Annotated in this window: 105 protein-coding genes and 1 pseudogene (2 of these 106 only partly in view); 49 read left to right on the plus strand and 57 right to left on the minus strand. The window is 60.6% G+C overall.

Translation table 11 applies throughout. From position 1 onward, the window contains the following. Positions 1–1,613, plus strand: partial view of a hypothetical protein gene (locus HU759_RS26225; RefSeq protein ID WP_017139292.1) — the 3' portion only. Its footprint begins 211 nt before the window's first position; only the last 1,613 of its 1,824 coding nucleotides appear in the window; its start codon lies off the left edge, out of view; its stop codon occupies positions 1,611–1,613. A 358-nt stretch (positions 1,614–1,971) separates the two neighbouring features. Here HU759_RS26225 and HU759_RS26230 read toward each other — a convergent pair whose 3' ends face one another. Together HU759_RS26230 and HU759_RS26235 are read right to left on the minus strand one after the other, a co-directional pair. Next, a complete protein-coding gene (locus HU759_RS26230) occupies positions 1,972–2,301 on the minus strand; it encodes a hypothetical protein (protein ID WP_099547625.1) in 330 nt (109 codons plus the stop codon). Between the two features lie 302 nt (positions 2,302–2,603). Then, positions 2,604–5,042 (minus strand): ATP-binding protein, encoded by a 2,439-nt coding sequence (locus HU759_RS26235; protein ID WP_056858239.1) that lies wholly within the window; start codon positions 5,040–5,042, stop codon positions 2,604–2,606. Positions 5,043–5,322: 280 nt separating this feature from the next. Here HU759_RS26235 and HU759_RS26240 point away from each other — a divergent pair, with 280 nt between their 5' ends. The 5 genes from HU759_RS26240 (at position 5,323) to HU759_RS26260 (ending at position 9,577) form a co-directional block, all read left to right on the plus strand. Then, the gene (locus HU759_RS26240) at positions 5,323–5,811 is read left to right on the plus strand and encodes a DUF3015 domain-containing protein (RefSeq protein ID WP_017139294.1); all 489 of its coding nucleotides are present in this window, start codon (positions 5,323–5,325) and stop codon (positions 5,809–5,811) included. A 115-nt stretch (positions 5,812–5,926) separates the two neighbouring features. Then, the gene (locus HU759_RS26245; protein WP_186617083.1) at positions 5,927–7,780 is read left to right on the plus strand and encodes a DUF4105 domain-containing protein; all 1,854 of its coding nucleotides are present in this window, start codon (positions 5,927–5,929) and stop codon (positions 7,778–7,780) included. Positions 7,781–8,068: 288 nt separating this feature from the next. Further along, positions 8,069–8,374, plus strand: a complete 306-nt coding sequence (locus tag HU759_RS26250; RefSeq protein WP_017139296.1) for a chorismate mutase — start codon at positions 8,069–8,071, stop codon at positions 8,372–8,374. A gap of 248 nt (positions 8,375–8,622) precedes the next feature. Further along, a complete protein-coding gene (locus HU759_RS26255; RefSeq protein ID WP_186617085.1) occupies positions 8,623–8,976 on the plus strand; it encodes a hypothetical protein in 354 nt (117 codons plus the stop codon). Between the two features lie 112 nt (positions 8,977–9,088). Continuing rightward, positions 9,089–9,577 (plus strand): GreA/GreB family elongation factor, encoded by a 489-nt coding sequence (locus tag HU759_RS26260; protein ID WP_138452045.1) that lies wholly within the window; start codon positions 9,089–9,091, stop codon positions 9,575–9,577. On the opposite strand, the gene gdhA is transcribed toward HU759_RS26260, so the two are convergent. Together gdhA and ettA are read right to left on the minus strand one after the other, a co-directional pair. Next, positions 9,574–10,911, minus strand: a complete 1,338-nt coding sequence (gene gdhA, locus HU759_RS26265; RefSeq protein ID WP_176991794.1) for an NADP-specific glutamate dehydrogenase — start codon at positions 10,909–10,911, stop codon at positions 9,574–9,576. The two genes, HU759_RS26260 and gdhA, sit on opposite strands and share 4 nt — an antisense overlap. Before the next feature lie 348 nt (positions 10,912–11,259). Next, positions 11,260–12,924 carry an energy-dependent translational throttle protein EttA gene (gene ettA, locus HU759_RS26270; RefSeq protein WP_056858231.1) on the minus strand — a complete coding sequence of 555 codons (1,665 nt, stop codon included), beginning with the start codon at positions 12,922–12,924 and terminating at the stop codon, positions 11,260–11,262. A gap of 284 nt (positions 12,925–13,208) precedes the next feature. Between ettA and HU759_RS26275 the strand changes: the two genes are divergently transcribed. Beyond that, complete coding sequence (locus HU759_RS26275) at positions 13,209–17,060, plus strand: bifunctional diguanylate cyclase/phosphodiesterase (RefSeq protein WP_017139301.1); 3,852 nt, start codon at positions 13,209–13,211, stop codon at positions 17,058–17,060. A gap of 230 nt (positions 17,061–17,290) precedes the next feature. After that, a complete protein-coding gene (glyA, locus tag HU759_RS26280; RefSeq protein WP_053137906.1) occupies positions 17,291–18,544 on the plus strand; it encodes a serine hydroxymethyltransferase in 1,254 nt (417 codons plus the stop codon). 185 nt (positions 18,545–18,729) lie between these two features. Here glyA and yjiA read toward each other — a convergent pair whose 3' ends face one another. The 3 genes from yjiA to HU759_RS26295 form a co-directional block, all read right to left on the minus strand. Next, positions 18,730–19,737 carry a GTPase gene (gene yjiA, locus HU759_RS26285; protein ID WP_169987333.1) on the minus strand — a complete coding sequence of 336 codons (1,008 nt, stop codon included), beginning with the start codon at positions 19,735–19,737 and terminating at the stop codon, positions 18,730–18,732. A 131-nt stretch (positions 19,738–19,868) separates the two neighbouring features. Continuing rightward, positions 19,869–20,066, minus strand: a complete 198-nt coding sequence (locus HU759_RS26290) for a YbdD/YjiX family protein (RefSeq protein ID WP_003194308.1) — start codon at positions 20,064–20,066, stop codon at positions 19,869–19,871. A gap of 15 nt (positions 20,067–20,081) precedes the next feature. Beyond that, positions 20,082–22,148 (minus strand): carbon starvation CstA family protein, encoded by a 2,067-nt coding sequence (locus tag HU759_RS26295; RefSeq protein WP_017139303.1) that lies wholly within the window; start codon positions 22,146–22,148, stop codon positions 20,082–20,084. 173 nt (positions 22,149–22,321) lie between these two features. Between HU759_RS26295 and HU759_RS26300 the strand changes: the two genes are divergently transcribed. The 3 genes from HU759_RS26300 to HU759_RS26310 all read left to right on the plus strand — a co-directional run bounded on the left by HU759_RS26300 (position 22,322) and on the right by HU759_RS26310 (position 24,579). Next, a complete protein-coding gene (locus tag HU759_RS26300; protein ID WP_017139304.1) occupies positions 22,322–22,690 on the plus strand; it encodes a PilZ domain-containing protein in 369 nt (122 codons plus the stop codon). A 385-nt stretch (positions 22,691–23,075) separates the two neighbouring features. Further along, positions 23,076–23,573: a hypothetical protein gene (locus HU759_RS26305; RefSeq protein WP_017139305.1), complete on the plus strand. Its 498-nt coding sequence runs from the start codon at positions 23,076–23,078 to the stop codon at positions 23,571–23,573. 259 nt (positions 23,574–23,832) lie between these two features. Next, the gene (locus HU759_RS26310) at positions 23,833–24,579 is read left to right on the plus strand and encodes a sulfite exporter TauE/SafE family protein (protein ID WP_017139306.1); all 747 of its coding nucleotides are present in this window, start codon (positions 23,833–23,835) and stop codon (positions 24,577–24,579) included. Between the two features lie 25 nt (positions 24,580–24,604). On the opposite strand, the gene HU759_RS26315 is transcribed toward HU759_RS26310, so the two are convergent. The 4 genes from HU759_RS26315 to HU759_RS26330 are packed head-to-tail and all read right to left on the minus strand — an operon-like array spanning position 24,605 to position 28,906. After that, positions 24,605–25,339, minus strand: a complete 735-nt coding sequence (locus HU759_RS26315; RefSeq protein ID WP_186617087.1) for a hypothetical protein — start codon at positions 25,337–25,339, stop codon at positions 24,605–24,607. Positions 25,340–25,365: 26 nt separating this feature from the next. After that, positions 25,366–26,733 carry a DNA repair protein RadA gene (radA, locus tag HU759_RS26320; protein ID WP_186617089.1) on the minus strand — a complete coding sequence of 456 codons (1,368 nt, stop codon included), beginning with the start codon at positions 26,731–26,733 and terminating at the stop codon, positions 25,366–25,368. Positions 26,734–26,768: 35 nt separating this feature from the next. Continuing rightward, positions 26,769–27,308, minus strand: coding sequence for an ankyrin repeat domain-containing protein (locus HU759_RS26325; protein ID WP_017139309.1), 540 nt, complete (start codon positions 27,306–27,308; stop codon positions 26,769–26,771). Positions 27,309–27,364: 56 nt separating this feature from the next. Then, the gene (locus HU759_RS26330) at positions 27,365–28,906 is read right to left on the minus strand and encodes a catalase (protein ID WP_017139310.1); all 1,542 of its coding nucleotides are present in this window, start codon (positions 28,904–28,906) and stop codon (positions 27,365–27,367) included. A gap of 287 nt (positions 28,907–29,193) precedes the next feature. Here HU759_RS26330 and mscL point away from each other — a divergent pair, with 287 nt between their 5' ends. Continuing rightward, complete coding sequence (gene mscL / locus HU759_RS26335) at positions 29,194–29,610, plus strand: large-conductance mechanosensitive channel protein MscL (protein ID WP_017139311.1); 417 nt, start codon at positions 29,194–29,196, stop codon at positions 29,608–29,610. A gap of 45 nt (positions 29,611–29,655) precedes the next feature. Here the strand turns inward: mscL and HU759_RS26340 are convergent, their stop codons facing one another. Beyond that, complete coding sequence (locus HU759_RS26340; protein WP_177033974.1) at positions 29,656–30,432, minus strand: ferredoxin--NADP reductase; 777 nt, start codon at positions 30,430–30,432, stop codon at positions 29,656–29,658. Positions 30,433–30,864: 432 nt separating this feature from the next. Here HU759_RS26340 and HU759_RS26345 point away from each other — a divergent pair, with 432 nt between their 5' ends. Continuing rightward, positions 30,865–31,575: a LuxR family transcriptional regulator gene (locus HU759_RS26345; RefSeq protein WP_017139313.1), complete on the plus strand. Its 711-nt coding sequence runs from the start codon at positions 30,865–30,867 to the stop codon at positions 31,573–31,575. Positions 31,576–31,741: 166 nt separating this feature from the next. Beyond that, positions 31,742–32,866: a methyltransferase gene (locus HU759_RS26350; protein WP_177033972.1), complete on the plus strand. Its 1,125-nt coding sequence runs from the start codon at positions 31,742–31,744 to the stop codon at positions 32,864–32,866. 55 nt (positions 32,867–32,921) lie between these two features. On the opposite strand, the gene HU759_RS26355 is transcribed toward HU759_RS26350, so the two are convergent. Genes HU759_RS26355 through HU759_RS26365 form a run of 3 tightly spaced genes read right to left on the minus strand, consistent with a single transcriptional unit; the run spans position 32,922 to position 35,550 of the window. Beyond that, complete coding sequence (locus HU759_RS26355; protein ID WP_010206690.1) at positions 32,922–33,089, minus strand: DUF2474 domain-containing protein; 168 nt, start codon at positions 33,087–33,089, stop codon at positions 32,922–32,924. A 12-nt stretch (positions 33,090–33,101) separates the two neighbouring features. Further along, the gene (cydB, locus tag HU759_RS26360) at positions 33,102–34,109 is read right to left on the minus strand and encodes a cytochrome d ubiquinol oxidase subunit II (RefSeq protein ID WP_138453261.1); all 1,008 of its coding nucleotides are present in this window, start codon (positions 34,107–34,109) and stop codon (positions 33,102–33,104) included. Between the two features lies 1 nt (position 34,110). Beyond that, positions 34,111–35,550, minus strand: coding sequence for a cytochrome ubiquinol oxidase subunit I (locus tag HU759_RS26365; protein WP_017139317.1), 1,440 nt, complete (start codon positions 35,548–35,550; stop codon positions 34,111–34,113). Positions 35,551–35,867: 317 nt separating this feature from the next. On the opposite strand from HU759_RS26365, the gene HU759_RS26370 reads away from it, so the two are divergent. Continuing rightward, complete coding sequence (locus HU759_RS26370; protein ID WP_186617091.1) at positions 35,868–37,106, plus strand: MFS transporter; 1,239 nt, start codon at positions 35,868–35,870, stop codon at positions 37,104–37,106. Positions 37,107–37,244: 138 nt separating this feature from the next. On the opposite strand, the gene HU759_RS26375 is transcribed toward HU759_RS26370, so the two are convergent. The 4 genes from HU759_RS26375 to HU759_RS26390 all read right to left on the minus strand — a co-directional run bounded on the left by HU759_RS26375 (position 37,245) and on the right by HU759_RS26390 (position 41,460). Continuing rightward, a complete protein-coding gene (locus HU759_RS26375) occupies positions 37,245–39,428 on the minus strand; it encodes a xanthine dehydrogenase family protein molybdopterin-binding subunit (protein ID WP_186617092.1) in 2,184 nt (727 codons plus the stop codon). Beyond that, entirely contained in the window at positions 39,425–40,414 is a 990-nt protein-coding gene (locus HU759_RS26380) for a xanthine dehydrogenase family protein subunit M (protein ID WP_186617093.1), read from the minus strand. Before HU759_RS26380 ends, HU759_RS26375 begins: the two co-directional genes overlap by 4 nt. Next, positions 40,411–40,920: a 2Fe-2S iron-sulfur cluster-binding protein gene (locus HU759_RS26385; protein WP_017139321.1), complete on the minus strand. Its 510-nt coding sequence runs from the start codon at positions 40,918–40,920 to the stop codon at positions 40,411–40,413. Before HU759_RS26385 ends, HU759_RS26380 begins: the two co-directional genes overlap by 4 nt. Positions 40,921–41,016: 96 nt before the next feature. Next, complete coding sequence (locus HU759_RS26390; RefSeq protein WP_017139322.1) at positions 41,017–41,460, minus strand: DUF4879 domain-containing protein; 444 nt, start codon at positions 41,458–41,460, stop codon at positions 41,017–41,019. A 209-nt stretch (positions 41,461–41,669) separates the two neighbouring features. On the opposite strand from HU759_RS26390, the gene HU759_RS26395 reads away from it, so the two are divergent. Together HU759_RS26395 and trmA are read left to right on the plus strand one after the other, a co-directional pair. Continuing rightward, entirely contained in the window at positions 41,670–42,965 is a 1,296-nt protein-coding gene (locus tag HU759_RS26395; RefSeq protein WP_017139323.1) for an NCS2 family permease, read from the plus strand. Next, positions 42,962–44,041, plus strand: a complete 1,080-nt coding sequence (trmA, locus tag HU759_RS26400) for a tRNA (uridine(54)-C5)-methyltransferase TrmA (protein ID WP_017139324.1) — start codon at positions 42,962–42,964, stop codon at positions 44,039–44,041. The genes HU759_RS26395 and trmA overlap by 4 nt, the downstream gene beginning before the upstream one ends. A gap of 99 nt (positions 44,042–44,140) precedes the next feature. Here trmA and HU759_RS26405 read toward each other — a convergent pair whose 3' ends face one another. Continuing rightward, on the minus strand, positions 44,141–44,605 hold the full coding sequence (locus HU759_RS26405; RefSeq protein ID WP_017139325.1) for a DUF2442 domain-containing protein: 465 nt from the start codon (positions 44,603–44,605) through the stop codon (positions 44,141–44,143). After that, entirely contained in the window at positions 44,602–45,030 is a 429-nt protein-coding gene (locus tag HU759_RS26410; RefSeq protein WP_099547610.1) for a DUF4160 domain-containing protein, read from the minus strand. The genes HU759_RS26405 and HU759_RS26410 overlap by 4 nt, the downstream gene beginning before the upstream one ends. Before the next feature lie 417 nt (positions 45,031–45,447). On the opposite strand from HU759_RS26410, the gene aroQ reads away from it, so the two are divergent. Both aroQ and HU759_RS26420 read left to right on the plus strand, forming a co-directional pair. Beyond that, a complete protein-coding gene (gene aroQ, locus HU759_RS26415; RefSeq protein ID WP_017139328.1) occupies positions 45,448–45,897 on the plus strand; it encodes a type II 3-dehydroquinate dehydratase in 450 nt (149 codons plus the stop codon). Beyond that, positions 45,894–46,742, plus strand: coding sequence for a shikimate dehydrogenase (locus tag HU759_RS26420; RefSeq protein ID WP_186617094.1), 849 nt, complete (start codon positions 45,894–45,896; stop codon positions 46,740–46,742). The genes aroQ and HU759_RS26420 overlap by 4 nt, the downstream gene beginning before the upstream one ends. Positions 46,743–46,926: 184 nt before the next feature. Here HU759_RS26420 and HU759_RS26425 read toward each other — a convergent pair whose 3' ends face one another. Then, positions 46,927–47,592 carry a TetR/AcrR family transcriptional regulator gene (locus HU759_RS26425; RefSeq protein WP_026013861.1) on the minus strand — a complete coding sequence of 222 codons (666 nt, stop codon included), beginning with the start codon at positions 47,590–47,592 and terminating at the stop codon, positions 46,927–46,929. Positions 47,593–47,673: 81 nt separating this feature from the next. Further along, positions 47,674–49,575 (minus strand): 3-dehydroshikimate dehydratase QuiC, encoded by a 1,902-nt coding sequence (gene quiC / locus HU759_RS26430; RefSeq protein ID WP_170038090.1) that lies wholly within the window; start codon positions 49,573–49,575, stop codon positions 47,674–47,676. Positions 49,576–49,785: 210 nt separating this feature from the next. On the opposite strand from quiC, the gene HU759_RS26435 reads away from it, so the two are divergent. Continuing rightward, positions 49,786–51,120 (plus strand): MFS transporter, encoded by a 1,335-nt coding sequence (locus HU759_RS26435; RefSeq protein WP_017139332.1) that lies wholly within the window; start codon positions 49,786–49,788, stop codon positions 51,118–51,120. A gap of 1 nt (position 51,121) precedes the next feature. Here the strand turns inward: HU759_RS26435 and HU759_RS26440 are convergent, their stop codons facing one another. Further along, the gene (locus HU759_RS26440; RefSeq protein ID WP_017139333.1) at positions 51,122–52,000 is read right to left on the minus strand and encodes a DMT family transporter; all 879 of its coding nucleotides are present in this window, start codon (positions 51,998–52,000) and stop codon (positions 51,122–51,124) included. 185 nt (positions 52,001–52,185) lie between these two features. On the opposite strand from HU759_RS26440, the gene HU759_RS26445 reads away from it, so the two are divergent. From HU759_RS26445 to HU759_RS26455, 3 genes are all read left to right on the plus strand, one after another. After that, positions 52,186–52,602, plus strand: a complete 417-nt coding sequence (locus tag HU759_RS26445; RefSeq protein ID WP_017139334.1) for a membrane lipoprotein lipid attachment site-containing protein — start codon at positions 52,186–52,188, stop codon at positions 52,600–52,602. A gap of 171 nt (positions 52,603–52,773) precedes the next feature. Continuing rightward, positions 52,774–53,664, plus strand: a complete 891-nt coding sequence (locus HU759_RS26450) for a neutral zinc metallopeptidase (protein ID WP_099547607.1) — start codon at positions 52,774–52,776, stop codon at positions 53,662–53,664. Continuing rightward, on the plus strand, positions 53,665–54,651 hold the full coding sequence (locus HU759_RS26455) for an alpha/beta hydrolase (RefSeq protein ID WP_186617095.1): 987 nt from the start codon (positions 53,665–53,667) through the stop codon (positions 54,649–54,651). A gap of 148 nt (positions 54,652–54,799) precedes the next feature. On the opposite strand, the gene HU759_RS26460 is transcribed toward HU759_RS26455, so the two are convergent. Genes HU759_RS26460 through HU759_RS26470 form a run of 3 tightly spaced genes read right to left on the minus strand, consistent with a single transcriptional unit; the run spans position 54,800 to position 56,861 of the window. After that, positions 54,800–55,387, minus strand: coding sequence for an HAD family hydrolase (locus HU759_RS26460; RefSeq protein WP_186617096.1), 588 nt, complete (start codon positions 55,385–55,387; stop codon positions 54,800–54,802). Continuing rightward, complete coding sequence (gene tesB, locus HU759_RS26465) at positions 55,384–56,253, minus strand: acyl-CoA thioesterase II (RefSeq protein WP_017139338.1); 870 nt, start codon at positions 56,251–56,253, stop codon at positions 55,384–55,386. Before tesB ends, HU759_RS26460 begins: the two co-directional genes overlap by 4 nt. A gap of 38 nt (positions 56,254–56,291) precedes the next feature. Next, positions 56,292–56,861 carry a GNAT family N-acetyltransferase gene (locus HU759_RS26470; protein WP_017139339.1) on the minus strand — a complete coding sequence of 190 codons (570 nt, stop codon included), beginning with the start codon at positions 56,859–56,861 and terminating at the stop codon, positions 56,292–56,294. 76 nt (positions 56,862–56,937) lie between these two features. On the opposite strand from HU759_RS26470, the gene HU759_RS26475 reads away from it, so the two are divergent. Continuing rightward, positions 56,938–57,858 carry a histone deacetylase gene (locus HU759_RS26475; RefSeq protein ID WP_186617098.1) on the plus strand — a complete coding sequence of 307 codons (921 nt, stop codon included), beginning with the start codon at positions 56,938–56,940 and terminating at the stop codon, positions 57,856–57,858. A 171-nt stretch (positions 57,859–58,029) separates the two neighbouring features. Beyond that, on the plus strand, positions 58,030–59,256 hold the full coding sequence (locus HU759_RS26480; RefSeq protein WP_186617100.1) for a TIGR03862 family flavoprotein: 1,227 nt from the start codon (positions 58,030–58,032) through the stop codon (positions 59,254–59,256). Between the two features lie 100 nt (positions 59,257–59,356). Here HU759_RS26480 and HU759_RS26485 read toward each other — a convergent pair whose 3' ends face one another. Next, on the minus strand, positions 59,357–60,694 hold the full coding sequence (locus tag HU759_RS26485) for a DEAD/DEAH box helicase (RefSeq protein WP_026013863.1): 1,338 nt from the start codon (positions 60,692–60,694) through the stop codon (positions 59,357–59,359). Positions 60,695–60,757: 63 nt separating this feature from the next. After that, on the minus strand, positions 60,758–61,654 hold the full coding sequence (gene yedA, locus HU759_RS26490) for a drug/metabolite exporter YedA (protein ID WP_017139343.1): 897 nt from the start codon (positions 61,652–61,654) through the stop codon (positions 60,758–60,760). 160 nt (positions 61,655–61,814) lie between these two features. On the opposite strand from yedA, the gene HU759_RS26495 reads away from it, so the two are divergent. Next, positions 61,815–62,267, plus strand: coding sequence for an Lrp/AsnC family transcriptional regulator (locus HU759_RS26495; protein ID WP_017139344.1), 453 nt, complete (start codon positions 61,815–61,817; stop codon positions 62,265–62,267). A 237-nt stretch (positions 62,268–62,504) separates the two neighbouring features. Here HU759_RS26495 and HU759_RS26500 read toward each other — a convergent pair whose 3' ends face one another. Together HU759_RS26500 and HU759_RS26505 are read right to left on the minus strand one after the other, a co-directional pair. Next, positions 62,505–62,768, minus strand: a complete 264-nt coding sequence (locus HU759_RS26500) for an acyl carrier protein (RefSeq protein ID WP_169987356.1) — start codon at positions 62,766–62,768, stop codon at positions 62,505–62,507. Next, a complete protein-coding gene (locus HU759_RS26505; RefSeq protein WP_186617102.1) occupies positions 62,758–63,324 on the minus strand; it encodes a hypothetical protein in 567 nt (188 codons plus the stop codon). Before HU759_RS26505 ends, HU759_RS26500 begins: the two co-directional genes overlap by 11 nt. A 485-nt stretch (positions 63,325–63,809) precedes the next feature. Between HU759_RS26505 and HU759_RS26510 the strand changes: the two genes are divergently transcribed. Then, positions 63,810–64,118 carry a DUF3077 domain-containing protein gene (locus HU759_RS26510; protein WP_017139347.1) on the plus strand — a complete coding sequence of 103 codons (309 nt, stop codon included), beginning with the start codon at positions 63,810–63,812 and terminating at the stop codon, positions 64,116–64,118. Between the two features lie 132 nt (positions 64,119–64,250). Here HU759_RS26510 and HU759_RS26515 read toward each other — a convergent pair. The 4 genes and pseudogenes from HU759_RS26515 to HU759_RS26530 all read right to left on the minus strand — a co-directional run. After that, positions 64,251–64,364, minus strand: a pseudogene (locus tag HU759_RS26515) (3'-5' exonuclease); the annotation flags it as partial. A gap of 129 nt (positions 64,365–64,493) precedes the next feature. After that, positions 64,494–65,105, minus strand: coding sequence for a 3'-5' exonuclease (locus HU759_RS26520; protein WP_099547600.1), 612 nt, complete (start codon positions 65,103–65,105; stop codon positions 64,494–64,496). A 42-nt stretch (positions 65,106–65,147) separates the two neighbouring features. Next, positions 65,148–65,624, minus strand: a complete 477-nt coding sequence (locus HU759_RS26525; protein WP_017139349.1) for an NYN domain-containing protein — start codon at positions 65,622–65,624, stop codon at positions 65,148–65,150. 118 nt (positions 65,625–65,742) lie between these two features. Continuing rightward, complete coding sequence (locus HU759_RS26530) at positions 65,743–66,513, minus strand: DUF2076 domain-containing protein (RefSeq protein ID WP_169987358.1); 771 nt, start codon at positions 66,511–66,513, stop codon at positions 65,743–65,745. Positions 66,514–66,693: 180 nt separating this feature from the next. Between HU759_RS26530 and HU759_RS26535 the strand changes: the two genes are divergently transcribed. Together HU759_RS26535 and HU759_RS26540 are read left to right on the plus strand one after the other, a co-directional pair. Then, a complete protein-coding gene (locus tag HU759_RS26535) occupies positions 66,694–67,353 on the plus strand; it encodes a YciC family protein (RefSeq protein WP_026013864.1) in 660 nt (219 codons plus the stop codon). 41 nt (positions 67,354–67,394) lie between these two features. Then, positions 67,395–68,483 carry an endonuclease/exonuclease/phosphatase family protein gene (locus tag HU759_RS26540; protein WP_186617104.1) on the plus strand — a complete coding sequence of 363 codons (1,089 nt, stop codon included), beginning with the start codon at positions 67,395–67,397 and terminating at the stop codon, positions 68,481–68,483. A gap of 133 nt (positions 68,484–68,616) precedes the next feature. Here the strand turns inward: HU759_RS26540 and hrpB are convergent, their stop codons facing one another. Further along, positions 68,617–71,124 (minus strand): ATP-dependent helicase HrpB, encoded by a 2,508-nt coding sequence (gene hrpB / locus HU759_RS26545; RefSeq protein WP_186617106.1) that lies wholly within the window; start codon positions 71,122–71,124, stop codon positions 68,617–68,619. A 220-nt stretch (positions 71,125–71,344) separates the two neighbouring features. On the opposite strand from hrpB, the gene HU759_RS26550 reads away from it, so the two are divergent. Both HU759_RS26550 and HU759_RS26555 read left to right on the plus strand, forming a co-directional pair. Beyond that, positions 71,345–71,764 (plus strand): hypothetical protein, encoded by a 420-nt coding sequence (locus HU759_RS26550; RefSeq protein WP_017139354.1) that lies wholly within the window; start codon positions 71,345–71,347, stop codon positions 71,762–71,764. An 8-nt stretch (positions 71,765–71,772) separates the two neighbouring features. Further along, positions 71,773–72,666: a cation diffusion facilitator family transporter gene (locus tag HU759_RS26555; protein ID WP_017139355.1), complete on the plus strand. Its 894-nt coding sequence runs from the start codon at positions 71,773–71,775 to the stop codon at positions 72,664–72,666. On the opposite strand, the gene HU759_RS26560 is transcribed toward HU759_RS26555, so the two are convergent. Beyond that, complete coding sequence (locus HU759_RS26560; protein ID WP_017139356.1) at positions 72,663–73,721, minus strand: DUF6515 family protein; 1,059 nt, start codon at positions 73,719–73,721, stop codon at positions 72,663–72,665. The genes HU759_RS26555 and HU759_RS26560 overlap by 4 nt on opposite strands. Before the next feature lie 442 nt (positions 73,722–74,163). Between HU759_RS26560 and HU759_RS26565 the strand changes: the two genes are divergently transcribed. Further along, entirely contained in the window at positions 74,164–74,643 is a 480-nt protein-coding gene (locus tag HU759_RS26565) for an Lrp/AsnC family transcriptional regulator (RefSeq protein ID WP_003176264.1), read from the plus strand. A gap of 202 nt (positions 74,644–74,845) precedes the next feature. Further along, positions 74,846–75,055: a DUF2788 domain-containing protein gene (locus HU759_RS26570; protein ID WP_025999909.1), complete on the plus strand. Its 210-nt coding sequence runs from the start codon at positions 74,846–74,848 to the stop codon at positions 75,053–75,055. On the opposite strand, the gene HU759_RS26575 is transcribed toward HU759_RS26570, so the two are convergent. The 4 genes from HU759_RS26575 to HU759_RS26590 all read right to left on the minus strand — a co-directional run bounded on the left by HU759_RS26575 (position 75,050) and on the right by HU759_RS26590 (position 81,534). Continuing rightward, positions 75,050–75,685 carry a pseudouridine synthase gene (locus HU759_RS26575; protein ID WP_017139357.1) on the minus strand — a complete coding sequence of 212 codons (636 nt, stop codon included), beginning with the start codon at positions 75,683–75,685 and terminating at the stop codon, positions 75,050–75,052. The genes HU759_RS26570 and HU759_RS26575 overlap by 6 nt on opposite strands. A 71-nt stretch (positions 75,686–75,756) precedes the next feature. After that, positions 75,757–77,229 (minus strand): AMP nucleosidase, encoded by a 1,473-nt coding sequence (gene amn, locus HU759_RS26580; protein ID WP_169987367.1) that lies wholly within the window; start codon positions 77,227–77,229, stop codon positions 75,757–75,759. Positions 77,230–77,412: 183 nt separating this feature from the next. Continuing rightward, entirely contained in the window at positions 77,413–79,065 is a 1,653-nt protein-coding gene (locus tag HU759_RS26585) for an acyl-CoA dehydrogenase family protein (RefSeq protein ID WP_169987369.1), read from the minus strand. A 90-nt stretch (positions 79,066–79,155) separates the two neighbouring features. Next, the gene (locus HU759_RS26590; RefSeq protein WP_017136072.1) at positions 79,156–81,534 is read right to left on the minus strand and encodes a hybrid sensor histidine kinase/response regulator; all 2,379 of its coding nucleotides are present in this window, start codon (positions 81,532–81,534) and stop codon (positions 79,156–79,158) included. Between the two features lie 276 nt (positions 81,535–81,810). On the opposite strand from HU759_RS26590, the gene HU759_RS26595 reads away from it, so the two are divergent. The 4 genes from HU759_RS26595 to HU759_RS26610 all read left to right on the plus strand — a co-directional run bounded on the left by HU759_RS26595 (position 81,811) and on the right by HU759_RS26610 (position 85,343). Further along, positions 81,811–82,608 (plus strand): hydroxymethylpyrimidine/phosphomethylpyrimidine kinase, encoded by a 798-nt coding sequence (locus HU759_RS26595; protein WP_056861986.1) that lies wholly within the window; start codon positions 81,811–81,813, stop codon positions 82,606–82,608. Between the two features lie 20 nt (positions 82,609–82,628). Further along, complete coding sequence (gene thiE, locus HU759_RS26600; protein ID WP_017136070.1) at positions 82,629–83,252, plus strand: thiamine phosphate synthase; 624 nt, start codon at positions 82,629–82,631, stop codon at positions 83,250–83,252. Positions 83,253–83,269: 17 nt separating this feature from the next. After that, positions 83,270–84,553 (plus strand): glutamate-1-semialdehyde 2,1-aminomutase, encoded by a 1,284-nt coding sequence (hemL, locus tag HU759_RS26605; protein ID WP_017136069.1) that lies wholly within the window; start codon positions 83,270–83,272, stop codon positions 84,551–84,553. 235 nt (positions 84,554–84,788) lie between these two features. Continuing rightward, a complete protein-coding gene (locus tag HU759_RS26610) occupies positions 84,789–85,343 on the plus strand; it encodes a tetratricopeptide repeat protein (RefSeq protein WP_017136068.1) in 555 nt (184 codons plus the stop codon). Positions 85,344–85,453: 110 nt separating this feature from the next. On the opposite strand, the gene HU759_RS26615 is transcribed toward HU759_RS26610, so the two are convergent. Then, a complete protein-coding gene (locus tag HU759_RS26615) occupies positions 85,454–85,780 on the minus strand; it encodes a DUF1820 family protein (RefSeq protein WP_003194436.1) in 327 nt (108 codons plus the stop codon). Between the two features lie 131 nt (positions 85,781–85,911). Here HU759_RS26615 and miaB point away from each other — a divergent pair, with 131 nt between their 5' ends. The 5 genes from miaB (at position 85,912) to lnt (ending at position 91,541) form a co-directional block, all read left to right on the plus strand. Then, positions 85,912–87,240 (plus strand): tRNA (N6-isopentenyl adenosine(37)-C2)-methylthiotransferase MiaB, encoded by a 1,329-nt coding sequence (gene miaB / locus HU759_RS26620; RefSeq protein ID WP_099547593.1) that lies wholly within the window; start codon positions 85,912–85,914, stop codon positions 87,238–87,240. Between the two features lie 165 nt (positions 87,241–87,405). Further along, on the plus strand, positions 87,406–88,410 hold the full coding sequence (locus HU759_RS26625; RefSeq protein WP_169987387.1) for a PhoH family protein: 1,005 nt from the start codon (positions 87,406–87,408) through the stop codon (positions 88,408–88,410). Then, positions 88,403–88,861: an rRNA maturation RNase YbeY gene (gene ybeY, locus HU759_RS26630; protein ID WP_056861975.1), complete on the plus strand. Its 459-nt coding sequence runs from the start codon at positions 88,403–88,405 to the stop codon at positions 88,859–88,861. The genes HU759_RS26625 and ybeY overlap by 8 nt, the downstream gene beginning before the upstream one ends. Positions 88,862–88,904: 43 nt before the next feature. Continuing rightward, the gene (locus tag HU759_RS26635) at positions 88,905–89,744 is read left to right on the plus strand and encodes an HlyC/CorC family transporter (RefSeq protein WP_010206772.1); all 840 of its coding nucleotides are present in this window, start codon (positions 88,905–88,907) and stop codon (positions 89,742–89,744) included. A gap of 273 nt (positions 89,745–90,017) precedes the next feature. Then, positions 90,018–91,541: an apolipoprotein N-acyltransferase gene (gene lnt / locus HU759_RS26640; RefSeq protein ID WP_186617134.1), complete on the plus strand. Its 1,524-nt coding sequence runs from the start codon at positions 90,018–90,020 to the stop codon at positions 91,539–91,541. Between the two features lie 154 nt (positions 91,542–91,695). Here lnt and HU759_RS26645 read toward each other — a convergent pair whose 3' ends face one another. After that, the gene (locus tag HU759_RS26645; protein WP_186617108.1) at positions 91,696–92,457 is read right to left on the minus strand and encodes a YdcF family protein; all 762 of its coding nucleotides are present in this window, start codon (positions 92,455–92,457) and stop codon (positions 91,696–91,698) included. A gap of 105 nt (positions 92,458–92,562) precedes the next feature. Continuing rightward, positions 92,563–92,874, minus strand: coding sequence for a hypothetical protein (locus tag HU759_RS26650; protein ID WP_017136061.1), 312 nt, complete (start codon positions 92,872–92,874; stop codon positions 92,563–92,565). Between the two features lie 262 nt (positions 92,875–93,136). On the opposite strand from HU759_RS26650, the gene leuS reads away from it, so the two are divergent. The 5 genes from leuS to HU759_RS26675 all read left to right on the plus strand — a co-directional run bounded on the left by leuS (position 93,137) and on the right by HU759_RS26675 (position 99,294). Next, complete coding sequence (leuS, locus tag HU759_RS26655) at positions 93,137–95,743, plus strand: leucine--tRNA ligase (RefSeq protein ID WP_017136060.1); 2,607 nt, start codon at positions 93,137–93,139, stop codon at positions 95,741–95,743. Positions 95,744–95,831: 88 nt separating this feature from the next. Next, positions 95,832–96,437: an LPS assembly lipoprotein LptE gene (lptE, locus tag HU759_RS26660; RefSeq protein ID WP_017136059.1), complete on the plus strand. Its 606-nt coding sequence runs from the start codon at positions 95,832–95,834 to the stop codon at positions 96,435–96,437. A gap of 39 nt (positions 96,438–96,476) precedes the next feature. Then, a complete protein-coding gene (gene holA / locus HU759_RS26665; protein WP_017136058.1) occupies positions 96,477–97,514 on the plus strand; it encodes a DNA polymerase III subunit delta in 1,038 nt (345 codons plus the stop codon). A gap of 228 nt (positions 97,515–97,742) precedes the next feature. Next, entirely contained in the window at positions 97,743–97,907 is a 165-nt protein-coding gene (arfA, locus tag HU759_RS26670) for an alternative ribosome rescue factor ArfA (protein WP_003176285.1), read from the plus strand. 61 nt (positions 97,908–97,968) lie between these two features. After that, entirely contained in the window at positions 97,969–99,294 is a 1,326-nt protein-coding gene (locus tag HU759_RS26675; RefSeq protein ID WP_099547590.1) for a lytic murein transglycosylase, read from the plus strand. Positions 99,295–99,418: 124 nt separating this feature from the next. Here HU759_RS26675 and HU759_RS26680 read toward each other — a convergent pair whose 3' ends face one another. From HU759_RS26680 to HU759_RS26740, 13 genes are all read right to left on the minus strand, one after another. After that, positions 99,419–100,351, minus strand: coding sequence for an LD-carboxypeptidase (locus tag HU759_RS26680; protein ID WP_186617110.1), 933 nt, complete (start codon positions 100,349–100,351; stop codon positions 99,419–99,421). Between the two features lie 119 nt (positions 100,352–100,470). After that, the gene (gene lipA / locus HU759_RS26685; RefSeq protein WP_057444888.1) at positions 100,471–101,472 is read right to left on the minus strand and encodes a lipoyl synthase; all 1,002 of its coding nucleotides are present in this window, start codon (positions 101,470–101,472) and stop codon (positions 100,471–100,473) included. Positions 101,473–101,498: 26 nt separating this feature from the next. Further along, on the minus strand, positions 101,499–102,146 hold the full coding sequence (gene lipB, locus HU759_RS26690; protein WP_017136055.1) for a lipoyl(octanoyl) transferase LipB: 648 nt from the start codon (positions 102,144–102,146) through the stop codon (positions 101,499–101,501). Next, a complete protein-coding gene (locus HU759_RS26695; RefSeq protein WP_017136054.1) occupies positions 102,146–102,427 on the minus strand; it encodes a DUF493 domain-containing protein in 282 nt (93 codons plus the stop codon). Before HU759_RS26695 ends, lipB begins: the two co-directional genes overlap by 1 nt. An 85-nt stretch (positions 102,428–102,512) precedes the next feature. Beyond that, positions 102,513–103,670, minus strand: a complete 1,158-nt coding sequence (locus HU759_RS26700) for a D-alanyl-D-alanine carboxypeptidase family protein (RefSeq protein WP_017136053.1) — start codon at positions 103,668–103,670, stop codon at positions 102,513–102,515. A gap of 172 nt (positions 103,671–103,842) precedes the next feature. Continuing rightward, positions 103,843–104,844 (minus strand): septal ring lytic transglycosylase RlpA family protein, encoded by a 1,002-nt coding sequence (locus HU759_RS26705; protein WP_170038072.1) that lies wholly within the window; start codon positions 104,842–104,844, stop codon positions 103,843–103,845. Next, the gene (mltB, locus tag HU759_RS26710) at positions 104,844–105,854 is read right to left on the minus strand and encodes a lytic murein transglycosylase B (RefSeq protein WP_017136051.1); all 1,011 of its coding nucleotides are present in this window, start codon (positions 105,852–105,854) and stop codon (positions 104,844–104,846) included. Before mltB ends, HU759_RS26705 begins: the two co-directional genes overlap by 1 nt. 17 nt (positions 105,855–105,871) lie before the next feature. Continuing rightward, positions 105,872–106,975 (minus strand): rod shape-determining protein RodA, encoded by a 1,104-nt coding sequence (gene rodA, locus HU759_RS26715; protein WP_050547734.1) that lies wholly within the window; start codon positions 106,973–106,975, stop codon positions 105,872–105,874. Between the two features lie 31 nt (positions 106,976–107,006). Next, on the minus strand, positions 107,007–108,905 hold the full coding sequence (mrdA, locus tag HU759_RS26720; RefSeq protein ID WP_017136049.1) for a penicillin-binding protein 2: 1,899 nt from the start codon (positions 108,903–108,905) through the stop codon (positions 107,007–107,009). Between the two features lie 15 nt (positions 108,906–108,920). Continuing rightward, positions 108,921–109,388, minus strand: coding sequence for a 23S rRNA (pseudouridine(1915)-N(3))-methyltransferase RlmH (rlmH, locus tag HU759_RS26725; protein WP_003176297.1), 468 nt, complete (start codon positions 109,386–109,388; stop codon positions 108,921–108,923). A 9-nt stretch (positions 109,389–109,397) separates the two neighbouring features. Continuing rightward, positions 109,398–109,892 (minus strand): ribosome silencing factor, encoded by a 495-nt coding sequence (gene rsfS / locus HU759_RS26730; RefSeq protein WP_003215432.1) that lies wholly within the window; start codon positions 109,890–109,892, stop codon positions 109,398–109,400. A 69-nt stretch (positions 109,893–109,961) separates the two neighbouring features. Then, positions 109,962–110,606 (minus strand): nicotinate-nucleotide adenylyltransferase, encoded by a 645-nt coding sequence (gene nadD / locus HU759_RS26735; protein ID WP_017136048.1) that lies wholly within the window; start codon positions 110,604–110,606, stop codon positions 109,962–109,964. After that, on the minus strand, positions 110,606–111,871 hold the full coding sequence (locus HU759_RS26740) for a glutamate-5-semialdehyde dehydrogenase (protein WP_099547587.1): 1,266 nt from the start codon (positions 111,869–111,871) through the stop codon (positions 110,606–110,608). The genes nadD and HU759_RS26740 overlap by 1 nt, the downstream gene beginning before the upstream one ends. A gap of 174 nt (positions 111,872–112,045) precedes the next feature. Between HU759_RS26740 and HU759_RS26745 the strand changes: the two genes are divergently transcribed. After that, entirely contained in the window at positions 112,046–112,729 is a 684-nt protein-coding gene (locus tag HU759_RS26745; protein ID WP_099547586.1) for a DNA-3-methyladenine glycosylase, read from the plus strand. A gap of 155 nt (positions 112,730–112,884) precedes the next feature. Beyond that, positions 112,885–113,965, plus strand: partial view of a bifunctional DedA family/phosphatase PAP2 family protein gene (locus tag HU759_RS26750; protein WP_017136045.1) — the 5' portion only. The gene runs 236 nt beyond the window's last position; 1,081 of the gene's 1,317 nt are visible here — the first part of the coding sequence; its start codon is at positions 112,885–112,887; the stop codon falls past the right edge of the window.

The following is a 113,965-nucleotide window of genomic DNA, read 5'->3' on the forward strand; positions in this document are numbered from 1 at the left end:
GCGTCAAGCTCGCCAACAAGCCTATCGAAGCCGAATACGGTGAAGATACCCTGGCCCTGCTCACGCACTACCCCACGCCCCAAGCCTTGGTCGACACCTACATCAACGGCCTGTTCGTGCTGCGCAAAGCCTCGCACTCCGACTACCTGACCGATTTGCAGCCGGTATTCCCGTTCAGCTTCAACAGCCCCGACCAGTTCCCCTTCCCCCACGGCCTGGAATGGCAGTCGGTGACCTTGAGCAACAATAAAGTCATCCCCTTCCAGCCGGAATGGTCGGAAACCGACCCGGGTATCCAGTTGAGCCCCAGCAGCTCCAACCTGACCAACCCCGATGACTTGACCGTGACCTACCCGTTTATCGAAGGCGTCGAGACCGACAACAAGAGCCAGCCGCAGCCCGTCAGCCTCAAAGGCTCGGTTGAAGTGGTCGCGCCGGGCAAGGTGCTGACCTTCGACCTGTCGAAAAAAGACGTAGGCCACAAGCGCACCGAAGGCAATATCACCCTCAACCTGCTGTTGCTTGAAAAAAACTACGCCGAGATTGAACTGACCAACAGCGAACCGCTGGCGCCGGAAGTCGGCGATGAATCGCCCAACCCATTGCTGGTGCAGGCCCGCGACAGCACCGGGCAGTACCTGACCCGCTCGGGTTCAATCAACGAAAATGCCGCGCAAGTGGCGTTCTACGAGAAACAACTGGCCGAGATGCAAAAGCAGAAGGCCTGGTCGGATGCCTTTGAAAAACAACTCACCGACGAACAAAAAGCCTTCGAGCACAAACAGAGCAGCCACTACGCCAAGGTGTATTTCAATGGCCTGATCGACACCCTGCAGGTCGATGTACTGGACTTCTCCAAAGCCACCCTCACCCGCAAAGACCTGGACCTGCCGGTGCAGCGCTTCGACAAGAACAGCCTGCAAAGCAGCGTGCAAGCGCTGCCGATGCCGGTCACCGTGTACGACGACAGCGCCGCCAGTTGGCTTAAAGACGCCGCCATGACCGAGGACCAGCTGAAAAAAAGCGTGACCATCACCCAGTCGACCGAAGACGCCAGCGCGGCGAAGATCGTGTTTGACCACCCGTTCACGTTCAATGACGACCTGGTCGGTGCTGATCGCAACAACAGCGACGCGCCCATCACCTTCTTCACGGCGGACGACAAAGGCGAGCGCGGCGAGCCGATTGAACTGCCCACCGAGGCCTTCGAGCTGAACGCCGGCAGCGGCACACTCACCTATGACCTCAACCTGTTCCCGGAAAACCCGGCCTTTGTGGTGGGCTCGGTGCCGCTGTTTTTGGCCACCATCGAAAAAAACACGATAGACGTGGCCAAGCTGCCTAAAGGCCTGTCGCTCAAGGACAACGCGCTGATCGTCGACCAAAAGGAATTCCCCGCCGACAGCTGGCGCTTCTACGCCAAGGACGCCACGGGCAAGTACCTCAAGGAAATTCTCGGCGTGAGCCACCGCGCAGAGGAATACGGCACGGCGCTGTTTGATGTGCATTACTTCTACGGCCAGCCGACCAGCCTGGAAAGCTACCAGCGCACCGAACTGAACACCGTGCAATACGGTTTTGAGGTCAAGCTGGATAAGCCCGAGAGCAAATAACCCCGCCGATCGTCCCCACGCTCCGCGTGGGAATGCATCCTGTGACGCTCCTCGTCACCTGCCCACGGCTTGAACCTGCGCTGGCTGCGGGACGCGGAGCGTCCGGGGCGGCATTCCCACGCGGAGCGTGGGAACGATCATCACAGCGCCAATCGCCCTCGCCCGCCGTTGAGTTGTCGCAGATCTGCAGGTCATCAGCAGCGCATAGCCATGCAACGTCAGGCTATCGATCGTTCCCACGCTCCGCGTGGGAATGCATCCTGTGACGCTCCGCGTCACCTGCCCACGGCTTGAACCTGCGCTGGCTGCGGGACGCGGAGCGTCCGGGGCGGCATTCCCACGCGGAGCGTGGGAACGATCAGTGGTGGGTATCGCTGACCGGGTGCGAGCGCCCGCCGTTAAGTTGTCGCAGATGGGCCTGCAGGTGCAGGCACCAGATCTGCGGGTCATCGGCCAGCGCATAGCCGTGCAAGGTCAGGCTTTGCACAATCGACTCCAGAATGGTTTCCGCCACGAATGGCCCATGGAACGGGCCTTGGGACTTGATGGTGGACGGCTGCTCGCCGGTCATGCCGGCAGCAAACAATAAGGTCCACATGCCGTTATCCCCCGCGAGCGGGCGAATGGAGCATTCGATACGGGTGACCAGGCCCAGGCATTGGCGGGTAAGGCAAAGGTTGCGCGACATGGCGGCGACCCTCGGTAGATCGGTGTTCAGCCTCAATCACGCGGGGAGGCTGTCTCTGTCCTGCGACTCCTGTGGATATCCCTAAAAGTCAGAATAGAAGAAAACCAGTACAAACCAAGGTTGTAGGGACCAACGGGCGTTGGTCCCTGAAATGGGAGTCAATTTTGTGACGAAACACCACCGATCCAATGTGGGAGCTGGCTTGCCTGCGATGACTGACTCATAGCCGACACTTCTGCTGGCTGACCCACCGCTATCGCAGGCAAGCCAGCTCCCACATTTACCGCGTTCCGAACAGCAGATCAGGTTGGCTGGGTTTGCGCCAACGCCTGCTGGGCCAGCTCCTTCTCCGCCTCCTTCAAATCATCCTCACTGATCATCTCGGCGATCGCACGCAACCGCTCAACCACGCGCGCGTTCACTGTGCCTTCGGGGAATTGCCCTTCTTCGTCCGGCTCACCGGCAGGCTCGCCCACCAACAGGCTCAGCGCCTCATCGGCCTGGCGCACGGCATAGATATGGAACTGCCCGTCGCGCACGGCTTGCAGCACCTTCTCGTCGAGCATCAGCGTGGCCACGTTGGCCTGCGGGATGATTGCGCCCTGCTCGCCGGTCAAGCCGCGTGCTTCACAGAGGCGGAAGAAGCCTTCGATCTTCTCGTTGACCCCACCCACCGCCTGCACTTCACCGAACTGGTTGATTGAGCCGGTGATGGCAAAGCACTGCTTGAGCGGCGTTTTCGACAAGGCCGAAATCAAGGTACACGCCTCGCCCAACGACGCACTGTCACCGTCCACGTAACCGTAGGACTGCTCCAACGCGATACTGGCCGAGATCGCCAGCGGGAATTCCTGGGCATAACGGCTGCCCAGGTAACCGGTGAGGATCATCACGCCCTTGGAGTGGATCGGCTGGCCGAGGTTAACTTCGCGCTCGATGTCGACAATGCCGCTGCCGCCCGGGTACACCGTGGCGGAAATCCGCGCCGGCACGCCGAACGCCGAATCACCGACTTCCAGCACGGTCAGCCCGTTGCACTTGCCGACCGCCGCACCGGCGGTGTCGATCAGGATGACCCCGGCGAGCATGTCGTCGAGAATCCGCGCCGATACACGCCCGGTGCGCGTGGCCTTGGCCTTGAGCGCCCGTTCGATATGGCCGGCATCAGTCATCTCGTCGCCCGCCAGGTGGCGGATAAAGTCCGCCTCGCTGACCAGTTGGAACAAGTCGCCAATGCGCGCCGACAGACGCCCTTGGTGTTCCGCCAACCGTGCGCTGTAAGTGGCCAACCGCGCCACCGCGTCCGAGGTCAACGGCGCCATGCCTTCTTCCGAGGTGCGGGTTTTGAGCAACTGGGCGAACTGTTCCAGGCTTTCGTCGACCATCGGGATGTCTTCGTCGAAGTCCACCAGCACGCGGAACATCTCCTGGAAGTCCGGGTCGGCGTCCTGCAACGCGTAGTACAGCTGGCGCGAGCCGATGATGATGACCTTGACCTGCAACGGGATCATCTGCGGGTTGAGGGTCACGGTGGCCAAGCGGCCCAGCTCGCCCAGCGGCGACTCCATCTTCAGCTTGCGCGACTGCAAGGAGCGCTTGAGCGCGTCCCACACAAACGGCTCGCTGAGCATTTTCTCGGCTTCCAGGATCAGGAAACCGCCATTGGCACGGTGCAACGCGCCCGGACGCAACTGGCGATAGGTGGTGTAGAGCGCGCCTTGGTCGGTGCTGTATTCGATACGGCCGAACAGGTTGTCGTAGGTCGGGTGCGGCTCAAACACCACCGGCGCGCCGCCATTGACCGAATGGCCCACCACCAGGCTTGGGCAATATTGCTCTTCGAGCAGCTTGCGCGCCTGGGCGTCGGTCTTGGCGTCGTCGACCAATTGCTCAACCACGGTTTTCAGCAGGTAGACCTGCATGGCTTGCAGGTAACCGCAAACGCCTGCGTTTTCCGCGTATTTTTCCGACAGAGGCGCCAGCAAAGGTTGCAGGGCCAGGGTGATGGTTTCTTCGTTGAATTGGCGCAGTTGGTTGTTGGACTCACGCTTCCACTGCGGCAGGCTGGCCAGTTCTTCGTTGAGGCGCTCTTCCAGCTCGGAAATATCCGTGTGGAAGCGCTCGCGATCGACTTCCGGCAGTTGCGAGAACTCAGCTTCGTCCAGCGCCTTGCCGTCGAGCATCGGCGTGAAGGCGATGTTGGAGCTGTCGCGGTACAGCGCCACGTCTTTTTCCAGCGCCAGGCGCTCGATCACGTCCAAGGCCTTGTCGTAACGCTGGTTGAAGGCGCGGTCGATGGCGCTTTTGCGCTGTTGATAGGTCGGGTGTTCGAACACGGCCGGGAACGTGGCGACAAGGTTGTCGACCAAGCCGTTGATATCGGCGATGAACGCCGCCGCAGCGCCGCCCGGCAATTCCAGGGCACGCGGTTCGCGCGGCTCGTCAAAATTGTTGACGTAGACCCAGTCCGCCGGGGTCTGCAGGCGTTTGCCTTCGGCTTTCAGGTAGCGTTTGACGAACGAAAAGCGGCCGGTACCGGGCTCGCCCATGACAAACACGTTGTAACCGGGGCGTGGCATCGCCACACCGAACTGCAACGCTTCTACTGCGCGTTCCTGGCCAAGCACACCGCGAAAGGGCTCCAAATCATTGGTGGTCGAGAAGCTGAACTGTTCAGCGGAGAAAGGGCGAGTCAGCGCTTCGGGCGCTAGACGCAAGCTGGCAGCAACAGGATCAGGCATCGGGCTTCCTTACATCAGGCGGGGCAGATGACGGCATTCTGGCTCTCGCTGACGCGCTCTGGCAAGGCGAGCCTGTGGGAAAGCATAGACAGGGGATGCGTCTTACAAAAAAATCGCTGCCACGCTCGACAACCACACCGATTGTTTTATAAAAAATAACGGAACCCTAGGAACGTGCCTAAACTCCAAACTGCGCGGGTTGGACTAATAACTGGCCCCTAGGGCGCTGCGACGCGCCTGAACCCTTGTCCATTGGTTTGCACACAAAGAGAACAAAGCTATGAAACGGATCCTTCTTGGTACTCTCTTCACCGTTGTCTCCCTCAATGCAATGGCTGAATCGCCAGGTGGCCCGAACTGCGGTTGGGGCAACATGCTGTTCGAAGGCCAGCGCGGTACTCCCGCTCACTTCCTCGCTTCCACCACCAACGGCACCTCGGGTAACGCCACTTTCGGCATGACCTCGGGCACCAACGGTTGCAGCACCAACAGCGCCCTGACCTACGGCGGCAAGTCCTGGATTGCCATGAATGGCATGATGAACGAGCTGTCCGAAGACATGGCCAAAGGCAACGGCGAAGCGCTGACCACCTACGCGGTGGTACTGGGCGTTGCACCGGAAGATCGCGAGCACTTCGCGGCCGTGACCCACGAGCACTTCCAGCAGATCTTCAGCAAAGCTGACGTGACCGCCGACGACGTGCACAACAACACCCTGGCTGTACTGAAAAGCGATACCCGCCTGGCCAAATACGCCACCCAGGCTTAAGCTCGACCCGCCCGCGCCTTTCGAGGTGCGGGTTTTATTTCTGGTTTTATTTTTGGTTCTATTTTTGGGCCCGCCTCCCCTTTGGGTCTCACTACTTCCGACTTAAGTTGCCCTTATGCTCAAACGCTTTGCCTGGCTGGCACTCTTCGCCTGCGCCCCGCTGTACGCGGCGCCGCATATTGATGATCAACGTTTGCAGCAACTGGCCAACGATCCGTTCTGGCTGTCTTTGGGCCATTACGAAGCCGGCAAGCTCAAGGGCTGGCGCAGCTATGTCAGCGACAAAAAGTTCTTCCTCGCCCCCGATGGCGCCCACCACCCGGACCAGGAACTGCAGGCCACCGTGGAGGCGCTGTACGCCCCGGCCAGCCTCGGCGAAAAGCACGCCCAATGCGTTTACCCCGCACGTACCCGCTGGCTCAAGAGTCAGTTGAACCTCACCGACTTGCCCGCGCTGGAGTGCAAAGAATTCACCCAATGGTTCAAAGACGTCGCGCCCCATAGCGCGGTGATGATCTTCCCGGCGGCCTACCTCAACAGCCCGTCGTCGATGTTCGGCCACACCCTGCTGCGTATCGACCAGGCTGACGTGCAGAGCAACAACACCGCGCTGCTGAGCTACGCGATCAACTTCGGCGCCTATATCGAAGGCTCCGACAACAGCATCCTCTACGCCTGGAAAGGCCTGATGGGCGGCTACCCCGGCCTGTTCGCGCTGGTGCCGTACCAGGAAAAGCTCTCGGAGTACCGCAGCCTCGAAAACCGCGACCTGTGGGAATACCGCCTGAACCTCACCGAAGTCGAGACCAAGCGCATGGTCGAGCACGTGTGGGAGCTCAAGCAGATCCAGTTCGACTACTTCTTCTTTGATGAAAACTGCTCCTATCGCCTGCTGGAACTGCTGCAAGTGGCGCGCCCGAGCCTGCGCCTGACCGAGCAATTCCCGCTCACGGCGATCCCCACCGACACCGTCAAAGCGGTAAAAGAAGCGGGTTTGGTGGAGAAAATCGACTATCGCCCGTCCCGCGAACGTGAACTGCTCGAACGCGCCAAACCGCTGAATGGCGACGAGCAGCAATGGGTGCTGAAAATCAGCGACGACCAGAAGCAGTTGCAGGAACCGGCCTTCAAGGCCCTGCCCCGCGAGCGTCAGGCACTGATTATCGACGCCGCCTATCGCCTCGGCCGCTACCGCGCCAATGGCTTGGAGCGCGACACCGAACGCTCGCAACGCAGCTTCGAACTGCTGCGCGCGATCAACCAGAACCCGGCGCCCGACCTTAAAATCGAACGCCCCGGCCTGCCCGAAGACGGCCACGAGTCGCGCACCTGGCAAGCCGGCATCGGCACCCGCGGCAGCAAAACCTTCGGCGAATACGGCCTGCGCATGGCCTACCACGACCTCAACGACAACGCCGAAGGCTTCCCGCTGGGCGCGCAGATTGAAATTTTGCAGATGAAACTGCGCCAATACGAAGGCAACCACTGGCAACTGCAACAGCTGGACCTGGCCACCATCCGCTCCCTGACCCCGCGTAATGCGCTGTTGCAGCCGTGGTCATGGCAAGTGACCGGCGGCCTGGAGCGCGTGCCAGGCAAGCACGACGACGAAACCCTCGTCGCCCACGTCAACGGCGGCGCCGGCGGTACCTGGCAACTCACCGACGACATGCTGGGTTTTGCCCTCGGCACCGTGCGTGTGGAACATAACAACGACTTCAGCGAAGCCATCTCACCGGCTGCCGGGTTCAACACCGGCGTGCTGTGGAAAAACCCGCTGGGGAATCTGAGCCTTGAGGCCAAGGGTGATTTCTTCACCAATGGCGAAGTGCGGCGCAGTATCAGCCTTAACCAGCAGTGGGAGTTGTCGCGCAACCTGGGCCTGCGGTTGAGTGCCCAGCGTGAGTACAGCCATTTGTCGACGCCCGTGAATGAAGTGATGCTTGAAGTGAAGTGGTATCACTACTAACCACACCAGATCGCTCCCACGCAGAGCGTGGGAACGATCAATGGCGGAGTGTCAGTTGTTGATTTTTAGCTGACATACCGCCATCACAGGCAAGCCAGCTCCCACACTTTTTTGCGCCTGACTTGAGCTCTGCGCCGTTCACAGTTCAAAGGTGGGAGCCGGGCTTGCCCGCGATGGCGGTCGTCCAGGTAATGATGCATTGACTGACTCACCGCTTTCGCGAGCACGCGCGCTCCCACATTTGGTCCGTGCATATCCCGACACATCGCAATCAGGAGTTCCATCAACATGGCTGTTAACTGCACCTCCCTTGAACAAGTCCGCGAAAACATCGACCGCCTCGACCAACAAATCGTCACCCTGCTGGCCGAGCGCGGCCACTACGTTTCCCAGGCTGCGCGCTTTAAGAAAGACGCCGATGGCGTCAAGGCGCCACAACGGGTTGAACAGGTGATCGCCAAAGTGCGGGGTTTATCCGAGGCGGTGGGCGCCAACCCTGAGGTCACTGAGCAGGTGTATCGCGCAATGATTGCGGCGTTTATTCAGCAAGAGCTGGCTGAACATGCCGCATTGACGACCGACCAGACGACATAACCCCCTTTGTGGCGAGCAGGCTTGCCCTGCGTTGGGCTGCGCAGCAGACCCGATCTTTTGGGGCCGCTCCGCGCCCCAGCGGGAGCAAGCTCCCTCGCCACAGGACAGCGCCTGTCTTTAGATCGTTCCCGCGCAGAGCGTGGCCTGGCCCTTTAACTCAACACTTTTCTCACCGCCCTTTCACGCCTCCCCGACAAATCCCTGACTAGACTTCCCCTATCAGCCGTAAAGCGGCCAGGGAGTACGCCATGTGGCGGTCTGCGGTAATGCTGTGTGCGCTAGTGTGGTTGTCGGGTTGCCAGTCCACCCATCAGGATTTGATCGCCAAGGGTTATCCTCCCGCCTTTGCCGATGGCTTTGACGACGGTTGCAGCAGTGGTCGCCAGGCCGCTGGGGTCATCAGTGGGGAGTTTCGCAAGAATGTGCCGCGCTATCTCAAAGACCGTGAATACGCCGAAGGCTGGGAAGATGGCTTTCGCCAGTGCAAGGCCATGCGCGAGAACGAGGAGTTGCGCGACTACAAGGACAACCACTGGGATGACCGTGAACGCGCCTGGCAACAGGAGAAGGATCGCGACGCTGCCCGCGTCTATCGCCAGTAGTAGGTGGTTTTTCTGAAAAGCGGACGCAAAGCGTCCAGGGCTGCATGCCCACGCAGAGCGTGGGAACGATCACGCGGCGACCATGGCCCAAACTCCATAGAGGGAGAACTCCATGAGCCGAGCTTTTGTAAATGAAGACAACGCCGCCGCCCAGGCCGACCAGCCGGTGGAGCGCCTGGTGAGTGAGCAGCCCAATCGTCTCACCGCGCAAGGGTTAGCGCAGTTGCAGGCCAAGGTTGCGCAGTTGCAGCAGGAATACAGCCTCGAATCCGCCCAGGACAATAAGCAACGCCTGGCGGACCTTGAGCGCGATTTGCGCTACTTCAACCAGCGTGTGCAAAGCGCCCAGGTGATGCCACCAGCGACGTCTACCGACAAGGTGCAAATCGGCAGTTGGGTCACCTTTGCCAACGAGCAGGACGAGCAGCAGCGCATTCAACTGGTCGGCGAAGACCAGGCCGACGCCCACGCCCATCTGATCAACTGGGGCTCACCGCTGGGCCGCGCATTGCTGGGCGCCCAGGTCGGCGACGAAGTACTGTGGAAGCGCCCCGTCGGCGATCAGTTGATCGAAGTGCTGCGGGTTGAACCCGAGGCCTAGACGATGCCTTGGGCCAGCATCGCATCAGCGACTTTCACAAAGCCCGCGATGTTCGCGCCCTTCACGTAGTTGACCCGGCCGTTTTCTTCGCCGTAATGCACGCAGGCATGGTGGATCGACTGCATGATGTTGTGCAATTTGCTGTCGACTTCGCCCGCGGTCCACAGCAGGCGCATGGCGTTCTGCGACATTTCCAGGCCACTCACGGCCACGCCACCGGCGTTGGAGGCTTTGCCCGGTGCGAACAGAATGCCCGCCTCGATAAAGATATCCACAGCCTCAAGCGTGGTTGGCATATTGGCGCCTTCGGCCACGCAGATACAGCCATTGCGCAGCAGCGTGCGGGCGGCGTCGGCGTCGAGTTCGTTCTGGGTCGCGCAGGGCAGCGCGATATCGCAGGCCAACTCCCAAGGCGTTTTGCCTTGGCGGAACTCCAGGCCGAAACGCCCGGCCAGTTCGCTGATGCGGCCGCGCTGCACGTTTTTCAGCTCCAGCAGCGCCGACCATTGCTCCTCGGTCAAACCGCTTTCAGCGTACAAGGTGCCTTCGGAGTCGGAGAGGGAAACCACCTTGCCGCCCAGGTCCATGACTTTGCGCGCTGCGTATTGCGCGACGTTGCCGGAACCGGAGACGGCCACGCGCTTGCCCTCAACCCGCTGGCCGTTGCGCTTGAGCATTTCTTCAGCGAAGTACACGCAACCAAAGCCGGTGGCTTCAGGGCGGATCAGGCTGCCACCGTAGGCCATGCCTTTGCCGGTCAGCACTGAGGTGAACTGGTTGCTCAGGCGTTTGTACTGGCCAAACAGGAAGCCGATTTCACGCGCACCCACGCCGATATCGCCAGCCGGCACATCCACATCTGCGCCGATATGGCGGTACAACTCGCTCATGAACGCCTGGCAGAAGCGCATCACTTCGGCGTCGCTCTTGCCCTTGGGGTCGAAGTCCGCGCCGCCTTTGCCGCCGCCCATGGGCAGCGAGGTCAGGGAGTTTTTGAAGGTCTGTTCGAAGGCGAGGAATTTCAGCACGCCCAGGTTCACCGACGGGTGAAAACGCAGGCCGCCTTTGTAGGGGCCGATGGCGCTGTTCATCTGGATGCGAAACCCGCGATTGACCTGCACCTTGCCGTGATCATCCACCCACGATACCCGGAAGGTAATCGCGCGTTCCGGCTCGCAGATGCGCTCCAGAATGCCCGACGTCAGGTAGTGGGGGTTGGCTTCAAGAAACGGCCACAGGCTGCGCAGGACTTCTTCTACGGCCTGGTGAAATTCCGGCTGGTCGGGGTCGCGTTTCTTGAGGCGGGAAAGGAAGGATTCGACAGATTCGATCATGGAGAAGTCTCGGCAAATTGATTGTTTTTAAATGAGATTGAGCCGGACCTTAGCAATTCATGTTGCACCTGAAAAGCGCAAAATGTCGCCTTTGTGAATTTAAATGGTGCTTTATATATAAATTACTATGATTTTTTGCACCATTAAGGGGATTTCAAATCAGTAAATGCACCAACAGATAAACCGCTATCGCAGGCAAACCAGCTCCCACATTTGATCGGGTTGCCAATTTGAAATGCGGCCGAAGGTGGGAGCTGGCTTGCCTGCGATAAATCCACCTCGGTCCTCCTGAAACACACGCAAAAAAAAGCGGAGCCCGAAGGCTCCGCTTTTTCAAACCAACCCAACTCAGGCCAGTTTTTTGTGCCGTACACGGTGCGGCTGGGCAGCAGCATCACCCAAACGCTTCTTACGGTCCGCTTCGTACTCGGTGTAGTTACCTTCGAAGAACACCGCTTGGGAGTCATCTTCGTACGCCAGGATGTGCGTCGCGACGCGGTCAAGGAACCACCGATCGTGAGAGATCACAATGGCGGCGCCCGGGAAGTCCAGCAGGGCTTCTTCCAGGGAACGCAGGGTTTCAACGTCGAGGTCGTTGGACGGTTCGTCGAGCAGCAACACGTTGCCGCCTTCTTTCAGGGTCAGTGCCAGGTGCAAGCGACCGCGCTCACCACCGGACAGGTCCTTGACGAACTTCTGTTGATCGCCGCCCTTGAAGTTGAAACGGCCGACGTAAGTGCGCGACGGAATCTCATAGTTGCCGATGCGGATCTGGTCGGACCCCTCGGAGACTTGCTGGAATACCGTTTTGCTGCCGTCCAGGTCTTCGCGGCTTTGATCCACGCAGGCCAGTTGCACGGTTTCACCGATTTCGATGCTGCCCGAATCCGGGGTTTCCTTGCCCATCAGCATGCGGAACAGTGTGGATTTACCCGCACCGTTACCACCGATAACGCCGACGATCGCGCCTTTTGGCATGGAGAACGACAGGTTGTCGATCAACACGCGGTCGCCATAGCCTTTGCAGACGTTCTTGAATTCGATGACCTTGTCACCCAGGCGCGGGCCGGCCGGGATGTAGATCTCGTTGGTTTCGCTGCGCTTCTGGAATTCCTGCGACTGCATTTCTTCAAAGCGTTGCAGACGTGCCTTGGATTTGGACTGGCGGGCCTTGGCGCCTTTGCGCACCCACTCCAGTTCTTCCTTCATGGCTTTTTCGTGGGCCGATTGCTGCTTGGATTCGGCGGCCAGACGGTCGGACTTGGCTTCCAGCCAACCGGAGTAGTTGCCCTCGTAAGGGATACCGGCGCCACGGTCGAGCTCGAGGATCCAGCCGGCGACGTTGTCCAGGAAGTAGCGGTCGTGCGTGATCGCTACCACGGTGCCCGGGAAATCGTGCAGGAAGTGCTCCAGCCAGGCGACGGAATCGGCGTCCAAGTGGTTGGTCGGTTCGTCGAGCAGCAGCATGTCGGGAGCCGACAGCAGCAGGCGGCACAGGGCCACACGGCGTTTTTCACCGCCGGAGAGGAATTCGACCTTGGCATCCCACGCTGGCAAACGCAGCGCGTCGGCGGCGACTTCCAGCTGGCGCTCCAGGTTGTGGCCGTCGCCAGCCTGCAGGATGGCTTCGAGCTTGGCCTGTTCAGCGGCCAGCTTGTCGAAGTCGGCATCTTCTTCGGCGTAGGCGGCGTAGACCTCGTCCAGGCGGGCCTGGGCGTTCTTGATCACGGCCACCGCTTCTTCGACCACTTCACGCACGGTCTTGGTCGGGTCCAGGATCGGCTCTTGCGGCAGGTAGCCGATGTTCAGTTCGGGCATCGGGCGCGCTTCGCCTTCGAACTCGGTGTCGACGCCGGCCATGATTTTCAGCAGCGTGGACTTACCCGAACCGTTGAGGCCGAGCACGCCGATCTTGGCGCCGGGGAAGAAGGACAGCGAAATGTTTTTCAGGATTTCCCGCTTCGGCGGAACAACTTTTCCCAGCCGATGCATGGTGAAGACGTATTGAGCCATGGTGAACCTAGCGTCAGTGACTGATGAATTAAGCGGGCGAAGCCCGTGCAGGCCATGCGCCGCGCGGGCCGTTGACTATCATCAATGCCTGCGAGCGGAAAAAGCCTGAATGTCTGGGGCTGGAACGCCCCCGCGTAACCGGCAAAGCTACCTGAATGCGCTTGGGCAGTCCAGCCAAGCGGGGCTGGCACTTTGCCACAAGGCAAGGCATGCTAGCCGCCCTCCGGGCGTCCGGCTTATAGTGCACGTCGCGCGCCAGTCCAGCCAAACCGCAGGATCACAGCTTGTCCAAAGTCACGCCGCCCACGCCCTTGCGCGCCGCTCATATAGCGCCGGGCGCGCCCCTGCACGGCACTTTAAAAGGCGCACTGGCGATGCTGGTGCTGGTGCTGCTGGCGTTATTGTTCTGGCAGCTGTTGGACCAACTGCAGCAAAACCAGAAAAACCAACAGCAATACACCATCGATTACAGCGCCGACCTGGCTGAACAGATCAGCCTGAACATGGCCCTGAGCGCGAAAATCGCCTTGAACCTGCTGCCGATGGTCGAGCCGCCGCGCAACGACGAGCAACAACAGGCGCTGATGCGCACCTTGCAACGCTCGTTGCCGGAGCTGCGCAGTTTCGCCCTGCTCGCCCCCAGCGGCGCGCTGATCAGCGACAGCGCCAAAGGCAGCCAGGACCGCGCCTGGCTTGAAGAGCTGGTGCAGCGCAGCCACTCGCAACCTTATTACTTGAGCAACAGCCCCGACGGCACCCTGATCTATCTGTTGCTTCAGCAGCCCAGCGGCGGCTCGAAAATGTACTGGGCCTTGCGCCTGGCGCCCAGCTACCTGAGCAACCTCACCCGCCAGGACGGCCAGGGCCAGCGGCCGATGTGGGCCATCGAGAACCGCCTGAACCACCGCGTGGTCAGCCGCGACAGTGGCATGCCTGCGCAATGGGCCGCGGCGCTGACGCCGGATGAATTGAACAAAAGCGTGCTGGTTACGCCCCTGAGTAAAAGCGATTGGCAATTGCGCGGCCTGTTTGACCGCAGCGCGGTGCTGGAGCAACTGCTGCCGGCGTTTATCGGCAAATGCCTGCTGGGCCTGGCGTTCTCGCTGATCCCGCTGATCGTGCTGCTGAACATGCGCCGCCGCCAGCGCCAGGTGCATGAAGGCCGCCGGCGTTATCAGGATATTTTCGAAGGCACCGGCGTGGCCCTGTGCGTGTTGGATCTGTCGGGGCTCAAGGCGTTTTTTGACAAGACCCACGTGCAGACCCGTGAGCAATTGCAGGTCTGGTTGCTCAACAACACCGCCGGGCGCCAGCAACTGCTCAAGGAACTGCGCATTACCGAGGTCAACCAGGTGGCCGTGCGCCTGCTGAATGTCGGCTCATGCGAGCAAGCCTGGGAACGCCTGATCGATGATTGCCCAAGCAATGCCACCGCCATCGGCTATCAAGTGCTCGAAGCCGTTCTGACCCAGCAAAAACAGCTGGAGCTGGAAATCCAGCTCAATGACGTGGCCGGCAATGACCAATATCTGTGGCTGGTGATGCGCCTGCCGGAGCAGCAGGACGACTTCAAGGCCGTGATTCTCAGCATCAGCGATATCACCAGCCGCAAGCTGATCGAACTGTCGCTGGTGGAGCGTGAGAGTTTCTGGTCGGACGTGGTGCGCACCGTGCCTGATCACCTGTATGTGCAGGACGTGATCAGCCAGCGCATGATTTTCAGCAACCACCATTTGGGCCATACCCTCGGCTACAACAAGGCCGAACTGCAGCAAATGGGCGAGTACTTCTGGGAAATCCTGCTGCACCCCGAGGATGCCGAGTATTACCACGACTTGCGCCTGCAACAGCGCGAGGTCGGCTACACCACCCAACTGCAATGCCAGCTGCGCTTTCGCCATCGCAATAACCAGTGGCGGCGCTTTGATATCCGTGAGCAAGCGCTGGCGCGGGATAAAACCGCTGTGGTCACGCGGATCATCGGCGTGGCCAAGGACATCACCGACCAGATCGAAGCCAGTGAATCGCTGCGTGACAGCGAGCAGCGCTACCGCATGCTGGCCGAAAGCATCAGCGACGTGATCTGCTCCACCGACAGCCAGCTTGCGCTCAATTACATCAGCCCATCAGTCAACGCCGTGCTGGGTTATGACGTGGACTGGGTGTTCAAGAACGGCTGGCAGTCGATCATCGCCAACCCGCAGCAACTGACCGGCATCTACAGTTTGGTGGAACAGGTCAGCCGTGCGCTCGGCGACCCCGAGGCGCTGAACAGACTGCGTGATGATATCCACACCCAACTGTTCCTGTTCGACTGCCTGCGCGCCGACGGCCGCAAGGTGCCGATCGAGTTGCGCCTGGTGCTGGTTTGGGACGAACACGGCGCGTTTGAAGGCATCCTGGGTGTGGGCCGCGATATCAGCCAGCAACGCCGCGCCGAAAAAGACCTGCGCATGGCGGCCACGGTATTCGAGCACTCAACCTCGGCGATCCTGATCACCGACCCGGCCGGTTATATCGTGCAGGCCAACGAGGCGTTCAGCCGGGTCAGCGGCTATGCAGTGGCAGACGTGCTGGATCAATTGCCGAACATGCTCACGGTGGATGAACAGCAGGAGGCGCACCTGCGTTACGTGCTCAAGCAGTTGCATCAGCACAGCACCTGGGAAGGTGAAGTGTGGCTCAAGCGTCGCAATGGCGAGCATTACCCGGCCTGGGTCGGCATTACCGCCGTATTCGACGATGAAGGCGACCTGGCCAGCTACGTGTGTTTCTTCAGTGATATCAGCGAGCGCAAGGCCAGCGAGCAGCGCATCCACCGCCTGGCGTATTACGACGCCCTGACCCACCTGCCCAACCGCACACTGTTCCAGGACCGCCTGCACACCGCGCTGCAGTCGGCCGAACGGCAAAAGTCGTGGGTGGTACTGATGTTCCTCGACCTCGACCGTTTCAAACCGATCAACGACTCCCTGGGCCACGCCGCCGGCGACCGCATGCTCAAGGAAATGGCCACCCGCCTGCTGGGCTGCGTGGCCGAAGACGACACCGTGGCACGTATGGGCGGCGACGAGTTCACCTTGCTGCTGCAACCGCGGGTCAGCCGCGAGATGGCGCTGAACCGTGCAATTACCGTGGCCGAGCAGATCCTGGCAAGCCTGGTGAAGCCATTTGTGCTGGAGGGCCGCGAGTTCTTTGTGACCGCCAGTATCGGCATCGCCTTAAGCCCGCAGGACGGCAACGAACTGAGCCAACTGATGAAAAACGCCGACACGGCGATGTACCACGCCAAAGAGCGCGGCAAGAACAACTTCCAGTTCTACCAGGCGGACATGAATGCCAGCGCCCTGGAGCGCCTGGAGCTGGAGAGCGACCTGCGCCACGCCTTGGACCAGAACGAATTCGTGCTGTATTACCAACCGCAGTTCAGCGGCGACGGCAAGCGCCTGACCGGCGCCGAAGCCCTGCTGCGCTGGCGTCACCCGCGCCGTGGGCTGGTGCCGCCGGGGGACTTCATCCCGGTACTGGAGGAATTGGGGCTGGTGGTGGACGTGGGCGACTGGGTGATCGCGGAAGCCTGCCGCCAGCTCAAGACCTGGCACCAGAACAAGGTGCGCGTGCCGAAAGTCTCGGTGAACATCTCGGCGCGTCAATTCTCCGATGGGCAGTTGGGCGAACGCATCGCCACTATTCTCAAGGACACCGGCCTGCCGCCGGCGTGCCTGGAGCTGGAGCTGACCGAAAGTATCCTGATGCGCGAAGTCAACGAGGCCATGCAGATCCTCGCCAGCCTGAAAAACCTGGGCCTGAGCATTGCGGTGGACGACTTCGGCACCGGTTATTCGTCGCTCAACTACCTCAAGCAATTCCCCATCGATGTGTTGAAGATCGACCGAACTTTCGTCGACGGCCTGCCGTCCGGCGAGCAGGACGCGCAAATTGCCCGCGCGATTATCGCCATGGCCCACAGCCTCAACCTGGCGGTGATCGCCGAGGGCGTCGAAACCCATGAGCAGCTGGATTTCCTGCGTGAACATGGCTGTGATGAGGTGCAGGGTTATCTGTTTGGGCGGCCGATGCCGGCAAATCGGTTTGAAGCGCAGTTCAGCAATGATGCGCTGTTCATGTTCGACTGAAGCCTTGTGGTGGGGCTGATGGCCCTATCGCAGGCAAGCCAGCTCCCACATTTTGAATTGTGAATACCTTCAGGTGTGGGAGCTGGCATGCCTGCGATAGGGCCAGTACAGGCACCGCCCATCCCTGGATGAGCCCCACTTGTCCGCGACATGATGTCCTTTCATATGCCATCTAAAACCCATTGGGTTAGAATGCCTTCCTTTTCTGCCCCCGATCCTTGAGGACCGCCATGTTCAGCCGTGATTTGACTATTGCCAAGTACGACGCCGATCTCTTCGCCGCCATGGAGCAAGAAGCCGTGCGCCAGGAAGAGCACATTGAGCTGATCGCTTCGGAAAACTACACCAGCCCTGCGGTGATGGAGGCTCAAGGTTCGGTTCTGACCAACAAATACGCCGAAGGCTACCCAGGCAAGCGCTACTACGGTGGTTGCGAGTACGTCGACGTGGTTGAGCAACTGGCAATCGACCGTGCCAAGGAACTGTTCGGCGCCGATTACGCCAACGTTCAGCCACACGCCGGTTCCCAAGCCAACAGCGCCGTGTACCTGGCCCTGCTGCAAGGCGGCGACACCATCCTGGGCATGAGCCTGGCCCACGGCGGTCACCTGACCCACGGCGCCAGCGTTTCCTCCTCCGGCAAGCTGTACAACGCCGTTCAATACGGTATCGATGCCAACGGCCTGATCGACTACGACGAAGTCGAGCGCCTGGCCGTTGAGCACAAGCCAAAAATGATCGTGGCCGGTTTCTCTGCCTACTCGCAGATCCTGGATTTCCCACGTTTCCGCGCTATCGCTGACAAAGTCGGCGCATATCTCTTCGTTGATATGGCTCACGTAGCCGGTCTGGTCGCCGCTGGCGTCTACCCGAACCCGGTGCCTTTCGCTGACGTCGTGACCACCACCACGCACAAGACCCTGCGCGGTCCACGTGGCGGCCTGATCCTGGCTCGCGCCAACGCCGAGATCGAGAAGAAGCTGAACTCTGCCGTATTCCCAGGCGCCCAAGGTGGCCCGCTGGAGCACGTGATCGCCGCTAAAGCGATCTGCTTCAAAGAAGCCCTGCAGCCTGAGTTCAAGACTTACCAGCAGCAAGTGGTGAAGAACGCCCAGACCATGGCCAGCGTGTTTATCGAGCGCGGCTTTGACGTGGTGTCCGGCGGTACTGAAAACCACCTGTTCCTGCTGTCGCTGATCAAGCAGGACATCTCCGGTAAAGACGCTGACGCCGCACTGGGCAAAGCCTTCATCACCGTGAACAAAAACTCCGTGCCGAACGACCCACGTTCGCCGTTCGTCACCTCCGGCCTGCGCTTCGGCACCCCGGCTGTGACCACTCGTGGCTTTAAAGAAGCAGAGTGCAAGGAACTGGCCGGCTGGATCTGCGACATCCTGGCTGACCTGAACAACGAAGCCGTGATTGACGCGGTCCGTGAGAAGGTCAAGGCCATCTGCAAAAAACTGCCGGTGTACGGCGCTTGATTGCAGTTGCTTGAATAAAAAGCCCGGCTCTTGAGCCGGGCTTTTTTATGGCCGTTCTCAAATTGAAATACGGTTCAATGTGGGAGCTGGCTTGCCTGCGATAGCGGCCTGTCAGTTGGCACATCATTAGCTGACCCACCGCCATCGCAGGCAAGCCAGCTCCCACATTTTGAATGCATTTCGAGTCAGGGTTGGTAGACCCGGGCAAAGCCCTCGCGAATTTTGGCTTCCGGCAACTCATCAGCAATAAACACAATCACACTTTCGCGCGCCTCACCCTCGGCCCATTCGGTGTCCCAATCGAAACCGTAAAGCTTGAGCACGCCCTGGAACACCATGCGCCGGTCTTCCCCGGCAATATTCAGTACGCCTTTGTAGCGCAGCAGTTGTTTGCCATGGTCCTCCAGCAGTTCGTTCATAAACTCGCTGAGCCGGTCGATATCCAGCGGCTGGTCGGTGCGCAGCACCAGGCTGGAAATACGGTCGATGGACGGCGCGGCACTGACCGGGCGCAGGGTCATGCCCGCGTTGAGATTAAAGCCGCGCACGTCGAGCAGTTCGGCCAGGTCGATTTTGCCGTGGTCGACCACGCGAATCGGCGCACGGCGGTTGATGCGGGTCAAGCGCTGGCTGAGGGCGTCGAAGGATGCCTCATCCACCAGATCACGCTTGCTCACCAGCAGGCGGTCGGCAAAACCGATCTGAGCCTGGGCGATGGTCTGGGTCAGGTGGTGCTCAGCATGGGCCGCGTCCACCAAGGTGATGATGCCGTCGAGGATGTAGCGCTCGCGCAGCTCCTCGTCGATGAAAAAGGTCTGGGCCACGGGCGCAGGGTCGGCCAGGCCGGTGCACTCGATCACCAGGCGGTCGAAGGCGATCTCGCCGCTGTCCAGACGTTCGAGCAGCAGGTACAGGGCTTTGGTCAGGTCGGTGTGGATGGTGCAGCACACGCAACCGTTGGACAGGGTCATGACTTGTACAGGCTCGGCGCCCAACAGTTGGGTGTCGATGCCGGCATCACTGAATTCGTTTTCGATCACGGCGATTTTAAGGCCGTGCTCGGCTTTGAGCAGGTGGCGCAGCAAGGTGGTTTTGCCGGCGCCGAGGAAGCCGCTGAGGATGGTGACAGGGATGGGAGAGGACAAAAAATTCTCCTTGAAGAAACACAGAAACAAATGTGGGAGCAGACCCATGTGGGAGCTGGCTTGCCTGCGATGCAAGCAACTCGGTCTATCAGGCAGACCGAGGTGATGCTATCGCAGGCAAGCCAGCTCCCACATAAAGCCTTGCTCCCACAGGGAGAAGCGCTAACCCGAATACCGGGTCAGCAGCACTTAGGCCCACCCTTGCCACCGTAACGGGCTTCCTGGCGTTCGCGGAAGAACGCCTTGTAGTCCATCACCGGTTTGTCCGGGTGCTTGGTTTGCATATGCTCGACGTAGGTGTCGTAGTCGGGCATGCCGACCATCAGGCGCGCGGCCTGACCGAGGTATTTACCGAGGCGACTGATGTCATTGAACATGGTTGCAATCCTCGTTTACGCGTCCGGTACAGCCTGGAACGGGGCTTCTTTGTCCGTGCGCTCTTTGTTGCCCCAGGCGGCAACGCCGACCTTGAGCGCATAGAACAGGATGCTGAAGACCACGAACAGGAACAGCGCCGTCAGCGTTGCGTTGGTGTAAGCGTTCCAGATCACGTGCTGCATCTGGTCGATGTTCTTGGCCGGTGCGAGGATCTGGCCGTTGGCCAGGGCATCGCTGTACTTCTTGGCCAGCGACAGGAAGCCAATCGCCGGGTTAGCGTCGAACAGCTTGATGAAGCCTGCGGTGGTGGTGCAGATCAGCAGCCAGACTGCCGGCAGCATGGTCACCCAAATGTAGCGCTGGCGCTTCATTTTGATCAGCACAACGGTGGCGAGCATCAGCGCGATACCGGCGAGCATCTGGTTGGAGATACCGAACAGCGGCCACAAGGTATTGATGCCGCCCAGCGGGTCGATCACGCCTTGGTACAGCAGGTAACCCCACATCGCCACGCAACCTGCCGTAGCAATCAAGTTAGCGGTCCAGGACTCGGTACGCTTGAGCGACGGTACGAAGGAGCCGAGCAAATCCTGGAGCATGAAGCGCCCCGCACGGGTGCCGGCGTCGACTGCGGTCAGGATGAACAATGCTTCGAACAGGATCGCAAAGTGGTACCAGAACGCCATGGTGTTTTCACCCGGCAGCACACTGTGCAGGATCTGCGCGATACCCACCGCCAGGGTCGGCGCACCGCCGGCACGCGCCAGGATGGTGGTTTCGCCGATGTCATGGGCCACGGCCGTCAAGGCTTCCGGGGTAATTGCAAAGCCCCAGCTGCTGACGGTTTGCGCCACAGTCACCACATCACCACCGACCACCGCAGCCGGGCTGTTCATGGCGAAATACACGCCGGGCTCGATCACCGAGGCGGCGACCATGGCCATGATGGCCACGAACGACTCCATCAGCATCGCGCCGTAACCGATGTAGCGCGAGTTGACTTCGTTATCCAGCAGCTTGGGCGTGGTGCCCGAGGAAATCAGCGCGTGGAAACCCGAGACCGCGCCACAGGCAATGGTAATGAACAGGAACGGGAACAGGCCGCCCTTCCACACCGGGCCAGTGCCGTCGATGAATTGGGTGAGGGCCGGCATTTTCAGCTCTGGCATGGTGACCAGAATGCCGATCGCCAGAGCGATGATGGTGCCGATTTTAAGGAAGGTGGAGAGGTAGTCACGCGGTGCCAAAATCAGCCACACCGGCAATACCGCCGCCACGAAACCGTAGCCGATCAGCATCCAGGTGATCTGGATACCGGTGAACGAGAAAGCCTTGGCCCACACCGGGTCAGCGGCAATCTGCCCGCCCAGCCAGATCGAACCCAGCAGCAACAGCACGCCGATGACCGAAATTTCGCCAATGCGGCCCGGACGGATGTAGCGCATGTACACGCCCATGAACATCGCGATCGGGATGGTCGCCATCACCGTGAAGATGCCCCACGGGCTCTCGGCCAGGGCCTTGACCACGATCAGCGCCAGCACCGCGAGGATGATGATCATGATCAGGAAGCAGCCGAACAGCGCGATGGTCCCCGGAATGCGGCCCATCTCTTCGCGAACCATGTCCCCCAGGGAACGGCCGTTGCGACGAGTGGACAGGAACAGCACCATGAAGTCCTGCACCGCACCGGCCAGCACCACACCGGCAATCAGCCAAAGCGTGCCGGGCAGGTAGCCCATTTGCGCCGCCAATACTGGGCCGACCAGCGGACCTGCGCCGGCAATCGCCGCAAAGTGGTGCCCAAAGAGGATGTGTTTGTTGGTCGGCACATAGTCCAGGCCGTCATTGTTGAGCACTGCGGGGGTGGCCCGCCGTGGATCGAGCTGCATCACATTGTTAGCGATGAACAGACTGTAGTAACGGTACGCAACCAGGTAGATGGCGACAGCAGCAACCACAATCCACAAGGCGTTGATCGCCTCGCCGCGGCGCAAGGCCACTACGCCCAAGGCGCACGCTCCTACGATTGCCAGCACCAGCCAGGGTAGGTGGCGTAGCAGGCTATTATTATTTTTCATTTTTATATTCCAGCCAGGGTGGACAGAAAGACAGCCAGCCCGAGTTTAGCGCTGTTGGCCTTAAAGGCCACCCCCCTACGTTGGTCTAGAGCCTTGCAACCGTAAAAAAAGCAGAAATAAAGGCCCGATGATGGCGCAGGGCTACAATCCCCTTATCTCCAGAGGGTTTGACCATGAGCGAGCAACCGTCAGATCGGCGCCGTTTTCGGCGTATTGCCTTTGATGCCCGAACGACCATTGCGCAAGACCGCTGGAATTGGCCGGTGCAATTGGTGGACCTGTCGCTCAAAGGTTTGTTGGTGCAGCGCCCTGATGACTGGCAGGGCAATCGCGCTCAGCCGTTTGATGTGGATATCCGTCTGGATCCGCAGGCGCATATAAAGATGCAGGTCAGACTGGCCCACGATGATCATGGGCAGTTGGGGTTTGTGTGTGAGCACATAGACCTGGAGTCGATCGGCCATTTGCGGCGGTTGATTGAGCTGAATGTGGGCGATCATGAAGAACTGGAGCGTGAGCTGGGCGCCTTGTTAGAGATTTGAAAACCCTCTAAACCGCAGAGGCTACGGGTGTCTGAATAGATCCACTCACCCGCCAGCCTCCGCTACATCCTCATCAATAAAAGTCATACCTTTAGATCAAATCATCATAACAACCCCGCCTGCACGACCACCTGGAAACATATAAACCCTTCACAAAAACGACATACGTCATTTTAATTAAAACTGTAACAACTCAATCCACATTGAATTCGGTGGGAAAAATATGCAACGCCGCTCCTTTCAAAAAAAGCAACACTTCCAATAATGAAATTATTTTCATGATCGATCATTAAGACGATACGGTTCGCGCGCTTGATAAAAACACAGTTAATAAACTACATTTCACCTGCCCTTCCAGCCCGGCCCTCTAACAGGATGTTAAAGCATGCTTATTGCCAAAGCCGAAATCTTCTTGACCGAAATCCCCTATAAAAACCCCTACCAAACCGCTACCAACATAACCCCGAAGGGGCGGCATATAGTATTAAAGTTAACCACCGATACTGGCTTGGTAGGTTGGGGAGAGTCCGGAACTATCTCAAGACGCTATCCTGCTCAAGGTGATACTCCCGAAACCATGTTGGCCGTCCTTGAAAGTTATCTATGCCCGGCAATCATTGGAAAAGACCCTTGCGCATTCGAAGTTATCATGAGCCAACTCGACACGCTGATCAAAGGGCATCTATTTGCCAAGTGTGCGATTGATCATGCTCTGTTAGACCTCGCGGGCAAAGTGCTTAACATTCCAGTCTGCAACTTGTTGGGCGGTGCATACAACCTCAGCTATACCGTCAGTCGAAGTTTGCCATTTGCCTCCGCCATAGCGCAAGTAAAGCGTAATGTAGCGACGGGCGCTGCGGTATCACTGAGACATGTCTACTGATTACAAATCTTCATTTCAATTCAATATTGTGCAGCGGCAAAAGCCAAAAGGTATTAAAACTCAGTAGTCTTGTTTCAAAAGCGATGGGCGACACCTTTGATCGCCGTCGTCCGATCATTGGTGAATATAGCTTTGTGCACACCGCAAAACTGCACCTAACCGCTAATAGTAGGGACCGCAATTGCAACCATTGGGTAGACCCCCTCTACTTGAACGAATAACAATTAATGCACGTCATCAGGGATGCAGGTCTTTCAATATGATTGAGCATGAGTGGCTGATAGGCGCAGGGTTGGTCGTACTGGGTGTTATGACGGGTTTTATCGGCACCAATACCGGCGGCAGTGTATTTCTAACAGTGCCGGTGATGATCTGGCTCGGAATATCCCCACAGGCGTCGATAGCGACAGCCCGCCTGGCATCGGTAGGGACGATGTTTGCCGGATTAAGACACTTTCATAACAATGGAAAAGTGGATTACAGGTTAGCGGCCCCCGCCGCCGCACTTGGGTTGGCTGGCGCCTTGGTCGGTGCAAGTCTGCTCGTGCAAATAGATCCGGCGCTGCTGCATAAAATCATTGGCGGTCTGACACTGCTACTGGTGGGGCTTTCACTCATCAGGAAGCCTCACTCGCCGAAGACGGCCCCTTCTTCGCTCAGGCGCTTTTGCGGGTATATCCTGTTTATTCCCGTCGGCATGATCGGCGGCCTGTTCGGCGGGCAGGCCAAGCTATCAACTTATTTGTATATTATATTTTTTAAAAAAACGATCAGTGAGTCAATTGGCACACGTAAGGTGGGTGGCCTCATCCTCTCAGTCGGCTCGTTAATAATATTCGGTGTCAGCGGAATTATTAATTGGCAGTACGGGTGTTGCCTGATCATAGGCACGCTATTTGGCGCCAATGCGGGCGCCAAGTTTGCTCTTCAGAAAGGCGATAAGTGGATGGAAAGCGCTTTCAACGTAGTCGTGATTGCCTTGGCGTTGAAAATGATCTTCTGGTAGTGACGCTCTCACGGAAAAGCGACACTCAGGGAAACGCGGCACTCGGGGGGAATTCGCTTTCCGTGTCCCAATAACCCGCCTTCTGACGCGACACGGCCTGCCATTGCCCATCGATAAAACGATAGGTCGTGTAGCGGGTTGCGAAATCATCGTCGCCGTCACCGTCCATAAAGGACGAGACCTGCAGTAACTCATCCGTACCGCCGGCGGCTGGCGTGGCGATCTGCCAGGCGGCTTTGCCGGTCTGGGCCAGGGTCAGCGGCTCGACCTTGCCGGCCGCGCCCTTATAGCGCATTGGTTTGAGTTGCTGTTTGGCCGGCATCAGCAACTGAGTCGCCGGGCCGCTGTAACTGCCCATCGGCGCCGTCTGGTCGACGCTCAAAAAGTACACCGTGTCCGGCAGGCCTTTAAGCGGGGCCTTCTTGACCTTGGCCAAGGGGTAGCCAAGATCGTCGTGCGCCAGTACAGCGCCGGACGCCGACAGCAAACGTACCTGGGCATTGAGCAACGGGTTTTCCACCAGATCGCCGGGCTCGTCAAATGAGTCCTCATCCAGGCCATTGCCCCAGCTGTCTTTATGCAACTGCGCGCTGATGCGCTGGTCTTCCAGCACCTGCAGCACGCTGCCGTCTGCTGTCGCCAGTTCCTGGGCCAGGCGGTAACCGGCCAGCAGTGGGGCCGACTCAGCCAAGGCAATGCCCGACAACCCGAGCAAGGCCACGAACAGGGCACATACCCCCCAACGATTGGTCTGTTGCATTGCGTTCATCCCTGATTGCTTCACGTTTATTCGAACAGTGCATCCAGCGCCTGTTCCAGCCGCGTAACGCCAATAATCTTGATTCCCGGCGGCGATTCCTTCGGCATATTGCCCTTGGGTACGATCGCGCGCTTGAAGCCGTGCTTGGCCGCTTCCTTCAAACGCTCCTGGCCGCTCGGCACCGGGCGTACCTCGCCCGACAGGCCGACTTCGCCGAATACCAGCAAGTCATGGGGCAGCGGGCGATTGCGCAGGCTCGACATCACCGCCGCCATCAACGCCAGGTCGGAGGCGGTTTCCAGCACCTTGACCCCGCCGACCACGTTGAGGAATACGTCCTGGTCATGGGTGGGAATACCGCCGTGACGGTGCAGCACAGCGAGCAACATCGCCAGGCGGTTCTGATCCAGGCCGAGCGTGACCCGGCGCGGGTTGGCCAAGTGGCTGTCATCCACCAGCGCCTGCACTTCCACCAACATTGGCCGGGTACCTTCCCACGTCGCCATCACCACACTTCCCGGCACTTCTTCCTGGGCGCGGGTGAGAAAAATCGCCGAAGGGTTGGAGACTTCTTTCAAGCCTCGGTCAGTCATGGCGAACACGCCCAATTCGTTGACCGCGCCGAAACGGTTCTTCACCGCCCGCAGCAAACGCAAACGGCCATCGGATTCGCCTTCGAAATACAGCACGGTGTCGACCATATGCTCAAGCACTCGCGGCCCGGCCAAGGCGCCCTCTTTGGTCACGTGGCCCACCAGAAAAATCGCCGTACCGCTCTGCTTGGCATACCGCACCAGCAGCGCCGCACTTTCGCGCACCTGGGACACGCCGCCGGGCGCCGATTGCAGCTGCTCGGTGAAAATCGTCTGGATCGAGTCGATCACCATGACCTTGGGTTTTTCGATACGGGCCGTGGCGATGATGCTTTCGATGCAGGTTTCGGTCATGACCCGCAGTTGATCCTGGGGCAAGCCCAGGCGACGGGCGCGCATGGCCACTTGCTGCTGGGACTCCTCACCCGTGACGTACAGCGCCGGCATGCGGCTGGCAATGCTGCACAGGGTTTGCAGCAGGATGGTCGATTTGCCGATGCCGGGGTCGCCGCCGATCAGCACCACCGAACCGTCCACCAGCCCGCCGCCGAGCACGCGGTCCAGCTCGCCGGACGCCGTGGAGAAACGTGGGATTTCCTCGACGCTGACTTCAGCCAACGTCTTGATCTGCGCCTGTTGCCCGGTCCAGCCGGCGCGGCCGTTGGGGGCTGCGGCGCCGCCGCTTTCGATCATGGTTTCCGTCAGGGTGTTCCATGCACCGCACTCGGTGCACTGGCCGGCCCACTTGGGAAAGGTCGCGCCGCACTCGGTGCAGCCGTACATGCGCTTGGCCTTTGCCATTTGAGAACCTCCAACCGAAAAACCGCGATGATAGCTCAGCGCGGCGCCGGGGTCCGGATTTCACCACTGGCCAAACGTGAAGCGCTGTTGCCGATCGGGTCTTCGGCGTTTAGATCGGCGCCTTTGGCCTTTAACTCATCCAGCAATTCAACGCGCTTGAACAGCCCGGCGTACATGGCGGCGGTCTGCCCGGCGCCGTTGCGCTGGTCGGGGTTGCAGTCGGTGGCGAGCAGGCGCTGGGCGATTTTCAACTCGCCTTTGAAGATCGCGCCCATTAATGCGGTGTTACCGCGCTTGTCCTGCACACAGGCGTCGGCGCCGGCGTTGAGCAGGCGTTCCACGAATGGAGCCTGGCCGTGGTAGGCGGCAAGGATCAGCGCGGTGTAACCCTTGTCGTCCTGGGTGTTGAGGCTGTAGCCAGATTCTATGAAGGTGTTGAGCATCTCGATATCGCCACGACGGGCAGCATCGAAATAGTAGTCCTGCAACTGAGCCTTGAGCGCGACCGGGTCGGGTGACTCGGCATGGGCGACAAAGGCCAGCATGGCCATCAGTAAACCGATAGAAATTCGCATGAGTTTTCTCCAGCTCGGGGTCGACGCCTATCAGCGGGCGCCGACCGTAACCAACGTCAGTCAGTCAGTTTTTCTGCCAGCGCCTTGACGCGCGCCAGGTCGCCTTTGGCAACCTTGGTCACGCCAGTGCCGTACTCAGGGTCAGCCTTATAGAGGAACGACAGGATGATGTGCTTGCTCTCGTCATCGGTGGTGGCCAGGGAGCCGCCGAAGTTTTCGATCAAGTCCTGACGCTCTTTCTGGCTATAGGAGCGGTACAAGTCACCGGCCTGCTTGAAGTTCTGCTCGCGCTGGATCTTCGCCTGCTGGGTGCTGCCCGACAGCGCCGACTGGCTGTAACGCGCGGCTTGTGGTTCGTCACGTGGCAGCAGGCGGCTTGGTTGGTAGTTCACGCCCGTGGTGGTCTTGCCGGCGTTCATTGCGCCATCCTGGTTACCGTTGTTGACGGTGACACGCGGTGCGTTGATCGGCAGTTGCAGGGCGTTCGGCCCCAGGCGGTACATCTGCGTGTCGGCGTAGGAGAACACTCGACCTTGCAGCAGGCGGTCTTCCGACGGCTCGATGCCCGGCACCAGGTTGGCCGGGGCCATGGCCACTTGCTCGGTTTCCTGGAAGACGTTGGCCGGGTTGCGGTTCAGCACCATTTGCCCGACTTTGCGTTCCGGTACATTCGGCCAGATCTTGGTGGCGTCCAGCGGGTCGAAATCAAACTTGGCCAAATCCTCAGGTTTGAGCACTTGCACGTAAAGGTCCCACTTGGGGAAGTCGCCCTTATTGATGTGAGTGACCAAGTCGTTAGTCATATGGCTGTAGTCACGCCCCTGCACGTCGGTAACTTGCTTGGGGTCAAGGTTCTTGATGCCCTGCAGGCTCTTCCAGTGGAACTTGACGTAATGCACTTCGCCCTTGGCGTTGATCAACTTGTAGGCATGTACGCCGTTGCCGTCCATTTCGCGATAACTGGCTGGCGTGCCGGAGTCGGAATACAACTCGGTGAGCGTGCGGGTGGACTCTGGAACATGGGAGAAGAAGTCAAAACGACGCGAGTCGTCGTCAAGGTTAGTACGCGGGTCCGGTTTGAACGCATGGACCATGTCCGGAAACTTGATGGCGTCGCGGATAAAGAACGTCGGGAAGTTATTGCCCACCAGGTCCCAGTTACCTTCGCTGGTGTAGAACTTGGTGGCGAAACCGCGTGGGTCACGCAGGGTTTCCGGGGAATGGTTGCCGTGCACCACGGCAGAGAAACGCACGAATACAGGGGTGGCTTCACCGGCTGCGAAGACTTTGGCTTTGGTCAGGTCGCTGAGGTTATCGGTGACGGTAAAGGTGCCATGGGCGCCGGTGCCACGGGCGTGAACCACGCGCTCCGGGATGCGTTCACGGTCAAAGCGCTGCAGTTTTTGAATAAGCTGCACGTCTTGCAGCAGCACCGGGCCATTGGCCCCGGCGGTTTGTGAATTCTGATTGTCCCCCACGGCGGCGCCGTTATCGCGGGTCAGGTTGGCGGCTTGTACGGAAAGGGACAGCAGACTGGCAGTGACCAATCCCAGCGCATATCGCGCGGAAACAGGCCTGCGGCTCATTGACGTGTTCATCGGGGTTTCCTCTGGCTTTTTTAGTGCACATTCAGTTGTGCTTGCCAGAGGCTAGTGACCTGCGAGTCAGAAGATAAATAGAAAAACACCACCGGGCTGATTAAGAAAAAAGTGTGGCAAGCCCCTGAAGTAGCGCGTATTTCGCGCGCGATTGGTGGCACTTTGCAAACTATTTACGATTTAATGGGTCGATAAAAATTGACAGTGTTAACGGTTGTGTCGAGCAAGCGGGCTACGACTGACTTACACTGACCTCCACCCTCCTCAACTGTAACAAGGAATAACCTATGGGCGTGATCAGTGAGTTCAAGGCCTTCGCGGTCAAAGGTAATGTGGTCGATATGGCCGTCGGTATCATCATCGGCGCCGCCTTCGGTAAAATCGTTTCCTCGTTTGTAGGCGACGTGGTGATGCCACCTATTGGTCTGTTGATCGGTGGTGTGGACTTCGCTGACCTGGCGATAACCCTCAAGGCCGCGCAGGGTGATGTGCCCGCTGTGGTCCTGGCCTATGGCAAGTTCATCCAGAGCATCATCGACTTCGTGATCGTCGCCTTCGCCATCTTTATGGGCGTGAAAGCCATCAACCGCCTGAAGCGCGAAGAAGCTGTGGCCCCAAGCCTGCCGCCGACGCCGACCAAGGAAGAGCTGCTGCTGGGTGAGATTCGTGATCTGCTCAAAGCACAAAACGACAAACCGCTTTAACCCGCGTTTGCCTGGAAAAGGCGCCTGTTTCAGGCGCCTTTTTTATTACCAGTAATTTTCCACCGCCACTTGCCCTGGGCGCCGGCTCAGGCTCAGTTGCAGGTCGCGCTGCTTGAGCAATTGGCGCGTGTCATCGACCATCTGCGGGTTGCCGCAAATCAGCACGCGGGAGTGCTCCGGGGTCAGGCCTACACCAGCAGCGCGCTCCAACTCGCCATTCTCGATCAGCGTGGTGATGCGCCCGTTCAGTGCCCCAGGGTGCTGCTCACGGGTGACGATGGGAATGTAGGTGAGTTTATGCGCGTACTCGGCCAGGTACTCACGCTCGCCGAGCGTGTTAATCAGCGACTGATACGCCAGCTCCTTGGCCTCTCGGGCGCTGTACACCAGTACGATGCGCTCGAATTTTTCCCAGACCTCGAAGTCCTGCAGGATCGACAGAAACGGTGCCACCCCCGTGCCGGTGCCCAGCAACCACAGATCACGCCCGTCCACAAAACGATTCAAGGTCAGATAGCCTGTGGCCTGACGCTCAACCATCAAGGTATCGCCCACCTGCAGACGGCTTAATTCACTGGTGAACTCGCCCCCCGGAACGACGATAGAGAAGAAGTCCAAGTGTTCATCAAATGGCGAGGACACAATGGAATAGGCGCGCCACACCGTGCTGCCGTCCGCCTTGGTCACGCCCAAGCGCACAAACTGGCCGGCGGTAAACCGAAAGCCCGGGTCACGGCTGGTGCGCAGGGTAAACAGGCTGGGCGTCAGCGATTGCACTTCGAGCAGGGTCTGGCGGGTAAATTTCTCAGCGCTGGCCGTCATGGGGGGCTCCGTTGAACAGGTGCCCTAGTGTCTCTCAAAGTCGCGCAGGGAAACACCAGTGGTTTGTACTGGCATTGCCAGTGCGAGCAACAGCTATGCTGTTACAGCGCAAGCGCTCGGATCGGAGTTATCCAGTCCCAACTAATTATTTAGCTATTTCTCCCCTTCTAACAGGCCATTAGATGTCGCAGTGCAACTAAACAAATGCCAATTTAATATCACCACCAACCCATTGAACTTATAGGAATAACCCGAACATAAAGCACTATATGTACAAACGATCACTCATTGTATAAGTAATAAACAAACAAAATACGGGCATTCAGTAAAATTTTTTCACATTACGATGTGTAGGCTTTGTCCTACACTGATTTCCGTACCTCGCTGGGATCCGGGACGTGCCCAGGCAACAACACCCATGGAGAGTTACAAATGGTCAACTGGCGCAATACACGACTCCCCAAACTGGAAGGTGAGAACAAGATCACCACTATTTATGAGATGGTCGTCAATCACACCTATGAGCTAGGATTCGAATACTGCTCATTTACGATGAGTTCGCAACAACAAGCTACCCAAACTAAACCGATTCACTTTAATAACTACCCCAATGAATGGAATGCCGTTTACAAACAAGCGCATTTTTTTGACATCGATCCGGTAGTCGCCCACTGCAAACGTAGCGTGCTGCCTATCGTGTGGGATGAAAAAACCTTCAGCGCCGCACCCCACCTCTGGTCGTTGGCCCAGTCGTTTGGTGTGCATTTTGGATGGACCCAAGCCGTGCACGATTTCCAGGGCGTGTTCAGCATGCTGACCCTGGGCAGAAGCAACGGCGAAGTCAGCCCACAGGAGCTTTACGAGAAAGCCGGCCAGGTGCTCTGGCTTTGTCATGTGATGCATGCTGCGGTGGCACAAAATTATGCCGAAAAGCCGAGCGTCACAGCGCCTTGCAAATTGACCCCACGAGAAACGGAAATCCTCAGGTGGTCGGCCCTGGGCAAGACGGCTTCGGACATTGCCACGATCCTGTGCCTGTCGGAGCGCACCGTGGGCTTTCATATCAGCAGTTGCTTGAGAAAACTGGGGGTCAATAACAAGATTGCCGCCGTACTGTGTGCTTCCAAAGCAGGGTTGTTTTAACCGCTGAAGAAACACCGCATGTAATCCCATCGAAAAAAAAGTAACATTTACGGCCAATTCTGAGTGTTGATACGGCGCATTGATGCCGCTTCGTTGTTCACTCAGATGGTTGCGCCGGTTGCCCATGCCCGCTGCCGCCCCATCGATGACCCAGAGCTTCCCCGCCATGCCCCTGCTTGACAGCCCCTTCGCCCAGCTCGACCTGATTCGCCAGCCTGAGCAACACAATGACCCGTTGCAGGCCTTTGATGCTGCCGATGAGTACCTGCTCAGCTACCTGGCCGAGCAGCAGCCCGGCGCCGCTACCTGCGTGCTGGTGCTCAACGACAGCTTCGGCGCCTTGGCGGCCAGCCTCGAAGGCCGGGTGCACGTGACGTCCAGCGGTGACTCGTTTCTGGCAGCCCAGGGTCTGGAGAAAAACCTGGTGCGCAATGGCAAAGCTTTTGATGCCGTAGCATTCGTCCCCGCCAGCCAGGTCCCGACCGGGCCGTTCGACCGCGTGCTGATCCGCGTGCCAAAGACCCTGGCCCTTTTGGAGGAGCAGTTGATCCGCCTGCAAGGGCAACTGGCGCCAGGCGCCCAGGTGATTGCCGGCGCGATGGTCAAGCACCTGCCACGGGCGGCGGGCGAGTTGCTGGAGCGCTATATCGGCCCGATGCACGCGTCCCTTGCCCTGAAAAAAGCCCGTTTGCTGATCGCCACGGTGGACGCCCGCCCGGCCGCCGTCTCGCCCTACCCTACCCGCTACACCCTGGACGCACCGGCCATCGAGCTGTTGAACCACGCCAACGTGTTCTGCCGCGAAGGCCTGGACATCGGCACCCGTGCCTTCCTCCCGCACCTGCCAAACAATCTCGGCAGCGCCCGCGTGGCGGACCTGGGCTGCGGAAACGGCGTGTTGGCGATCGCCAGTGCCCTGCAAAACCCCGACGCGCAGTACACCCTGGTGGATGAGTCCTACATGGCCGTGCAGTCGGCGGTCGAAAACTGGCAGGCTGCCTTCGGTACGCGCGATGTAAGCGTACGCGCCGCCGATGGCCTCGCCGGCCAGGAAGCCCAGTCACTGGACGTGGTGCTGTGTAACCCGCCGTTCCACCAGCAGCAGGTGGTCGGCGACTTACTGGCCTGGCGCATGTTCCAGCAGGCGCGCGAAGCCCTGGTAGTGGGCGGTGCCCTTTATATCGTCGGCAACCGCCACCTGGGTTATCACAGCAAATTGGCGCGTTTGTTCCGTGGCGTTGAACAAGTAGCCGCCACGCCGAAGTTCGTCATTCTCAAAGCCCGCAAATAAAAAAGCCCTCGTAGCGAGGGCTGGAAAACCGGGCCGCAAAGCCCGGATCGGGATATCAGTGAGTGGTCAGGCCGGCGGCATTCATGAACATGCGCATCAGGCTGGCCACGACGAACAGGGCCAGCACGCTGCCGGTCCAGATCATCGCCAGCCACCCCAGGCGCCGCCATAACGGCTGTTTCTCGGCCTGTTCAATCTCGTGTAACGAAGGTTTGCCGGACATACAACGACCCTCCTAGTGGTAGCCGTCTTCGTGGGTGACCTTGCCGCGGAACACGTAGTAGCTCCAGAAGGTGTAGCCCAGGATAAACGGGATGATGAACAACGTGCCCACCAGCATGAAGCCCTGGCTCTGCGGTGGAGCAGCGGCGTCCCAGATCGACACGGAAGGCGGAATGATGTTCGGCCACAGGCTGATGCCCAAGCCGCTGTAGCCGAGGAAGATCAGCACCAGCGTCAGCAGGAACGGCGTGTAGTGGGCATTACGCGCCACGGCGCGGATCAACCCGTACATGGTCACCAGCACCAGAATCGGCACCGGCAGGAACCAGAACAGGTTCGGCAGGGTGAACCAGCGTGAAGCGATTTCCGGATGCGCCAGCGGCGTCCACACACTGACGATACCGATCACTGCCAGCACCACAAACGCCAATGGCCGCGCCAGGTTGTGCATCTGCTCCTGCAACTTGCCTTCGGTTTTCATGATCAGCCAGGTGCAGCCGAGCAAGGCATAGGCGACCACCAATGCAACGCCACAGAACAGGGTGAATGGCGTAAGCCAATCCAGCGAGCCGCCGGCAAACTGGCGATTCACCACCGGAATGCCATCGATAAACGCCCCCAGTGCCACCCCCTGGAAGAACGTCGCGGCGATGGAGCCACCGATAAACGCCTTGTCCCAGAGGTGACGCTTGTCGTCCTTGGCCTTGAAGCGGAACTCGAAGGCCACGCCCCGGAAGATCAGCCCGATCAGCATCAGGATCAGTGGCAGGTACAACGCCGACAACACCACCGAATAGGCCAGCGGGAACGCGCCGAACAGCGCCGCGCCGCCGAGTACCAGCCAGGTTTCGTTGCCGTCCCATACCGGCGCGACGGTGTTCATCATCACATCGCGGTCGACTTTGCCGGGGATAAACGGAAAGAGGATGCCGATGCCCAGGTCGAAACCGTCCATCACCACGTACATCATGATGCCGAAGATGATGATCACGGCCCAGATCAGCGGAAGATCAATACCCATCTCAATTCCCCTTGTGCTGGATGTGGGTGTGGTCGTCGTCGCTGCCATCATCGGCGGCGGACAACGGACGGGCCGGTGTACGTTTCTGGCCAGGGCCACCATGGGTTGGCTCGCTGCCCTCGTGGGTCTGCGGGCCTTTGCGCACCAGGCGCATCATGTAGCCCAACCCGGCGCCGAACAGCGCGAAGTACACCACCACAAACAGCACCAGCGTAATGGTCATCTGCGCCAGGCTATGCCCGGAGGAAGCATCCGCCGTGCGCATCAACCCGTAGACCACCCACGGCTGGCGGCCGATTTCGGTGGTGAACCAACCGGCAAGAATCGCGATCAGGCCGGACGGGCCCATCCACAACGCCAGGTACAGGAACGGCTTGGACGTGTACATCTTGTCCCCCCGGCGCAGCCACAGGCTGAACAGACCGGTGAAGATCATCAGGAAGCCCAGGCCGACCATGACCCGGAACGACCAGAACACAATGGTCGAATTGGGGCGATCCTCAGGCGGGAACTCCTTGAGCGCCGGCACCTGCTTGTCCAGGGAGTGGGTCAGGATCAGGCTGCCGAGGTACGGAATTTCGACCGCGTATTTGGTTTTCTCGGCCTTCATGTCGGGCCAGCCGAACAGGATCAGCGGCGTCGGCTCATTGCCGATATTTTCCCAGTGGCCTTCAATCGCGGCAATTTTCGCCGGTTGGTGCTTCAAGGTGTTGAGGCCATGGAAGTCACCGATCACCGCCTGGATAGGCGCCACGATCAGGGCCATCCACATCGCCATCGACAGCATGGTGCGGATCGCCGGGTTGTCCTTGCCGCGCAACAAGTGCCAGGCCGCCGAAGAGCCGACGAAGAACGCCGTGGCCACAAAGGCTGCCGTGGCCATGTGCATCAGGCGATAGGGGAACGACGGGTTGAAGATCACCGCCAGCCAGTCGGTAGGAATCACCCGGCCATCGATAATTTCAAAGCCTTGCGGCGTCTGCATCCAGCTGTTGGAAGCCAGAATCCAGAAGGTCGAAATCAGCGTACCGACGGCCACCATCACCGTGGCAAAGAAGTGCAGCTTGCGCCCCACCTTGTTCCAGCCGAACAGCATCACCCCGAGGAAACCCGCCTCCAGGAAGAAGGCCGTGAGCACTTCGTAGGTAAGTAGCGGTCCGGTAACGGCGCCGGCAAAGTCCGAGAAACGGCTCCAGTTGGTACCGAACTGGTAAGCCATGACCAAGCCCGAAACCACCCCCATGCCGAAGTTGACGGCAAAGATCTTCGACCAGAAATGGTAGAGGTCACGGTAGGTGTCGTTGTGAGTCTTGAGCCACAAGCCTTCCAGCACCGCAAGATAACTGGCCAGGCCGATGGTGATCGCCGGGAACAGGATGTGAAACGAGATGGTGAACGCGAATTGAATTCGGGCGAGATCTAGCGCCTCCAAACCGAACATAAGTCTTCCTCTGTCAGGTAATACCGGCTGCTGGCGGGAGCCTGCACCCACTGCCCCCACGGATATGGAGTGTGGCGAATTTCAATTCGTTTCTTTTTTTACCCATCACGTAGGGATCCTGGCCTTGCGGCCGCCAGATCAATCCCGGGGCCGGTTTTGATCTGGATCAAGCATTGCTCAAAGAGTAGTCCCATTTTCGGACGAAAGCCGTGTGGTTCATTGACGCGTGACAGGTTGTCTCAGCTCAGTTCTTGCAACTATTTGTTACAGCTTGATGCTAATCTGCCTGCACCCTCTGCTCCAGACCTGACTTCCCGATGCCCAGTGAACCCGCATTGCTGTTGCGCCACCACCGCCCTTTCATCGCGTTCTGGCTGGCCCGGATCTTTACCGCCAGCGGTTTCCAGATGCTTACCGTGGCCATCGGCTGGAACCTCTATCAACTGACTGGCAATGTGCTGGACCTGGGCCTGGTAGGCCTGGTGGAGTTCATTCCGCGCGTTCTGTTCATGTTGCACACAGGCCACGTGGCCGATCGCTATGAGCGGCGCAAAGTCGCCGCCATCTGCCAGACCGTGCAGGCATTGATTGCCTTGTCCCTGGCCATCGGCGGCCTGACCGGCAACGTGACCCGCGAGATGATCTTTATCCTCGCGTTCCTGCTCGGCGCCGCACGCTCGTTTGAGATGCCCACCACCCAGGCGCTACTGCCGAGCATCGTGCCGAGCGCGCTGTTCCCGCGTGCCGTGGCCTCGTCGCAATCGGCGCAGCAACTGGCCACCATCGTCGCGCCAGCGTTGGGCGGCTTGCTCTATGCGTTTGGCAGCGTGTGGGTGTATGGCCCAACCGTGGTGCTGTACCTGATCGCCTGCGGGCTGACCCTCAATCTGCCCGCGCGCCAGACACCGCTCAATAAAGCCAAGGCCACGATGGATTCGCTGCTGGCCGGGATCCGCTTTATTCGCAGCCGCCCGGACATTCTCGGCGCCATTTCGCTGGACCTGTTTGCCGTACTGCTGGGCGGCGCCACAGCGTTGCTGCCGGTGTTCGCCAAGGACATCCTGCTGACCGGCGCCTGGGGCCTGGGTCTGTTGCGTTCGGCGCCAGCGGTGGGCGCGTTGTTGATGTCGCTGTGGCTGGCGAGGTTCTCGGTAGACCGGCATGTCGGGCGCGTGATGTTTACCGCCGTCGGTGTGTTTGGCGTGGCAACCATTGCGTTCGGCCTGTCGACGTCGTTCTGGTTCTCCCTGGCGGTGCTGGTGGTGCTGGGCGCGGCGGACATGATCAGCATGGTGATCCGCGCGTCGTTCGTGCAGTTGGAGACCCCGGATGAAATGCGCGGGCGGGTCAGTGCGGTCAACGGTCTGTTTATTGGCGCATCCAATCAACTGGGCGAATTTGAATCGGGGATTACCGCCCACTGGTTCGGCACCGTGCCCGCCGTGGTCATGGGCGGGATTGGGACGCTGTTGGTGACGGGGGTGTGGATAAAGCTGTTTCCAACCCTGGCCAACCGCGATCGGATGCATGTGCCGGTGGAAGAAACCAAGCTATAAGCCGGTTGAAAAACAGGCAATGTGGGAGCTGGCTTGCCTGCGATGGCGGTGTCTCAGCCAACATATGATTGGCTGACAGATAGCTATCGCAGGCAAGCCAGCTCCCACATTTTGATCTTCTGTGGTTCGAAGACCGGGTTACAGCACCTTATCCAGCGTGACAGGAAACTCCCGCACCCGCTTGCCAGTGGCATGGTAGATCGCATTCGCCACCGCCGCCGCCACCCCGACAATACCGATTTCGCCCACACCCTTGGAGCCCAGGGCGTTGACGATTTCGTCGTGTTCGTCGACAAAAATCACCTCTATGTCGCCGATGTCGGCATTCACCGGGATGTGGTACTCGGCCAGGCTGTGGTTCATGTAGCGCCCCAGTTGATGGTCGACCTGGGTTTCTTCATGCAGGGCCATGCCGATGCCCCAGACCACGCCGCCGAGGATCTGGCTGCGGGCCATCTTCGGGTTGACCACCCGCCCGGCCGCAATAGCGCTGACCACCCGACGCACCTTGATGGTGCCCAGGTCTTCGTCTACCTGAACTTCGACAAACACCGCCGAATGGGTCGCCGTCGAATAGCCTTCACGTTTTTTGTCCGGGTGGCTGTCAACCTGAACGGCCAACACCTCTTCGCCACTGTCCTTGACCAGTTGTGCCAAGGACACACTCACATCACCGGTGTGCAACTGGCCGTCTTCAAAGCGCACCGATTCAGCCTCTTTGAACACCGGGTAAGTCTGCCGGGCAACCGCCAGCAGCTTGGCGTTCAGCGCTTCGCAGGCCTGCTGCACGGCAGTGCCAACGGACGACACGGTAAACGAGCCGCCCTGTAACGGCGCCGTGGGTAACGACGAATCGCCGAGCAGAAAACGCACATCGGCCATCGCCACACCGCTGGTTTGCGCGGCAATCTGCGTCATTACCGTATACGTGCCCGTGCCGATATCGGTGGTGGCGCTGCTGACGGTCAATTGGCCTTGGGCATCCAACTGCGCCTTGGCGCTGGCCTTCATCTGCAGGGCCTCCCATACACCACCGGCCATACCCCAGCCGATCAACTGGTTGCCATCACGCATGCTGCGCGGCTCGGGGTTGCGCTGGCTCCAGCCGAAGCGCTCGGCACCTTCGCGGTAACACTCGCGCAGGGCTTTGCTCGACCAGGGTTTGTCTTCGTTCTGGTTGCGCTCGGCGTAGTTGATCAGCCGCAGTTGCACAGGGTCCATCCCCAGGGCGCAGGCCAGTTCATCCATCGCACATTCCAGGCCGATCACGCCCAGCGCGGCGCCCGGCGCGCGCATGTCCATCGGCGTGGACACGTCCAGGGGAACCAGTTTGTAGGTCAATTGCACGTTGTCGCAGTGGTAGAGCATGCCGCTCCACTCCACCACATGTTCGCTGAAATCCTCGAAACGCGAGGTCTGACCAATCGCTGTATGGCCCAACGCCAACAGGCGGCCATTGGCAGCAGCGCCCAGTTGCAAACGCTGCAGGGTGCGCGGGCGGTAACCAAACGTGAACATCTGTTGACGGGTCAGGGTGACGCGCACCGAACGCTTGAGCGCCAGCGCTGCCATCACCGACAGAGGCAGTTGATACTGCGGGCGCAGGCCCGAGCCAAAGGCACCGCCGACGAACGCAGCGAAGATCCTTACCTGGCTTTTATCCAGGCCGAAGACTTTTTGCACATACGCCTGGCAGTTCTGCGGGCCTTGGGTCTTGTCGTGGATATGCAGGGTGCCGTCCGGCTGATACAGCACGGTGCTGGCGTGGGGTTCCATCGGGTTGTGGTGCTCGATGGGCGTGCTGTAGTGCATATCCAGGCTGACAGCGGCAGCAGCCCACTCGGCCTGGAAGTTACCGCGTGGCTTGGGCGGCGTTTGCGGCGATGGGTGCGCCTGTTCCTGCAGGGCCGCGAGGTCGGTGGCAAAAGCCTCGCTCGCGTATTCGATCTCGACCAGCGAGGCAGCGTGTCGCGCCAGCTCAAGGTTGTCGGCGATCACCAGGGCCAGGGGTTGGCCGTTATAAAGCACGCGGTCGTTATACAGCGGGCGAAACGGCGAGCCGTCGGCTGCATCGGCATCGGCGAAAGCCTCATCGTAGCTGGCGATTTTGGGCCGGTTCAGATGATCAAGCACCCTGACCACGCCCGGCAGCGCCAGGGCTTTGGACGCGTCGATCCTGATTACCCGGCCCTTGGCAATCGTGCTTGAGACGACACTGCCATGCAGCAGGTCGTTGCCTGGAAACTCACCGGCATAACGCGCCTGGCCGGTGACCTTGAGCAGACCGTCAACGCGGTCCAGGGGTTTGCCGACGGCGGTCATGGGCGTTCTCCTGCGACAGCGGCGTCGCTCAGGGCACGGATGATTGCGCGGCGTGCCAGCTTGATTTTGAAGCTGTTGTGTTCCAAGGGTTCAGCGTCTTGCAGCAAGGCGTCAGCGGCCTGGCTGAAGGTCTCGCGGCTGACCGCTTGCCCGATCAGCGCGGCTTCCACCGCGCGATCGCGCCAAGGTTTGTGGGCCACACCGCCAAGGGCCAGGCGCGCATCGACGATGGTGTCGCCCGCAAGCTCCAGCGCGGCGGCAACGGAGACCAGCGCGAAGGCGTAGGACGCACGGTCACGAATCTTCAGGTAGTGGCTATGGCTGGCGAGATGATCAGGCGGCAGTTCGATGGCGGTGATCAGCTCATCGTCGGCCAGCAGGTTGTCGCGCTCAGGCGTATCGCCGGGCAATCGATGAAAGTCGGCAAACTCAATCACCCGCGCGCCGCCACGCCCTTCTACATGCACCCGCGCCTGCAGCGCTGCGAGGGCGACGCACATATCCGAGGGATGGGTAGCCACACAATGTTCGCTGGCACCGAGGATCGCATGAATGCGGTTCAACCCGGTGCGCGCCGGGCAGCCGCTGCCAGGTTCACGCTTGTTGCATGGCACGCTGGCATCGTAGAAATAGTAGCAACGGGTACGTTGCAACAGGTTACCGCCGGTACTGGCCATGTTGCGCAGTTGCGGCGAGGCGCCTGCCAGGATGGCCTGGGACAGCAATGGGTAGCGCGCCTCGATCAGCGGGTGCCAGGCCAGGTCGGCATTGCTGACCAACGCGCCGATCATCACCCCGCCGTCGGCAGTCGCTTCTACGCCATGCAGCGCCAAGCCAGTAATGTCGATCAGGTGTTCGGGGCGGCTGATGTTTTCTTTCATCAGGTCCAACAGGTTGGTGCCGCCGGCGATAAACCGCGACGTCGCGCTGCTCAGGTGCACGGCTTGCTGCACATCGGCCGGCTTGCTGTACTGGAAGGGGTTCATTGGTCACCTCCCAGCACAACGTCTTCAATGGCATCGCGAATATTGCTGTAGGCCCCGCAGCGGCACAGGTTGCCGCTCATCAGTTCCTGAATTTGCGCAGTGTTGTGGGCGCGGCCTTCATTGGCCAGGCCGACGGCGGAGCAAATCTGCCCCGGCGTGCAGTAGCCGCACTGGAACGCGTCACGCTGGATAAAAGCCTGCTGCATCGGGTGCAACTGGTCGCCGTCGGCCAGGCCTTCGATGGTGGTCACCTCGGCACCGTCGCACATCACCGCCAGGGTCAGGCAGGCGTTGATGCGTTTGCCATCGCGCAACACCGTGCAGGCGCCGCACTGGCCGTGGTCGCAGCCTTTTTTGCTACCCACCAGATCCAGCTGTTCGCGCAGCAGGTCCAGCAAGGTGGTCCAGGGCAACACCTGCAGCTGGCGGTCTTGGCCATTCAGGGTCAGGCGTATCGGGTGGCTGACGAACGGTTTGGTCGTCGCGCCATTGGGGGTCGCGCTCATAAACACCTCACGGGTTGGTGCACATCCGCGGCGTTCAGGAAAGTCGCCGTCTAAGGGCTACGACTTCCCGAGGTAGTGAGCGTTCAAGGGGATTGATCAGAGGATGTTGAACAAGAGCTTCAACGTGTTTTGCGGGCCATTGATCGAGATATTGCTGAATTCAAACCAGCCTTGGGCCTGGACATTCAAGTCAAATACATAGATGTAGCCCATCACAGTGCCTGCGCCGTTACAGACTTCGCTGATGTTGCCCACCTGACAGACCGGCGTGCGTTGCCCATTCAATTCGGCGCCATTGAAGCGCCCCATCGGGCTTTTGCCCAGGCCGACCTCCATCACCGAGACCTTGGTCGGCCCACGATGAGTACACATCTGGGTGGTCGTCACATCTGTGGGGATGGTTTCCGTGCAACGCGCCGACTCGACCTTGAACACCCGCACCTCGCTCAACGGCGGTGCAGCCGCGCCCCACACCGGTGCCACAAGCCCCAGGCCGATTGCGGCGAACAGAGCTAGACTGCTGGCGTTGGCTTTTTTCATGCTGAGAACGACCCTGTATTTAACGTCGGCGCAGTATGCCTCAAGGCCAGATTCGAGAATACGCAGCCTATCCGCCACATCGCGTCGGCTGCTGGTATCATGCGCCGCTTTTTCCGATCCTCTCTGAAACCACAGGCGCTTGGCGCAGTTTGTGCTTTGACTTAGAGGTCAACAAATAACGACGCAAAATAGCGTCACAGGGAGCCGGCATGCTGGAAAAGCTGTTTCAACTCAAAGCACACAACACCAACGTGCGCACCGAAATTCTCGCGGGTATCACGACCTTTCTGGCCATGGCCTACATTCTGTTCGTGAACCCGAGCATCCTCGGCGAGACCGGCATGGACAAGGGCGCGGTGTTTGTCGCCACCTGCCTGGCCGCCGCCATCGGTTCGACCGTGATGGGCCTGATCGCCAACTACCCGATCGCGCTGGCACCGGGCATGGGCCTCAACGCCTTCTTCACCTACACCGTGGTCCTGCACATGGGCCACACCTGGCAAGTCGCGTTGGGCGCGGTATTCATTTCGGCGGTGTTGTTCTTCCTGCTGTCGATCTTCCGCATCCGTGAGTGGATCATCAACAGCATCCCGCTACCGCTGCGCTCGGCGATTGCCGCCGGTATCGGCCTGTTCCTGGCACTGATCGCCCTGCACAACGCCGGCATCGTGGTCAGCAACCCGGCCACCATGGTCGGCCTGGGCGACCTGAAACAACCGGCGCCGATCCTCGCTACCTTGGGTTTCGCGCTGATCGTGGCGCTGGAAGCCCTGGCGGTGCGCGGTGCGGTGCTGATCGGCATCCTGGCGGTGACCATCGTGTCTATCGCGATGGGGTTCACCCCGTTCGGCGGCGTAACCTCGATGCCACCGTCCCTGGCCCCGACCTTCCTGCAACTGGATATTAAAGGTGCGCTGGATATCGGCCTGGTCAGCGTGATCTTCGCCTTCCTGTTCGTTGACCTGTTCGACAACTCCGGCACCCTGATCGGTGTGGCCAAGCGCGCCGGCCTGATGGGCAAGGACGGCCACATGCCGAAAATGGGCCGTGCACTGATCGCCGACAGTACCGCCGCGATGGCCGGTTCGCTGCTGGGTACGTCGACCACCACCAGCTACATCGAGTCGGCTGCGGGTGTGAGTGCCGGTGGCCGTACCGGTTTGACCGCCATCGTGGTCGCCATCCTGTTCCTGCTGGCGCTGTTCTTCTCGCCACTGGCCGCCAGTGTTCCAGCGTTTGCCACCGCGCCGGCGCTGCTGTTCGTGGCCGTGCTGATGACCCAGGGCCTGGCCGAAATCGACTGGGATGACATTACCGTTGCAGCGCCCGTGGTGGTCACCGCCCTGGCGATGCCTTTCACTTACTCCATTGCCAACGGCATCGCCTTCGGTTTCATCGCCTGGACCGCCATCAAGCTGCTTTCGGGCCGCTACCGTGAGCTGAACCCGGCACTGGTGATCCTGTCGATTCTGTTTGTGATCAAGCTGGGCTGGTTCAACGCATGACTTTTGACGCCGCAAGCTACACCGTTCAACTGCAAGACAAGGTCACGCGCCTGCGTGATCTGTTGGCACCGTTCGACGCCCCCGAACCGCAGGTCTTCGATTCGCCGCTGCAGAACTTTCGCCTGCGCGCGGAGTTCCGCCTGTGGCGCGAGGGCGGGGAGCGCCACTACGCAATGTTCTCCCAGGACGACAAGCGCACGCCGATCCTGATCGAAGAGTTCCCCATCGCAAGCCAGCGCATCAACCAGCTGATGCCGCAACTCAAAGCCGCCTGGCAAGCCAGCGCGGCCCTCAGCCACAAGCTGTTCCAGGTGGAGTTCCTGACCACACTGGCCGGCGACGCGATGATTACCCTGTGCTATCACCGCCCGTTGGACGAACATTGGCACACGGCTGCGAACAAGCTGGCGGCGGATTTGAATGTCAGCATCATCGGCCGCTCCAAGGGCAAGCGCGATGTGATCGGCCACGACTACGTGGTGGAAAAACTCGACGTCGGCGGGCGCACCTTCAGCTACCGTCAACCCGAGGGCGCGTTCACCCAGCCCAACGGCACCGTGAACCAGAAGATGCTCAACTGGGCCTATGAAGCCCTGGGCGATCGCCCGGATGATTTACTGGAGTTGTACTGCGGCAACGGCAACTTCACCCTGCCACTGGCGACCCGCGTGCGTAAGGTACTGGCCACCGAAATCAGCAAGACCTCGGTGAATGCTGCCTTAAGCAACCTCGATGAAAATACAGTGGATAACGTCACGCTGGTGCGCCTGTCTGCCGAAGAGCTCACCGAGGCGCTCAACGAGGTTCGGCCGTTTCGCCGTCTGCACGGCATCGACCTGAAGAGCTACGAATTCGGTAGCGTCTTCGTCGACCCACCGCGCGCCGGCATGGACCCGGACACCTGCGAACTGACCCGTCGCTTCGACAACATCCTGTACATCTCCTGCAACCCGGAGACGTTGGCGGCGAACATTGCGCAACTGCATGACACGCACCGGATTACCCAGTGTGCAATGTTTGACCAGTTCCCATGGACGCACCATATGGAATCCGGGGTGTTATTGACCCGGCGGTAAACTGTGGGAGCTGGCTTGCCTGCGATGGCGGTAGGCCTGCCCTGCATCGGTCAACTGATACACCGCTATCGCAGGCAAGCCAGCTCCCACACTGGGTTTTCATGCATCTGTTGAATCACCGTTATCCAACGGCTCCTTGCGTGGCCGACCGCCCTTCTTGCCATTGGCTCGGGCGGCGGCGGTTTTGGCGGCGCTGCTCTTGCGACCGTTGCGCGACGCTACCAGGCTTGTCGCCAGGTCCATCAAGGGCTGGCTGGTGGCGATGAGCCCGGTGATCGAAACGTCCAGATCCTGCGCCTCACAGCACAGCGCCTTGCCGCCAAAGCCGACCTCCAGTTGCTGAAAGTCCTCCAGGGAAAACCCTTCGAACTCCGGCAACCCGGCTACAGGCAACATGACGCGGCTGCCGTCGCTGAAACCGATGGAAATGCACTCGTGTTCATAGCGCACATTGCTGGCATTTGCGTACAGACGTTTGAGCTTGCGCCCACGGGCGATGGCCTTGTCGACATCGGCGTCAGTGAGCGGCTTATAGGGTACGACTTTGGCTTTTACGATTTTCATAAATTAATCCCCACGCAATCTGGCGCTCTGACCAGATTCAAAATTGTTCTTTGCTCTACGACATCGTGCCGGGCGCTTGCGATGACATAGACACCACGTCGAATGACCAACCCTTGAACCAATTCACCAGCGTCCCAATCCCAGGAATGGTTCTCCAGGCAAACCGTTTGCAGTTTCTCCCACCAGATCCGGCGTGCACGCGCCAGGTAGTGCCGCTGCATGATCGCCTCGCGTAATTCCTTCAAGAGCGCAGTAGGCGGCCGCCTGCGATCCGGCTCTACATCCCACAACTCCACATCCCCATCCAGGAAGCTGAAACGAAAACGCGCATCCCATGCCTTGCCCCTGACATGAACGTGGGGCGGGCAGTGTTCATCCCGCAGAAGCACTGAAATCACATATCCCTTGTAAGCACCTACTTTCATCTTAACCCATCCGTTAGGTTATTTTCCGTCAGGTAACAATTTTCCGTGGCACCCGACAACCGGCTCCATCCTTGCGAAGCTGTTTCACAGATTAGTAACGACGAACAACCCCACGAATGCGGGGTTGTAACCACTCATGCCGAGGGTTGGGACTACCCTGCCAACGCCCGCAAGTCCTGCTCGCTCAGCAACCCCGCGTAATACTTCAACTGAATCCGCGCCAGCAAATACGCATGCCGTGCGCTCGCCCATTCCGGCGTCGAGGTTGATTTTCAATTGATATCTAATCTGATGCTGTGCCGGTATGCCTCAGAATAAGCGTTCGATAATCGAACACATCAGCCGCCTTCAATTGACCAAATTAACCATCCAGTACATTTTATCCGCACAACCAATAATAAGTGTGGAGAGACCTTTATGCCGCCCATCGTGCTGGTGCTCAACGGCCCCAACCTCAACCTGCTCGGCACCCGCGAGCCTGCTACCTACGGGCATGAAACCCTGGCCGACATCGCCGCACTGTGCGGTCGCAGCGCGGAAAACCTGGGGTTGAAAATCGAATTTCGCCAGACCAACCACGAAGGCGAATTGCTCGACTGGATCCACGGCGCCCGCGCGCGTTGCGCCGGTATCGTGATCAACCCGGCGGCCTGGACCCACACCTCCGTAGCGATTCGCGACGCACTGGTGGCCAGTGAAGTGCCGGTGATCGAAGTGCATTTATCCAACGTGCATGCGCGCGAGGCGTTCAGGCATCACTCGTTTGTGTCGCCCATTGCCAAGGCGGTGCTCGCAGGCTTCGGCAGCCATGGTTATCACCTGGCGCTGGAACACTTCAGCCACACCCTCAAAGGATCCGCCCGATGAAACCGCGCATCCTCGCCGGCCTGATCGGCGCCGGCATCCAAGCCTCCCGCACGCCCGCCCTGCATGAACAGGAAGGCGACGCCCAAGGCTTGCGCTACCTGTATCAGTTGATCGATCTGGACGCGCTGCAACTGAACATCAACGCCCTGCCCGACCTGCTGGACGCCGCTGAATTGATGCGTTTTACCGGCTTGAACATTACCTACCCATGCAAGCAGGCAGTGCTGGCATTGCTCGATGAATTGTCTGACGAGGCGCGAGGCATTGGCGCCGTCAACACCGTGGTGTTCAAGGACGGTAAGCGCATTGGCCACAACACGGATTGCCTGGGGTTTGCCGAAGGTTTCCGGCGCAACTTGCATGACGTCGCGCGAGAACGGGTGGTACAGATGGGCGCCGGCGGTGCGGGCGCAGCTGTGGCCCATGCCTTGTTGGCCGAAGGCGTGCAGCACTTGAGTATTTTTGACGTGGACATGGCCCGCGCCCGCGACCTGGTGGATAACCTTGCGCAGCATTTTGGTGCCGGTCGTGCCCAGGTCGGTAACCACCTGGAAAACGCCATGGCCGAGGCGGATGGCCTGGTGAACACCACGCCCATGGGCATGGCCAAGCTGCCCGGCACGCCGGTACCGCCTGCGCTGTTGCGAGCCCAATTGTGGGTCGCGGAAATCGTGTATTTCCCGCTGGAAACCGAATTGCTGCGCAACGCCCGCGCCCTGGGTTGCCGAACGCTGGACGGCGGCAATATGGCGGTGTTTCAGGCGGTGAAGGCGTTTGAGTTGTTCAGTGGCCAAACACCGGATGCGCAGCGAATGCTGGCGCACTTTCAGAGCATGAATGGCTGACTGCCGAAACTGAATCAAAAAATGTGGGAGCTGGCTTGTTGTGGCGAGCAAGCTTGCTTGCGCTGGGGTGCGAAGCGCCCCCAAAAAAGCCGGAGACTGCTGCGCAGTCAGCGGGAGCAAGCTCCCTCGCCACAACAAACCAGCTCCCACACTGGTTGCATTCCAGATTGGGAATCGGGTGAATTCAAGCCTGCAAGTACCGCATCACCGACTCACAAATCATCTCCCGATGCCGCTGTTTAATCGCTTCGTCCGACAGCTCGATCTGAAAAATCTCACTGAACGTATGGCGGTTGGACACCCGGTAAAAGCTGAATGAGTTGATCAGCAGGTGCACATCCAGAGGCTCCAGCCCTTCGCGAAACACCCCCATCTCGGCACCCCGCCGCAATGTGGCGCCCAGTGCTTCGAGGATGTTGCTGTTCATCGCCTTGATTGAATCCGAGCGCTTCACGTATTCCGCGTTGTGGATATTTTCGATGCTGACGATGCGCACGAAATCCACGTTCTGGTCGTGGTGATCAAAGGTGAATTCCACCAGACGACGGATCGCCTCACGCGGTTCCAGGGCCGTGAGGTTCATGCGGGTTTCGGTGTTGCGGATATCGCCGTAGAGTTTTTCCAGCACCTCGACGTACAACTGCTCCTTGCTGCCGAAGTAGTAATAGATCATGCGTTTGGAGGTGTGGATACGCTCGGCGATCGCATCCACGCGCGCGCCGGACAGGCCCTGCTGAACAAACTCGACGATGGCTTCCTGCAGGATGTTTTCGCGGGTCTTTTCCGGGTTGTTCTTGCGACTCTTGCGCGGTGTGTCTGGCACGGCGGAGAGGTCGGGGGTCAGGGTCATGGTGCGCTCACGGCCATTTTTGTTGTGCAGGCGGCGATTATGGGCCGAGGCGCTTCCCGAAGGAAGCACCTGGCCCGGCCGTTATAAACGCGCCTGACGTACCGCACCGCTGCGCGATTTGGCCATCGCCGCCAGGCGCACCGCCACGTTGGCCGCGCCATACCCGGCATAGCCGTTTTTGCGCTGGATAATCTCGAAGAAAAACCGCCCCTCAAAAGCCTCGGTGTACACATGAAACAACTCACCGCCCTGGGCGTCACGGTCGTACAACACGTTGTAGTACGCCAGTTCGCTGAGGAACTCATCGTCGAAATCAAACCGTGCGGCCAGGTCGTCGTAGTAGTTGAGCGGGATATCCAGTAACGGCACGCCGGCCGCTTTGGCGCGGCTGACCTCTGCGAAAATATCCGCGCAGTCAAAAGCAATGTGGTGCACGCCCGAACCACGATAACTCGACAGCGCGTGGGAAATTGCCGTGTTGCGGTTCTCGGAAATATTCAGCGGCAAGCGGATCGAGCTGCAACGGCTGCGCAACGCTCGGCTTTTCACCAGGCCATAAGGGTCGGGCAGCACCACTTCGTCATCGGCTTCGAAATCCAGCAGGCTCTTGTAGAACAGCACCCAACTGTCGAGGCTGTCGGCCGGCAAGGCCATGGCCATATGGTCGATGCGCAGCAGGCCGCCGCTGGACGCCGTTGCCGCTTGCAAGTTGAAGTCGGTGTCGTACAGCGCGCCCTCGGCAGGGTCGACCAGATAAATCAGGCTGCCATCTGGCGCACGCACCGCCGCCAGCTCCAGCTCGTTAGGCCCGACCAGCCCGCGATACGGCTGGCCTTTGTAGGCCACTGCCCGCTCCAGCGCCTTGGCGCTGTCCTTGACCCGAATCGCCGTGGCGCACAACGACGGGCCGTGGGCTTCGAAAAAGTTGTGGGCAAACGAATAGGGTTCACAGTTGAGGATCAGGTTGATATCACCCTGACGCAGCAGGCTCACGCTCTTGGAACGGTGCTGGCCAGCCTTGACGAACCCCAGGCGCTCCAGCCAGTGGGTCAGCTTGGCACCGAGGCTTTCATCCACGGCAAACTCGAGGAATTCGATGCCGTTGTATTCACTGGCCGCCGGGGTATCAAACAGAATCTCGACGGGCTGGGCCGGCGCCTCCTGCTTGAGGCGTTCGCGGGTTTTCTCCTCCAGGTACAGCAGCGAACGCAAGCCATCCGCCGCATTCGCGCGGGTCGGCGCGGCGCGGAAACCGTCGTTGAAAATCTCCAGGGACAACGGCCCGGTGTAGCCACTTTTGATGATCGGCGCGAGAAAACCTGCCAGGTCAAATTCGCCCTGCCCCGGAAAACAGCGGAAATGCCGGCTCCACTCCAGCACATCCATGGCCAGAACCGGCGCGTCGGCCATTTGCACAAAGAAGATCTTGTCGCCGGGAATGTCGGCGATGCCGCTAGGGTCGCCCTTGAGCGACAGCGTGTGGAAGCTGTCGAGCAACACGCCCAGGTTTGGATGATCGACCTGGCGCACCAGGTTCCACACCTGCTGCCAGGTGTTCACATGTTTGCCCCAGGCCAGCGCTTCATAGCCGATACGCAAACCACGGCGACCGGCGTGCTCGGCCAGCAAGCTGAGGTCATCGAGCAAAATGCGCTCATCGCCCACGCAATCCGCCGAAGCATTGCTGCACACCAGCACCAGGTCGGTGCCCAGCTCCTGCATCAAATCGAATTTGCGTTCGGCGCGCTCCAGGTTGCGCGCCAGGCGGTCGCGGCGGCATCCTTCAAAGTCGCGAAACGGCTGGAACAAGGTGATGGCAATGCCCAGGTCGGCGCACATCTGCCTAACTTCCCGCGGGCTGCCGTCGTAATACAACAGGTCGTTCTCGAAGATCTCAACCCCGTCGAACCCGGCAGCGGCGATGGCTTCGAGCTTCTCCGGCAGGGTGCCGCTCAAGGAAACAGTGGCAATGGAACGTTGCATGGGCGACTCCCGGCAGTTTTTATTTGCAGCAAATTATTGGCCCCTAGCCTACACCCAGCAATTAAAATGTACGAACCGGTTAGTTTTTCGTGCGATTACCGAACACTATGCCCTGTTGGCGAATTGACGACTTTTTAACCACTGCGCACCATCGAACCTGCACCAAGACCCAGAACACACCATAAAAATTTCAAAAACGGGTACGACCTCATGCCTTCGCAAAACTCCGCTCTGGCCGCGCGCCCGGGCAACCCGCACGCCGGCATCGGCGACAAGATCCGTGGCGCCATGGCCGTGGGTAAAACGCGCTGGGGCATGCTGGCCCTGGTGTTCTTCGCCACCACCCTGAACTACATCGACCGCGCCGCCCTGGGCGTGATGCAACCGATCCTGGCCAAAGAGATGAGCTGGACGGCGATGGACTACGCCAACATCAACTTCTGGTTCCAGGTCGGTTATGCCATCGGTTTTGTGCTGCAAGGCCGGCTGATTGACCGTGTGGGCGTCAAGCGCGTGTTCTTCTGCGCCGTGCTGCTGTGGAGCCTGGCCACCGGCGCCCACGGCCTGGCCACCTCGGCGGTGGGCTTTATGGTCTGCCGCTTTATCCTCGGCCTGACCGAAGCCGCCAACTACCCGGCGTGCGTCAAGACCACGCGTTTGTGGTTCCCGGCCGGTGAGCGCGCAGTGGCCACCGGCATCTTCAACGCCGGCACCAACGTCGGCGCGATGATGACCCCAATGCTGCTGCCGCTGATCCTGCACGTGTGGGGCTGGCAGGCGGCGTTCCTGTGCATGTCGGCACTCGGCGCGATCTGGCTGGTGTTCTGGGGGTTGAAGTACTACAACCCGGAAGACCACCCGACCGCCAAACAATCCGAATTGGACTACGTGCAACAGGAAGCCGAACCCGAGCAACCGAGCGTGCCGTTCAGCCGCATCCTGCGCATGCGCGGCACCTGGGCCTTCGCCCTCGCCTACGCCATGACCGCGCCGGTGTTCTGGTTCTACCTGTATTGGCTGCCGCCGTTCCTGAACCAGCAATACAACCTGGGCATCAACGTGACCCAGATGGGCATCCCGCTGATCATCATTTACCTGACCGCCGACTTCGGCAGTGTGGGCGGCGGGATCCTGTCGTCATTCCTGATCGGCCGCGGGATGAATGCGATCAAGGCGCGGCTGTTGTCGATGCTGCTGTTTGCCTGCTGCATCGTTGGCGTAATCATGGCTGCCGGTTCCAGCCAGCTGTGGGTTGCAGTGTTCGCCATTTCCCTGGCGATCGGCGCGCACCAGGCCTGGACTGCCAATATCTGGAGCCTGGTGATGGACTACACGCCCAAGCACATGATGAGCACGGTGTTCGGTTTCGGCGGCATGTGCGCGGCCATCGGCGGCATGTTCATGACCCAGGTCGTCGGGCACATCCTTACCGTGACCAACAACAACTACACCGTGTTGTTCACCCTGATCCCGGCGATGTATTTCATTGCGCTGACCTGGATGTACTTCATGGCGCCGCGCAAGATTCCCACAGTCGACGTGTAACTCACCGCCGCCGCTGCTGCCAGGCAGCGGCCAGCCCGCTCATGCAGATCACCCCGATGCCGACCACCGTGGTCACGTCGGGGGTATGGCTGAACACCAACCAACCCAACAATCCCGCAAACACGATCTGGCAATAGCCAAACGGTGCCAGCAAGGCTGGCGCCGCGAAGCGGAACGCCTGGGTCAGCATCAAGTGCGCGGTCATGCCGCAAGTGCCCAGCGCCAGCATCAAACAGGCATGCCACAGCGTCGGGACCTGCCAGAAGAACGGCACCAGCGCGCTCATCACCAAGGTATTGCACAGCCCGGCGAAGAAGTTGCTGGTGGTCGGTGTGTCGTATTGGCTGAGGATGCGCGTGAGCAATTGGTAGAAACAGAAGAACATCGCCGAACACAGCGGCAGCAACACCGCAGGCGTGAACAACTCGCCGCCGGGGTGGATGATGATCAGCACACCGACAAACCCGCAGATCACCGCCAGCCATTGGCCACGCGTGACGTGCTCGCCGAGCAAGGGCACCGACAGCGCCGTCACCAGGATCGGCGCCAGGAAGTTCACCGCCGTGGCTTCCGCCAACGGGATATAATGCAGCGCCGCGGTAAAAAACAGACTTGTGCCCAGCAGGCACAACGCCCTCACCACCTGCATGCCCGGCCGCTTGCTGCGCAGCACCCGCAAGCCGGATTGCGGCAGGAAAATCCCGGCCATCAGCAAGGTGTGCACCAGGTAGCGCGCCCACACCACCATCACAATCGGGTAGAACCCGGCCAGGTATTTGGACAAGGCGTCGTGGCTGGAGAACAGAAACGTCGCCAGCACAATCAGCAGGATGCCTTTGAAAGGATGGTTGACGCCGGAAAGCGGTGTGCTGACAGTCATTGAATTCTCTTGCATGGCGGGCTGAACGCATTTGCACTTAACCCGGTAATCTAGCAGCCGGGCTTGCGTCTGCCCCAAGAGCATAACCAAACACCGTGCGAACAGCGCACTAAATCACGGGTTTCGAGTCCAACGCTGCACGTTCACCGTCGTGTTGCACATTTTTCAACCAAGGCCATGTCGCTATGAAAAAAACACTCTTTGTTCTTTCTGCCCTTGCCCTGCTCACCGCGTGCAACAAGGAACCCAAGGAAGCCCCAAAACCCGCCCCCGCTTCCGTGCAAGCCACGCTGGTACCGGCAAACCCACCGACCGATAAATGGGTCGGCAAATGGATCGGCGTCGAAGGCCTGAACCTGACCATCGCCAAGGACGACAGCATCGGCCGTGGGCACTACCTGCTGACCATGAAATACGGCCTTGATGCCGACGACGCCGGCACCTTCAAAGGCGAAGCCAATGAAGACGGCATCAGTTTCACCCGCCCGGACGGCCCGCAACAGCTGAGCGCCGGCGACGGTGAAGCCACGGGCCTTAAATGGCTGGCAGATAAAAAAGACTGCCTGATCGTCGACACCGGCGAAGGCTACTGCCGCGACTGAGGCGGCAAACCTGACATAACTTTCATCTGGCGCCCCTGCCGACACGGCCTGACAGCAGCGATACTAGGCAGCTCTCGTTGCTTGTCAGACAGCCGGGCTGGCGCCATGCCCCTGCACCAACAACACTGCTCTTAAAATAAAGAGCGCAGGCTTAACGAGAGGACTGCACCCATGCTATGGAAAAAAGGCCGACGCAGCGACAACGTGGTGGACGCCCGCGATGACAGTGGTGGCGGCGGCGGTGGCGGCATGCGCTTTGGCGGCGGCAAAGGCCTGAGCCTCACGGCGATTGTGCTGATCGTCGGCATCGGCTGGCTGACCGGCCAGGACCCGATGCAGATCCTCGGCCAACTAAGCGGCCAAATGGAGCAAGCGCCCCCGGCGAGTACGCAGGCGCGCCAGGCGCCGCCGGCCAATGATCAACAGGCCGATTTCGTGCGCGCCGTGCTGGGCGACACGGAAGACACCTGGGGCCAGGTGTTCAAGGAAAACGGGTTGGCCTACAAGAACCCGAAACTGATTCTGTTCCGTGGCCGGGTCAACTCCGCCTGCGGTGGCGCCACCTCGGCCAGCGGCCCGTTCTACTGCCCGGCCGACCAGCAAGTGTATCTGGACCTGGATTTCTTCCGGGAGATGTCGCAACGCTTCAAGGCTTCGGGCGAGTTCGCCCAGGCGTATGTGATCGCCCACGAAGTCGGGCACCACGTGCAAACGCTGCTGGGCATCTCGGCCAAGATTCAGGCCGCACGCCAGCAAGGCCGGCAGATGGAAGGTGACGGCGGTTTACTGGTACGCCAGGAACTGCAAGCCGACTGTTTCGCCGGCGTGTGGGCCAACCGCGCGCAAAAACGCCTGAACTGGCTGGAGCCCGGCGATATTGAAGCGGCACTGAATGCGGCCAACGCCATCGGCGATGACCGTTTGCAGCAACAGGGTCAAGGGCGCGTAGTGCCGGACTCGTTTACCCACGGCACCTCGGCACAGCGGGTTCGCTGGTTCAAGACCGGCTTCGCAGAGGGCCAGATCTCTCAATGCGACACCTTTACAGCCAAGAGTCTTTAAATGAATAAACGATTGGGGTTGCTGCTTAGCGCATTAGCGATGTGTTCCACCACCACCTGGGCCGCCGAGAAAGAACATGGCGTCAAGGTGGTCAGCCCCGATCGTTTCCAACTGGAGGCCGGCGCCTTGAGCCTGGGCTTGAGCCAGGACTGGCGCCAGCCGCTGCCCAACGTCACCCGCGCATTGATCATCGTGCACGGTCGCCTGCGCAATGCGCAGACCTACCTGCAAAGCGGCGAAGATGCCGCCCAGCACGCAGGCCTTGCCGCCAATACCCTGGTGATCGCGCCGCAGTTTTTGAATGAGTTGGATACCCAGCGCAACCACCTCGACAATCAGGTGCTGCGCTGGAACCACAACGACTGGATGGCCGGCGACCCGTCGACCGGCCCAGGCCAGGTCAGCTCCTACGGCGCCCTCGACCAGATCATCAAGCACCTGGGCAACCGCAAGCTGTTCCCGGCCTTGAAAGAAATCGTGGTAGCCGGCCATTCCGGCGGCGGCCAGGTGGTACAGCGTTTCGCCCTCACCGGCCACGACCACCCGATGTTGCAAACCGAAGGCATCAGCCTGCGTTATGTGGTGGCTAACCCGTCGTCCTACGCCTACTTCAGCCCGCAACGCCCGGTGAAGTTTGATGTGGCCAGTTGCCCAGGCTTCAACGACTGGAAGTACGGCATGCAAAATCTGCCGGATTACGCCAAGGGCCAGAGCGCGCAGCAGTTGGAGCAGGTTTACGTGTCACGCAACATCACCTACCTGCTGGGCCAGCAAGACACCGACCCCAACCACCCGGCGCTGGATAAAAGCTGCGAAGCCGAGACCCAGGGCGCGTATCGCCTGATTCGCGGGCACAACTATTTCGACTACCTCAAGCAGCGCCATCCGCAACTGACGCAGAAGCTGGTGGAAGTGCCTGGGGTTGGGCACGACGGCGATAAGATGTTTACGTCGCCTGAGGGTGAGCAGGTGCTGTTCGGTAAGTAACTGACAAAACCGGATCAAACATGTGGGAGCTGGCTTGCCTGCGATGCAGACACCTCGGTCTAACAGGCATAGCGAGGTGATGCTATCGCAGGCAAGCCAGCTCCCACACAAGCTCAACTGCCACACAAGCCCGACCAAGGTGCCTGGGTTAGAGCATTCGGCGCAACGCCGCGCAATCCTCAGCATGCCAATCCGCCAGTTCCGGCCACGGGTTCTCGGGCAGATTAACCAATACCGTCCTGGTCCCCGCCGCCCGGCCACAAACCAGATCAAAGCGGTAATCCCCAACCATCACCATCGCGCTCGGCGCTACCTTCCAGGCAGTCGCCAGTTTCAGCAACCCACCCGGATCCGGCTTGGGCGGCGCATCATCACGCCCCAGCACATCCTCGACGGCAAAGCAGTCCGCCAGGCCAATCGCTTCAAGGGTGATATGCGCCAACTCGCGCGCATTGCGCGTCAGGATGCCCAGGCGATAGCTCCGCCCGGCCAGCTCGCGCACCAGCTCCACCGCGCCAACAGCAGCAACCGACCCCACAGCCAGCTCGCGCTCGTGCTCAAGCAACCAGGCATGCTTGGCCGCCGCCACATCCGCTGGCAATGCCGCCAGGTGCGTGAGAATGTCGTCTTCAGGTGGAATATCGAGCGCCACGCGAATCGCCACAAAATCATGCACGGCCACCGTGAGGGTGCCGTCCATGTCAAAAACCCAGTGCTTAACGTCCGACAGGCTCATGCCCAATCCTTGCGATGGCGAATCAAGCCTTCCTGGGTCACCGAAGCCACCAGTTGCCCGGCGCGGTTGTACACGCTGCCACGGGAGAAACCCCGTGAGTTACCGGCCCACGGGCTGTCCATCGCATACAAAAGCCAGTCATCGGCGCGCAGGTCGGCGTGGAACCACAGCGCATGGTCAAGGCTGGCGACCTGCATGTCTTTCTGCCAAACCGTCTTGCCGTGGGGCAGCAGCGAGGTCGTCAGCAAGCCGAAATCCGAGGCATAGGCCAGCAGGTATTTATGCAGCGCCGGCGAATCGGCCAATGCGCCGTCAGCACGAAACCACACGTACTTGACCGGGTCGGACGGCTGCGGGTTGAACGGGTCTTTTTCGGTGACCGGGCGCACTTCGATCGGCTTGGGGCACAGCAGCTTGTCGCGCATGTGCTCGGGAATCAGGTGCGCGCGTTGCTTGGTCAGTTCCAGCTCCGACGGCAGGTTTTCCGGGCCGACCACCACGGGCATGGTGGTCTGGTGCTCGAAGCCTTCTTCGTCATACTGGAACGAGGTGGTGCAGGTGAAAATCGGGTTGCCCTTCTGGATCGCCGTGACGCGGCGCGTGCTGAAACTGCCGCCATCGCGCACGCGGTCCACCGAATACACCACTGGCAGTGCAGCATCGCCAGGGCGCAGGAAATAGCCATGCAGGGAATGCACGTGCCGCGCTTCCTCTACGGTCTGGCTGGCGGCCGACAGCGACTGGCCCAGCACTTGGCCGCCGAACAGTTGGCGAAAGCCCAGGTCCTGGCTGCGGCCGCGAAAGAGGTTTTCCTCGATCGGTTCCAGGGTCAGCAAGTCCACCAGATCTTCCAATACTTGGCTCATAGAGCAACTCCTACAATCAATAGGGCATTCCGGGCTGCTTATCCGTGCAGCGTGTCCAACCATTGGGCGCGGGTGATGCGGTACAACACATGATGGCGCAGCGGGTCATCGGCTGCGACCTTGGGGTGTTCAAAATCTGCCTGCGGATCGTAATGCATACCGATGGCCTGCATGACTTTTTGTGATGGCAGATTGGATTCGGTGGTAAAGGCAAGGATTTCGTCCAACTGCAGCCGGTCGAAACCACAGCGCAGCGCGGTCCACGCCGCTTCACTGGCATAACCCAGGCCCCAATGCTCGTGGGCCAGGCGCCAGCCAATTTCTACCGCTGGGGTAAAGTTGGCCTCGAAGTTGACGTTTAGCAGCCCGGTCAGGCCGATAAATTCGCCGGTATCCTTACGCTGCAAGGCCCAAAGGCCAAAGCCATATTCGGCAAAATGCCCGCGAATACGGCCGATCAGCGCGGCGCTTTCCAGGTGGCTCAGCTTGGCCGGGAAATAGCGCATTACCTGCGGGTCGGCGCACATGCGTGCAAATTCCGTCAGGTCGCTGTCACGCCATTGGCGCAGCACCAGCCGTGCGCTTTCCAATTCCAGTATCGGCTCCATGGGTCCCCCTCCCTTGCCATGTGCGTGAGTGTACAGCGCTGGTAAGATCCGTCGCAGGTTCCCGTCAGAAAATCCCATGCCTTTGCCATTGATCTACCACGATGACTACAGCCCTGAGTTCCCGGCGGACCACCGGTTCCCCATGGACAAGTTCCGCCTGTTGCGTGACCACCTGGTGAGCAGCGGCCTGACCCAGGACAGCCACTTGCTGCGACCCGAGGTCTGCCCCGCCGAGATTCTGGCCCTGGCCCATGAACCTGGGTATATCGAGCGCTACATGAGCGGTGAGCTGTCCCGCGAAGACCAGCGACGCCTCGGCCTGCCCTGGAACGAAGCCCTGGCGCGGCGCACCGTGCGTGCAGTTGGCGGCTCAATTCTCGCAGCAGAAAAAGCCCTGGGACACGGCCTGGCCTGCCACCTGGCGGGCGGCACGCACCACGCCCATTACGACTACCCGGCGGGCTTTTGCATCTTCAATGACCTGGCGGTGATCAGCCATTACCTGCTGGCCAGCGGGCGGGTCAACCGCGTGCTGATCTTCGACTGCGACGTGCATCAGGGCGACGGCACTGCGCGCATCCTCCATGACACACCGGACGCCATCACCGTGTCGCTGCACTGCGAAAAGAACTTCCCGGCGCGCAAGGCCCAGAGCGACTGGGACATCCCGCTGCCCATGGGCATGGGCGATGCCGACTACCTCAAGGTGGTCGACGACGCGCTCAACTACCTGTTGCCGCTGTACCAGCCCGACCTGGTGCTGTACGACGCCGGGGTGGATGTACACAAGGACGACGCCCTCGGTTACCTCAAACTGACAGACGCAGGCGTGGCCGCACGCGATGAAAGCGTGATGCGCCACTGCCTGGGCCGCGACATTCCAGTGATGGGCGTGATCGGCGGCGGCTACAGCAAAGACCGCCCGGCCCTGGCCCGCCGCCACGGCATCCTGCACCACAGCGCACAACGGGTGTGGGCGTCATCAGGTTGTCATTGAGTTGTGGGCGTTACCCACAATGCCTGTGGAACGGCCTGTGGATAACTTGAGCGTAAGGGTCTGAAAGCCAGCAGCCGTATGGCGTGTAGGAAAGTGTACGTTTTTTGATCAGGCAGCTACGCCGTCGTCGGGTAGAATGCTCGGCCTATTCAAGCGACCGTAGCCCTGCCCATGCCCCAGACCCCTTCCCAACACGTCACTATTATCGGCGGCGGCCCTGCCGGGTTGATGGCCGCGGAAGTCTTGAGCCAGGCGGGCGTGCGGGTAGACGTGTACGACGGCATGCCTTCAGTGGGGCGCAAGTTCCTGCTGGCCGGCGTGGGCGGCATGAACATCACCCACTCCGAGGCGTACCCGGCGTTCCTGTCGCGTTACGCCGAACGCGCGCCGCACATGGCGCCGTTGTTGCGCGCGTTTGGCGCAGAGGCTTTGTGCGAGTGGATTCATGGCCTGGGTATCGAGACCTTTGTCGGCACCTCCGGCCGTGTATTCCCCACCGACATGAAAGCCGCCCCACTGCTGCGCGCCTGGCTCAAGCGCCTGCGCGACCAGGGCGTGGTTATCCACACCCGGCATCGCTGGCTGGGCTGGACCGACGACGGCGGTTTACTTATCCACAGCCCGGACGGCGATAAAACTGTCCACAGCGACGCGGTGTTGCTGGCCTTGGGTGGCGGCAGCTGGTCGCGTTTGGGCTCCGACGGTGCCTGGCTCAAGTTGCTGGAAGATAAAGGCGTGCCCTACACCGCGCTGCAACCGAGCAATTGCGGCTTCGAAGTGTCGGGCTGGAGCGAGTTGATGGTCAGCAAATTCGCGGGCGCGCCGCTGAAGAACGTCGCCATCGGCCTTGGGGAGGACAAGCCTCGACTGGGCGAATGCGTCGTCACCGCCATGGGCATCGAGGGCAGTTTGATCTACGCGTTGTCGGCGCCGATTCGCGAAGCGATCAACCGTGACGGCTCAGCCACTGTGCATATTGACCTGTTGCCGAGCAAGCCGCTGGACAAGGTGCAAGCCGCCTTGGCCAAGCCGCGTGGCTCGCGGTCGATGAGCAAGCATTTGCACAGTCAGTTGGGTTTGGATGGGGTCAAAGCGGCGCTGTTGCGTGAGTTGGCACCCGCTGAACACTTTAATGATCCGGCGCAACTGGCTGTGGATATCAAGGCGTTGCCGCTGACATTGGTGAAACCTCGACCAATGGATGAGGCCATCAGCACCGCAGGCGGCGTGCCGTTTGAAGCGCTGGATGAGCGGCTGATGCTCAAGCAATTGCCAGGCGTGTTCTGTGCGGGGGAGATGCTGGATTGGGAAGCGCCGACCGGCGGGTATTTGCTGACGGGGTGTTTTGCCAGTGGGCGAGCGGCTGGGCGTGGTGTGCTGGAGTGGCTTAAGCGCTGAGTTCAAGTCCGCTATCGCAGGCAAGCCAGCTCCCACATTTTGAGCGGTGAACACCGTCAAATGTGGGAGCTGGCTTGCCTGCGATGAGGCCCTGACAGACTTACTTCTTCTTACGCGGCCCCGTATTAAACACCGGCACCTTACGCACCGGCTTAATCGAAGGCTCAGCTGGCGCCACATCACCACTGTCCACCCACTTACCCAAATTACGCTTGCCGCCACCGCCGCCCGAAGTCTTAGGTTTCTTCGGTTTTTTCGGCTTCTTCACCACCTGCCCACTGGCATCGGTGTCCGGCACGCGGTGCTCCGGTTCGAAATCCGGCTCCATCTTGCGGGTCAGGGTCTGACGCGTGAGCATCTCGATGGCCGACAGCATGTTCACTTCATCGGCACACACCAGCGAAATCGCCTCACCGGTGTTGCCCGCCCGGCCAGTACGGCCGATACGGTGGATGTAGTCTTCAGCCACGATCGGCAGGTCAAAGTTGACCACCAGCGGCAGGTCTTCAATGTCCAGGCCACGGGCCGCCACGTCGGTGGCTACCAGAATTTGCACATCGCTGGACTTGAACCGGTCCAGCGCGCGTTGGCGGGTGGCTTGGGGTTTGTCGCCATGGATACCGTCGGCATTGATGCCCAGGCCCTGCAACTTGTCCACCAGCGCATCCACGCCGTTACGAGTCTTGGCAAACACCAGCACCTGCTTCCAACGGCCTTTGCGCATCAGGTGCACAAACAGCTCCGGCTTGCGCTTCTTGTCCACCGGCACCACCCACTGCTTCACGGTGTTGGCGGCGACGTTGCGCGGGCTCACTTCAATGCTCAGCGGGTCATTGAGCATCTGCCCGGCCAGTTGGCGGATTTCATCGGAGAAGGTCGCGGAGAACAGCAACGTCTGGCGCTTTTTCGGCAGCATGCGATAAATGTTCGCCAGTTCTTCGGAGAAGCCCAGGTCGAGCATGCGATCGGCTTCATCCAATACCAGGGTTTGCAGCTGGTTGAGCTTCAGCGCGTTCTGGCGGAACAGGTCGATCAGGCGGCCAGGCGTGGCCACCAGGATGTCGACGCCCTTGCGCAGTTTCATCATCTGCGGGTTGATGCTCACGCCGCCGTACACCGCGTAAGTGGTCAGCGGCAGGTGCTGCGCGTACTCGGCGACGCTGGCGTGAACCTGCTCGGCCAGCTCGCGGGTCGGGCACAGGATCAGCGCACGCGCCGAGTTGGCGGCGACTTTCGGCCCCTCCATGGTCAGCAATTGCAGGAGCGGCAGGGCGAAACCGGCGGTTTTGCCGGTGCCGGTCTGGGCCGCGGCCATCAGGTCGCGACCAGCCAGCACCGCCGGAATGGCTTGCGCCTGCACCGGCGTCGGGGTCTGGTAGCCAAGCGTCTCAAGGGCGCGCAGCAAGGGTTCGATCAGGCCAAGTGTGGCGAAAGTCATGTGTTTACCGTAGGAAAAGTTCAGCGCCATAAGCGGGTAAAAAAAGCCGTAATGCGCCGCAGTTTACCTTATTTCCGGCTTGGGCTTGCGCCACTGGGGCAGGCTGATCAATAGCACCGCGCTGATGATCACCAGCATCGCCAGGGCTTCTTCCATGCCGATGGTCTCACCGACGAACACAATGCCCAACAACACCGCGACTGCCGGGTTCACATAGGCATAGCTGGTCGCCGCCGCCGGGCGCACGTGCTTGAGCAGGTACATATAGGCATTGAAGGCGATGATCGAGCCGAACACGGCCAAGTACGCCAACGCCAGCCAGCCTTCAATCGGCGGCACAGCCTGCAGCCGTTCGCCGGAGAGCGCACTGCCCACCAACAGCAAGGCACCGGCGACGATCATTTCCGCCGCACTGGCCATCGCGCCGGCAGGTAACGGCAAGTGCCTGCTCCACACCGAGCCAAAAGCCCAGGAGGCAGCGGCGAACAGCAACAACATCGCCCCGGTCGGGCTCGACTGCAGGTTGGAACCCATATTGAGCATGGCAATGCCGATAATCCCCAGCACCACCCCGGCCCATTCCAGGCGGGTATTACGCGCGCCCCAGAAATAGCCGCACAGCAACGTGAACAATGGCACCGTCGCCACCGCCAATGCAGCCACACCTGAAGTAACCCCCGTGTGCTCAGCCACCGACACCGCGCCATTGCCGAACGTCAGCAGCAAAATGCCGATCTTGGCCGCAGCCTTCCACTGCACCCACGTCGGCGCAGGTGCCCCGCGCCAGCGCAAAAAGCCATACATCACCAAACCCGCCACCAAAAAGCGAATCCCGCCGAGCATCAGCGGCGGCCAGTATTCAACGCCGATTCGAATCACCAGGTAGGTAGAACCCCAAATCACATACAGCGCAAAAAAAGCGGCGATCAGCGGTAACGGAAAGCGACGTGGGCCAGGCATTGGGCGGCTTTATGGCAGGAGAGGGGAGGCTTATTCTAAAAAGGCAGCACGCTAAACATAAGTTACAAAACCTGTTTAAAGCGCCCATACACTTTTCAAAGCATGGTTGTGAAGGCTATAAACCGTGCTTTCGAAAGCCACGCGTTACTGGAGCCTTATCATGGACAAATACGACCGCATGCTCCTCAGCGCTCTGCTCGAAGACGGCCGCGCGTCCTACGCGCAATTGGCCCGCACAGTTAACCTCTCCGCGCCCGCCGTGGCCGAGCGCGTGGCCAAACTTGAGGCCAGCGGCGTGATCACCGGGTATCAGGCCAAGGTAGACCTATCCAAAATCGGCCTGCCGATCCAATGCACGATCGAACTGCGCTTGACCAACAACGGCAGCCAAAAGGTATACGACGCCCTCGCTGAAATCCCCGAGCTGACAGAATGCCACCGCGTCACGGGCGACCCATGCGTGATCATGCAGGCGGCGGTGGGTTCGATGCCGGAGTTGGAGAATTTGATTAACCGCGTGGCGAAGTTCGGGTTCAGCAAGACCTCGATTATTTTGTCGAGTGCGATAGAACGGCGGGTGCCGTTGGGGCAGTTGGAGGGAAAAACCACCTGACACCGATCGTTCCCACGCTCTGCGTGGGAATGCAGCCCAGGACGCTCTGCGTCCGCTCTTGAAGTCGTGGCGCAGAGCGTCACCGGAGGCATTCCCACGCGGAGCGTGGGAACGAGCAAAAAGTGGTGGCTGATATACCGCCATCGCAGGCAAGCCAGCTCCCACATTTGACCGAGTCGCCAGGGCTGGATGCGATCTACTGTGGGAGCTTGCTTGCCTGCGATGGCGTCAGTTGCTTCACTGAAGGCTTGAGCGCTGAACAATCAAATCGACAATCTGCTTAATGGTCGTAATGTGATCCCAGTCTTCCTGAGTCGCTTGCAGGTTGAATTGCCATTTGATCTGCATGACGAAGCAGGTCAGGTCGTCATCAATGATCTTGAAGTCATGGATGAAATCCGTTTGCTCGGTCACCTGGCTTCGGTCGATAAAGCCGATGATATCGACGAACAGCTGAATCACTTTTTCGCTGATCTCGGTTCGGGTCAGACTACCTTCCATTTCTCGCCTCATAGGCACACTTACCAATACTGATCAGGTCAAAAATAGCCAACCCTGCAGCAACGAAGGGAATGCCCCGCCCAATAATGCCAAATACTCGAACGGTGCCGAACGTTGCTTTTGCCATCTTGGCCGCTGTCGGTTGCCGGATCAATGTTCGAGGGAAAAAGCGCATTCCAATGAGGCTAGCCAAATTTGTCGTTTTGCTTGAGCCGACGTGGACCCAAGTCCCCACGGCGATTTTGCTGATCGGTATGCCTGCCGCGCCAGTGAGAACCGTTGCCGCCGTCAGGCCGTAGTGTTGCTGCGTGCATTTCCACAGGTCGTCAACAGTGGTGTCAGGCGCCGTTGATTCCGCCTGAATGGGCCGGAGCAACGTGTAACTGGCACCATGAGTCCATCCTGGCGAGTTAGGTAAAACCATGACTGCCGGGCAGCTTGTCATCATGTTTCCCAAATAAAACGTCATGCTGGACGTCGAGCCGAAATCGACGCCATTGCGCTGGAGTTCAGACTGGCTTCGCATGATTGCTGTGTAGAGGTCGCTTTCCTGCATGACGTAGTCCCTTTACGTAAATAGCAGGCGAGATGTTAAGTCGCAAACCGGAGCGATTGGCGGGCGAAGGGAAAAACCAGAAAGGTCCGACGACGCAATAGGGCTTCCCCTACTTACCATTCAGAAAGAATGAAGAAAGCCCTAAAAACAGCTGATGTTTTGGTGGCCAGCAGGACCGATCCCTTTCATTTGCGGGACGTTTCCTAGAGAATTCCACGGCCTTGTTTCCGTCGGTTCAGGTAGCTAGTCTCGCTCTGTCATCGAATGTTCGGTGACTGGACGTGCAAGTCCGACGACGGTAATACGCATCAGCCTTAACTCTCAACGTCTGTATTTCAGGCATTGATTCGTTATGGCAGTTGTACGCGGGAGATCTTCGGATCTACCGGACTCCGTCACGGTCTTGCACACCCGCGTACTGCTGCCACCCTAATTCGTGTGCGAGCGAACGGTTGCAGCTTCTTAACTGACGGAGAAGCTACATCATGGTCAAAGTAACCCCCGATCCACCCAGCTCCAAGCCAGACTTCCTCAGCGAAGACGCCCTCCTCAACCGCCGAGCCATCGACTACTACCTCAAAGCATCCGCCCCGGACGCGCCCAACTTTGTACTCAATGACAACCTGAGCTTCGAAGACGCCCTCGCCCATGCGGCCGACTTGCTGCATTGCGCGGTGGAGACGGTGAATGTGTCGGGTGAAACGCTCAGCACCCAGCAGCGGGCGGTGATGCATTTGGTGGGGATGGCCAAAGGTGTGGTGGATCGGGCGTTGGAGTGTGTGCAGCCTCGATAGCCAGCCGCCGATCGTTCCCACGCTCTGCGTGGGAATGCAGCCCAGGACGCTCCGCGTCCGCTCTTGAAGTCGTGACGCAGAGCGTCACCGGAGGCATTCCCACGCGGAGCGTGGGAACGATCGTCGTAAGGGTTAGAACCCGCGGTGCTTTTTGAGGTGTTCGTTGATCTTCGCTGCGGGCACTTTCTGCAAGGTGCACAGCAAATCGTGGGACAGTTCGCGCAAGCCGTGGGTGCCGCGCAGCTCCCCGATCGTTCCCACGCTCTGCGTGGGAATGCAGCCCAGGACGCTCTGCGTCCGCTCTTGACGTCGTGACGCGGAGCGTCACAGGAGGCATTCCCACGCGGAGCGTGGGAACGATCATCTGCGCTTGAGTTAGAACCCGCGGTGTTTTTTCAGGTGTTCGTTGATCTTCGCCGCAGGCACTTTCTGCAAGGTGCACAGCAAATCGTGGGACAGTTCGCGCAAGCCGTGGGTGCCGCGCAGTTCCTGGGCCAGGTGCGCGGTGAGGTTGGCGGCCATCTCCGCATCCGCCATCGCTCGGTGAGCCTTGCCGGTGTGGGGCAGTTGGGCGAGCGCGTTCAGCGTGCCGAGCTTGTGATTGGGTGCCGACGGCATCAGGCGGCGGGCCAGTAGCAGCGAGCAGGCGAATTTTTGCAGGCGGGTTCGGCGGATCAGGCCCAGTTCAAAGTCCCAGAACCTCTGGTCGAACGCGGCGTTGTGCGCCAGCAGTGGCGTGGTGCCGACAAATTCATTCACTTCATTCATCACCCGCTCAGCCGGTGGCGCGCTGCGCAGCATGGCATTGCTGATGCCGGTGAGTTGTTCGATAAAACCCGGCACGCGTACGCCTGCATTCATCAGGCTTTGGTAGCGGTCCACGATTTGGCCGCGCTCGAGGATAACCACCGCGATTTCCGTGGCCCGGCAGTGGCTGCTCGGGGTGATGCCGGTGGTTTCAAAGTCGATGACCGCTATACGTTCCAAACCTGTTCCAACTCCGTCTAACTATTGATTAAGCCTGAGCGCTTACTTAAGCAGCAGCGCGCCTTCGATGGGCACGTAGCGGCTGGCGGCGCGTATCAGCGAGTTGGCCGTCAGCCCCGGCACGCCGTAGGCCACGGCTTCAACGCCGTGCTTTTGGATGATGCGTTCGAGCAGCATGTCGAAATCACCGTCGCCGGAAGCCAGTACCACTTCGTCAACGTGGTCGGCGGCGTCCATGATATCGAGGGTGATACCCACGTCCCAGTCGCCCTTGGCCGAGCCGTCGGCGCGCTGGATGTAGGGTTTGAGTTTTACCGTAAAGCCCAGGTTGCGCAGGATCTGCTGGAATTGCTGCTGCTTGCTGTCGCCACGGTCGATGGCATAGGCATACGCCTCGACGATCTGCCCGCGCGAGCTGATGTCCGCCCACAGCGCCGCATAGTTGAAGTGGCAGCCATACGCCTGGCGCACGGTGTAGTAGAGGTTTTGTACATCGGCGAACACTGCAATTTTTTTCACCGCACTTCCTCATGACAGCCAGGCGCCACGGCCCGGAAAGGTTGCCAGTATGACAGCCATGGGAAAGTTTCAGCGAAAAATCAGCCCGGGGCGACGAAGCGCCCCGGTTGAAGGTGGGTCAGACGAAGGAGTCGTCGTCGCCGAAGGAGGAGGAATCGTCGGAGTAGTCGCTGTCTGCGAAGCTGTCGGATGAGTTGTCATTGCCCCAGCTGTCATTGCCGGCAAACTTCTGGTCGTCATTGCCCCAGTTGCCGTTGTCGCTGGCCGGTGCCGGTTCTTCGCGGATGATTTCTTCCACCACCTGCGGCTGCTGCGAGTTGTGGCTGAACAGGCTGCTGATGCCTTCGGCCAACATCACACCACCGGCCACACCGGCGGCGGTTTTCAACGCGCCACCGAGGAAACCACTGCCGATAGGCGCGGCCGGTGCTTGCTGTGGCTGTTGATAGTTTTGCTGCGGGGCACCGTAGTTCTGTTGCGGTGCAGGCTGGCCGAACGATGGCCGCGCCGGTTCACGCCAGCCGCCGCCGGAAGAAGGCGGTGCGCTCTGTGCAGGCTGCGTGTCACGGGAGGCGCCACCGCCGAAGATACTCGACAGGAAGCCACCACTGCTCGGTGCCGGTTGCGCGGCCTGGGCACGCGCCTGTTGCAGCTCATCCTGCAATTGCTGGATCTGCTGCGCCTGCTGCTTGTTCTGCGCGTCGAGGCTCTTGATCGCGTGCTCTTGCACCAGGATCGACTGGGTCATGTAGTACCCGGCGGCCGGTTGGCGAGTCATGTGCTCCTTGATCCGCGCTTCGGCCAGGGCGTCGCGGGGGGCTGAGTCCGTTTCGGCTTGTTGCAACCGTGAAAACAGTCCATCGATCAGGGTTTGCTCTTCGCTGTTCATGGCGACCTCGTTAGATTGCCGGTAGAAATCATGGGCCCGCCTGTGATCAGGTGAGCTACAGCGTAGTTATGGGGGTGTTACCAGACGTTTCAATGGTCTTTACGCAAGGTTTACGTTTGCTTACCTCTCGTCATGATCGGTTAAAGTGTTGGCCTTGCTTTTAGGGCTGTGATGAACCTGATGAATCCGTTAGACGTATTGCGCGACTCCCTCCGTTTCACCCAACGCAACCTGGGCGCCATCGTCCAGCTGTGCCTGCCGTTGGTGATCCTCGAAGCCCTGCTGCAACAGGTGCTCGACCACACACTGGGCCCGGATGCGTTCCCCGGTTACAGCGTGGTCGTCGGGTTGTTGGTGTACCCGCTGTACACCGGCGCCTTGATCCTGTTTCTGGATGCGCGCACCCGTGGTGAGTCGCCCAGCACTAAAGATGTGTGGGCCATGGCCCTGGCCATGTGGCCGCGTTTCGCCCTGCTGACGGCGGTCAGTACCTTGTTGATTCTGCTGGGGCTGTCGCTGTACTTCCTGCCGGGCCTGTGGCTGATGGTAGTGCTGGCGTTTGCCGAGTACCTGCTGGTGTTGCGCGGCATGTCGGCGCTGGAGGCGATGAAGGAAAGTTTCCGTCTGACCCGTGGGCATTTCTGGCGAATTCTGGTGTGCCTGCTGTGCGTGATGACGCCGTTGTGGCTGCTCAAAGGCGCGAGCGTGGCGGTGTACCCCAACCCCGCGCCGCTGCTGGGCTTGCTGATCGACAGCGCCCACAGCTTCCTGCAACTGTTTACCAGCGTGGTACTTTTCCGTTTGTTTATGCTGATCGGTGGCGATGCCGACGCACGGTGATATGCTCCGTGCCACCTCTGATAACGCTATAAGCCGAGCCAATGACCCGTTTATTGCGCATCACACTGCTGAGCCTGTTGATCATCGCGGGCCTGCTCGCGGCCCTGATCTATAGCCTGACCTGGCGCCCCGTCGACAAGCAGACCCTGCCCGTCAGCTGCGTCGCGCCACGTGCGCCGACCCTGCTGCCGGGGCAGGCGCTCAAGGTCATGACCTGGAACGTGCAATACCTGGCCGGCAAGAACTATGTGTTCTGGTACGACAGCCCCGACGGTAAAGGCCCGGACGATCGCCCTACCGTGGAAGACATGGCCTTCAGCCTGGACGAAGTGGCTCGCGTGATTCGCGACGAACAGCCCGACATCCTGTTGCTGCAGGAACTCGATGAAGGCGCCAAGTCCTCTCACTATCAGGACCAGGTGGCGTTGCTCCAGGAGCGCCTGGTCGACCTTTACCCCTGCAGCGCCCAGGCGTTCGACTGGAAAGCCGACTTTGTGCCCAACCTGCACATCTTCGGCAGCGTCGGCCGCAAGCTCGTCACGCTGAGCCGCTACCAGATCGAACACGCCGAACGCCTGCAATTGCCGGTGTCCCCGGCCAACTTCATCAGCCGCCAGTTCCAGCCGAAACCTGCGTTGTTGCTGACCTATCTGCCGTTGAGCGATGGCGGCCAACTGGCCGTGCTGAATACGCGCCTGGATGGCGATAAGCCTGGGCGTTCCGCCGTGCAGGAGCAGGTAAAAGCCACGGTAAAACTGCTGGACAAGTTCGAAGGCCGTGGCACGCCATGGTTGATTGGCGGGGATTTCAATTTGCTGCCGCTGGGGCAATTCCTGCGCCTGAATGCGGGCAAGCGCGGGCAGTATTCGCCGGACAGTGAGCTGCATTTGTTGTGGGATAAGTACCCGATGATCCCGAGTAACAGCGAATCCAGTGGGATTGACCGGGCGAAGTGGCTGACGCACTTCCCCAATGACCCGAGTGTGGATGGGCCGGATAGGACCTTGGATTATTTGTTCTACAGCCCAAGGATCAAGCGGGTGGAGGCCAAAGTGCGCCAAGACGACACACTGCGCATCTCCAACCACCTGCCAGTGATCGCCCGGTTCCTGCTGCCGGCCGCGCAATAACCCACAATTCCCCTGCGGGAGCTGGTTTTTGTGGGAGCTGGCTTGCCTGCGATAGCATCGCCTCGGTGAAAGGGACAGACCGAGTCGTCTGTATCGCAGGCAAGCCAGCTCCCACATTGGATCTTCACATCACCTACTTTCGGGGTTTGATCCGGGCGGTGGGTTCGGCCACCAAGGGGTCATCCGGCCAGTAATGCTTGGGGTATCTTCCTTTCAAATCCTTCTTCACTTCGGCATAGGTACTGCGCCAGAAGTTCGCCAGGTCCTGCGTCACCTGCACCGGCCGACGTGCCGGGGACAGCAGGTGCAGCTTGACCACTTGGCGCCCACCGGCAATGCGCGGCGTGTCCGCCAGCCCGAACAATTCCTGCAGGCGCACCGCCAGAATCGGCGGCTGTTCGCTGTAGTCCAAGCGCACCGACGAACCCGATGGCACTTTCACATGTTGTGGCGCCAGCTCGTCCAGGCGCTGGGGCAGCGGCCAGGGCAGCAGGTTGTGCAGGAAGCTGGAAATATCCAAATTAGAAAAATGGCTCAGGCGCGAGACTTTGCCCAGATAAGGCATCAGCCAATGTTCCAAATCGGCCAGCAAGGCTTTGTCGCTGATATCCGGCCATTCGCTGGTTTTACCCGCATCCAGCTGGCGCAGCAGCATCACGCGCGCCTGCCACTGGCGCAGTTCGGGCGTCCACGGCAGCAGCTCCAGGCCTTTGCGGCGCACCAGGTTGACCAGTGCCTGGCTGCGCGCGGACTCATCCAGGCCGGTCAGCGGTTCACGGCTTAGTACCAGCTCACCGACTTTGCGCTGGCGTTCGGCCCGCAATACGCCTTCGCGTTCATCCCAGTCCAGTTGGTCGACGTTGCGCACTTGCTCGGCCAGCACGCTGTCGAACAGCGCCGGGTCAAAATCCGCCGCGAGGTAGATGCGCTCTTCGCGCTGGCCCTGGCGGCTGCCAAGGTCGGCGATCACCAGCCAAGGTTGTTTCATCAGGCTGTCGGCCTCGGCGAACAGCGCGGCGCGGCCATTGGCCAGGCGATATTCGGCGCCACCGGGGCGGCGTTGCTGAGCGACGCGGTCCGGATAAGCCAACGCCAACAAGGCGCCGAGCCAACGCGGGTGGTCAGGGTCGGCCACAGCTTGAGTCGGCTGGCCGCGCAAATAGCCCCGGTACTGACGGGCCAGTTGCTTGGCCCGCTGCACGCCGCCCTGGGTGCCACGCGCGCGTTCTTCGCCCGACATCAATGCCAGGCGGCTGTGCAAATCCGCGCCGCCGCCGCGCAAGATATCGCGCTCCCCCAATAAGGCCGCCACATCACAAGCGGTCGCGGCCAGCCCCAGGTCCTGGCCGCGCAGCAACAAGTGGGCGATACGCGGGTGCGCGGGCAACTCCGCCATTTTCTGGCCATGGGCAGTGAGTGTGTCGTCGTTTAACGCGCCGAGGCGCACCAGCAAATCCTGGGCCTGGGCATATGCGGCGGTCGGCGGCACATCCAGCCACACCAGTTGCGTGGGCGTCACGCCCCAGCGCGCCAGTTGCAAGGCGAGGCCCGCCAGGTCGGCGGCGAGAATTTCCGCGCTGCCATAGGCGGCCAAACCTTCGTGCTGGTCTTCGGACCACAGGCGATAACACACGCCCGGCTCCAGGCGCCCTGCCCGGCCGGCACGCTGGGTGGCACTGGCGCGGGAGATGCGTTGGGTGTCGAGGCGGGTCATGCCGCTGCCGGGGTCGAAACGCGGCACCCGCGCCAGCCCGGCGTCGATCACCACGCGCACGCCATTGATGGTCAGGCTGGTCTCGGCAATGTTGGTGGCCAGCACCACTTTGCGCTTGCCGACCGGCGCCGGGTCGATGGCGGCGCGCTGGGCGTTGAGGTCGAGTTCGCCATGCAGCGGGCACAGCAGCACATCATGGCGATCACCCAAGGCGTCGGCCAGCTGTTGATTGACCCGGCGAATCTCGGCCTGCCCCGGCAGAAACACCAGAATACTGCCCGTTTGGTCCTGCACCGCGTCGAGGACGGTCTGCACCACGCGCGGCTCGATAAATTCACCGGCCTGGTACGGCCGCCCCCAGCGCATCTGCACCGGGAACATGCGCCCTTCGCTGCGCAGGATCGGCGCATCGTTCAGCAAGCCGGCCAGGCGCTCGCCTTCGAGGGTGGCGGACATCAGCAGGATTTTCAGCGGCTGTTCGTCGCGAAACAACTGGCGGCCGTTGAGGCTCAGGGCCAGTGCCAGATCGGCGTCGAGGCTGCGTTCGTGGAACTCGTCAAAAATCAGCAAACCCACGCCGTCCAGCGCCGGGTCGTCCTGCAGCCGGCGCGTGAGAATGCCTTCGGTGACCACTTCGATGCGGGTGTTGGGGCCGACTTTGCTGTCCAGGCGGATGCGGTAGCCGACGGTTTCACCGACTTTTTCACCCAGCTCACTGGCCAGGCGTTCGGCTGCCGCGCGCGCGGCAAGCCGCCGAGGCTCGAGCATCAAGATGGTTTGCCCGGCCAGCCAAGGCTCATTCAATAAAGCCAACGGCACGCGGGTGGTTTTACCGGCACCGGGCGGCGCTTCCAGCACGGCCTCATGGCGATTCGCCAAGGCGTCACGCAGGGCGGGTAAAACATCATCAATCGGCAACGAATTCATACTGGCTCCAAAGCAGAGCGGCGAGTATAACGGCGAACGTTCGTCCTTAATTGGAATGCAGGCAAATGTGGGAGCTGGCTTGCCTGCGATAGCGGTGGGTCAGCCCGCCCATGTGGCACTGATACACCGCTATCGCAGGCAAGCCAGCTCCCACATTAGAGCGGCGTGGCTCGACAGAATTGTCATATAGTTTCGTATCAACCGTGTTCAGGAGCATTTTATGCGTATCGCTTCCCGTGTTATCGGCGGTGTCCTCGCCGTCACCCTGCTGAGCCAACTGACGGCCTGCGGCTCGATTTTCTACCCGGACCGGCGTGGCCAGATCGACGGCAAGATCGACCCGGCCATTGCCGTGCTCGACGCCGTGGGCCTGCTGTTTTATGTAATCCCGGGCCTGATCGCCTTTGGCGTGGACTTCGCCACCGGCGCCATCTACTTCGAGCCGGGCAAGACCGCCCAAGTCGCACCCGAGAAGCTGCATGAAGCCATCGGCGCCGACGGCAAAGTCGACAACGCCAAGCTGCAATCCATCATTGAGAAAGAAACCGGCCGCAAGCTGCCGCTGGACGATCCGCGCATGATCCAGTTCAAGGGCAGCGTGCAACAGCTCGCGTCCCTGGGCCTGCAACCCGCCGCTTAAGGATTCGTATGACCAGCAGCCCCGAACACGCCAGGCTCCTGCGCCTGGCCACCCGCGCCTCGGTGGGCGTGGCCTGTGCGCTGATTATCACCAAGGCCATCGCCTGGTGGTTCAGTGGCTCGGTGAGCATGCTCGCCGGGTTGACCGACTCGCTGCTCGATGGCATTACGTCGCTGCTGAACTTGCTGGCGGTGCATTACGCACTGCGCCCGGCCGATGACGATCACCGTTATGGGCATGGCAAGGCCGAATCGCTGTCGGGCATGGCCCAGGCGTTGTTTATCGCCGGCAGTGCAGTGTTGATTGCATTCCAGGCGTACCAGCGCTTGCTGCACCCGGAGCCGGTCGGTGCGCCGTGGCTGAGCATTGGCGTCATCGTGTTTTCGCTGGTGATGACCGTGGCGCTGCTGATGCTGCAACACCGGGTGATCCGCGAAACCGGCTCCAATGCCGTGCGCGCCGACTCACTGCACTATCGCTCCGACTTGATGCTCAACGGCAGCATTCTGGTGGCACTGGTGTTGGCAGGGTTCGGCTTTCATCAGGTGGATGCGTGGTTCGGCCTCGGCATTGCCGCGTATATCCTGTGGAGCGCGATCCAGATCGCCCGCGAGAGCTTTGCCGTGTTGATGGATGAAGAACTGCCGCCGGATGTCAGCCAGCACATGCTGGAATTGGCGCGCAGTGTGCCGGGCGTGCTGGGCGCGCATGATTTGCGCACGCGCATTTCCGGCAGCCACTGGTTTGTGCAGTTGCACCTGGAGTTGCCGGGGGAATTGACCCTGTCAGTGGCCCACGGCATCAGCGACCAGGCCGCCGATGCCATTCACAAGGCTTACCCGCGTGCTGAAGTGCTGGTGCACGCCGACCCGCGGGAAGTGGTCACGGGCAACAAGGCCTAGTACTGCACCTGATAGCCGCGACTGGTCAGGCAGTTGCCCTGGGCCTGGCGGTAGGTTTGCACCACCGCCGGGTCCGGGGCATAAGTGACGGTGCGTGGGTCGAAACCGCTTTGCTGCACTGCCCAGCGATAACAGTCGTAGCCGTCCTGCTGTACCTGGGCCGGTGACTGGCCGTTGGCCGGGTAGGCCACCACGTCATAACCGTTGCCCTGCGGCGCGGGTTGCGGCGCCGGTACTTCGGTAGGCGGCTGCACCACGACGTATTGCTGGGTAGCGTTTTCATAGGTGTAGTAGGAACCCGCCGCGAGGAAGAACAGCGCGCTGCCCACCCACACTTCACGGGCGTAGTCCGGCAGGTATTGCACACGGATCCCGTAGGGCGGCGTCACCACCACATAGCGCGGGCCTTGCGGGCGATACCAGTAGCCGCCGGAGAAGAAGTAATCCTGGCCACGGTAAGGCACACGGTAATTGCGGTCCGGGAAGCGGTCGACGGTGTAACCGGGACGATATTGCGGGCCTGGCCCCCAGCCGTTGCCATGCCCATTGGGGCGACCCGGCCAGCGGTTGTCGTTCGGGTGACCATTATTGAAGCCGCCGCCCGGACGCGGGCCTGGGCCATTGCCGGTCTGCCAGTGCTGGTTGCCATCGTTACGGCGCGGGATGTCCTGATAGTAGCCCTGGCGGGGTTCCTGGGTTTGGCGCACGGTGTCCGGGCGGCCCTGGATCGGCAGGTTGTTCGCAGGCTGCGGTGCCGGCCGCGGTTGCTCGGCATTTTGCGGGCGGCCTTGCCACTGCCCACCGCCGTGCTGCTGTTGCTCGGCGCGATCAACATGCGGGTTCTGTGGGCGCGGCTGGTTGTTTTCCGGACGCGGTTGAGTGTTCTGTGGGCGCGGTTGATTATTTTGCGGTCGCGCCTGTTCATTGCCGCGCCCGCCTTCCGGGCCTCTTTCATGCTGACCACCGCCTTCATAGCGCGGGTCATCGGCCATTACTTGTGTGCCGACGCTCACCATCAGCAAACCTACACCTGCCATACGCCAGATGCGCTTCATGCTATTCCTCACTGCGGATTAGGGCCTGGAATGTCCGGCCTTACTGCATGAGACTGGAAAAGCCTCACCCGGTTCTGAGACAGGTTATCAGTCACGAGAAGTATTTTTTGAGCTAAAAGCGCAGACAAAGAAAAGGGGCGACCCGTCGGCCGCCCCTTGAGAATTTCGTCCTGGCTCAACGCTTTTGACGTTGGCTCACCTCACGCCGTCTTGTGGACAGTGTGCAGCCTGGAGGCCGGCTCAACCCTGCTGGGGCGGCGGCCGCAGCAGGCCTGATTGGGCCAACTGCAGTGGACTGTTGTCCAGGCGGTGATTCTGTTGATAAAGATACAGGCCAACGTCCGACAGATGATTGCGAAGATTGCGTCAATAAACAGTGCTTGCGCAATTTTTAACCCTTCATAGATAATTCACCGCAATAGTTACGACAAAGGCCAACCCAATGAGCAAGCTTGACCGATACGACCTGAGTATTTTGGCTGAATTGCAGCGCGACGCGAGGATCTCCAACCAGGAGTTGGCCGAACGCATCGGCCTGTCGCCGTCGCCGTGCTCACGCCGGGTCAAGCAGTTGGAAGACGACGGCTACATCTCACGCCAGGTTGCACTGCTCGACCGCAAGATGCTGGGCCTGAGCCTTACAGCCTATGTGCTGATCGGCATGGACCGTCACACGCCGGAGCGTTTCGAGAATTTCGAAGCAGCGATCCGCACCCTGCCGCAAGTGCTGGAATGCAGTTTAGTCACCGGGATGGATGCGGACTATCAGTTGAAAGTGGTGGTGCCGGACATGGACCACTACCAGAAATTGCTGCTGGGGCATTTGACCCGGATTGAAGGCGTAACCAGCGTAAGGTCGAGCTTTGTGCTCAACCAGGTGCTCAACAGCACCGAGTTGCCGTTGACGCACCTGCGTACCTGACCTCAAGCACACTGGTGATCCCCTGTGGGAGCTGGCTTGCCTGCGATAGCGGTGGATCAGTGGCATATCCTTAGCTGACACACCGCTATCGCAGGCAAGCCAGCTCCCACATTGACCGCGTTACGACGCAGGTCAATGTTGTGCCTGAAGCCCTGCTTTATACTTCCCGCCTGCCCTGTCGGAAAAAATCCCCATGAACAACATCGACCCCGCCCTCTTTGAAGAATGGATGATGACCGGCCTGGTCACCATCCTGATCATCTTCATGGGCTTTATCGTCTGGGACCTGGCGAAAAAATCCAAGGCCGGACGCTTTGGGTCGTTCATCCTGTTTTTTGTGCTGGGCCTGGGCGTGGCCGCGTTCATCATCAAGAGCGTGGTGATCGGCCTGATCGAGTCCGGCGCTTTATAAACGCGCCGGCACTGCCTTCCATTGGCCCTGGTCCAGGCCATCAATCGACCAGTCACCAATACGCACGCGCACCAGACGCAAGGTGGGCAAGCCCACCGCAGCGGTCATGCGCCGCACCTGGCGGTTACGCCCCTCACGAATGACCAGCTCCAGCCAGTGCGTCGGCACGCTTTTGCGAAAGCGCACCGGCGGGTTGCGCGGCCACAGTTCAGGCTCGTCCAACTGCCGCGCTTCGGCGGGCAAGGTCATGCCGTCATTAAGCTCTACACCGTCACGCAGGCGCTGCAATTGCTCTTCGGTGGGCTCACCCTCAACTTGCACCCAGTAGGTTTTCGCCAGCTTGTGCTTGGGGTCGGCAATGCGCGCCTGTAACTGGCCATCGTTGGTCAGCAGCAACAGCCCCTCACTGTCACGGTCCAGGCGACCGGCCGGGTAGATGCCGGGGATATCGATAAAATCCTTGAGGGTCGCGCGCCCACCTTCGTCGCTGAACTGGGTCAGCACATCGAAGGGCTTGTTGAACAGGATCAACTTCGGCTCGGCCGGTGGCGCCTTGGCGACACGCCGCGTTGCGGAGTACGGGGGTTTCACGCCAGGGCGGCGCGAATCGGGGCGGGCAGGACGGGACATGGCAAAGGAACATCTAACGGTCAGGACCGACAATGCTAGTGGCCTGACCGCTAAATGACCATCCCAACCGCTTAGCGGAACGGCGGCTCGTCGAAACTGCGCAGTTTGCGCGAGTGCAGCGAGTTGAGTTCGGTGCGCAACAAATCCACCGCCTCGATGCCGATTTTCAAGTGCTGGCTGACCGCACGCTCATAAAACGCGTTGGCCGAACCCGGCAGCTTGATCTCGCTGTGCAGCGGCTTGTCCGACACGCACAGCAAAGTGCCGTACGGAACCCGCAAACGGTAGCCTTGGGCCGCGATGGTGCCGCTTTCCATGTCCACCGCCACAGCGCGGGACAGGTTGATCAGTGGGCGCTCTTGCGCCCAGCGCAGTTCCCAGTTGCGGTCGTCGTAGGTCAGCACGGTGCCGGTGCGCAGGCGTTTTTTCAGCTCTTCGCCTTTTTCGCCGGTGACGTTGGCAGCGGCTTGCTGCAAGGCCATCTGCACTTCGGCCAGGGCCGGGATCGGGATGTTCGGCGGCACGACGCGGTCGAGAATCCCGTCGCGGCGCATATAGGCGTGAGCCAATACGTAGTCGCCGATGGTCTGGGATTGGCGCAGGCCACCGCAGTGGCCGATCATCAGCCAGCAATGCGGGCGCAGCACGGCCAGGTGGTCGGTGATGTTTTTGGCGTTGGACGGGCCAACGCCGATGTTCACCAGCGTCACACCGTGGCCGTCGGCGGCCTGCAAGTGATAGGCCGGCATCTGGTAGCGATGCCAGACCACGCCTGCGGCAATGGCCGACGCTTCACCGTGGTCCATGCTCTTGTCGATGATCACGTTACCCGGCAGCACCATGCGAATAAACCGCGGGTCGCTGCGCAGTTGCTCCAGGCCATGCAGGATGAACTGGTCAACATAGCGGTGGTAGTTGGTCAGCAGGATCCATGGCTGCACATGGCGCCAGTCGCTGCCGGTGTAGTGCACCAGCCGGCGCAGGGAAAAGTCCACGCGCGCCGCATCGAACAACGCCAGCGGCAGCGGGTCGGTGTTTTCCCAGTCGTAGAGGCCATCGGCAATGCCGTCGGTGGCGGCAGACAAGTCGGTGCTGGGGAACACACGGGCGAGGGTCGCGGCGGTGACACCGGAGCCAGCCAGTTCATCACCCTGCTCCACCACATACGGGTAGGGAATATTCTGCTGGCTGACGCCGACTTCCACCGTCACGGTGAAGTCGTGCATCAACGGCACCAGTTGCTCCAGCAGGTACTTACGGAACGCCGCCGGATGGGTGACGGTGACGCTGTAGGTTCCCGGCAATTGCACCTTGGCGTATGCGCGGGTGGTCTGTGGGACTTCGCCGTGGCAGTGGTAGGTCAGACGCAGTTCCGGGTAGCGGAACTGCGCACGTTGTTCGGCGTCAGGCTCGACGCGGTCCTTGAGGTATTGCTTGAGGGCTTGGTTAAGCGCGCCAGTGGCACGCTCATGCAGAGCCGCCAGCCGGTCCACGGCTTCTTCAGCGGTTTGAACGACAACAAAAGCTTCGGTCACGGTAAGCATCCTGTGTTCTGACTTGCAGGCCTTTATCTTGCCTGTATCCCGGCCTCACTGAAACACCGGGTTTGGAATGCTTTGAAAGGTGGGAGCTGGCTTGCCTGCGATGGCGGTGTGTCAGTCACTGAATACTTGGCTGGGACACCGCCATCGCAGGCAAGCCAGCTCCCACATTTTGACCGTGTTCAATCAGAGGGATTGTGGAGTTGAACGGGTAACGATCGCCGCCACATCCATCCCGCGCGGCAAAGTGCCATACACGCGGCCGGACGATGCCCCCAGGCGGCTGGCGATAAACCCGTCACTGACCAGCGCATTCCCGGCCTCCAGCAACAGCTTGGCCTGCAACGCCACGGCAATGTCCTCGGTCAACTGCCGCGCGCGGTACTGGATGTCCTGAGTGTCCATAAACGCCGACTTCAATTGCTCGATATGCCGCGCCAGCTGCTTGTCACCATGCCCATCGCCCAGTTCGACAAACAATGCCTCCAGCACGCCCGGTTCTTTGGACAATGCCCGCAGCACGTCCAAGCACTGCACATTGCCGGAACCTTCCCACGTCGAATTCACCGGCGCCTCACGGTAAAGACGCGGCAGGATACTGTCCTCGACATAACCGGCGCCGCCCATGCATTCGGCGGCTTCATTGATCATGGCTGGCGCGCGCTTGCAGATCCAATACTTGCCCACCGCCGTCACCAGCCGGGCAAATTTGGCTTCCTGTTCGTTATCCAGATGGTCCAGCGCCCGGCCCATGCGCATGCTCAAGGCCAGGGAGGCTTCGCTCTCCAGCGCCAGGTCGGCCAGCACGTTTTGCATCAACGGTTGTTCACTGAGCACGCGGCCGCCGACTGAGCGATGGGCGCAATGGTGGCTGGCCTGGGTCAACGCCTGGCGCATCAAGGCGCTGGAGCCGACCATGCAGTCGAAACGGGTCATGGCGACCATTTCGATAATGGTCGGCACGCCCCGGCCTTCTTCGCCAACCATCCAGGCCAGGGCGCCACGAAACTCCACTTCGCTGGAGGCGTTGGAGCAATTGCCGAGTTTGTTTTTCAGGCGCTGGATGTAGAACTGGTTGCGGGTGTCATCCGGGCGATGCCTTGGCAGCAGGAAACACGTCAGGCCTTTGTCAGTCTGCGCCAAGGTGAGGAACGCATCGCACATCGGTGCCGAGCAGAACCACTTGTGCCCTACCAGCTCATAGGCTTGGCCGGGGCCGCCGGCGCCCACGGGATAGGCACGGGTGGTGTTGGCGCGCACGTCGGTGCCGCCTTGCTTTTCGGTCATGGCCATGCCGATGGTGGCGCCGGCTTTGTGGGCGATGCCGACGTTGCGTGGGTCGTATTCGGTGTTGAGGATTTTCGGCAACCAGGTCTTCGCCAGGTCCGGTTGCAGGCGCAGGGCCGGGACGCAGGCGAAGGTCATGGTCAACGGGCAACCGCTGCCGGCTTCGGCCTGGCTGTGCAGGTAGGTCATGGCGGCGCGGGCCACATGGGCACCGGGCTGCGGATGCGCCCACGGCAGCGATGGCAGGCCATGCTCGACGGCGGTGCGCATCAGTTCATGATAGGCCGGATGAAATTCCACCAGGTCGATGCGATGGCCGTAGCGGTCATGGCTGTTGAACACCGGCTTGTTCTGATTTGCCAGGAACCCGGCCGCCATCAACGGCCCACCGGCCAGCGCGCCGTACGCATCAATACGCGCCTGCGCCCAGCCGGCGCCAAAGCGTCGCGACCATTCTTGCAGGGGCAGGTCGATACGATAAAGGTTGGTGCCGTCCAGGGACGGCGGCTGGTTGGTGACGTCGTGGGTTTCGGCAAATTGATGCAGGTTCATGACGGGCCTCCTGGAAAATAGGCCACGTGCGGTTGAGGCCTGAATTTCAGTTAAGCACCGTCATCGGGCTTAAAAAAGTGGCATACCCGCCTATTGTTCGGCGCTTTCGCCCTCTAACGGGCACAACAGGTGCCGCTCCAGCACCGTTTGCAACGCCTCGAAACGTACGGGTTTGCTGAGGCGTTCGGTGATGCCGACCCCATGACAACGCTCTCGATCCGGGGCGTGCAGCGAGGTGCTCAGGGCAATTACCGGCAGCTCGCCGCAGCCGGGTAGCGCACGAATCTGACAGCACAACGAGAAGCCGCCCTCGGGTATATCCAGCAGCACCGCATCAAAGGTTTGGTCCTGAAAAAGCGCCAAGGCGGCCGGGCCGTTATCCACGGTTTTCACCCGATAACCCAGCTTGAGCAACATGCCGCGTACCGCCAATTGGCCGACACTGTTGTCGTCCACCAACAGCACCGTACATTCCTGGGGCGCTCGTTGCGCGTGGGGTTTGTGCGTTGCCGGCTTTGGCTCGGGCGGCACCGGGTTGACGCTCATGTCCAACTGGAAGCGGCTGCCCTTGCGGGGCTCGGAATGATGGGTCAGGCGCCCGCCGAGCAGTTCGATCAACTGCCGACAAATCGCCAGGCCGATGCCCAGGCCGCCGTATTCGCGCGTCATCGAACCGTCGACCTGGAAGAAGCGCTGATACAGCGTGGCCTCATCGAGGAAAGCGAAGCCGATGCCGCTGTCGGTCACGATGAAGCTCAGGCGCAGTTCGCCGTCACTGTGCGGCACACCCACCACGCGCAAGCGCACCGCACCTTCGTGGGTGAACTTGAAGGCATTGTCGAGCAGGCAATCCAGGCATTGGGTGAGTTTGCCGGCATCGCCAATCACCCGATCCGGCAGTTCATCGGCCACGTCGATAGAAAACTCCAGGCCTTTGCTGTGCGCGCTGGCGGTGAATTGCTGGCGCAAGGTGTCGAGCGTGCCCCGCAGGCTGAAGACCTGGGGATGGGCGGTGAGGCGCCCGGCCTGCAATTCGGTAAGGGTGAGAATGCCGTTGACCATGCGCATCATGTCCCGCGCAGAACCGGCGGCGGTTTGCTGGTACTGGGCAAGGTCGTCATCCAGCGGCACGGTCTGCATCAGCTCCAACGAGCCGATCACGCCATTCATTGGGGTACGAAGTTCGTGGGTCAGCGTGGCGAGGAATTCATCTTTGAGGCGGTTACTGCGCGCCAATTGCTGGTTGAGCACTTCAAGCTTCTGGCTGGCGTCGAACAGGATCTGCGCCTGCTGCTCACGCATGCCGTTGATGCGGTCCGCCAGGGCCAGGGACAACAGCGCCACTTCGATGGCCGAGCCGAGCTGGCTGGCGTACATGGTGAGGAACATATTGGGCAGGTAGCCCAACACCATCAGGGTGTTGACCACCCCGCCCAGCAGGAACGCCGACCAGGCGATGATGAAGTAACGCGCCATGCGCTGGCCGCAATACCAGGCCTTGATGGCGGCCACAAAGATGGTCACGGTAAACACCAGCGCCAAACCTGTGGCCAAACGCAGGGCCACGGCGTAGCTGGTCAGCAGCGCCAGCACCATGACCAACGCGCCAGCCGCTGCCAATGCCAGCAAAACCCGGTCAAGCCAGCGGCTGTGCTGCGCGGTGTGCAGGAAACTGCGCGCGAACAAGCTACCGAACAACGCCGCCGAACCGATCAGGAAAGGTACCGCCGCATTCGCCCACCATGGATTGTTCGGCCAGAAATATTCCACCGCCACGCCGTTGACCGAGAGCTGGTAGAGGCCGAACGAAGCGATATAGAGGATGTAAAAGAGGTAGCTGGTGTCGCGCACGCTCAAGTAGATGAACAGGTTGTAGACCAGCATCCCCAGTAACACGCCATAGATAGCCCCCAACACATACAGGCGCAGTGGCTGCTGCTCCAGGTAGGCGGTGGCAGACCATAGCGTCAGCGGTGCCTGGATCGAGCCTTGGCTTTGCAGGCGCAGGTACACGGTTTGCTGCTGGTCAGGCACGAAATTGAGCTTGAACAGGTAGTTGGCCTGGCGCACTTCACGGCTGGAAAACGCCAGGGTGCTGCCCGTGCGGGTAGTCAGGCGGTAATTGCCGGTGCTGTCGCGCTGGTACAGGTCCAGTTGGTTAAGCGGCGGGTACGCCAACTCCAGAAACCAGGTGCGCGGGGCGCGAGGATCAGTGGCGGTGTAATGCAGGTCGACCTTGAGCCAGAACACCGAGCGTGAATAGCCGGCGTTGAGGGTGGCTTTGTCATGGGGTTTGAACTGGGCGGCGAAGGCGGGAGTGCTGACATCGGCGATGGTGAGGGCGTCGGTTGGGTCTTCGAACACTTGCATGACGCGGCCCAGCGGCAGGCTTCGAGTATCCGGGTTGAACTCGATGGCGCTGGCGAGCATCGGCAGCCCGCACAATAAAAAGATCAGCAAATAGCGCATAGAGCCCCAGCGTGGCCTGTCCGGTTATGTCAAAAGTCCCCCATTCCTTTTGAGTAGACGTATACCGGCGATACATTAAGTTGTTTGGATCCACTCTAGCATAGCCGCTAGAGGCCATTGGACACCATTGAAATAATTTTTTGAAAGGCTCTAGAACGGGCATCTCAAGCGCTTTCCGAATAAAAAACCAGCCAAGCCAAACCATAAACATAAGCGGGAAATTCGCCTCTCGCCCAACAGCCACGCCAAAAGCGTTTGGTGGTAAGCTCGCGCACCATGAATATCTACAGCTCTCGCCCCGTTGTCCTCTGTCTCTCCGGCCACGACCCCAGTGGTGGCGCCGGCTTGCAGGCAGATATCGAAGCCCTGCTTGCACAAGGCTGTCATGCGGCCCCGGCCGTCACTGCCTTGACCGTGCAGAACACTGTCAATGTCAGCGATTTTCGCGTGCTCGACCGCGAGTGGGTACTGGCCCAGGCCAATGCCGTGCTGAGCGACTCCGAAGTGGCGGCGGTGAAGCTCGGCATGCTCGGTTCCACCGCGATGGTCGACACCGTGGTCGAACTGCTGCAGGCGCACCCGCACCTGCCGGTGGTCTGCGACCCGGTGCTGCGCGCCGGTGGCGGCGGCAGCCTGGGCAAGGACGAAGTCGGTTATGCCATGCGTGAGCGGCTGTTGCCACTGTCGCTGATCGCTACGCCGAACTTGCCGGAAGCGCGCATCCTCGCCGAATTGCCCGAGGGCACGGCGGACGAATGCGCCGAGAAGCTGCTGCCGTTTGTAAAGCATCTGCTGATCACCGGCGGCCACGGCGACGAGCATGAAGTGCACAACCGCCTGTACAGCCGCGACGGCACGCGCCAGACCTTTACCTGCCAGCGCCTGCCCGGCAGCTATCACGGCTCGGGGTGCACGCTTGCCAGCGCCTTGGCCGGCCGGATCGCCCAGGGCGAAGGCTTGGCCAGCGCGGTGCAATCGGCGCTCAACTACACTTGGCGCACCCTGCGTGACGCCGAACAACTCGGCCAGGGCCAGTTCGTGCCGCGCCGTCTGCCGCTGGATTTCTGCTCTTAACCGCACAAGAGGCCTGCTCGATGAAACTACGTGGCCTTTACGCCATTACCGACAGCCAACTGTTGGCCGGCAAATTCCTCGCCTACGTCGAAGCAGCACTGGACGGTGGCGTAACCCTGTTGCAGTACCGCGACAAAAGCAGCGACGAAGCCCGGCGCCTGCGTGAGGCCGAGAAACTGCGCGAGCTGTGCTCACGCTACAAGACCCAGTTGATCATCAACGATGACGCCGAATTGGCCGCGCGCCTGGGCGTCGGTGTACACCTGGGCCAAACCGACGGCCCACTGACCCCGGCCCGTGCACTGCTCGGCTCCAAAGCCATCATCGGCGCCACCTGCCACAGCCAGATCGAACTGGCCGAGCAGGCCGCCAAGGAAGGCGCGAGCTACGTCGCATTCGGCCGCTTTTTCAATTCCAACACCAAGCCCGGCGCGCCGGCCGCAACGCTCGACATGCTGGCCCAGGCCCGCACGCGTCTGCAGTTGCCGATCTGCGTGATCGGTGGCGTCACCCTGGAGAACGCCGCCCCCCTGGTGGCCCACGGTGCCGACCTGCTCGCCGTGGTACACGGCCTGTTCGGTGCCGACAGCACCCAGGAAGTCACGCGCCGCGCCCGCGCCTTCAACGACCTTCTTAAAGTTTAAGTGTAGAGAGCCCGATCATGTCCCGTTCCGAAACCCTGTTTGCCAATGCCCAGAAACACATCCCCGGCGGTGTGAACTCCCCCGTGCGTGCGTTCAAGAGCGTCGGCGGCACACCGTTGTTCTTCAAGCATGCCGAAGGCGCCTACGTCACCGACGAAGATGACAAGCGCTACGTTGACTACGTAGGTTCCTGGGGGCCGATGATCCTCGGCCACAGCCACCCGGACGTGCTCGACGCGGTGCGTCAGCAGCTGCAACACGGCCTGTCCTATGGCGCGCCGACCGCCATGGAAACCGAGATGGCGGACCTGGTGTGCTCAATCGTGCCATCGATGGAAATGGTGCGCATGGTCAGCTCCGGCACCGAAGCCACCATGAGCGCAATCCGCCTGGCCCGTGGTTTCACCGGCCGCGACAGCATCATCAAGTTCGAAGGCTGCTACCACGGCCACTCCGACAGCCTGCTGGTAAAAGCCGGTTCCGGCCTGCTGACCCAAGGCGTGCCAAGCTCGGCGGGTGTGCCGGCCGCGTTTGCCAAACACACCCTGACCCTGCCGTTCAACGACATCGCTGCCGTTGAGCAGATGCTCAGCGAAGTCGGCCAGGACGTGGCGTGCATCATCGTCGAGCCGGTAGCCGGCAACATGAACTGCGTGCCACCGGCACCGGGTTTTCTGGAAGGTTTGCGCGAGCAGTGCGACAAGCACGGCGTGGTGCTGATTTTCGACGAAGTGATGACCGGCTTCCGCGTAGCCCTCGGCGGCGCCCAGGCTTACTACGGCGTCACGCCGGACCTGAGCACCTTCGGCAAGATCATCGGTGGCGGCATGCCCGTGGGCTGCTTCGGCGGCAAGCGCGAAATCATGCAGCACATCGCGCCGCTTGGCCCGGTGTATCAGGCGGGCACCTTGTCAGGTAACCCATTGGCCATGGCGGCCGGCCTGACCACCCTGCGCCTGATCAGCCGCCCGGGTTTCCACGCCGAGCTGACCGACTACACCACACGCCTGCTCGATGGCCTGCAACAGCGCGCCGATGCGGCGGGTATCCCGTTCGTGACCACACAAGCAGGTGGCATGTTCGGCCTGTATTTCAGCGGCGCCGACGATATCGTTACCTTTGATGACGTGATGGGCAGCGATGCCGACCTGTTCAAGCGCTTCTTCCACTTGATGCTCGAAGGCGGCGTTTACCTGGCACCGAGCGCTTTCGAAGCCGGGTTCACCTCGATCGCCCATGGCGAAGCGGAGTTGAAACTGACCCTGGATGCTGCCGAGCGCGCTTTCGCAGCCCTGAAGTAAGCCCTGATTAAGGGACACACACATCTGACGTTGCCCCTCGCAGCGTCAGATTTGCTACTTTGCTTACAGAGATTTCCTGCATTTTTCGAGAAATCACCTGCAATCCGGCAGATAACTTGCCTACGCAGCAGAAAAACGAGTAAAGACTTTGTAAGCAGGGGCCTGCTTATTTCATAATGCGCGCTTATTGGACCCCCGAGGGTCCGCGTGCCCCGTCAGAGGTAAGTCGATTCCCATGAAACGCACCGGCCGCACCCTGGTTCTGGGCTGCCTGTTGCTCCTTCAGCCGCTGCTGGCACATGCCCAGGCAGGCGGCAACTCGTTGTTAATCCCAGCGATGGGTCGTTGCACCCTCAATACCCAGCCAGACAGCCAGGCCGAAGCCCTGAGCGCGTGCCAGAAACAGGCCGACGGTGGGGATGCGCAGGCGCAATACGAGTTGGGCGAGTACTTCCACGACGACAAAAACCCGGCCCGCGACCTCAACAAAGCCCTGAGCTACTTCGAAAAGGCTTCGTTGCAGGGCCACGCCCAGGCGCAATTCCAACTGGGTAACATGTTCTTCAAAGGCGAAGGTGTGCCGGCCAATAACGTCCAGGCCTACATCGTGCTGAAAATGGCAGCGGTCAACGGTGCCGAAGACGCGCTGGACACGGCCGACGAAGTCGCCGAGCACATGCAGCGTGATGAACTGGAAGTGGCCACCCAGGTGCTGGGCCAGATTTTCCGCAATTACCTGCAGGAATTGCAGAGTGCCGACGGGCGTTCACCCTTCTCGCCCCTGCCCTGATTTCAGCTAAGCCCCCCTACCGCTATCGCAGGCAAGCCAGCTCCCACAAGGAAATGCATTCCAAATGTGGGAGCTGGCTTGCCTGCGATAGCTTGACTCGGTCTAACGCCTTACTTCTCAGGCATCGGCATCGGAAACGGCATCACATTGCTGGTGCCACGCGCTTCGCTGATCTTCGGCGTGCCCAGGCGCTCGACTTCATCGATGCGCACAATCGAATGCATCGGCACAAAGCTGCGCACCACGCCTTCAAACTGCGCCTTGAGTTTTTCTTCGCCCGGGTCGACGACCAATTGGGTGCGCTCGCCAAAGACGAACTCTTCCACTTCCAGGAAGCCCCACAGATCACTTTGATAGATCTGCTTGGCGTACATTTCGAACACCTGGCCCTGGTTGAGGAAAATCACCTTGTAGATTGGAGCTTCACGTTTGGTCATGGTGGGCGAACAACACATCGGGGATATAAAAGAGGGCGCGAACTATAGCATGGCACCCGATGCACAGCGCTAGGAACCAATGGGCATGCCCCCTATAATGCGCGGTTCTTTACCACCAGTTGACGATTCCCATGGCCAAGAAGCTTTACATCGAAACCCACGGTTGCCAGATGAACGAGTACGACAGCTCGCGCATGGTCGATCTGCTGGGCGAACACCAGGCCCTGGAAGTCACCGCCCGCGCCGAAGATGCCGACGTAATCCTGCTCAATACCTGCTCGATCCGCGAGCGTGCCCAGGACCGTGTGTACTCCCAGCTGGGCCGCTGGCGTGAATTGAAACTGGCCAACCCGGAGATGGTGATCGCCGTCGGCGGCTGCGTGGCCAGCCAGGAAGGCGCCGCGATCCGCGACCGCGCCCCCTATGTCGACGTAGTTTTCGGCCCGCAAACCCTGCACCGCCTGCCGGAAATGATCGACGCCGCACGCATCACCAAGCTGCCGCAGGTGGACGTGTCGTTCCCCGAAATCGAAAAATTCGACCATTTGCCCGAACCGCGCATCGACGGGCCGAGTGCCTATGTGTCGGTCATGGAAGGCTGCAGCAAGTACTGCACCTTCTGCGTGGTGCCCTACACCCGTGGCGAAGAAGTCAGCCGGCCGTTTGACGACGTGCTGTCGGAAATTATCCACTTGGCCGAAAACGGCGTGCGCGAAGTGACCTTGCTGGGCCAGAACGTCAACGGCTATCGCGGCCAGACCCACGACGGGCGCCTGGCCGACCTCGCGGAGTTGATCCGCGTGGTGGCAGCAGTGGACGGCATCGAGCGTATTCGCTACACCACCTCGCATCCGCTGGAGTTCTCCGACAGCCTGATCCAGGCACACGCCGAGGTGCCGGAGCTGGTCAAGCACCTGCATTTGCCGGTGCAGTCGGGTTCGGACCGCATTCTGGCGGCCATGAAGCGCAACCACACCGCCCTGGAGTACAAATCCAAGCTGCGTAAATTGCGCGCCGCCGTGCCGGGCATCTGCATCAGTTCGGACTTCATCGTCGGCTTCCCTGGCGAGACCGAGAAAGATTTCGAGCAGACCATGAAGCTGATCGAAGACGTCGGCTTCGACTTCTCGTATTCGTTCGTCTACAGCCAGCGTCCAGGCACGCCGGCAGCGGACTTGGCGGATGACACGCCGGAATCGCTGAAAAAAGAGCGCTTGAACGCGCTACAACATCGCCTGAACCAGCAAGGTTTCGAGATCAGCCGACAAATGGTCGGTTCGATCCAGCGCATTCTGGTCACCGACTACTCGAAAAAAGACCCGGGCGAATTGCAAGGGCGTACCGAGAACAACCGGATCGTCAACTTCCGCTGCGACAACCCGACTCTGATCGGCCAGTTTGCCGATGTGCACATCGATGCGGCGCAACCGCACTCGCTGCGTGGGTCGCTGATCAACTGACCTCAAGACATAGGAGGATCAAATGTGGGAGCTGGCTTACCAGCTCCCACAGTGGATCTTCATGGTTCTTGAGATTGAGCCAGCCTATATAAGTGCTTTCGCACGCCGAGCGCTGGCGTTATCCTCTCTTTCACCTAAACAGCCAAAGGGCGGCTAAAAGCAACCTTGAACGCACCCATAGCAGAACCCCATCGTTTTCTCCTCGAGCCGTTTGAGGCTCGCCGTTTCGCCAACCTGTGCGGACAGTTCGACGAGCACCTGCGCCTGATCGAACAACGCCTGAGCATCGAGATCCGCAACCGCGGCAATCAGTTCGAGCTTATTGGTGAACCCCAGCACACCACGTCTGCAGAAAACCTGCTGCGCCGCCTCTACCGCGAAACCAAGGGTAGTGAGCTGTCGCCGGAGACCGTGCACCTGTATCTGCAGGAATCCGCCGTGGAAGACTTGGCCAACAACCCGGTGGCCGAAGCCAGCGTGGCCCTGCGCACCAAAAAAGGCATGATTCGCCCACGCGGCTTGAATCAGCAGCGCTACGTCAAGGAAATCCTCGGTAACGATATCAACTTCGGCATCGGCCCCGCCGGTACCGGCAAGACCTACCTGGCCGTGGCCTGTGCGGTCGACGCCCTGGAGCGCGAGCAAGTGCGGCGCATCCTGCTGGTGCGCCCGGCGGTCGAGGCTGGCGAGAAGCTTGGCTTCCTGCCCGGCGACCTGGCCCAGAAGATCGACCCGTACCTGCGCCCGCTCTACGACGCGCTGTACGAGATGCTCGGCTTTGAATACGTGGCCAAGTTGATTGAGCGCCAGGTGATCGAGATCGCCCCGCTGGCCTACATGCGTGGTCGCACCTTGAACAACAGCTTCATCATCCTCGACGAAAGCCAGAACACCACGGTCGAACAGATGAAAATGTTCCTCACCCGTATCGGTTTCGGCTCCACCGCCGTGATCACCGGCGACGTCACCCAGGTCGACCTGCCCAAGGGCACCAAGTCCGGCCTGGCCCAGGTGATTGACGTGCTCAAGGACGTGCCAGGTATCAGCTTCACGCATTTCATGCCCAAAGACGTGGTTCGTCATCCGCTGGTGCAGCGCATTGTCGAGGCCTACGAGCGCTTTGAGCACCGCGATGACGTACCCGCCAAGGACGTGCGCCACGATGCTTGAGCTAGACCTGCAACTGGCCACCGAAGCGCCCGCCCCCAGCGAAGCGCAGTTCCGTCAATGGTGCGCCCTGGCCCTGCGCCAGCGCACCGCCGACTCGGAACTGACCATCCGCCTGGTGGACGAGCCCGAAGGCCGTGAACTGAATCACACCTGGCGCCAAAAGGATTACGCGACCAACGTGCTGTCCTTTCCCGCCGACGTGCCGGATGAGTTACTGGATATCCCGTTACTGGGCGACCTGGTGATCTGCGTCGAAGTGGTAGAGCGCGAGGCGAAGGAACAAGGCAAGGAACTTGAGGCCCACTGGGCCCATCTAGTCATCCACGGCTGCTTGCATCTCTTGGGTTACGACCATATAGACGATGACGAAGCCTGCGAAATGGAAACACTGGAACAAACGTTGCTTGCTGAACTGGGTCACCCTGATCCGTATGCAGACGACGAAAACTGAAACTACACATAACTGACACAACAAAGGATTTAGAGTAATCGCTATGAGCGAAGACCGATCGAGCAACGGGCAGAAGTCATGGCTGGGTAAACTGACCCAGGCTTTTGCCCACGAGCCGAAAAACCGCCAGGAGCTGCTGGAGCTGCTGCGCGAGGCCCATCAGAACAAGTTGCTGGACAGCGAAGCGCTGGCCATCGTCGAAGGCGCCATCCAGGTGGCTGACCTGCAGGTTCGGGACATCATGGTCCCGCGTTCGCAGATGATCAGCATCAAGGCGACCCAGACCCCACGGGAATTCCTCCCGGCCGTGATCGACTCGGCGCACTCGCGCTACCCGGTGATCGGTGAAAGCCATGACGACGTCATGGGCGTCCTGCTGGCCAAGGACCTGCTGCCGCTGATCCTCAAGGAGAACGGCGACAGCTTCAACATCAAGGACCTGCTGCGCCCGGCCACCTTCGTGCCTGAATCCAAGCGCCTGAATGTGCTGCTGCGCGAGTTCCGCGCCAACCACAATCACATGGCCATTGTGATCGACGAATACGGCGGCGTGGCTGGTCTTGTGACCATCGAAGACGTGCTCGAGCAAATCGTCGGCGACATCGAAGACGAGCACGACGTCGAAGAAGACAGCTACATCAAGCCGCTGCCCAGCGGTGATTTCCTGATCAAGGCGCTCACGCCGATCGAGAACTTCAACGAGTTCTTCGACAGCGAATTTTCCGACGATGAATTCGACACCGTGGGCGGCTTGGTGATGAGTGCGTTCGGGCACCTGCCAAAACGTAACGAAACCACCGAGATTGGCGCTTATCGCTTTCGCATTCTGAATGCGGATAGCCGTCGTATCCACTTGATCCGCCTGACTCCGATTGCCCGCTAAGGAAGGGGTGGGGCATCAGCTATTTCCTGTGTCGCGTTGCCCCTGAGAGCGGGCCAGGCAAGGCGCAGGCCGCAGGGAATGGCGTTCCCTTTTCAAGGCCTGCAACGCAGCATGGCCCGCTCTCAGGGGCAACCCGAAGGGCCGGGCCTGCTGCGGCACAGGGCTGCGTTACTCGTCGTTCATTTGGAAAAACCAAACCACACTCCTCGCGCCTTGCCCTGTGCCGCAGCAGGCCCGGCGCGACACAGGAAATAGCTGATGACCCACCCCTACATGCGCCGTCTGATTGCACCCGGCTGGCCCGGTAACCTGCTGGCCGTGGTGGCCGGCGCCATCACTACTCTGGCGCTGGCGCCCTTCGATCTGTGGCCATTTGCGCTACTGGCCGTCGGGCTGTTCTATGTGGGCCTGCGCGAGCTGACGCCACGTCAGGCCCTGGCCCGTGGCTGGTGTTTCGGTTTTGGCCTGTTTGGCGCCGGCACCAGTTGGATCTACTACAGCATCCACCACTTCGGCGGCGCTTCGGTGTTGCTGGCTGGCTTTTTGATGCTGTTGTTTACCGCCGCGATTGCCTGGTTCTTCGCCCTGCCCGCTTGGCTGTGGGCACGCTGGCTGCGTCGCAATGAGGCGCCGCTGGCCGATGCGCTGACCTTTGCGGCGCTGTGGGTTGGCCAGGAAGCGTTTCGTGGTTGGTTCCTGACCGGTTTCCCTTGGTTGTACTCCGGTTACAGCCAACTCGATGGCCCGCTCACCGGCCTTGCGCCACTGGGCGGCATGTGGCTGATCTCCTTTGCCCTGGCGCTGACGGCGGCCGTGCTGTGCAACCTGCCGCGCCTGCTGGCAAGCAAGCGCAACGGCTTCATCGGCGCAGGCTTGGTGTTGTTGGTTGCACCCTGGGCCATCGGCCTGGCGCTCAAGCATCATGCCTGGACCTCGCCCTCGGGCGCCCCACTGACGGTGGCGGCGATCCAGGGTAATGTCGAACAGAGCATGAAATGGGACCCCGCGCAGATCGACGCGCAGTTGGCGCTGTACCGCGACATGAGTTTCAGCTCCAAGCCGGTAGACCTGCTGGTATGGCCGGAAACCGCGGTGCCGGTGCTCAAAGAGTCAGTCGAAGGCTACCTGGGCATGATGGGCAAGTTTGCCGCCGACCGGCACTCCGCGCTGATCACCGGTGTACCGATTCGCCAGGAAGTGCACCACCAGAAGCGCTACTTCAACGGCATCACGGTGGTGGGTGAAGGTGATGGCACTTACCTCAAGCAAAAACTGGTGCCTTTTGGTGAATACGTGCCGTTGCAAGACATGCTGCGCGGGCTGATCGCCTTCTTCGATTTGCCAATGTCGGACTTCGCCCGCGGCCCGTCCGATCAGGCGATGCTGCAGGCCAAGGGCTATCAGATTGCGCCGTTCATTTGCTATGAAGTGGTGTACCCGGAATTCGCCGCAGGCCTGTCGGCCCAGAGCGATTTGCTGCTGACCATCAGCAACGACACCTGGTTCGGCCGTTCCATCGGCCCGCTGCAACACCTGCAAATGGCGCAGATGCGTGCATTGGAGGCTGGCCGTTGGATGATCCGCGCCACTAACAATGGGGTGACAGGTTTGATCAACCCATTTGGGCAGATTACCGCGCAGATCCCGCAGTTCGAGCGTGGGATTCTCTACGGCGAAGTGGTGCCGATGCACAACCTGACGCCATACCTGCAATGGCGCTCGTGGCCGTTGATCATTGTGTGCCTGGGCTTGTTCGGCTGGGCGCTGCTGGCGGCCCGGATGTCTAAAACCGTCTAACGAACGGCATAAAACCAATGTGGGAGCTGGCTTGTGTGGGAGCGGGCTTGCTCGCGAAAGCGGTGTGTCAGTCAACATATCGTCAACTGACACACCGCTTTCGCGAGCAAGCCCGCTCCCACATGAACCGCTTTCCACATTTGAAATTGCGGCGTTATCGGTAAAACACCCGATACCCCACCTGCCCCACCGCCTCATTGATCAACTGCCCGCTGCGCCACACTGACACAAACTCGGGCATCCAGCCGCCCAGCGGTCGCGCATTGTCTACGCCCAAAAAGCCCACCGGCCCTGGCACTACCGTAAAACCGGCCTTCTCGAAGCTCCATACCGCACGCGGCATATGCCAGGCCTGGGTCACCACCACCACGCGCTTGATGCCTTGCGGCAACAGGATTTCGGCGCTCATCTGCGCGTTTTCCCAGGTGGTGCGGCTGCGCTCTTCTTTCCAACGCACGGTGACGCCAAAGTCATCCTGCATCGACACCGCCATCAGCTCAGCCTCACTGGGAGGCGTGCCGTAGTGCAAGCCGCCGCTGGTCAGCACCGGCAAGCCGGAGGCCTTGGCCAGACGCGCAGCATAACGCTGGCGCTCAAGCCCAGTACCGGTGGGTTGATCGGAACCCCACGCGGGGTCACCGCGCTCACGCCCCGACCCCAGCACCACAATCGCGTCAGCGCGCTGGGCCAGCGTCGCCCATTCTTCACGGGCCAACGGCGGCTCGGTCTCCAGGGCATGCGCGCCCCACTGCACCATCACCGGCAGGCTGACCAACCACAGCCCCCCGAACCCCACGGCAAAGCAGCATCCGGCCAGGCGCGGGCGACTTTTACGCAACCACCAGGCAAGCGCCAGCAGCAGCAAAAAGAGGCCGGGCGGCAAGAGCAATTGTTTAATGAAATAACGAAAAGGCATCGGGCATCTCCAAAGATGCCCGAAGCCTAGATGCAACGGGGTTTAGCGACAATCTTTACCAACCTGTTTCGAGAACGACTCAAAGGATAACGCGTTGCTCCACGTTTACCGTGCGACCCGACGCTTATCGGGACCGCGACCAGCAGACACATCTTTCAGCCAGATCACCTTGGCCGAACGCAAAGGCTCTTGGGCGGGCGGGGCAGCCCGTTCCTGAGAGGCACGGTGGTGATTCAATTCCAGGTAGCACTTGATCAATTCAAGTTCTGCCTGGCTCAAGCCTCGCAACTCCAGCTCCAGAGGCCGCTCATCACGCAATCGGCCTGCGGTTCTTGCGGCATCCAATGCCCGACCCAAACGGTCGATCAGTCCTTCATACAATTGCGGTTTCATTAAAGTTCGCTGCGATTCAACCATCCCCTCACCTCATTGAAGATAAGACTCACTCCCCAATAAACAGCGTAGTCCCCATGGCTGCGCCTGCCTCGCGCCGCGACAGACGGCCCTCGCCGCGCAATCAGGGTTTCCCTCGATAGAGTGGGGTCATGTATGCTACGGCGCTTCCTGTAACTCCACTTCCCGCAGGGTTTGGGCACGGACGCGCCGCTTTTTGGTGTCGATCAACCTGAATGTTGTACCGAAGAGGATTAGGCCACCCCTATTCAGTTCAAAAGTAGCCATGCACGAACAATATCAGCCCCGTGAAATAGAAAATGCCGCCCAAACCTTCTGGGACGAGCAAAAGTCCTTTGAAGTCAGTGAACAGCCAGGCAAGGAGACTTACTACTGCCTATCGATGTTCCCTTACCCCAGCGGCAAGCTACACATGGGGCACGTGCGTAACTACACCATCGGCGACGTAATTTCCCGCTACCAGCGCATGCTCGGCAAAAACGTCCTGCAACCTATGGGTTGGGACGCCTTCGGCATGCCGGCGGAAAACGCCGCGATGAAAAACAACGTGGCGCCCGCCAAGTGGACCTACGAAAACATCGCCTACATGAAAACCCAGCTGCGCAGCCTGGGCCTGGCGGTGGACTGGTCCCGCGAAGTGACCACCTGCAAGCCCGATTACTACCGCTGGGAACAGTGGCTGTTCACGCGCCTGTTCGAAAAAGGCGTGATCTACCGTAAAAACGGCACCGTGAACTGGGACCCGATCGACCAGACCGTACTGGCCAACGAGCAGGTCATCGACGGTCGCGGCTGGCGTTCCGGCGCGGTGATCGAAAAGCGCCAGATCCCGATGTACTACTTCAAGATCACGGCCTACGCCGATGAACTCTTGTCGAGCCTCGATGACATGCCGGGCTGGCCTGAGCAGGTCAAGACCATGCAGCGTAACTGGATCGGCAAATCCAAAGGCATGGAAGTGCAGTTCCCGTACAACGTCGACTCGATCGGCGAAACGGGCGCACTCAAAGTCTTCACCACCCGCCCCGATACCCTGATGGGCGCGACTTACGTCGCCGTGGCCGCCGAGCACCCGCTGGCCACCCAGGCTGCACAAAACAACCCAGAGCTTTCGGCGTTCATCGCTGAATGCAAAGGCGGCAGCGTGGCCGAAGCCGACGTTGCCACCCAAGAGAAAAAAGGCCTGCCAACCGGCCTGTTCGTCGAGCACCCACTGACGGGCGAAAAACTGCCGGTGTGGGTCGCCAACTACGTGCTGATGCACTACGGCGATGGCGCAGTCATGGCTGTGCCGGCCCACGACGAGCGCGATTTCGAGTTCGCCACCAAGTACAGCCTGCCGATCAAGTCGGTCGTGCGTACCAGCTCGGGTGATACCAACCCGGCCCCGTGGCAAGACGCCTACGGCGAACACGGTACGCTGATCAACTCCGGTGAGTTCGATGGCCTGGACTTCCAGGGTGCCTTCGACGCCATCGAAGTTGCCTTGATCAAAAAGAACCTCGGTGCCTCGCGCACCCAGTTCCGCCTGCGCGACTGGGGCATCAGCCGCCAGCGCTACTGGGGCTGCCCGATCCCGATCATCCACTGCGAAACCTGCGGTGACGTGCCGGTGCCGGAAGACCAGTTGCCGGTGGTACTGCCCGAAGACGTGGTGCCGGATGGCGCCGGTTCGCCATTGGCGCGCATGCCTGAGTTCTACGAGTGCACGTGCCCTAAATGCGGCGCACCTGCCAAGCGTGAAACCGACACCATGGACACCTTCGTCGAGTCCTCGTGGTACTACGCCCGCTACGCCTCGCCACACTATGAAGGCGGCCTGGTAGAAAAATCCGCAGCCGACCACTGGTTGCCGGTGGATCAATACATCGGCGGCATCGAACACGCGATTCTTCACCTGCTCTACGCGCGCTTCTTCCACAAGCTGATGCGCGACGAAGGCCTGGTGAGCTCCGATGAGCCGTTCAAGAACCTGCTGACCCAAGGCATGGTGATCGCCGAGACTTACTATCGCCGCGAAGCCAATGGTGCCTACACCTGGTTCAACCCGGCGGACGTCGAGCTTGAGCGTGACAGCAAAGCCAAGGTCATCAGCGCCACGCTGAAATCCGACGGCCTGCCGGTGGAAATCGGTGGCACCGAGAAGATGGCCAAGTCCAAGAACAACGGCGTCGACCCACAGTCGATGATCGATCAGTTCGGCGCCGATACCTGCCGCCTGTTCATGATGTTCGCCTCGCCGCCCGACATGAGCGCCGAATGGTCCGACTCCGGCGTTGAAGGCTCGCACCGCTTCCTCAAGCGCGTCTGGCGCCTGGCGCACGCCCATGTCAGCCAGGGTTTACCGGGCAAACTGGACGTGGCGTCGTTGAGCGATGAGCAAAAAGCCATTCGCCGCAGCACCCACCTGGCCATCCGCCAGGCCAGCCAGGACGTGGGCCAGAACCACAAGTTCAACACCGCCATCGCTCAGGTGATGACACTGATGAACGTGCTGGAAAAAGCCCCGCAAGCCACCGAACAGGACCGCGCGCTGGTACAGGAAGGCCTGGAAGCTGTGGTGCTGCTGCTGGCACCAATCACGCCGCACATCAGCCATGAACTGTGGAGCCGCCTGGGTCACAGCGACGCGGTCATCGATGCGCGCTGGCCGGTGCAGGATGACAGCGCGCTGGTACAGGACACATTGCAACTGGTTATTCAGGTTAACGGTAAACTGCGCGGCCAGATCGACATGCCTGCCAGCGCCAGCCGTGAAGACGTGGAAGCCGCAGCGCGCATCAACGAAAACGTGCTGCGCTTTACCGAAGGCCTGACGATCCGCAAAGTGATCGTAGTGCCGGGCAAACTGGTCAACATCGTCGCCAGCTAATCGGATCGGGCGCAGGGCTTGAGCCCTGCGCCGAACTAAACCTTTAAGGCCTCGATAAGGCCCACATGGTTTCAAGGGGAGCAACAAAATGATCAAACGCAATTTGCTGGTGATGGGCCTCGCTGTGCTGCTGAGCGCTTGCGGCTTCCAGCTGCGTGGCACCGCCACCAATGAACTGAGCATCAAGGAACTGGACGTCAGCGCACGCAACGCCTACGGCGAGACCGTGACCCAGCTGCGCCAGGCCCTGGAAAGCAGCGGTGTACGCGTCGGTTCCGGCGCGACTTACAAACTGAATCTGGTGGACGAGAAAGAAACCCAGCGTAACCTCAGCTACGCCAGTGCCGGCCGTGCGTCGGACATTGAGCTGAACACCCTGGTCGTCTATGAACTGCAAGGCCGCGACCACCTGCCATTGATGGGTGACAAGGTTGAAGTGCAGAAAGTCGTGAGCCACGACGGTAACAACCTGGTGGGCTCGGATTCGGAGATCATCCAGGTTCGCAAGGAAATGCGTCGTGAGGTGATCCAGCGTCTGATGATTCGTCTGCAACAGCTGACGCCAGAGAAACTGGCCGCCTTGCAACTGACCGCCGACAACAAGGCCAAGGCTGACGCCGATGCCCTGAAAGCTGCGCAAGAATACGAAGACAACACGCCGAAACAATCGCCTGCCGAAGTCCCTGTCGAGTAAGCCAGACGGGGCGCCCCTGGCGCCCCGTTCGCCCCGCCTATGAAACTTGCCCCCGCCCAACTCGCCAAGCACCTGCAAGGTGGCCTTGCGCCTGTCTATATCGTCAGCGGTGATGACCCGCTGCTGTGCCAGGAAGCGGCCGACGCGATTCGCACCGCCGCACGCCAGCAAGGCTTCGATGAACGCCAGGTGTTCAGCGCCGACGCCAGTTTCGACTGGGGCACGCTGCTGCAAGCCGGTGCGAGCATGTCGTTGTTCGCCGAGAAACGCCTGCTGGAACTGCGCCTGCCTTCAGGCAAGCCGGGTGACAAGGGCGCGGCGGCGTTGATGGAATACTGCTCACGCCCCGCTGAGGACACGGTGCTGCTCATCAGCTTGCCCAAGCTTGATGGCAGTGCGCAGAAAACCAAGTGGGGCAAGGCGCTGGTAGAAGGTCCGCAAACCCAGTTCATCCAGATCTGGCCAGTAGACAGCAACCAGTTGCCGCAATGGATACGTCAGCGCCTGTCGCAATCAGGGCTGTCGGCAACGCAAGATGCCGTCGAGCTCATCGCCGCCAGGGTCGAGGGCAACCTGCTTGCCGCCGCCCAGGAGATCGAAAAGCTCAAGCTGATGGCCGAAGACGGGCAGATCACCGTCGAAACCGTCCAGGGCGCAGTCGCTGATAGCGCGCGCTTTGATGTGTTCGGGTTGGTGGACGCGATTCTCAATGGCGAACCCGCCCACGCCCTGCGCATGCTTGAAGGCTTGCGCGGTGAAGGTGTGGAACCGCCGGTGATTCTGTGGGCGCTGGCTCGAGAGTTGCGAGTGCTGGCCAATATTGCCCTGCAATACAGCCAAGGCACGCCGCTGGACAAATGCTTCAGCCAGGCCAGGCCGCCGGTGTGGGACAAGCGCAAACCCCTGATGAGCAAAGCCCTGCAACGCCACTCGGCGCAACGCTGGGCGCAGCTGTTGTTGGAAGCGCAACGCATCGACGCGCAGATCAAAGGCCAGGCGGCAGGTTCGCCGTGGATGAGCCTGAGCCGTTTGTCACTGTTGATGTCTGGCCAACGCCTGACACTCCCCGCCGAATAACCCCACTGTCCCCTGTGGGAGCTGGCTTGCCTGCGATAGCGGTGTGTCAGCCACTACATTTTTGCTGATGGACCGCTATCGCAGGCAAGCCAGCTCCCACATTGACCGTGCCCACTTGAATAGGTGAAACCGCCTACACGTCGCCGGGCTTTACAGCCGCGCCACTTCGGCAGATGATTTGCACCGCTTCACCCCACCTCAAGACCCCACCTCAAGAGAGTAACGACCATGAGCAAAAAGCCATCCAAGCATGGCCCCAACAAAGCCAAATCCATCATCGCCCAGCCACTGTTCCGCAGCCGTCAGGAACGCGCCGGCAAGGGCAAAGGCAGCTACCGCCGCGAAGCCTTCCAGTCTAATAGCTGGGAGGCTTCTTACTTTCTGGCTGCCTGAAGGCAAGTGCCCCTCCGGCATGATAAGGTCTGTACTTGATTTGTAATCCCTGGACCTGTGCATGCCCTCTAGCCTTTCCCGTCGTTGGCACCTTCGCCAATTGATCGCTGCCTCCAGCCTCATTCTGCTTGTCGCCTGCGCCGAGAAACCCACCGCCGCGGACGCGCAACCCCTGCCAAAGCTCCAGACCGTGCCTGCCGTCGCGCCTGCCGTGGTCCCCCCTTTGGCCGTGGACAATCTTGATATCCAGCCGACCCAGACCTTTGCCGAATGGCAGGCTGGCTTTCGTGCGCAAGCCCTGAGCGCGGGGATCACACCCGCCGTCTTCGATAACGCCTTTGCTGGCGTGACGCCCGACATGGCGGTGATTCGCGCCGATCGCAGCCAACCGGAATTTTCCCGCCCGGTGTGGGAATACCTCGACGGTGCCCTGTCGCCAGTACGCGTGCGTAATGGCCAAGCGTTGCTGATCAAATACGCCGATATCCTGCAACGCATCGAAGAGCGTTATGGCGTTGATCGCCAGGCGCTGGTTTCGGTGTGGGGCATGGAAAGCAACTTTGGCCAGTTCCAGGGCAATAACTCGGTGATCCGTTCGCTCGCGACCCTGGCCTATGAAGGCCGCCGCCCGGCATTCGCCCAGGCGCAACTGCTGGCGGCACTGCAGATCATCCAGCATGGCGATATCTCTGCCGACCAGATGAAAGGTTCGTGGGCCGGGGCCATGGGCCAGACCCAGTTCATCCCGACCACCTACAACACCCACGCCGTGGATTTCGATGGCGACGGGCGCCGCGATATCTGGAACAGCCCGGGCGACGCCCTGGCCTCCACTGCGCACTACCTGCAAAGCTCCGGCTGGCAACGCGGCCAGCCGTGGGGCTTTGAGGTGAAACAACTGCCGACGAACTTCGATTACGCCCTGGCCGACGGCGGCATACGCAAGACCGTTGGCGAGTGGATGAGACTCGGTATCCAGCTGCCACCAGGCGCGAGCATGCCACCGAACGTCGAGCACCTGTCAGCTGCCCTGCTGCTGCCGGCCGGCTACCGTGGCCCAGCGTTCCTGGTGCTGGATAACTTCCGCGCGATCCTCAAGTACAACAACTCGTCGTCCTACGCGCTGGCCGTAGGCCTGTTGTCGGAGCGGTTTGCTGGCGGCGGAGTGATTCGTGGCGATTGGCCCAAGGATGAGCTGCCGCTGAGTCGCTCCCAGCGTATCGACTTGCAGACGGTGCTGAGTGCCAAGGGCTATGACGCGGGCAACCCGGACGGGATTATCGGCGCCAACACGCGCAAGGCGATCCGGGCGGCGCAGCAGTCGTTGGGTTGGCCGGCGGATGGGTTTGCGACAGTGAAGCTGCTGGAGTCGTTGCAGAGCCGCTGAGACCACGATCGTTCCCACGCTCCGCGTGGGAATGCCGCCTTGGACGCTCTGCGTCTGCTCTTGAGGGGGTGACGCGGAGCGTCACGGGATGCATTCCCACGCAGAGCGTGGGAACGATCGACGCTCAGGGCTTGAACACTACATCCTGCTCCAACACCAACTGCTGCTCCCCCGCATCCAACCGCACCAAGGCGCCCATCGGCAGCGTCAGGTTCGGATCGCAGTGCCCGCTGCGCCAGCCGGACAATACAGGAATGCACAGCGGCTCGAAGGTCTGCTTGAGCAGCCGCTCCAACGCCGCCTTATCCACCCCCGATACATCCCCGACCAACACGCCGGCCACCTGAGCCAGTTTGCCCGCCAGGCGCAAGTGCGTCAGCAGCCGGTCAATTCGGTAGAGTGGCTCGTTGACGTCTTCGATAAACAGAATGATGCCTTCGGCGTCGATCTCAAACGCCGTGCCCATTACCGCGGCAATCATCGACAGGTTGCCGCCGAGCAAACGCCCGCAGGCGACACCCGGCTCAATCGTGGTCAGTGGGTAAGCAACCGGGTGTGCCAGCACGCTGCACTCGCTCAGTTGCCCACGCAACATGCTGAACAACGACGACTCTGTGGGCTGCTGCTTGTCACCGAGCAGATCGGCATTAAGCATCGGCCCGTGAAAGCTCACAAAACCCGCGTAGCGGTTGATGGCCAGGTGCAACGCGGTGATGTCGCTGTACCCCACAAATGGCTTGGGGTTGGCTCTAATCAGGTCAAAATCGAGCCGATCCAATAATCGCGGGGTGCCATAGCCGCCACGCAGGCAGAAGATGGCATCGATTTCGGGATCGGCAAACGCCGCATGCAAATCGCGCAGACGCACCTCGTCGCTGCCGGCCAGGTAGCCATCGCGCTCATACACACCGGGGAATATGCGCAGCTCATGGCCACGGGCGCGCATCCACTGGCCGGCTTTTTCAACATCCAGTGCGGCAGGGCCGGCGGGGGCAATCAGGCCAATTACGCCTTCGGTGCGCAGGGCAGGCACGGCAGCCGCGAGTTGAGTCGTCATCCATGGTTCTCCGTGGTTGGATACCCAGGCACTCTAGCCAGTGATGGTTGCAAACAGAAGGGAGAAAAGGAGGGAAACTCTGTAGGAGCAGTTCGGCTGCTCCTACAGAGGGGAAACGCTTACGAAACCAGGCTCGCCTTGACCAGCTTGGCTTGCTCATCGGCGTGGTACGAGGAACGTACCAGCGGGCCCGAAGCCACGTTCTTGAAGCCCATCTTGTAACCTTCCTCGGCGAACCAGGCGAAGGTGTCCGGGTGCACAAAACGCTGCACCGGCAAGTGGCTGCGCGACGGCTGCAGGTACTGGCCCAGGGTCAGCATGTCGATGTCGTGTTCGCGCATGCGCTTCATGACTTCGATGACTTCTTCGTCGGTCTCGCCCAAGCCCAGCATCAGCCCGGATTTGGTCGGGATGTGCGGCATCATCTGCTTGAATTTTTGCAGCAGGGTCAGCGACCACTGGTAGTCCGAACCTGGGCGCGCAGCTTTGTACAAACGTGGCACGGTTTCCAGGTTGTGGTTGAACACATCCGGTGGCTCGGCCGCGGTGATTTCCAGCGCGACGTCCATGCGGCCACGGTAGTCCGGCACCAGGGTTTCGAGCATCACGTTCGGCGACAGCTTGCGGATCTCGCGGATGCAGTCGGCAAAGTGCTGGGCACCGCCGTCACGCAGGTCGTCGCGGTCTACGGAGGTGATGACCACGTATTTGAGTTTCAGGTCGGCAATGGCGATGGCCAGGCTTTCCGGCTCGTTGACGTCCAATGGCTTCGGCCGGCCGTGGCCAACGTCGCAGAACGGGCAACGACGGGTGCAGATGTCACCCATGATCATGAAGGTGGCGGTGCCGCCGGAGAAGCATTCGCCCAGGTTCGGGCAGGAAGCTTCTTCGCACACGCTGTGCAGTTTGTGTTTACGCAGCAGGGCCTTGATACGGTCGACTTCCGGCGAAACCGGGATGCGCACGCGGATCCAGTCAGGCTTCTTCGGCAGTTCGGTGGTCGGGATGATTTTCACCGGGATGCGTGCAACCTTCTCGGCGCCGCGCAGCTTGACGCCGGCTTCGACCTTGGCACGCGGGGCCGGGGCCGGACGCTCGGTGATGTCCAGCGTCGGGATCATGGTTTGCACTGCATCAGTAGTCATAATCAGTCGATTCCGCCCGTAAGGGTCGTCTGCTCAGCATAGTCGAGGTGTTTGACGAGCTGCGCACGCAGCCGGGCACTTACCTCGGCAAATTTAATCGGTGTGGCGTGGTCGCTCAGTTGAGTCATCGCCAGCCCGGCGTAACCGCACGGGTTGATGCGCCGAAACGGCGCCAGGTCCATGTCCACATTCAGGGCCAGGCCATGAAAGGAACAACCATGGCGAATGCGCAAACCGAGGGAGGCGATTTTCGCGCCGTCCACGTATACACCGGGTGCATCGGGCTTGGCCGCGGCAGTCACGCCGTAACTGGCCAACAGCTCGATCAGGCAAGCCTCCATGCGGCTTACCAGGTCACGCACGCCAAAACCCAGCTTGCGCACGTCCAGCAGCAAATAGGCCACCAGCTGACCAGGGCCATGGTAAGTCACTTGGCCACCTCGGTCGACCTGCACCACCGGAATATCACCCGGCAGCAGCAGATGCTCAGCCTTGCCGGCCTGGCCCTGGGTGAAGACCGGCGGGTGTTCTACCAGCCAGATTTCATCCGGAGCCGAGGTGCCGCGCTCGTTGGTGAAGCGCTGCATGGCATGCCAGACCGGCTCGTAGGCCATCTGGCCGAGCTCGCGAAAGCCCAAAACCTGTGACATCACAACACCATGTGCACGAAGCCGGTGGCCCGCAGTTCACTGTTGATGTCGTAGAGCTGGTCTTGACCGGTCGCAACGATGTGCAACTGGATCGTGGTGTACTTACCGTTGGAGCTCAAACGCTCGTCCACCCGGTTGTCGTTGATCGTCGCGTGTTTACGCACGATCTCGAGAATCTTGTCTTTGTTGCCTACACCGGTATCGCTGATCACCTTGACGGGATAGTCCACGTTGGGGAATTCGATCTTTGGCGCCTTTACTTCTACTTCTTTATCGGTCATGGCAGAACAGCCTCGTAAGCGCTAAGCCGTGGCGACGGGCAAAGCCCCGCGCTGGATCAACGCGGGGCTTTGCAGGTGCGCACAATCAGTTGAACAAGCCGTAGAAGAATAGACGGATGCTATCCCACACGCGGCGGAAGATACCACCTTCGTCAACGGCGTCCAGTGCGATCAGGTCGGCGCTATGCACCACCTTGTCATCGAGCTTCACTTCGACTTTACCGATCACATCACCCTTGGCGATTGGAGCGACCAATTGCGGGTTCATGGTCATGCTGGCCGCGAGCTTTTTCAGCTGGCCTTTAGGCATGGTCAGGGTCAGGTCATCGGCCAGGCCGGCCTTGACTTGGTGGGTCGCGCCTTTCCATACCGGGGCTTGGGCCAGCTCGGCACCCTTCTGGTAGAAGGTCTGGGTTTCGAAGAAGCGGAAGCCGTAAGTCAGCAGTTTTTGCGTCTCGGCCGCACGGGCCTGCTCGCTGTTGGTGCCGAATACCACGGCGATCAGGCGCTGGCCATCACGTACGGCGGACGACACCATGCAGTAGCCGGCTTCGTCGGTGTGGCCGGTTTTCAGACCGTCGACGGTCTTGTCACGCCACAGCAGCAGGTTACGGTTAGGCTGCTTGATGTTGTTCCAGAAGAATTCCTTCTGGGAATAGATCGCGTAGTGCACCGGGTCGACACGGATGATCGCGCGAGCCAGCACGGCCATGTCGTGAGCCGACGAGTAGTGCTCCGGGTTCGGCAGGCCGGTCGGGTTCATGAAGTGGCTGTTGGTCATGCCCAGGTCGCCGGCGGTCTTGTTCATCAAGTCGGCGAACGCGTCTTCGCTGCCGGCGATGTGCTCGGACAGGGCCACGCTGGCGTCGTTACCGGACTGGATGATGATGCCGTGCAGCAGGTCGCTGACGGTAACCTGCGAACCGACCTTGATGAACATCCGCGAACCGCCGGTGCGCCATGCGTTTTCGCTGACGGTAACCGGGTCATTCTCGCCGATCTGGCCGCGACGGATTTCCAGGGTCGCGATGTAGGCTGTCATCAGCTTGGTCAGGCTGGCCGGGGGCAGGCGCTGGTCACCGTTGTTCTCGACCAGCACGTTGCCGCTGGCGGCATCCATGAGGACCCAGGCCTTGGCGGCCAGTTGCGGGGAAGCTGGCACCATTTCCACCGCCCAGGCGGCCGGGGTAATGATCAGCGAAAGTAGCAGGCACGTGCGTTTGGCTAAGGTGGTGATGTTCATCCGTCTCTCGAAATTGCTTATGGAAACTTGCCCTCGCGGGCAAAACTATTCAGACAGCCCGCTGCCAGACTGTCGCGTGTTCGGTTGCCCGCTCACCCCTTGCCCCTGGGTTTTTATTGTTCACGAGCCAACAACCTGGGTTCAGGCGAACCTGAACCATCAATCCTTTTACTTATTCAGCCGTGACGACGCTGGGTTGCCCCAGGTTGGCCAGGCGCACACTGTTCTGCACGTGCGCCACTTCACTTGGCGAACCAATCGGGCCCATGCGCACACGGTGCAGAGTTTGCTGGTTACGCACGATGGAGCTGATAAACACTGGCGCGCTGACCATACCGCTGAGCTTGGACCTTAACAGTTCTGCCGCATCCGGGTTGGCGAAAGCGCCGACCTGCAGGTACTGGCCGCCGACTGTAGATGCGCCTGGCGCTGCATGCGGCACCACGACCGTATCGGGTGCGTGCTGCGCCGGTGGCGGTGTCCACTGCTCGATCTTGCCCGCCGAGGCGGTCACTTGCGGTTGCGGGGTTTGCGGCTCGTTGAGCATCAATGGCGCCGGTTTGCCACGCTGAGCCCAATACTGCGCCGGGTCGATACCTTCGACTTTCACGCGCGCGGTGCCAGTTTCGGCATAACCGAGTTTCTTCGCGGCGGCGTAGGACAAGTCGATGATCCGGTCCGAATAGAACGGCCCACGGTCGTTGACCCGCAGGATCACCGTGCGGTGGTTGTCCAGGTTGGTCACGCGTACATAGCTGGGCAGCGGCAAAGTCTTGTGGGCCGCGCTCATGCCGTACAGGTCATACACTTCGCCGTTGGCGGTGTTCTGGCCATGGAATTTGGTGCCGTACCAGGACGCCGTGCCCGTTTGCGAGTAGGTCCTGGATTCCTGCAGCGGGAAGTAATTCTTGCCCAGCACGGTATACGGGTTGGCTTTATAAGGCCCGGTGTGCAGGGTCGGCGTGGCATCCGGGATCTTTGATACGTCGACATCCCACCACGGCGCGCCGTCTTTGTGCGCGCGGTTGATGTCCAGGCCCGGCTGGGCGCGAACGACAGCGCCGCCCTTCGGCGCCGGAGCACGGCTGGTGGTGGAGGAGCAACTGACAACCAGCAAGGACAACGCGGCGAACGCCACCAGCTTGAGCGTTTTTTGGAACGGCGATACCCGCATTACTTGTTGCCCCGTGCTTGGACCAGCATGTCTGACAGCTGATGCACGGCCATGGCGTACATCACACTGCGGTTATAACGCGTGATTGCGTAAAAATTCTTCAGGCCCATCCAGTATTCCGGGCCGTTTGCGCCTTCGAGACGGAACGCCGTCACCGGCATATCATCGCGTGGCGCATTCTGACTCGACCAGCCCAGCGCTCGCAACTCCCCGACGGTCTTGACCGGCTCAATACCTTGGGTCAAACCTTCGTCGGCGCGCTCGCCGGTGACATCGGCGCGGATCACCACCGGTTCGCCAGCCACCCAGCCATGGCGCTTGAAGTAGCTGGCCACGCTACCGATGGCATCGTCCGGGTTGCTCCAGATATTGATGTGGCCGTCGCCGTCGAAATCCACCGCATACGCCCGGAAACTGCTCGGCATGAACTGCGGCAGGCCCATCGCACCAGCGTAGGAGCCCTTGAGGGTCAACGGGTCGACCTGTTCTTCACGGGCCAGCAGCAGGAACTCACGCAGCTCCTTGCGGAAAAACTCGGCACGTGGCGGGTAATCGAAGCCCAGGGTCGACAAGGCGTCGATCACCCGGTAACTGCCGGTGTTGCGCCCGTAGAAGGTTTCGATGCCGATGATGGCGACGATCACCTGTGCCGGCACGCCGTATTCCTGCTCGGCGCGGGCCAGCACCGCTTCGTGCTGGCGCCAGAAGTCCACGCCCCGCGCCACACGGGCGTCGGTGAGGAACATCGGGCGGTAGTCTTTCCACTGTTTGACGCGCTCGGCGGGACGCGAGATCGCGTCGAGGATCGCCTGCTTGCGCTGGGCTTCACGGAACACGCCCATCAGTTGTTCACCGGCAAAACCGTAGTCGCGGGTCATTTCACCGACAAATTCGGCGACCTGGGGTGAACCATCGTAGTCACCGGCCTGCACCTCTTGCGTCGCGCCCAGCAGCCCAATCAGGCCCATCCAGGACGCGTGCCGAGTCGCCCAGCCGCGCATTACTTGCATTGACATCTTCACCTTATTCAAACCTGCGCGATCCACTTGCGATGCGTGTGAATCGACATCAAAACCCCAAACGCTGACATCAATGTCACCAGCGAAGTTCCGCCGTAGCTAATGAACGGCAACGGCACCCCAACCACCGGCAACAGGCCACTGACCATACCGATGTTGACGAAAACGTAAACAAAAAAAGTCATGGTCAGGCTGCCGGCGAGCAATTTGCCAAACAGCGTCTGCGCCTGGGCGGTAATCACCAGGCCGCGACCAATCAGCAGCAAATAGATCAGCAACAGCGCGCAAATGCCTACCAGGCCGAACTCTTCGCCCATTACCGCAATAATGAAGTCGGTGTGGCTTTCGGGCAAAAAGTCCAGGTGTGACTGGGTGCCCAGCAACCAACCTTTGCCAAATACGCCGCCGGAACCAATCGCCGCCTTGGACTGGATAATGTTCCAGCCAGTGCCCAGCGGGTCACTTTCCGGATCCAGGAAGGTCAGGATCCGCTGCTTCTGGTAGTCATGCATAAAGAAGAACCACATGGCCACCGCCACCGGGATCGCCGCCGCCAGCACGCTGAGGATCCAGCGCCAGCGCAGGCCGCCCATGAACAACACGAACGCCCCGCCCGCCAGGATCAGCAGCGAGGTGCCGAGGTCGGGCTGGCGCACAATCAAAATGAACGGCACGCCGATCAATATCAGGCTGATGCCCACGTGCTTGAGCTGCGGCGGCAAGGTGCGCTTGGACAAATACCAGGCGATGGTCGCCGGCATCAGGATCTTCATGAATTCCGACGGTTGGAAGCGAATCACCCCCGGAATGTTGATCCAGCGGGTCGCGCCCATGGCGTTGTGGCCCATTACGTCCACCACCACCAGCAGCAAAACACCGGCGACATACCCCAGCGGCACCCAGCGCGCCATGAAACGTGGCTCCAGCTGGGCGATAACCACCATCGACAACAGACCCAGGCCGAACGACGACGCCTGTTTGATCAGTAAGTCCCAGTTCTTGCCGCTGGCCGAATACAGCACGAACAGGCTGCCGGCCGCCAAGGTCAACAGCAGGATCAGCAACGGGCCATCAATGTGCAGGCGCTGCAGCAACGTCGCACGCCGACGCATCACATCCTCACTGGAGAGGATGCGGTCAAAATTACTCTTCACGGGCCGTAACCTCGGTGCTTGAAGGGGGGCCACCATATTCGGATTTGAGTCTGCCGTCGTCGGCCAACAGCCAAGCGTCCATGATCTGACGCACCACAGGCGCCGCGACGCCAGAGCCGGACTCGCCGTTCTCGACCATCACCGCCACCACGATTTTCGGGTCGTCGGCCGGCGCAAAGCCGACAAACAAGGCGTGGTCGCGGTGACGCTCCTGAACCTTGGAGCGGTCGTATTTCTCACCCTGCTTGATCGCGACCACCTGGGCCGTACCGCTTTTGCCGGCAATGCGGTATTGCGCGCCCGCCGCGGCCTTGCGCGCCGTGCCACGGGCACCGTGCATCACTTGCTGCATGCCGTGGTTGACCTTGGCCCAGTCGGACGGGTCGCGCAGCACGATGTCCGGAATCGGGTTTTCATCCACAGGCTTCTGGCCTTCGATGGTCTTGGCCAAGTGCGGGCGGTTCCACACGCCTTTGTTGGCCACCAGCGCGGTGGCCTGGGCCAGTTGCAGCGGTGTGGCCTGCATGTAGCCCTGACCGATGCCGAGGATCAGGGTTTCGCCCGGGAACCATGCCTGACGACGGGTCGCGCGTTTCCACTCCCGCGACGGCATCAAGCCAGGGGATTCTTCGAACATATCCAGGGAGACTTTCTGACCGAGGCCGAACTTGCCCATATAGGCAGACAGCCGATCAATCCCCAGCTTGTGGGCCAGGTCATAAAAATAGGTGTCGTTGGAGCGCATGATTGCGGTGTCCAGGTCGACATAGCCGTCACCGGTGCGGTTCCAGTTACGGTATTTGTGATCGTAGTTGGGCAGCATGTAGTAGCCAGGGTCGTACACGCGGCTCGATGCCGTGACCACACCCGAATCCAGACCGGCAATCGCCACCGCCGGCTTGATGGTCGAACCCGGCGGGTACAGCCCGCGCAGCACACGGTTGAACAACGGCCGGTCGATGGAATCACGCAACTCGGCATAGGCCTTGAAGCTGATACCGGTCACAAACAGGTTCGGGTCGAAACTCGGCTGGCTGACCATCGCCAGCACTTCGCCGGTGGCCGGGTTGAGCGCGACGACGGCGCCACGACGACCGCCCAGGGCCATCTCCGCCGCTTCCTGCAATTTGATGTCCAGGCTCAGCACAATGTCTTTGCCAGGGATCGGGTCGGTGCGCTTGAGCACACGCAGCACGCGGCCACGGGCGTTGGTCTCAACTTCTTCGTAACCCACCTGGCCGTGCAGCTCCGGCTCGTAGAAGCGCTCGATGCCGGTTTTGCCAATATGGTGGGTGCCGCTGTAATTCACCGGATCGAGGCTTTTCAGCTCTTTCTCGTTGATGCGCCCCATGTAGCCGACGGAGTGCGCAAAGTGTGCCCCTTGCGGGTAATGCCGCACCAACTGCGCCACCACTTCCACACCTGGCAAACGGAACTGGTTCACCGCAATGCGCGCGATCTGCTCTTCGTTGAGCTCGAACAGGATCGGCACCGGCTCGAACGGCCGACGCCCCTGCTTCATGCGTTTTTCGAAGATCACGCGGTCTTCCGGCGTCAGTTGCAGTACCTCGACGATTACGTCGAGGACCTGCTGCCAGTCGCCGGAACGCTCGCGGGTCATGCTCAGGCTGAAGCTGGGCCGGTTGTCTGCCACCACCACGCCATTGCGGTCGAAAATCAGCCCGCGGGTCGGCGGGATCGGCTGCACATGCACCCGGTTGTTTTCCGACAACGTGGAGTGATAGTCGTACTGGATCACCTGCAGGTAATACAGGCGCGCAATCAGCACCGCAATCAAGCCCACCACCAAAAAAGCGCCAAACACCACGCGCGAACGTACCAGACGTGCGTCTTTCTCGTGGTCCTTGATGCGGATCGGCTGGGTCATCGGCAATGGCGCAGATTATTTGTGGTAAGGGTGCCCGGACAGAACTGTCCAGGCGCGATACAGCTGTTCACCGATCAGAATCCTTACCAACGGGTGCGGCAACGTGAGTGCCGACAGCGACCAGCGCTGGTCCGCCCGCGCGCAGACTTCCGGCGCCAGCCCTTCCGGGCCGCCGACCATGAAGTTGACGGTACGCGAGTCCAGGCGCCAGCGGTCCAGTTCCACCGCCAACTGCTCGGTGCTCCAGGGCTTGCCGTGCACCTCGAGGGTGACGATGCGCTCGTTGGGGCCGACCTTGGCCAGCATGGCTTCGCCTTCCTGACGGATAAAGCGCGCCACGTCGGCATTCTTGCCCCGGGTGTTGAGCGGTATTTCCACCAGCTCCAGCGACAGCTCAGCGGGCAGACGCTTGGCATACTCGTGCCAGCCTTCTTCCACCCACTTGGGCATGCGTGAACCGACAGCGATCAGACGCAGGCGCACAGCCGTTCCTTATTCCTGGTCTTTGTTGAGCTTGTCGAAGTGTGCATGGCCCACTTCCGGGCTGTGGTGCTTGCCATCAGCCGCACGGCTCTGCTCGGCGCCTTTCCACAGACGCTCCAGGTCGTAGAACTGGCGGGCGTTGCTGGTCATCATGTGAACGATCACGTCGTCCATGTCCAGCAGTACCCAGTCGCTGTCGCCCTTGCCTTCTTCACCCAGTGGCTTGACGCCTTGGGCTTTGACGGCTTCGCGAACCTTGTCGAGCATCGCGCCGATCTGGCGGTTGGAAGTACCGGTAGCAATGATCATGAAGTCGGTGATGCTTTGCTTGTCGCGCACGTCCAGCACCTGGATGTCCTGGGCTTTAACGTCTTCCAGGGCAGCCACGGCGACTTTTACCAGCTCTTCGCCAGCCAGCTCAGGGCCGGTGTGCGCTTCTACTGGCAGCGGGGCGCTTTTGAAAGTGCCTTTGCGCTTAACTTTGCTTACGTCTTTGTTCGTCATATAAAACTCGTTTTGCTCGTATGTTCGGGCGCCCGCTGCACGAATGTTCGTGCGATCAAGCGCGCCTTTTCAGTTCGACGCACGGTAAAGCCCGTGCGCATCGATGTAGGCCAGGACCGCGTCAGGCACCAGGAAACGTACCGACTTCCCGCTGGCCAGCAGTTGACGGATCTGGGTGGCGGACACCGCAAGCGGGGTCTGCCAGACGAATGCAATATTCCCGTTCGGCCCGGTCAGGGCCAAGGGGTCACTTACCGACCGCGCGGCCAGCAGGTTGCGCAAGGCATCCGGCGGTTCGCTGTCGGCATCCGGGCGTTGCAAAACCAGGATGTGGCAATGCTGGAGGAGTTCCTCCCAGCGATGCCAAGAGGGCAGGCCGCAAAATGCGTCCCAGCCCAAAAGCAGAAACAACTGGTCATCTGCGGCCAACTCGGCGCGCATCAGTTCCAGGGTGTCGACAGTGTAGGACGGTTTATCGCGTTTGAGTTCGCGGTCGTCCACCACCAGCGGCGGTATACCTTCTACAGCCAGGCGCACCATCTCCAGGCGTTGCTGCGCAGACACCTGCGGCATATCGCGATGGGGTGGCCGCGCGTTAGGCATCACGCGTAACTCATCCAGCGCGAGGGCATCCGCGACTTCCAGGGCACTGCGCAAATGGCCGATGTGCACGGGGTCGAAGGTGCCGCCGAGCAGCCCGATGCGTTTACCCATCAAGTGCGCACATGACCGTCGCCGAACACCACGTACTTCTCGCTGGTCAGGCCTTCCAGGCCAACCGGGCCGCGTGCGTGGAGCTTGTCGGTGGAAATGCCGATCTCCGCCCCCAGGCCATACTCGAAGCCATCGGCAAAACGCGTCGAGGCGTTGATCATCACCGAGGCGGAATCCACTTCGGTGAGGAAACGCCGGGCATCGCTGAAATGCTCGGAAACAATAGCGTCGGTGTGCTTGGAGCCGTATTTATTGATGTGTTCGATGGCCTGGTCCAGGCCATCAACGATGCGGATCGACAGGATCGGCGCCGTGTACTCGGTGTACCAGTCGTCTTCAGTCGCTTCGATCACGTCCGCGCCCAGCAGTGCACGGGTACGTTCGCAGCCACGCAGTTCCACGCCCTTGTCACGGTAGATGGCAGCCAGCGGCGGCAGCACGCGCTCGGCAATGCCAGCGTGTACCAGCAGGGTTTCCATGGTGTTGCATGGCGCGTAGCGGTGGGTCTTGGCGTTGTCGGCGATGCGGATCGCCTTGTCGAGGTCGGCCGCGATGTCGATGTACACATGGCACACGCCGTCCAGGTGCTTGATTACCGGCACCTTGGCATCACGGCTGACGCGTTCGATCAGGCTCTTGCCACCACGCGGCACGATCACGTCGACGAATTCCGGCATGGTGATCAACGCGCCTACGGCGGCGCGGTCGGTGGTTTCCACCACCTGCACCACTTCAGCCGGCAGCTCGGCCACGGCCAGGCCTTGCTGGATGCACACAGCAATGGCGCGGTTGGAATGAATGGCCTCGGAACCGCCACGCAGGATGGTGGCGTTGCCCGACTTGAGGCACAGGCTCGCGGCGTCGATGGTCACGTTCGGGCGCGACTCATAGATGATGCCGATCACGCCCAGCGGCACGCGCATCTTGCCGACCTGAATGCCGGAGGGCAGGTAGCGCATATCGCGGATTTCACCGATGGGGTCAGGCAGCTTGGCCACCTGACGCAGGCCTTCGATCATGTCGTCGATACGTGCCGGGGTCAGCGCCAGACGGTCCAGCAGGGCCGGCTCCAGGCCATTGGCGCGGCCGTTGGCCAGGTCCAGTTCGTTGGCGGCGGCCAGCTCGGAGCGCGAAGCATCCAGAGCATCGGCGGCAGCCAGCAAGGCACGGTTCTTCTGCGCAGTGCTCGCACGGGCGATCAACCGCGAGGCCTGCCGGGCAGCGCGACCCAGGCGGGTCATGTAGTCAAGAACGGACTCAGTCATGGTCAGGGAGTCTTGGCAAAGAGGAAAGCGGCAGATTATAGCTGTGACGCCGCCCGACTGACAGCGGTGAGGGGCGGATGGTCGAAATGAACTGTAAAAACTTGGGGTTCAGCGGTAATTAAGGTGGGAGTTGTTATTATTCGGTCACATTTAGCCGTATTAACCCTTACCGCCATGTCCAGTTTTGCCCCCCAACTGCCCGCCAGCGCCCTGCCCGACAGCTTCTTCGACCGTGACGCGCAAATACTTGCGCGCGAATTGCTCGGCAAAGTCATCCGCCACCGCGTCGGTGAAACCTGGCTTTCGGCGCGAATTATCGAAACCGAAGCCTATTACGTGGCCGAAAAAGGCAGCCATGCCTCACTCGGTTACACAGAAAAGCGTAAGGCTTTGTTTCTGGATGGTGGGCACATCTACATGTACTACGCCCGTGGCGGCGATTCACTGAACTTCAGCGCTCACGGCCCCGGCAATGCGGTGCTGATCAAATCGGCTTATCCGTGGGTCGATGAGCTGTCCGGCCCGGCGAGCCTGGCGCAGATGCTGCTCAACAACCCGGACGCCAATGGCCACCCACGCCCCTCGCAAAAACTTTGCGCCGGCCAAACGCTGCTGTGCAAAGCCCTGGGCCTGAAAGTGCCGATGTGGGACGCCAAGCGCTTCGATCAGGAACTGCTGTTTGTTGAAGACGTGGGCCAAACCCCGACGCAAATCATCCAGACCACCCGCCTGGGCATCCCCAGCGGGCGCGATGAACACCTGATGTACCGCTTCGTGGATGCGGGTTATGCACCGTATTGCACCCGGAACCCGCTGCGCCGGGGCCAGGTCGAAGGCCGTGATTATTTTTTGATTTGAACAGACAGAAGCAGCCCAGCAGATCGAATGTGGGAGCTGGCTTGCCTGCGATAGCGGTTGAACATTCACTCTCGAGGTGACTGACACACCGCCATCGCAGGCAAGCCAGCTCCCACAGTTGATCGCCACTGCCGACATAAATGGAGTGAAGTTTTATGGGCCAATGGCTCGATAGCATTACCGGCTGGCTCACACTGAACCCCGAATGGCTGGCGGTGGCGGTATTTATCGTCGCGTGCGTTGAATGCCTGGCCATCGCCGGTCTGATCGTGCCAGGCACCGTCTTGCTGTTTGCCATTGCGGCCCTGGCCGGCAGCGGTGCGCTGTCGTTGAGTGAAACCTTGCTGCTGGGCTTTCTCGGCGGCTTACTGGGCGACGGCGTTTCCTACTACCTGGGCCGACACTTCCATCAGAACATCCGCCGCCTGCCCGGTTTACGCCACCATCCGGAATGGATGAACGGCGCCGAAACCTACTTCCACAAGTACGGCATCGCCAGCCTGCTGGTCGGGCGTTTCATCGGCCCGCTGCGCCCCATGCTGCCGATGGTGGCGGGCATGTGCGACATGCCGTTCCCGCGTTTTGCCGCCGTAAGCATTGTGGCCGCCGCCGGCTGGTCGGTGGCCTACCTGCTGCCAGGCTGGGCCACTGGCGCCGCCTTCCGCCTGCCGCTGCCGGAAGGTTTCTGGCTGGAAGCCGGGATTGTCGCCGGGTGTATCGCGGTGTTGCTGGGGCTGAGCTTGAACAGCAGCCTGCGCGGCCATCGTCGTGCCACCTTGTGGGTCGGTTGCGCCAGCCTGACTTTGTTGATCGCCCTGTTTATCGGCTATCCCCACCTTAACCACTTCGACCAGGGCCTCAGTGCTTTGGTCCAGGAGCATCGCAGCCCGTGGCTGGACGAGGTGATGGTGCGGATTACCCAACTGGGTGAATTCAGGAAGATGTTTATCGCCAGCGCGATTTTCACTGGCCTGCTGCTGGTGGCGCGGCAATGGCGGCATGCCGTGTTCGTCGGTGCTACGTTGGCGGGGGCGGCGGTGATCAACACGGGCACCAAGCTGTTTTTCGCCCGTGGCCGCCCGGAAATCCTCACAGAACCACTGACCAGTTTCAGCATGCCCAGCGGCCACGCCTCCGGCGCCTTTGCGTTCTTTCTCGCACTGGCGGTGCTGGCCGGGCGCGGGCAACCCACGCGCCTGCGCCTGACCTGGATGTTGCTGGGCTGTATTCCCGCCG

The organism is Pseudomonas sp. OE 28.3 (genome assembly GCF_014268205.2).
GTDB classification, from domain to species: Bacteria; Pseudomonadota; Gammaproteobacteria; order Pseudomonadales; family Pseudomonadaceae; genus Aquipseudomonas; species Aquipseudomonas edaphica.

Bases quoted from the DNA above. Each gene is read 5' to 3' on its own strand.
- HU759_RS26230 (WP_099547625.1), bottom strand. From the start codon at position 2,301: ATGTCGCGCAACCTTTGCCTTACCCGCCAATGCCTGGGCCTGGTCACC.
- HU759_RS26235 (WP_056858239.1), bottom strand. From the start codon at position 5,042: ATGCCTGATCCTGTTGCTGCCAGCTTGCGTCTAGCGCCCGAAGCGCTG.
- HU759_RS26240 (WP_017139294.1), top strand. From the start codon at position 5,323: ATGAAACGGATCCTTCTTGGTACTCTCTTCACCGTTGTCTCCCTCAAT.
- HU759_RS26245 (WP_186617083.1), top strand. From the start codon at position 5,927: ATGCTCAAACGCTTTGCCTGGCTGGCACTCTTCGCCTGCGCCCCGCTG.
- HU759_RS26250 (WP_017139296.1), top strand. From the start codon at position 8,069: ATGGCTGTTAACTGCACCTCCCTTGAACAAGTCCGCGAAAACATCGAC.
- HU759_RS26255 (WP_186617085.1), top strand. From the start codon at position 8,623: ATGTGGCGGTCTGCGGTAATGCTGTGTGCGCTAGTGTGGTTGTCGGGT.
- HU759_RS26260 (WP_138452045.1), top strand. From the start codon at position 9,089: ATGAGCCGAGCTTTTGTAAATGAAGACAACGCCGCCGCCCAGGCCGAC.
- gdhA (WP_176991794.1), bottom strand. From the start codon at position 10,911: ATGATCGAATCTGTCGAATCCTTCCTTTCCCGCCTCAAGAAACGCGAC.
- ettA (WP_056858231.1), bottom strand. From the start codon at position 12,924: ATGGCTCAATACGTCTTCACCATGCATCGGCTGGGAAAAGTTGTTCCG.
- glyA (WP_053137906.1), top strand. From the start codon at position 17,291: ATGTTCAGCCGTGATTTGACTATTGCCAAGTACGACGCCGATCTCTTC.
- yjiA (WP_169987333.1), bottom strand. From the start codon at position 19,737: ATGGGTCTGCTCCCACATTTGTTTCTGTGTTTCTTCAAGGAGAATTTT.
- HU759_RS26290 (WP_003194308.1), bottom strand. From the start codon at position 20,066: ATGTTCAATGACATCAGTCGCCTCGGTAAATACCTCGGTCAGGCCGCG.
- HU759_RS26295 (WP_017139303.1), bottom strand. From the start codon at position 22,148: ATGAAAAATAATAATAGCCTGCTACGCCACCTACCCTGGCTGGTGCTG.
- HU759_RS26300 (WP_017139304.1), top strand. From the start codon at position 22,322: ATGAGCGAGCAACCGTCAGATCGGCGCCGTTTTCGGCGTATTGCCTTT.
- HU759_RS26305 (WP_017139305.1), top strand. From the start codon at position 23,076: ATGCTTATTGCCAAAGCCGAAATCTTCTTGACCGAAATCCCCTATAAA.
- HU759_RS26310 (WP_017139306.1), top strand. From the start codon at position 23,833: ATGATTGAGCATGAGTGGCTGATAGGCGCAGGGTTGGTCGTACTGGGT.
- HU759_RS26315 (WP_186617087.1), bottom strand. From the start codon at position 25,339: ATGCAACAGACCAATCGTTGGGGGGTATGTGCCCTGTTCGTGGCCTTG.
- radA (WP_186617089.1), bottom strand. From the start codon at position 26,733: ATGGCAAAGGCCAAGCGCATGTACGGCTGCACCGAGTGCGGCGCGACC.
- HU759_RS26325 (WP_017139309.1), bottom strand. From the start codon at position 27,308: ATGCGAATTTCTATCGGTTTACTGATGGCCATGCTGGCCTTTGTCGCC.
- HU759_RS26330 (WP_017139310.1), bottom strand. From the start codon at position 28,906: ATGAACACGTCAATGAGCCGCAGGCCTGTTTCCGCGCGATATGCGCTG.
- mscL (WP_017139311.1), top strand. From the start codon at position 29,194: ATGGGCGTGATCAGTGAGTTCAAGGCCTTCGCGGTCAAAGGTAATGTG.
- HU759_RS26340 (WP_177033974.1), bottom strand. From the start codon at position 30,432: ATGACGGCCAGCGCTGAGAAATTTACCCGCCAGACCCTGCTCGAAGTG.
- HU759_RS26345 (WP_017139313.1), top strand. From the start codon at position 30,865: ATGGTCAACTGGCGCAATACACGACTCCCCAAACTGGAAGGTGAGAAC.
- HU759_RS26350 (WP_177033972.1), top strand. From the start codon at position 31,742: ATGCCCCTGCTTGACAGCCCCTTCGCCCAGCTCGACCTGATTCGCCAG.
- HU759_RS26355 (WP_010206690.1), bottom strand. From the start codon at position 33,089: ATGTCCGGCAAACCTTCGTTACACGAGATTGAACAGGCCGAGAAACAG.
- cydB (WP_138453261.1), bottom strand. From the start codon at position 34,109: ATGGGTATTGATCTTCCGCTGATCTGGGCCGTGATCATCATCTTCGGC.
- HU759_RS26365 (WP_017139317.1), bottom strand. From the start codon at position 35,550: ATGTTCGGTTTGGAGGCGCTAGATCTCGCCCGAATTCAATTCGCGTTC.
- HU759_RS26370 (WP_186617091.1), top strand. From the start codon at position 35,868: ATGCCCAGTGAACCCGCATTGCTGTTGCGCCACCACCGCCCTTTCATC.
- HU759_RS26375 (WP_186617092.1), bottom strand. From the start codon at position 39,428: ATGACCGCCGTCGGCAAACCCCTGGACCGCGTTGACGGTCTGCTCAAG.
- HU759_RS26380 (WP_186617093.1), bottom strand. From the start codon at position 40,414: ATGAACCCCTTCCAGTACAGCAAGCCGGCCGATGTGCAGCAAGCCGTG.
- HU759_RS26385 (WP_017139321.1), bottom strand. From the start codon at position 40,920: ATGAGCGCGACCCCCAATGGCGCGACGACCAAACCGTTCGTCAGCCAC.
- HU759_RS26390 (WP_017139322.1), bottom strand. From the start codon at position 41,460: ATGAAAAAAGCCAACGCCAGCAGTCTAGCTCTGTTCGCCGCAATCGGC.
- HU759_RS26395 (WP_017139323.1), top strand. From the start codon at position 41,670: ATGCTGGAAAAGCTGTTTCAACTCAAAGCACACAACACCAACGTGCGC.
- trmA (WP_017139324.1), top strand. From the start codon at position 42,962: ATGACTTTTGACGCCGCAAGCTACACCGTTCAACTGCAAGACAAGGTC.
- HU759_RS26405 (WP_017139325.1), bottom strand. From the start codon at position 44,605: ATGAAAATCGTAAAAGCCAAAGTCGTACCCTATAAGCCGCTCACTGAC.
- HU759_RS26410 (WP_099547610.1), bottom strand. From the start codon at position 45,030: ATGAAAGTAGGTGCTTACAAGGGATATGTGATTTCAGTGCTTCTGCGG.
- aroQ (WP_017139328.1), top strand. From the start codon at position 45,448: ATGCCGCCCATCGTGCTGGTGCTCAACGGCCCCAACCTCAACCTGCTC.
- HU759_RS26420 (WP_186617094.1), top strand. From the start codon at position 45,894: ATGAAACCGCGCATCCTCGCCGGCCTGATCGGCGCCGGCATCCAAGCC.
- HU759_RS26425 (WP_026013861.1), bottom strand. From the start codon at position 47,592: ATGACCCTGACCCCCGACCTCTCCGCCGTGCCAGACACACCGCGCAAG.
- quiC (WP_170038090.1), bottom strand. From the start codon at position 49,575: ATGCAACGTTCCATTGCCACTGTTTCCTTGAGCGGCACCCTGCCGGAG.
- HU759_RS26435 (WP_017139332.1), top strand. From the start codon at position 49,786: ATGCCTTCGCAAAACTCCGCTCTGGCCGCGCGCCCGGGCAACCCGCAC.
- HU759_RS26440 (WP_017139333.1), bottom strand. From the start codon at position 52,000: ATGACTGTCAGCACACCGCTTTCCGGCGTCAACCATCCTTTCAAAGGC.
- HU759_RS26445 (WP_017139334.1), top strand. From the start codon at position 52,186: ATGAAAAAAACACTCTTTGTTCTTTCTGCCCTTGCCCTGCTCACCGCG.
- HU759_RS26450 (WP_099547607.1), top strand. From the start codon at position 52,774: ATGCTATGGAAAAAAGGCCGACGCAGCGACAACGTGGTGGACGCCCGC.
- HU759_RS26455 (WP_186617095.1), top strand. From the start codon at position 53,665: ATGAATAAACGATTGGGGTTGCTGCTTAGCGCATTAGCGATGTGTTCC.
- HU759_RS26460 (WP_186617096.1), bottom strand. From the start codon at position 55,387: ATGAGCCTGTCGGACGTTAAGCACTGGGTTTTTGACATGGACGGCACC.
- tesB (WP_017139338.1), bottom strand. From the start codon at position 56,253: ATGAGCCAAGTATTGGAAGATCTGGTGGACTTGCTGACCCTGGAACCG.
- HU759_RS26470 (WP_017139339.1), bottom strand. From the start codon at position 56,861: ATGGAGCCGATACTGGAATTGGAAAGCGCACGGCTGGTGCTGCGCCAA.
- HU759_RS26475 (WP_186617098.1), top strand. From the start codon at position 56,938: ATGCCTTTGCCATTGATCTACCACGATGACTACAGCCCTGAGTTCCCG.
- HU759_RS26480 (WP_186617100.1), top strand. From the start codon at position 58,030: ATGCCCCAGACCCCTTCCCAACACGTCACTATTATCGGCGGCGGCCCT.
- HU759_RS26485 (WP_026013863.1), bottom strand. From the start codon at position 60,694: ATGACTTTCGCCACACTTGGCCTGATCGAACCCTTGCTGCGCGCCCTT.
- yedA (WP_017139343.1), bottom strand. From the start codon at position 61,654: ATGCCTGGCCCACGTCGCTTTCCGTTACCGCTGATCGCCGCTTTTTTT.
- HU759_RS26495 (WP_017139344.1), top strand. From the start codon at position 61,815: ATGGACAAATACGACCGCATGCTCCTCAGCGCTCTGCTCGAAGACGGC.
- HU759_RS26500 (WP_169987356.1), bottom strand. From the start codon at position 62,768: ATGGAAGGTAGTCTGACCCGAACCGAGATCAGCGAAAAAGTGATTCAG.
- HU759_RS26505 (WP_186617102.1), bottom strand. From the start codon at position 63,324: ATGCAGGAAAGCGACCTCTACACAGCAATCATGCGAAGCCAGTCTGAA.
- HU759_RS26510 (WP_017139347.1), top strand. From the start codon at position 63,810: ATGGTCAAAGTAACCCCCGATCCACCCAGCTCCAAGCCAGACTTCCTC.
- HU759_RS26530 (WP_169987358.1), bottom strand. From the start codon at position 66,513: ATGAACAGCGAAGAGCAAACCCTGATCGATGGACTGTTTTCACGGTTG.
- HU759_RS26535 (WP_026013864.1), top strand. From the start codon at position 66,694: ATGAATCCGTTAGACGTATTGCGCGACTCCCTCCGTTTCACCCAACGC.
- HU759_RS26540 (WP_186617104.1), top strand. From the start codon at position 67,395: ATGACCCGTTTATTGCGCATCACACTGCTGAGCCTGTTGATCATCGCG.
- hrpB (WP_186617106.1), bottom strand. From the start codon at position 71,124: ATGAATTCGTTGCCGATTGATGATGTTTTACCCGCCCTGCGTGACGCC.
- HU759_RS26550 (WP_017139354.1), top strand. From the start codon at position 71,345: ATGCGTATCGCTTCCCGTGTTATCGGCGGTGTCCTCGCCGTCACCCTG.
- HU759_RS26555 (WP_017139355.1), top strand. From the start codon at position 71,773: ATGACCAGCAGCCCCGAACACGCCAGGCTCCTGCGCCTGGCCACCCGC.
- HU759_RS26560 (WP_017139356.1), bottom strand. From the start codon at position 73,721: ATGAAGCGCATCTGGCGTATGGCAGGTGTAGGTTTGCTGATGGTGAGC.
- HU759_RS26565 (WP_003176264.1), top strand. From the start codon at position 74,164: ATGAGCAAGCTTGACCGATACGACCTGAGTATTTTGGCTGAATTGCAG.
- HU759_RS26575 (WP_017139357.1), bottom strand. From the start codon at position 75,685: ATGTCCCGTCCTGCCCGCCCCGATTCGCGCCGCCCTGGCGTGAAACCC.
- amn (WP_169987367.1), bottom strand. From the start codon at position 77,229: ATGCTTACCGTGACCGAAGCTTTTGTTGTCGTTCAAACCGCTGAAGAA.
- HU759_RS26585 (WP_169987369.1), bottom strand. From the start codon at position 79,065: ATGAACCTGCATCAATTTGCCGAAACCCACGACGTCACCAACCAGCCG.
- HU759_RS26590 (WP_017136072.1), bottom strand. From the start codon at position 81,534: ATGCGCTATTTGCTGATCTTTTTATTGTGCGGGCTGCCGATGCTCGCC.
- HU759_RS26595 (WP_056861986.1), top strand. From the start codon at position 81,811: ATGAATATCTACAGCTCTCGCCCCGTTGTCCTCTGTCTCTCCGGCCAC.
- thiE (WP_017136070.1), top strand. From the start codon at position 82,629: ATGAAACTACGTGGCCTTTACGCCATTACCGACAGCCAACTGTTGGCC.
- hemL (WP_017136069.1), top strand. From the start codon at position 83,270: ATGTCCCGTTCCGAAACCCTGTTTGCCAATGCCCAGAAACACATCCCC.
- HU759_RS26610 (WP_017136068.1), top strand. From the start codon at position 84,789: ATGAAACGCACCGGCCGCACCCTGGTTCTGGGCTGCCTGTTGCTCCTT.
- HU759_RS26615 (WP_003194436.1), bottom strand. From the start codon at position 85,780: ATGACCAAACGTGAAGCTCCAATCTACAAGGTGATTTTCCTCAACCAG.
- miaB (WP_099547593.1), top strand. From the start codon at position 85,912: ATGGCCAAGAAGCTTTACATCGAAACCCACGGTTGCCAGATGAACGAG.
- ybeY (WP_056861975.1), top strand. From the start codon at position 88,403: ATGCTTGAGCTAGACCTGCAACTGGCCACCGAAGCGCCCGCCCCCAGC.
- HU759_RS26635 (WP_010206772.1), top strand. From the start codon at position 88,905: ATGAGCGAAGACCGATCGAGCAACGGGCAGAAGTCATGGCTGGGTAAA.
- lnt (WP_186617134.1), top strand. From the start codon at position 90,018: ATGCGCCGTCTGATTGCACCCGGCTGGCCCGGTAACCTGCTGGCCGTG.
- HU759_RS26645 (WP_186617108.1), bottom strand. From the start codon at position 92,457: ATGCCTTTTCGTTATTTCATTAAACAATTGCTCTTGCCGCCCGGCCTC.
- HU759_RS26650 (WP_017136061.1), bottom strand. From the start codon at position 92,874: ATGGTTGAATCGCAGCGAACTTTAATGAAACCGCAATTGTATGAAGGA.
- leuS (WP_017136060.1), top strand. From the start codon at position 93,137: ATGCACGAACAATATCAGCCCCGTGAAATAGAAAATGCCGCCCAAACC.
- lptE (WP_017136059.1), top strand. From the start codon at position 95,832: ATGATCAAACGCAATTTGCTGGTGATGGGCCTCGCTGTGCTGCTGAGC.
- holA (WP_017136058.1), top strand. From the start codon at position 96,477: ATGAAACTTGCCCCCGCCCAACTCGCCAAGCACCTGCAAGGTGGCCTT.
- arfA (WP_003176285.1), top strand. From the start codon at position 97,743: ATGAGCAAAAAGCCATCCAAGCATGGCCCCAACAAAGCCAAATCCATC.
- HU759_RS26675 (WP_099547590.1), top strand. From the start codon at position 97,969: ATGCCCTCTAGCCTTTCCCGTCGTTGGCACCTTCGCCAATTGATCGCT.
- HU759_RS26680 (WP_186617110.1), bottom strand. From the start codon at position 100,351: ATGACGACTCAACTCGCGGCTGCCGTGCCTGCCCTGCGCACCGAAGGC.
- lipA (WP_057444888.1), bottom strand. From the start codon at position 101,472: ATGATCCCGACGCTGGACATCACCGAGCGTCCGGCCCCGGCCCCGCGT.
- lipB (WP_017136055.1), bottom strand. From the start codon at position 102,146: ATGTCACAGGTTTTGGGCTTTCGCGAGCTCGGCCAGATGGCCTACGAG.
- HU759_RS26695 (WP_017136054.1), bottom strand. From the start codon at position 102,427: ATGACCGATAAAGAAGTAGAAGTAAAGGCGCCAAAGATCGAATTCCCC.
- HU759_RS26700 (WP_017136053.1), bottom strand. From the start codon at position 103,670: ATGAACATCACCACCTTAGCCAAACGCACGTGCCTGCTACTTTCGCTG.
- HU759_RS26705 (WP_170038072.1), bottom strand. From the start codon at position 104,844: ATGCGGGTATCGCCGTTCCAAAAAACGCTCAAGCTGGTGGCGTTCGCC.
- mltB (WP_017136051.1), bottom strand. From the start codon at position 105,854: ATGCAAGTAATGCGCGGCTGGGCGACTCGGCACGCGTCCTGGATGGGC.
- rodA (WP_050547734.1), bottom strand. From the start codon at position 106,975: ATGCGTCGGCGTGCGACGTTGCTGCAGCGCCTGCACATTGATGGCCCG.
- mrdA (WP_017136049.1), bottom strand. From the start codon at position 108,905: ATGACCCAGCCGATCCGCATCAAGGACCACGAGAAAGACGCACGTCTG.
- rsfS (WP_003215432.1), bottom strand. From the start codon at position 109,892: ATGACGAACAAAGACGTAAGCAAAGTTAAGCGCAAAGGCACTTTCAAA.
- nadD (WP_017136048.1), bottom strand. From the start codon at position 110,606: ATGGGTAAACGCATCGGGCTGCTCGGCGGCACCTTCGACCCCGTGCAC.
- HU759_RS26740 (WP_099547587.1), bottom strand. From the start codon at position 111,871: ATGACTGAGTCCGTTCTTGACTACATGACCCGCCTGGGTCGCGCTGCC.
- HU759_RS26745 (WP_099547586.1), top strand. From the start codon at position 112,046: ATGTCCAGTTTTGCCCCCCAACTGCCCGCCAGCGCCCTGCCCGACAGC.